General features: G+C 63.1%; 121 protein-coding genes and 2 pseudogenes (1 of these 123 running past the window's edge). 71 read left to right on the top strand and 52 right to left on the bottom strand.

What is annotated here, in order from left to right; genetic code table 11:
• Positions 1–101 precede the first annotated feature (101 nt).
• Both ACN9MO_RS19250 and ACN9MO_RS19245 read right to left on the bottom strand, forming a co-directional pair.
• The gene (locus tag ACN9MO_RS19250; RefSeq protein WP_425986052.1) at positions 102–1,403 is read right to left on the bottom strand and encodes a CmpA/NrtA family ABC transporter substrate-binding protein; all 1,302 of its coding nucleotides are present in this window, start codon (positions 1,401–1,403) and stop codon (positions 102–104) included.
• A 38-nt stretch (positions 1,404–1,441) separates the two neighbouring features.
• Positions 1,442–2,029: an ANTAR domain-containing response regulator gene (locus ACN9MO_RS19245; RefSeq protein WP_058324614.1), complete on the bottom strand. Its 588-nt coding sequence runs from the start codon at positions 2,027–2,029 to the stop codon at positions 1,442–1,444.
• Positions 2,030–2,206: 177 nt separating this feature from the next.
• On the opposite strand from ACN9MO_RS19245, the pseudogene ACN9MO_RS19240 reads away from it, so the two are divergent.
• The 3 genes and pseudogenes from ACN9MO_RS19240 to ACN9MO_RS19230 all read left to right on the top strand — a co-directional run bounded on the left by ACN9MO_RS19240 (position 2,207) and on the right by ACN9MO_RS19230 (position 4,752).
• Positions 2,207–3,012: pseudogene (locus ACN9MO_RS19240) on the top strand (AraC family transcriptional regulator).
• Between the two features lie 90 nt (positions 3,013–3,102).
• Positions 3,103–4,020 (top strand): DMT family transporter, encoded by a 918-nt coding sequence (locus ACN9MO_RS19235; protein WP_113132007.1) that lies wholly within the window; start codon positions 3,103–3,105, stop codon positions 4,018–4,020.
• Between the two features lie 33 nt (positions 4,021–4,053).
• Entirely contained in the window at positions 4,054–4,752 is a 699-nt protein-coding gene (locus tag ACN9MO_RS19230) for a B3/B4 domain-containing protein (RefSeq protein WP_058324611.1), read from the top strand.
• Positions 4,753–4,821: 69 nt separating this feature from the next.
• Here ACN9MO_RS19230 and ACN9MO_RS19225 read toward each other — a convergent pair whose 3' ends face one another.
• Complete coding sequence (locus ACN9MO_RS19225; protein WP_058324610.1) at positions 4,822–6,405, bottom strand: peptide chain release factor 3; 1,584 nt, start codon at positions 6,403–6,405, stop codon at positions 4,822–4,824.
• 91 nt (positions 6,406–6,496) lie between these two features.
• Between ACN9MO_RS19225 and dut the strand changes: the two genes are divergently transcribed.
• On the top strand, positions 6,497–6,970 hold the full coding sequence (dut, locus tag ACN9MO_RS19220; RefSeq protein ID WP_058324609.1) for a dUTP diphosphatase: 474 nt from the start codon (positions 6,497–6,499) through the stop codon (positions 6,968–6,970).
• A 53-nt stretch (positions 6,971–7,023) separates the two neighbouring features.
• Here dut and ACN9MO_RS19215 read toward each other — a convergent pair whose 3' ends face one another.
• Positions 7,024–7,461, bottom strand: coding sequence for an Lrp/AsnC family transcriptional regulator (locus ACN9MO_RS19215; protein WP_057248242.1), 438 nt, complete (start codon positions 7,459–7,461; stop codon positions 7,024–7,026).
• 131 nt (positions 7,462–7,592) lie between these two features.
• Here ACN9MO_RS19215 and ACN9MO_RS19210 point away from each other — a divergent pair, with 131 nt between their 5' ends.
• Positions 7,593–8,507 (top strand): DMT family transporter, encoded by a 915-nt coding sequence (locus ACN9MO_RS19210; RefSeq protein ID WP_057247941.1) that lies wholly within the window; start codon positions 7,593–7,595, stop codon positions 8,505–8,507.
• Entirely contained in the window at positions 8,504–8,809 is a 306-nt protein-coding gene (locus tag ACN9MO_RS19205) for an NIPSNAP family protein (RefSeq protein ID WP_057247940.1), read from the top strand. Before ACN9MO_RS19210 ends, ACN9MO_RS19205 begins: the two co-directional genes overlap by 4 nt.
• A 22-nt stretch (positions 8,810–8,831) precedes the next feature.
• Here ACN9MO_RS19205 and ACN9MO_RS19200 read toward each other — a convergent pair whose 3' ends face one another.
• On the bottom strand, positions 8,832–9,464 hold the full coding sequence (locus tag ACN9MO_RS19200) for a LysE family translocator (RefSeq protein WP_057247939.1): 633 nt from the start codon (positions 9,462–9,464) through the stop codon (positions 8,832–8,834).
• Between the two features lie 175 nt (positions 9,465–9,639).
• On the opposite strand from ACN9MO_RS19200, the gene ACN9MO_RS19195 reads away from it, so the two are divergent.
• Together ACN9MO_RS19195 and cysK are read left to right on the top strand one after the other, a co-directional pair.
• Positions 9,640–10,257: a LysE family translocator gene (locus ACN9MO_RS19195; protein ID WP_065372163.1), complete on the top strand. Its 618-nt coding sequence runs from the start codon at positions 9,640–9,642 to the stop codon at positions 10,255–10,257.
• 136 nt (positions 10,258–10,393) lie between these two features.
• Complete coding sequence (gene cysK / locus ACN9MO_RS19190; protein WP_113132006.1) at positions 10,394–11,362, top strand: cysteine synthase A; 969 nt, start codon at positions 10,394–10,396, stop codon at positions 11,360–11,362.
• 64 nt (positions 11,363–11,426) lie between these two features.
• Here the strand turns inward: cysK and ACN9MO_RS19185 are convergent.
• From ACN9MO_RS19185 to rsmI, 9 genes and pseudogenes are all read right to left on the bottom strand, one after another.
• Positions 11,427–12,958 (bottom strand): annotated as a pseudogene (locus ACN9MO_RS19185) (YifB family Mg chelatase-like AAA ATPase).
• A 222-nt stretch (positions 12,959–13,180) separates the two neighbouring features.
• Complete coding sequence (gene gshB, locus ACN9MO_RS19180) at positions 13,181–14,128, bottom strand: glutathione synthase (protein ID WP_057247935.1); 948 nt, start codon at positions 14,126–14,128, stop codon at positions 13,181–13,183.
• Between the two features lie 146 nt (positions 14,129–14,274).
• Positions 14,275–15,264, bottom strand: coding sequence for an endonuclease/exonuclease/phosphatase family protein (locus ACN9MO_RS19175; protein WP_058324602.1), 990 nt, complete (start codon positions 15,262–15,264; stop codon positions 14,275–14,277).
• Positions 15,261–16,373 (bottom strand): sn-glycerol-3-phosphate import ATP-binding protein UgpC, encoded by a 1,113-nt coding sequence (locus tag ACN9MO_RS19170; protein WP_110877861.1) that lies wholly within the window; start codon positions 16,371–16,373, stop codon positions 15,261–15,263. The genes ACN9MO_RS19175 and ACN9MO_RS19170 overlap by 4 nt, the downstream gene beginning before the upstream one ends.
• A 66-nt stretch (positions 16,374–16,439) precedes the next feature.
• Entirely contained in the window at positions 16,440–17,282 is an 843-nt protein-coding gene (ugpE, locus tag ACN9MO_RS19165; RefSeq protein WP_058324600.1) for a sn-glycerol-3-phosphate ABC transporter permease UgpE, read from the bottom strand.
• 10 nt (positions 17,283–17,292) lie between these two features.
• On the bottom strand, positions 17,293–18,297 hold the full coding sequence (locus tag ACN9MO_RS19160; RefSeq protein WP_244495502.1) for an ABC transporter permease subunit: 1,005 nt from the start codon (positions 18,295–18,297) through the stop codon (positions 17,293–17,295).
• 5 nt (positions 18,298–18,302) lie between these two features.
• Complete coding sequence (locus tag ACN9MO_RS19155) at positions 18,303–19,601, bottom strand: extracellular solute-binding protein (RefSeq protein ID WP_057247931.1); 1,299 nt, start codon at positions 19,599–19,601, stop codon at positions 18,303–18,305.
• A 161-nt stretch (positions 19,602–19,762) separates the two neighbouring features.
• On the bottom strand, positions 19,763–20,131 hold the full coding sequence (locus ACN9MO_RS19150; protein WP_113132005.1) for a YraN family protein: 369 nt from the start codon (positions 20,129–20,131) through the stop codon (positions 19,763–19,765).
• Entirely contained in the window at positions 20,121–21,050 is a 930-nt protein-coding gene (gene rsmI / locus ACN9MO_RS19145; RefSeq protein WP_110877859.1) for a 16S rRNA (cytidine(1402)-2'-O)-methyltransferase, read from the bottom strand. Before rsmI ends, ACN9MO_RS19150 begins: the two co-directional genes overlap by 11 nt.
• Positions 21,051–21,302: 252 nt before the next feature.
• On the opposite strand from rsmI, the gene dnaN reads away from it, so the two are divergent.
• The 7 genes from dnaN (at position 21,303) to ACN9MO_RS19110 (ending at position 26,456) form a co-directional block, all read left to right on the top strand.
• Entirely contained in the window at positions 21,303–22,421 is a 1,119-nt protein-coding gene (gene dnaN, locus ACN9MO_RS19140; RefSeq protein WP_113132004.1) for a DNA polymerase III subunit beta, read from the top strand.
• Between the two features lie 236 nt (positions 22,422–22,657).
• On the top strand, positions 22,658–23,260 hold the full coding sequence (pmtA, locus tag ACN9MO_RS19135) for a phospholipid N-methyltransferase PmtA (RefSeq protein ID WP_082615696.1): 603 nt from the start codon (positions 22,658–22,660) through the stop codon (positions 23,258–23,260).
• A gap of 4 nt (positions 23,261–23,264) precedes the next feature.
• Positions 23,265–23,852, top strand: coding sequence for a histidine phosphatase family protein (locus tag ACN9MO_RS19130; protein ID WP_113132003.1), 588 nt, complete (start codon positions 23,265–23,267; stop codon positions 23,850–23,852).
• 3 nt (positions 23,853–23,855) lie between these two features.
• The gene (gene pyrF / locus ACN9MO_RS19125; protein WP_113132002.1) at positions 23,856–24,560 is read left to right on the top strand and encodes an orotidine-5'-phosphate decarboxylase; all 705 of its coding nucleotides are present in this window, start codon (positions 23,856–23,858) and stop codon (positions 24,558–24,560) included.
• 105 nt (positions 24,561–24,665) lie between these two features.
• Positions 24,666–24,953 (top strand): DUF1330 domain-containing protein, encoded by a 288-nt coding sequence (locus tag ACN9MO_RS19120; protein WP_057247925.1) that lies wholly within the window; start codon positions 24,666–24,668, stop codon positions 24,951–24,953.
• Between the two features lie 121 nt (positions 24,954–25,074).
• Complete coding sequence (locus ACN9MO_RS19115; protein WP_113132001.1) at positions 25,075–26,055, top strand: complex I NDUFA9 subunit family protein; 981 nt, start codon at positions 25,075–25,077, stop codon at positions 26,053–26,055.
• A gap of 239 nt (positions 26,056–26,294) precedes the next feature.
• Positions 26,295–26,456 carry a hypothetical protein gene (locus tag ACN9MO_RS19110; protein ID WP_113132000.1) on the top strand — a complete coding sequence of 54 codons (162 nt, stop codon included), beginning with the start codon at positions 26,295–26,297 and terminating at the stop codon, positions 26,454–26,456.
• A gap of 238 nt (positions 26,457–26,694) precedes the next feature.
• Here ACN9MO_RS19110 and ACN9MO_RS19105 read toward each other — a convergent pair whose 3' ends face one another.
• Positions 26,695–27,501: an undecaprenyl-diphosphate phosphatase gene (locus ACN9MO_RS19105; protein WP_113131999.1), complete on the bottom strand. Its 807-nt coding sequence runs from the start codon at positions 27,499–27,501 to the stop codon at positions 26,695–26,697.
• Positions 27,502–27,663: 162 nt separating this feature from the next.
• On the opposite strand from ACN9MO_RS19105, the gene ACN9MO_RS19100 reads away from it, so the two are divergent.
• The 10 genes from ACN9MO_RS19100 (at position 27,664) to ACN9MO_RS19055 (ending at position 39,224) form a co-directional block, all read left to right on the top strand.
• Entirely contained in the window at positions 27,664–28,356 is a 693-nt protein-coding gene (locus ACN9MO_RS19100; RefSeq protein WP_057247922.1) for a glutathione S-transferase family protein, read from the top strand.
• Positions 28,337–29,539: a tRNA epoxyqueuosine(34) reductase QueG gene (gene queG / locus ACN9MO_RS19095; RefSeq protein WP_057247921.1), complete on the top strand. Its 1,203-nt coding sequence runs from the start codon at positions 28,337–28,339 to the stop codon at positions 29,537–29,539. The genes ACN9MO_RS19100 and queG overlap by 20 nt, the downstream gene beginning before the upstream one ends.
• Complete coding sequence (locus ACN9MO_RS19090; RefSeq protein ID WP_057247920.1) at positions 29,527–30,402, top strand: SDR family oxidoreductase; 876 nt, start codon at positions 29,527–29,529, stop codon at positions 30,400–30,402. Before queG ends, ACN9MO_RS19090 begins: the two co-directional genes overlap by 13 nt.
• A gap of 459 nt (positions 30,403–30,861) precedes the next feature.
• Positions 30,862–31,236 carry a septal ring lytic transglycosylase RlpA family protein gene (locus ACN9MO_RS19085; protein WP_057247919.1) on the top strand — a complete coding sequence of 125 codons (375 nt, stop codon included), beginning with the start codon at positions 30,862–30,864 and terminating at the stop codon, positions 31,234–31,236.
• A 136-nt stretch (positions 31,237–31,372) separates the two neighbouring features.
• Complete coding sequence (locus tag ACN9MO_RS19080) at positions 31,373–32,662, top strand: RsmB/NOP family class I SAM-dependent RNA methyltransferase (RefSeq protein WP_057247918.1); 1,290 nt, start codon at positions 31,373–31,375, stop codon at positions 32,660–32,662.
• Between the two features lie 190 nt (positions 32,663–32,852).
• A complete protein-coding gene (locus ACN9MO_RS19075; RefSeq protein WP_110877855.1) occupies positions 32,853–34,133 on the top strand; it encodes an imelysin family protein in 1,281 nt (426 codons plus the stop codon).
• Between the two features lie 46 nt (positions 34,134–34,179).
• Positions 34,180–35,712: a di-heme oxidoredictase family protein gene (locus ACN9MO_RS19070; protein WP_425987130.1), complete on the top strand. Its 1,533-nt coding sequence runs from the start codon at positions 34,180–34,182 to the stop codon at positions 35,710–35,712.
• Positions 35,709–36,827, top strand: coding sequence for an imelysin family protein (locus ACN9MO_RS19065; RefSeq protein WP_425987129.1), 1,119 nt, complete (start codon positions 35,709–35,711; stop codon positions 36,825–36,827). Before ACN9MO_RS19070 ends, ACN9MO_RS19065 begins: the two co-directional genes overlap by 4 nt.
• Positions 36,828–37,070: 243 nt before the next feature.
• Positions 37,071–38,060, top strand: a complete 990-nt coding sequence (locus tag ACN9MO_RS19060; RefSeq protein WP_113132140.1) for a magnesium transporter CorA family protein — start codon at positions 37,071–37,073, stop codon at positions 38,058–38,060.
• Positions 38,061–38,138: 78 nt separating this feature from the next.
• Positions 38,139–39,224 carry a DUF1513 domain-containing protein gene (locus ACN9MO_RS19055; protein WP_113131995.1) on the top strand — a complete coding sequence of 362 codons (1,086 nt, stop codon included), beginning with the start codon at positions 38,139–38,141 and terminating at the stop codon, positions 39,222–39,224.
• 14 nt (positions 39,225–39,238) lie between these two features.
• Here the strand turns inward: ACN9MO_RS19055 and ACN9MO_RS19050 are convergent, their stop codons facing one another.
• Positions 39,239–39,793, bottom strand: coding sequence for a GNAT family N-acetyltransferase (locus tag ACN9MO_RS19050; RefSeq protein WP_113131994.1), 555 nt, complete (start codon positions 39,791–39,793; stop codon positions 39,239–39,241).
• A gap of 14 nt (positions 39,794–39,807) precedes the next feature.
• Here ACN9MO_RS19050 and ACN9MO_RS19045 point away from each other — a divergent pair, with 14 nt between their 5' ends.
• From ACN9MO_RS19045 to ACN9MO_RS19025, 5 genes are all read left to right on the top strand, one after another.
• Positions 39,808–40,170, top strand: coding sequence for a TspO/MBR family protein (locus ACN9MO_RS19045; RefSeq protein WP_245299270.1), 363 nt, complete (start codon positions 39,808–39,810; stop codon positions 40,168–40,170).
• 78 nt (positions 40,171–40,248) lie between these two features.
• A complete protein-coding gene (locus ACN9MO_RS19040; RefSeq protein WP_057247911.1) occupies positions 40,249–40,701 on the top strand; it encodes a PaaI family thioesterase in 453 nt (150 codons plus the stop codon).
• Positions 40,698–41,336 (top strand): 5'-methylthioadenosine/S-adenosylhomocysteine nucleosidase, encoded by a 639-nt coding sequence (locus ACN9MO_RS19035; protein ID WP_113131993.1) that lies wholly within the window; start codon positions 40,698–40,700, stop codon positions 41,334–41,336. The genes ACN9MO_RS19040 and ACN9MO_RS19035 overlap by 4 nt, the downstream gene beginning before the upstream one ends.
• A gap of 161 nt (positions 41,337–41,497) precedes the next feature.
• Positions 41,498–43,060 (top strand): glutamine-hydrolyzing GMP synthase, encoded by a 1,563-nt coding sequence (gene guaA / locus ACN9MO_RS19030; RefSeq protein ID WP_058324584.1) that lies wholly within the window; start codon positions 41,498–41,500, stop codon positions 43,058–43,060.
• A gap of 12 nt (positions 43,061–43,072) precedes the next feature.
• Positions 43,073–43,816, top strand: a complete 744-nt coding sequence (locus ACN9MO_RS19025) for a class I SAM-dependent methyltransferase (RefSeq protein ID WP_058324583.1) — start codon at positions 43,073–43,075, stop codon at positions 43,814–43,816.
• A 55-nt stretch (positions 43,817–43,871) separates the two neighbouring features.
• On the opposite strand, the gene ACN9MO_RS19020 is transcribed toward ACN9MO_RS19025, so the two are convergent.
• Positions 43,872–44,225, bottom strand: a complete 354-nt coding sequence (locus ACN9MO_RS19020) for a nuclear transport factor 2 family protein (protein WP_425986022.1) — start codon at positions 44,223–44,225, stop codon at positions 43,872–43,874.
• 112 nt (positions 44,226–44,337) lie between these two features.
• A complete protein-coding gene (locus ACN9MO_RS19015) occupies positions 44,338–44,763 on the bottom strand; it encodes a DoxX family protein (RefSeq protein WP_113131992.1) in 426 nt (141 codons plus the stop codon).
• A gap of 112 nt (positions 44,764–44,875) precedes the next feature.
• Between ACN9MO_RS19015 and ACN9MO_RS19010 the strand changes: the two genes are divergently transcribed.
• Positions 44,876–45,838, top strand: a complete 963-nt coding sequence (locus ACN9MO_RS19010) for a LysR family transcriptional regulator (RefSeq protein WP_058324580.1) — start codon at positions 44,876–44,878, stop codon at positions 45,836–45,838.
• Positions 45,839–45,874: 36 nt separating this feature from the next.
• Here the strand turns inward: ACN9MO_RS19010 and ACN9MO_RS19005 are convergent, their stop codons facing one another.
• Entirely contained in the window at positions 45,875–46,321 is a 447-nt protein-coding gene (locus ACN9MO_RS19005) for a MarR family winged helix-turn-helix transcriptional regulator (protein WP_057247904.1), read from the bottom strand.
• 149 nt (positions 46,322–46,470) lie between these two features.
• Here ACN9MO_RS19005 and ACN9MO_RS19000 point away from each other — a divergent pair, with 149 nt between their 5' ends.
• From ACN9MO_RS19000 to ACN9MO_RS18980, 5 genes are all read left to right on the top strand, one after another.
• Positions 46,471–47,229 carry an alpha/beta fold hydrolase gene (locus ACN9MO_RS19000; RefSeq protein ID WP_057247903.1) on the top strand — a complete coding sequence of 253 codons (759 nt, stop codon included), beginning with the start codon at positions 46,471–46,473 and terminating at the stop codon, positions 47,227–47,229.
• Between the two features lie 161 nt (positions 47,230–47,390).
• Complete coding sequence (locus ACN9MO_RS18995; RefSeq protein WP_112947191.1) at positions 47,391–47,720, top strand: metalloregulator ArsR/SmtB family transcription factor; 330 nt, start codon at positions 47,391–47,393, stop codon at positions 47,718–47,720.
• Positions 47,717–48,184: an SRPBCC family protein gene (locus ACN9MO_RS18990; protein ID WP_112947151.1), complete on the top strand. Its 468-nt coding sequence runs from the start codon at positions 47,717–47,719 to the stop codon at positions 48,182–48,184. Before ACN9MO_RS18995 ends, ACN9MO_RS18990 begins: the two co-directional genes overlap by 4 nt.
• Positions 48,185–48,307: 123 nt before the next feature.
• Positions 48,308–48,721: a GFA family protein gene (locus ACN9MO_RS18985; RefSeq protein ID WP_112947150.1), complete on the top strand. Its 414-nt coding sequence runs from the start codon at positions 48,308–48,310 to the stop codon at positions 48,719–48,721.
• A gap of 215 nt (positions 48,722–48,936) precedes the next feature.
• Complete coding sequence (locus tag ACN9MO_RS18980; RefSeq protein WP_112947149.1) at positions 48,937–49,848, top strand: alpha/beta fold hydrolase; 912 nt, start codon at positions 48,937–48,939, stop codon at positions 49,846–49,848.
• A gap of 106 nt (positions 49,849–49,954) precedes the next feature.
• Here the strand turns inward: ACN9MO_RS18980 and ACN9MO_RS18975 are convergent, their stop codons facing one another.
• Entirely contained in the window at positions 49,955–50,581 is a 627-nt protein-coding gene (locus tag ACN9MO_RS18975) for a glutathione S-transferase family protein (protein ID WP_112947148.1), read from the bottom strand.
• Positions 50,582–50,753: 172 nt separating this feature from the next.
• Between ACN9MO_RS18975 and ACN9MO_RS18970 the strand changes: the two genes are divergently transcribed.
• On the top strand, positions 50,754–51,812 hold the full coding sequence (locus ACN9MO_RS18970; RefSeq protein ID WP_058324574.1) for a succinylglutamate desuccinylase/aspartoacylase family protein: 1,059 nt from the start codon (positions 50,754–50,756) through the stop codon (positions 51,810–51,812).
• Positions 51,813–51,853: 41 nt separating this feature from the next.
• On the opposite strand, the gene ACN9MO_RS18965 is transcribed toward ACN9MO_RS18970, so the two are convergent.
• Positions 51,854–52,336: an Lrp/AsnC family transcriptional regulator gene (locus tag ACN9MO_RS18965; protein WP_425986014.1), complete on the bottom strand. Its 483-nt coding sequence runs from the start codon at positions 52,334–52,336 to the stop codon at positions 51,854–51,856.
• A 209-nt stretch (positions 52,337–52,545) separates the two neighbouring features.
• On the opposite strand from ACN9MO_RS18965, the gene tatA reads away from it, so the two are divergent.
• From tatA to ACN9MO_RS18940, 5 genes are all read left to right on the top strand, one after another.
• Complete coding sequence (gene tatA / locus ACN9MO_RS18960; protein WP_113131991.1) at positions 52,546–53,715, top strand: tyrosine aminotransferase; 1,170 nt, start codon at positions 52,546–52,548, stop codon at positions 53,713–53,715.
• A gap of 7 nt (positions 53,716–53,722) precedes the next feature.
• Positions 53,723–54,355, top strand: coding sequence for a YitT family protein (locus ACN9MO_RS18955; RefSeq protein WP_058326233.1), 633 nt, complete (start codon positions 53,723–53,725; stop codon positions 54,353–54,355).
• A gap of 117 nt (positions 54,356–54,472) precedes the next feature.
• A complete protein-coding gene (locus ACN9MO_RS18950) occupies positions 54,473–54,817 on the top strand; it encodes an ArsC family reductase (RefSeq protein WP_112947146.1) in 345 nt (114 codons plus the stop codon).
• Between the two features lie 21 nt (positions 54,818–54,838).
• Entirely contained in the window at positions 54,839–55,312 is a 474-nt protein-coding gene (gene ybaK, locus ACN9MO_RS18945; protein WP_113131990.1) for a Cys-tRNA(Pro) deacylase, read from the top strand.
• A gap of 110 nt (positions 55,313–55,422) precedes the next feature.
• Entirely contained in the window at positions 55,423–56,010 is a 588-nt protein-coding gene (locus ACN9MO_RS18940; RefSeq protein WP_113132139.1) for a dual specificity protein phosphatase family protein, read from the top strand.
• A gap of 288 nt (positions 56,011–56,298) precedes the next feature.
• Here ACN9MO_RS18940 and ACN9MO_RS18935 read toward each other — a convergent pair whose 3' ends face one another.
• Positions 56,299–56,754 (bottom strand): MarR family winged helix-turn-helix transcriptional regulator, encoded by a 456-nt coding sequence (locus ACN9MO_RS18935; protein WP_425986008.1) that lies wholly within the window; start codon positions 56,752–56,754, stop codon positions 56,299–56,301.
• A gap of 82 nt (positions 56,755–56,836) precedes the next feature.
• Here ACN9MO_RS18935 and ACN9MO_RS18930 point away from each other — a divergent pair, with 82 nt between their 5' ends.
• From ACN9MO_RS18930 to ACN9MO_RS18920, 3 genes are all read left to right on the top strand, one after another.
• Positions 56,837–57,508 carry a glutathione S-transferase family protein gene (locus tag ACN9MO_RS18930; protein WP_093234356.1) on the top strand — a complete coding sequence of 224 codons (672 nt, stop codon included), beginning with the start codon at positions 56,837–56,839 and terminating at the stop codon, positions 57,506–57,508.
• Positions 57,509–57,601: 93 nt separating this feature from the next.
• Positions 57,602–58,480, top strand: a complete 879-nt coding sequence (locus ACN9MO_RS18925; protein WP_425987128.1) for an MBL fold metallo-hydrolase — start codon at positions 57,602–57,604, stop codon at positions 58,478–58,480.
• 87 nt (positions 58,481–58,567) lie between these two features.
• Positions 58,568–59,821 (top strand): aminopeptidase, encoded by a 1,254-nt coding sequence (locus ACN9MO_RS18920; protein ID WP_093234354.1) that lies wholly within the window; start codon positions 58,568–58,570, stop codon positions 59,819–59,821.
• A 195-nt stretch (positions 59,822–60,016) separates the two neighbouring features.
• Here the strand turns inward: ACN9MO_RS18920 and ACN9MO_RS18915 are convergent, their stop codons facing one another.
• The 3 genes from ACN9MO_RS18915 to ACN9MO_RS18905 form a co-directional block, all read right to left on the bottom strand.
• The gene (locus ACN9MO_RS18915) at positions 60,017–60,304 is read right to left on the bottom strand and encodes a hypothetical protein (protein ID WP_425986004.1); all 288 of its coding nucleotides are present in this window, start codon (positions 60,302–60,304) and stop codon (positions 60,017–60,019) included.
• Positions 60,305–60,325: 21 nt separating this feature from the next.
• Positions 60,326–60,772: a hypothetical protein gene (locus tag ACN9MO_RS18910; RefSeq protein WP_425986001.1), complete on the bottom strand. Its 447-nt coding sequence runs from the start codon at positions 60,770–60,772 to the stop codon at positions 60,326–60,328.
• Between the two features lie 249 nt (positions 60,773–61,021).
• Complete coding sequence (locus ACN9MO_RS18905; protein WP_113131988.1) at positions 61,022–61,900, bottom strand: EamA family transporter; 879 nt, start codon at positions 61,898–61,900, stop codon at positions 61,022–61,024.
• A gap of 101 nt (positions 61,901–62,001) precedes the next feature.
• On the opposite strand from ACN9MO_RS18905, the gene ACN9MO_RS18900 reads away from it, so the two are divergent.
• On the top strand, positions 62,002–62,484 hold the full coding sequence (locus ACN9MO_RS18900) for a MarR family winged helix-turn-helix transcriptional regulator (RefSeq protein WP_058324561.1): 483 nt from the start codon (positions 62,002–62,004) through the stop codon (positions 62,482–62,484).
• 6 nt (positions 62,485–62,490) lie between these two features.
• Here the strand turns inward: ACN9MO_RS18900 and ACN9MO_RS18895 are convergent, their stop codons facing one another.
• From ACN9MO_RS18895 to ACN9MO_RS18880, 4 genes are all read right to left on the bottom strand, one after another.
• Positions 62,491–63,081 carry an NAD(P)H-dependent oxidoreductase gene (locus ACN9MO_RS18895; protein ID WP_113131987.1) on the bottom strand — a complete coding sequence of 197 codons (591 nt, stop codon included), beginning with the start codon at positions 63,079–63,081 and terminating at the stop codon, positions 62,491–62,493.
• 55 nt (positions 63,082–63,136) lie between these two features.
• Entirely contained in the window at positions 63,137–63,721 is a 585-nt protein-coding gene (locus ACN9MO_RS18890; RefSeq protein WP_063891538.1) for a chloramphenicol phosphotransferase CPT family protein, read from the bottom strand.
• 113 nt (positions 63,722–63,834) lie between these two features.
• On the bottom strand, positions 63,835–65,439 hold the full coding sequence (xseA, locus tag ACN9MO_RS18885) for an exodeoxyribonuclease VII large subunit (RefSeq protein WP_113132138.1): 1,605 nt from the start codon (positions 65,437–65,439) through the stop codon (positions 63,835–63,837).
• Between the two features lie 77 nt (positions 65,440–65,516).
• Entirely contained in the window at positions 65,517–67,337 is a 1,821-nt protein-coding gene (locus ACN9MO_RS18880) for a hypothetical protein (RefSeq protein WP_425985995.1), read from the bottom strand.
• Positions 67,338–67,485: 148 nt separating this feature from the next.
• Between ACN9MO_RS18880 and ACN9MO_RS18875 the strand changes: the two genes are divergently transcribed.
• The 4 genes from ACN9MO_RS18875 to ACN9MO_RS18860 are packed head-to-tail and all read left to right on the top strand — an operon-like array spanning position 67,486 to position 69,825.
• Positions 67,486–68,526, top strand: coding sequence for a glycosyltransferase family 2 protein (locus tag ACN9MO_RS18875; RefSeq protein ID WP_425985992.1), 1,041 nt, complete (start codon positions 67,486–67,488; stop codon positions 68,524–68,526).
• Positions 68,523–69,227, top strand: a complete 705-nt coding sequence (locus ACN9MO_RS18870; RefSeq protein WP_058324558.1) for a class I SAM-dependent methyltransferase — start codon at positions 68,523–68,525, stop codon at positions 69,225–69,227. Before ACN9MO_RS18875 ends, ACN9MO_RS18870 begins: the two co-directional genes overlap by 4 nt.
• A gap of 9 nt (positions 69,228–69,236) precedes the next feature.
• Positions 69,237–69,599 (top strand): hypothetical protein, encoded by a 363-nt coding sequence (locus tag ACN9MO_RS18865; RefSeq protein ID WP_058324557.1) that lies wholly within the window; start codon positions 69,237–69,239, stop codon positions 69,597–69,599.
• Positions 69,600–69,612: 13 nt separating this feature from the next.
• The gene (locus tag ACN9MO_RS18860) at positions 69,613–69,825 is read left to right on the top strand and encodes a hypothetical protein (RefSeq protein WP_113131985.1); all 213 of its coding nucleotides are present in this window, start codon (positions 69,613–69,615) and stop codon (positions 69,823–69,825) included.
• Between the two features lie 43 nt (positions 69,826–69,868).
• On the opposite strand, the gene ACN9MO_RS18855 is transcribed toward ACN9MO_RS18860, so the two are convergent.
• Complete coding sequence (locus ACN9MO_RS18855) at positions 69,869–70,648, bottom strand: helix-turn-helix domain-containing protein (protein WP_113131984.1); 780 nt, start codon at positions 70,646–70,648, stop codon at positions 69,869–69,871.
• Positions 70,649–70,777: 129 nt separating this feature from the next.
• Here ACN9MO_RS18855 and ACN9MO_RS18850 point away from each other — a divergent pair, with 129 nt between their 5' ends.
• Complete coding sequence (locus tag ACN9MO_RS18850; RefSeq protein ID WP_245296030.1) at positions 70,778–71,194, top strand: hypothetical protein; 417 nt, start codon at positions 70,778–70,780, stop codon at positions 71,192–71,194.
• Positions 71,195–71,267: 73 nt separating this feature from the next.
• Here ACN9MO_RS18850 and ACN9MO_RS18845 read toward each other — a convergent pair whose 3' ends face one another.
• Positions 71,268–72,254 (bottom strand): Gfo/Idh/MocA family protein, encoded by a 987-nt coding sequence (locus ACN9MO_RS18845; protein WP_058326224.1) that lies wholly within the window; start codon positions 72,252–72,254, stop codon positions 71,268–71,270.
• 200 nt (positions 72,255–72,454) lie between these two features.
• On the opposite strand from ACN9MO_RS18845, the gene ACN9MO_RS18840 reads away from it, so the two are divergent.
• Both ACN9MO_RS18840 and ACN9MO_RS18835 read left to right on the top strand, forming a co-directional pair.
• The gene (locus tag ACN9MO_RS18840) at positions 72,455–73,405 is read left to right on the top strand and encodes an aldo/keto reductase (protein ID WP_058326223.1); all 951 of its coding nucleotides are present in this window, start codon (positions 72,455–72,457) and stop codon (positions 73,403–73,405) included.
• A 19-nt stretch (positions 73,406–73,424) separates the two neighbouring features.
• The gene (locus ACN9MO_RS18835) at positions 73,425–73,898 is read left to right on the top strand and encodes a GNAT family N-acetyltransferase (RefSeq protein ID WP_058324627.1); all 474 of its coding nucleotides are present in this window, start codon (positions 73,425–73,427) and stop codon (positions 73,896–73,898) included.
• On the opposite strand, the gene ACN9MO_RS18830 is transcribed toward ACN9MO_RS18835, so the two are convergent.
• Both ACN9MO_RS18830 and ACN9MO_RS18825 read right to left on the bottom strand, forming a co-directional pair.
• Positions 73,850–74,485 (bottom strand): hypothetical protein, encoded by a 636-nt coding sequence (locus ACN9MO_RS18830; protein WP_057247876.1) that lies wholly within the window; start codon positions 74,483–74,485, stop codon positions 73,850–73,852. The two genes, ACN9MO_RS18835 and ACN9MO_RS18830, sit on opposite strands and share 49 nt — an antisense overlap.
• An 89-nt stretch (positions 74,486–74,574) precedes the next feature.
• A complete protein-coding gene (locus tag ACN9MO_RS18825) occupies positions 74,575–75,462 on the bottom strand; it encodes a LysR family transcriptional regulator (protein WP_112994193.1) in 888 nt (295 codons plus the stop codon).
• A 246-nt stretch (positions 75,463–75,708) separates the two neighbouring features.
• On the opposite strand from ACN9MO_RS18825, the gene ACN9MO_RS18820 reads away from it, so the two are divergent.
• From ACN9MO_RS18820 to ACN9MO_RS18810, 3 genes are all read left to right on the top strand, one after another.
• Entirely contained in the window at positions 75,709–76,704 is a 996-nt protein-coding gene (locus ACN9MO_RS18820) for an aldo/keto reductase (RefSeq protein ID WP_112994194.1), read from the top strand.
• 207 nt (positions 76,705–76,911) lie between these two features.
• The gene (locus ACN9MO_RS18815) at positions 76,912–77,271 is read left to right on the top strand and encodes a nuclear transport factor 2 family protein (RefSeq protein WP_057247873.1); all 360 of its coding nucleotides are present in this window, start codon (positions 76,912–76,914) and stop codon (positions 77,269–77,271) included.
• Positions 77,271–77,669, top strand: a complete 399-nt coding sequence (locus ACN9MO_RS18810; RefSeq protein WP_058326220.1) for a VOC family protein — start codon at positions 77,271–77,273, stop codon at positions 77,667–77,669. Before ACN9MO_RS18815 ends, ACN9MO_RS18810 begins: the two co-directional genes overlap by 1 nt.
• Positions 77,670–77,733: 64 nt before the next feature.
• Here the strand turns inward: ACN9MO_RS18810 and pheT are convergent, their stop codons facing one another.
• From pheT to infC, 5 genes are all read right to left on the bottom strand, one after another.
• The gene (gene pheT / locus ACN9MO_RS18805; RefSeq protein ID WP_113131983.1) at positions 77,734–80,160 is read right to left on the bottom strand and encodes a phenylalanine--tRNA ligase subunit beta; all 2,427 of its coding nucleotides are present in this window, start codon (positions 80,158–80,160) and stop codon (positions 77,734–77,736) included.
• Between the two features lie 131 nt (positions 80,161–80,291).
• The gene (gene pheS, locus ACN9MO_RS18800) at positions 80,292–81,374 is read right to left on the bottom strand and encodes a phenylalanine--tRNA ligase subunit alpha (RefSeq protein ID WP_057247870.1); all 1,083 of its coding nucleotides are present in this window, start codon (positions 81,372–81,374) and stop codon (positions 80,292–80,294) included.
• A 272-nt stretch (positions 81,375–81,646) separates the two neighbouring features.
• A complete protein-coding gene (gene rplT, locus ACN9MO_RS18795) occupies positions 81,647–82,051 on the bottom strand; it encodes a 50S ribosomal protein L20 (protein ID WP_025425551.1) in 405 nt (134 codons plus the stop codon).
• Between the two features lie 39 nt (positions 82,052–82,090).
• Positions 82,091–82,294: a 50S ribosomal protein L35 gene (gene rpmI / locus ACN9MO_RS18790; protein ID WP_025425550.1), complete on the bottom strand. Its 204-nt coding sequence runs from the start codon at positions 82,292–82,294 to the stop codon at positions 82,091–82,093.
• 317 nt (positions 82,295–82,611) lie between these two features.
• Complete coding sequence (gene infC / locus ACN9MO_RS18785) at positions 82,612–83,148, bottom strand: translation initiation factor IF-3 (RefSeq protein WP_057247869.1); 537 nt, start codon at positions 83,146–83,148, stop codon at positions 82,612–82,614.
• A gap of 219 nt (positions 83,149–83,367) precedes the next feature.
• Here infC and ACN9MO_RS18780 point away from each other — a divergent pair, with 219 nt between their 5' ends.
• Together ACN9MO_RS18780 and ACN9MO_RS18775 are read left to right on the top strand one after the other, a co-directional pair.
• On the top strand, positions 83,368–84,168 hold the full coding sequence (locus tag ACN9MO_RS18780; RefSeq protein WP_113131982.1) for an alpha/beta fold hydrolase: 801 nt from the start codon (positions 83,368–83,370) through the stop codon (positions 84,166–84,168).
• A 288-nt stretch (positions 84,169–84,456) separates the two neighbouring features.
• Complete coding sequence (locus tag ACN9MO_RS18775; protein WP_057247867.1) at positions 84,457–85,077, top strand: transglutaminase-like cysteine peptidase; 621 nt, start codon at positions 84,457–84,459, stop codon at positions 85,075–85,077.
• Between the two features lie 71 nt (positions 85,078–85,148).
• Here ACN9MO_RS18775 and mbfA read toward each other — a convergent pair whose 3' ends face one another.
• Complete coding sequence (mbfA, locus tag ACN9MO_RS18770; protein WP_058324547.1) at positions 85,149–86,132, bottom strand: iron exporter MbfA; 984 nt, start codon at positions 86,130–86,132, stop codon at positions 85,149–85,151.
• Between the two features lie 163 nt (positions 86,133–86,295).
• Here mbfA and ACN9MO_RS18765 point away from each other — a divergent pair, with 163 nt between their 5' ends.
• Positions 86,296–87,126: a lipo-like protein gene (locus ACN9MO_RS18765; RefSeq protein ID WP_057247865.1), complete on the top strand. Its 831-nt coding sequence runs from the start codon at positions 86,296–86,298 to the stop codon at positions 87,124–87,126.
• Here the strand turns inward: ACN9MO_RS18765 and ACN9MO_RS18760 are convergent.
• Both ACN9MO_RS18760 and efp read right to left on the bottom strand, forming a co-directional pair.
• Positions 87,116–88,357, bottom strand: coding sequence for an SAM-dependent methyltransferase (locus tag ACN9MO_RS18760; RefSeq protein ID WP_057247864.1), 1,242 nt, complete (start codon positions 88,355–88,357; stop codon positions 87,116–87,118). The two genes, ACN9MO_RS18765 and ACN9MO_RS18760, sit on opposite strands and share 11 nt — an antisense overlap.
• Positions 88,358–88,522: 165 nt before the next feature.
• Positions 88,523–89,092 carry an elongation factor P gene (efp, locus tag ACN9MO_RS18755; protein ID WP_057247863.1) on the bottom strand — a complete coding sequence of 190 codons (570 nt, stop codon included), beginning with the start codon at positions 89,090–89,092 and terminating at the stop codon, positions 88,523–88,525.
• Between the two features lie 160 nt (positions 89,093–89,252).
• Between efp and epmA the strand changes: the two genes are divergently transcribed.
• The 6 genes from epmA (at position 89,253) to ACN9MO_RS18725 (ending at position 95,290) form a co-directional block, all read left to right on the top strand.
• On the top strand, positions 89,253–90,305 hold the full coding sequence (gene epmA / locus ACN9MO_RS18750) for an EF-P lysine aminoacylase EpmA (RefSeq protein ID WP_113131980.1): 1,053 nt from the start codon (positions 89,253–89,255) through the stop codon (positions 90,303–90,305).
• Positions 90,302–91,354: a lysine-2,3-aminomutase-like protein gene (locus ACN9MO_RS18745; protein WP_113131979.1), complete on the top strand. Its 1,053-nt coding sequence runs from the start codon at positions 90,302–90,304 to the stop codon at positions 91,352–91,354. Before epmA ends, ACN9MO_RS18745 begins: the two co-directional genes overlap by 4 nt.
• 168 nt (positions 91,355–91,522) lie before the next feature.
• Positions 91,523–91,954, top strand: a complete 432-nt coding sequence (locus ACN9MO_RS18740; RefSeq protein WP_057247860.1) for a carboxymuconolactone decarboxylase family protein — start codon at positions 91,523–91,525, stop codon at positions 91,952–91,954.
• Between the two features lies 1 nt (position 91,955).
• Positions 91,956–92,849 (top strand): RNA polymerase sigma factor SigJ, encoded by an 894-nt coding sequence (gene sigJ, locus ACN9MO_RS18735; protein WP_057247859.1) that lies wholly within the window; start codon positions 91,956–91,958, stop codon positions 92,847–92,849.
• A gap of 89 nt (positions 92,850–92,938) precedes the next feature.
• The gene (locus tag ACN9MO_RS18730; protein WP_113131978.1) at positions 92,939–94,366 is read left to right on the top strand and encodes an MFS transporter; all 1,428 of its coding nucleotides are present in this window, start codon (positions 92,939–92,941) and stop codon (positions 94,364–94,366) included.
• A 99-nt stretch (positions 94,367–94,465) separates the two neighbouring features.
• The gene (locus tag ACN9MO_RS18725) at positions 94,466–95,290 is read left to right on the top strand and encodes a class I SAM-dependent methyltransferase (protein WP_113131977.1); all 825 of its coding nucleotides are present in this window, start codon (positions 94,466–94,468) and stop codon (positions 95,288–95,290) included.
• Between the two features lie 57 nt (positions 95,291–95,347).
• Here ACN9MO_RS18725 and ACN9MO_RS18720 read toward each other — a convergent pair whose 3' ends face one another.
• Positions 95,348–96,010 (bottom strand): OmpA family protein, encoded by a 663-nt coding sequence (locus tag ACN9MO_RS18720; protein WP_057247858.1) that lies wholly within the window; start codon positions 96,008–96,010, stop codon positions 95,348–95,350.
• Between the two features lie 246 nt (positions 96,011–96,256).
• On the opposite strand from ACN9MO_RS18720, the gene ACN9MO_RS18715 reads away from it, so the two are divergent.
• The gene (locus tag ACN9MO_RS18715) at positions 96,257–96,895 is read left to right on the top strand and encodes an exopolysaccharide biosynthesis protein (protein ID WP_113131976.1); all 639 of its coding nucleotides are present in this window, start codon (positions 96,257–96,259) and stop codon (positions 96,893–96,895) included.
• Between the two features lie 56 nt (positions 96,896–96,951).
• Here ACN9MO_RS18715 and ACN9MO_RS18710 read toward each other — a convergent pair whose 3' ends face one another.
• The 4 genes from ACN9MO_RS18710 to ACN9MO_RS18695 all read right to left on the bottom strand — a co-directional run bounded on the left by ACN9MO_RS18710 (position 96,952) and on the right by ACN9MO_RS18695 (position 99,828).
• The gene (locus ACN9MO_RS18710) at positions 96,952–97,305 is read right to left on the bottom strand and encodes a hypothetical protein (protein ID WP_057247856.1); all 354 of its coding nucleotides are present in this window, start codon (positions 97,303–97,305) and stop codon (positions 96,952–96,954) included.
• 99 nt (positions 97,306–97,404) lie between these two features.
• Positions 97,405–98,430 carry a histone deacetylase family protein gene (locus ACN9MO_RS18705; protein WP_113131975.1) on the bottom strand — a complete coding sequence of 342 codons (1,026 nt, stop codon included), beginning with the start codon at positions 98,428–98,430 and terminating at the stop codon, positions 97,405–97,407.
• A gap of 283 nt (positions 98,431–98,713) precedes the next feature.
• Positions 98,714–99,247 (bottom strand): GNAT family N-acetyltransferase, encoded by a 534-nt coding sequence (locus ACN9MO_RS18700; RefSeq protein ID WP_113131974.1) that lies wholly within the window; start codon positions 99,245–99,247, stop codon positions 98,714–98,716.
• Positions 99,248–99,249: 2 nt separating this feature from the next.
• Positions 99,250–99,828, bottom strand: a complete 579-nt coding sequence (locus ACN9MO_RS18695) for a helix-turn-helix domain-containing protein (RefSeq protein WP_162733559.1) — start codon at positions 99,826–99,828, stop codon at positions 99,250–99,252.
• A 212-nt stretch (positions 99,829–100,040) separates the two neighbouring features.
• Here ACN9MO_RS18695 and ACN9MO_RS18690 point away from each other — a divergent pair, with 212 nt between their 5' ends.
• Complete coding sequence (locus tag ACN9MO_RS18690; protein WP_113131972.1) at positions 100,041–101,282, top strand: MFS transporter; 1,242 nt, start codon at positions 100,041–100,043, stop codon at positions 101,280–101,282.
• Between the two features lie 70 nt (positions 101,283–101,352).
• Positions 101,353–103,179: a translation elongation factor 4 gene (lepA, locus tag ACN9MO_RS18685; protein ID WP_425985965.1), complete on the top strand. Its 1,827-nt coding sequence runs from the start codon at positions 101,353–101,355 to the stop codon at positions 103,177–103,179.
• 77 nt (positions 103,180–103,256) lie between these two features.
• Here the strand turns inward: lepA and ACN9MO_RS18680 are convergent, their stop codons facing one another.
• From ACN9MO_RS18680 to ACN9MO_RS18665, 4 genes are read right to left on the bottom strand one after another with little or no spacing between them, the layout of a single operon-like run.
• Complete coding sequence (locus ACN9MO_RS18680; protein WP_113131971.1) at positions 103,257–103,769, bottom strand: GNAT family N-acetyltransferase; 513 nt, start codon at positions 103,767–103,769, stop codon at positions 103,257–103,259.
• A gap of 33 nt (positions 103,770–103,802) precedes the next feature.
• Positions 103,803–104,366, bottom strand: a complete 564-nt coding sequence (locus ACN9MO_RS18675) for a sugar O-acetyltransferase (RefSeq protein WP_093234332.1) — start codon at positions 104,364–104,366, stop codon at positions 103,803–103,805.
• Positions 104,363–104,842 (bottom strand): GFA family protein, encoded by a 480-nt coding sequence (locus ACN9MO_RS18670; RefSeq protein ID WP_113131970.1) that lies wholly within the window; start codon positions 104,840–104,842, stop codon positions 104,363–104,365. Before ACN9MO_RS18670 ends, ACN9MO_RS18675 begins: the two co-directional genes overlap by 4 nt.
• Positions 104,839–105,594, bottom strand: a complete 756-nt coding sequence (locus tag ACN9MO_RS18665; protein ID WP_057247847.1) for a type 1 glutamine amidotransferase — start codon at positions 105,592–105,594, stop codon at positions 104,839–104,841. Before ACN9MO_RS18665 ends, ACN9MO_RS18670 begins: the two co-directional genes overlap by 4 nt.
• A 353-nt stretch (positions 105,595–105,947) precedes the next feature.
• Between ACN9MO_RS18665 and rnk the strand changes: the two genes are divergently transcribed.
• Complete coding sequence (gene rnk, locus ACN9MO_RS18660) at positions 105,948–106,361, top strand: nucleoside diphosphate kinase regulator (RefSeq protein WP_093234330.1); 414 nt, start codon at positions 105,948–105,950, stop codon at positions 106,359–106,361.
• A 129-nt stretch (positions 106,362–106,490) separates the two neighbouring features.
• Here the strand turns inward: rnk and ACN9MO_RS18655 are convergent, their stop codons facing one another.
• Positions 106,491–106,946, bottom strand: a complete 456-nt coding sequence (locus ACN9MO_RS18655) for a DoxX family protein (RefSeq protein ID WP_093234329.1) — start codon at positions 106,944–106,946, stop codon at positions 106,491–106,493.
• 220 nt (positions 106,947–107,166) lie between these two features.
• Between ACN9MO_RS18655 and ACN9MO_RS18650 the strand changes: the two genes are divergently transcribed.
• Both ACN9MO_RS18650 and ACN9MO_RS18645 read left to right on the top strand, forming a co-directional pair.
• On the top strand, positions 107,167–107,448 hold the full coding sequence (locus ACN9MO_RS18650) for a SelT/SelW/SelH family protein (protein ID WP_058324536.1): 282 nt from the start codon (positions 107,167–107,169) through the stop codon (positions 107,446–107,448).
• Positions 107,449–107,516: 68 nt separating this feature from the next.
• Positions 107,517–107,876, top strand: a complete 360-nt coding sequence (locus ACN9MO_RS18645) for a YqaA family protein (protein WP_082615689.1) — start codon at positions 107,517–107,519, stop codon at positions 107,874–107,876.
• Positions 107,877–107,911: 35 nt separating this feature from the next.
• On the opposite strand, the gene ACN9MO_RS18640 is transcribed toward ACN9MO_RS18645, so the two are convergent.
• Positions 107,912–108,094, bottom strand: partial view of a ribonuclease D gene (locus ACN9MO_RS18640; protein WP_057248232.1) — the 3' portion only. 444 nt of this gene lie beyond the right edge of the window; 183 of the gene's 627 nt are visible here — the last part of the coding sequence; the start codon falls outside the window, past its right edge; its stop codon occupies positions 107,912–107,914.

Raw genomic sequence — 108,094 nt, 5'->3', positions numbered from 1 at the left:
AGATGCGGCGCCCATAAATGCGCCTATTGTAGACTCTGCTGAATTATTGTGCGGTGCACACATTCCGCATCGGGATTCTGCACAAACATGGTGCGCCATCCTCAACCCTCCTGCTCGACCGAAACGCTCTCCGCCAAAGCGCGAACGGGGAAAGTGCGAACATAGGCCCCGATATCTGCGGGATCGAAAACGTGCCCATCCATGAAGCGTTCGCCCGGCCTCTCGCCTTCGACACGAATAGCGGGAGCGGCGGGAGCGGCGGCCCCGCCGAGCGCCTGGCGATAGAGGTCGGGGCGATAGGCGGCAGCCGCCAGCGCCTGCATCTCGGGCGATAGCCGCACTTGCCCCCAGCGCGCCATCTGGCTGTAGATCCACAGTGCCTGGACGGGACGAGGGTAGTTGGCGTGGTCGCGATGAAAAACGAAGTAGTCGTCGATCACTCGCCTGTTGCCGGCCGCATCGATGGCGAACTCTCCGGCGAGAACCCGGCGGATGATTTCGACCGGGGCACCGATGTAACGGGGGGCGGCAAGCAGTTCGGCAAGCGTGCCGCGATTGTCCGGCTCATCACACCAGCGCGCCGCCTGGTCGAGCGCCACGAGCAGGCGCGATACGGTCTCGGCATTGCTGTCCGCCCACTCCGGCCGCATGCCGATCACCTTTTCCGGCGCCAATGGCCAAATGTCCTGCTTGGCGGCGACGATGCGCCCGAGCCCACGCTCGGAGGCCACCATGTTCCAGGGCGCGCCGACGCAGAAACCATCGATGGCGCCGGCGGCAAGGGCATCCGAGGTTAACGGCGGCGGTACCACCACAAGCTTGACGTCGCGGTCCGGATCGATGCCGCCTGCGGCAAGCCAGTAGCGGACCTCGTAATTGTGCGAGGAGAAGGGATAGGTGACGCCGAGCCTTGGCGCCGCCTCGCCGCTTTGGCGCATGCGGGCAAGCACCGCGGCGAGCGCACGCGCATGGGCGAGCGCATCCTCTACTTCGCCAAGGGCGCCTTCCTCCTGCATGCGGGCGAAGAGCCGGTTGGAAAGCGTGATCGCATTGCCGCCACGCCCGAGCGAGAAAGGGGCGATCGTCGGCGAAGGATTGGAGCCGAGGCCGAGCATGGCGGCGACCGGCATCGGCGAGAGCATATGGGCGATATCGAACTGACGAAAGGCGAGGCGGTCGCGTACATTGGCCCAGGAGACATCCTTGACGAGATCGAGCGTCAGCCCCTCCTTGCGAGCGAAGCCGAGTTCCGCCGCCACGATCAGCACGGCGGCATCGACCAGCGGAATGAAGCCGGCTCGGATCGTCCGTGCCCCCTCGCCGCCCAGTCTCACCGGCGCCGGCAGCCCGTCGCCCACCGCCGCGCCGGGTCGCGAATTGTCGATGGTCGTCATGATGTTCACTCCGGTGTCTCCTTCCGACAGCATCGGAAACCGCGCTCTCACATCAGCAGGCCCGCGGCCGTGACCACGCTCTGCGCGATCTCCGACATCTTCTTCTTTTCGTTCATCGCCGTCTGGCGCAGCAGCGCGAAGGCCTCGTCTTCCGAAAGTCCGCGCATCTTCATCAGGATGCCCTTGGCGCGCTCGATCACCTTTCGCTCTTCCAGCGCCGATTTCGCGTCGGCGAGCTCGCGCTGCAGCCGGCTGAAGGCGTTGAAGCGGCTGACGGCCATGTCGAGGATCGGTTTGACGCGTTCCTTCTTCAGCCCGTCGACCACATAGGCGGAGACGCCCGCCTCCACCGCCGCCTCTATCGACGCCGTATCGGAGCGGTCGACGAACATGGCGATCGGCCGCCCGACGGTGCGGGTGAGCTGGAACAGATGCTCCATCATGTCGCGGTTGGGGTTTTCGATATCGATGACGATGACATCGGGCCTGAGCGTGTCGATGGTGCGCGCGACGCCCTGGACCTCGTGAATGACTGTGACCTTGCGATGACCGGCCTCATGCAAGCCTTCCTCGATGATCGAGGCGCGGATGGCGTTCTCGTCAATCACGAGAATGGTGAGGTCCCGGTGCGTCATCGCTCGATCATGATGCAGCGCAGCATTTTTCGCAACAGGATTTGCCTAATGTTTTGACATTTGTATTAGATGCATAAAATTTAGGCGAAACGCCAATCGATTGGGCGAGGTTGAGGACGATAGCGGGATGCGGTCGGACGATGTAAAAGACGTCGTAGCAAAAGGAGCGGCGCGCGGATGGCAAAGGGTCAGTTCAGGATGCTGCGCAGCGCTACCGCGGGCATTGACGCGGTGGAGGCGGAAACGCGCCATTCCTTCGCCCGCCATACCCACGACCAGTTCGGCATCGGCCTCATCTACCAGGGCGCCCAGAAATCGCTCAGCGGCCGCGGCATGGTCGAGGCCGGCGCCGGCGACATGATCACCGTCAACCCCGGCGAGGTGCACGACGGCGCACCGATCGGTGACGCCGGCCGTTCCTGGCGCATGCTCTATTTCGATCCTTCCGTCATTGCCACCGCCGCCGCGGATATCAGCCAGGGCCGCTCGGACGCTGGAGAATTTGCCTCACCGGCTTTAAGGACGCCGAAGCGGCAAACCAGTTCCGGGCACTGTTCACGGCGATCACCGGTCCCGAAGCAGAGGATGAGACGATCCGGCGCGAGGAGCAGCTTCTGCTGCTGCTTGCGAACGTTCTTGGCACCGGGAAACCCCAGCATCACGAAAGGCCGGCAACCGTCACCGCTGCAAAAACGATGATCGACGACGATCCGACGGCGACGATCACGCTTACCGACCTCGCCGCCGAGGCGAGGCTCAGCCGCTTCCAGCTGGTGCGCAACTTCGCGAAAGCGGTCGGCCTGACGCCGCATGCCTATATCGTCCAGCGCCGCATCGATCTCGCCCGCCGACTGATCGGCGCAGGCACACCGCTGGCAGAGGCCGCATTCGCGGCCGGCTTTGCCGACCAGAGCCACATGACGCGCGTCTTCGTCAGCAAATACGGCCTCTCGCCCGGCATCTATGCCGAGGCCAGGAAGTAACACCCGCAATTCCGTTCAAGACCCGTCTCCCCCTCCGGCGCATTGCTCAACCTGCGCATCGACAGCGCGGCACTGCAACGGAGAACGGACATGTCGGAAAAATTTCAGGGCTATCTCTATCTGTCGCTGGCGATGATCCTCGTCGGCAGCACGGTGATCGCCAGCAAGATCATTGCCGCCGGGCTTGCGCCCTTCACCGCGACAGCTCTGCGCTTCGCCATCGCCTTCCCGCTGTTCCTGCTCTTGATGCGACTGACCAAGACGCCCTGGCCGAAACTCGGGTGGCGCGACTGGCTGATCCTCATCGCCCAGGCGGGTGCCGGTAGCGTCGGCTACACCACCCTGCTGATCGCCGGTCTCAGCCTGACGTCCGCAACCGACGCAGGCGTGGTGATCGGGACCCTGCCGATCGTTTCCGCCGCAATCGCCATCCTGCTTCTCGGCGAGCGCCCCGACCGCCGGATGCTTGCGGCGATCGCGCTCGCCGCTGTCGGCGTGCTGACCATCGTCTTCAAGCCCGGCGAAGGCGCCGCGCACTCCCCGCTCGGCATCGTGCTCATCTTTGGCGCCGTCATCTGCGAGGGCCTGTTCATCCTCATCAACAGGCGCGTCAGGGCCGAGATCTCGCCGCTTGCCCTTTCGACACTGATGGCCGGTATCGGCCTCGCCGTCGCTCTCATCCCCGCGCTCTTCGAGGCACCTTCGGCCGCACAGATCGACAAGGGCGCGATCGTTGCGGTTCTCTACTATGCGCTCATTCCGACGGTGGTCGGCTTCGTGCTCTGGTATGCCGGCTCCGCACGGGTGAGCGGTACCGAGGCTTCCGTTTTCACGGCGCTGGCGCCCGTCTCCGCCGTGCTCTTTGCCTTTCTTCTGCTCGGCGAGCCGGTCGGCACTCACCAGTTGCTTGGGATCGGCTGCGTGCTCGCCGCCGTACTTGGCCTGACCGTGCCCCAGATCCGCGCCAGCCGAAGGACAGCGCGCGCCTTTCAGGCAGGGAAGGCTTGAGCCAGAATGAACGCATCTAATCCGAGGGCCTCCATGCACTTCCAACACGCAGACGATATCTGGCGCGACTTCCCGGAGCTCAACGTCGGCGCACTCTTCATCGACAACGTACGCAGCGAAGTTTCGGTCGAGGACCATGTTCGCCGCTTCCAGGCGATCGCAGAGGACCGCCTCGGCGCCGGATCGGAAAGCGATCTGCCGGAAATCCAGGCATGGCGCCGAACCTTTGCCAGGATGGGGCTGAAGCCGACACAGTATCGCTCCGCCTCCGAGGCGCTGCTCCGGCGCTTCCGGAAAGAAGGCAGCCTGCCGGCGATCCATCCGCTGATCGATCTGTGCAACGCCGCCTCGCTCGCCTCCGCGATTCCCATCGCGGTCTTCGACCTTTCGAACGTCAGCGATTTTCTGCACGTCCGCCGCGCGGTCGGCAACGAGACCTATCTGACCTTCGCAGACGAAACGGAAAACCCGGAACCCGGCGAAGTGATCTTCGCGGATGCCGAAGGACGGGCCCATGCCCGGCGCTGGACCAACCGGCAGAGCGGCCATTCGGCGATCCGGCCGCAGACGGCGCATGCGCTGATCGTTGCCGAAGCCATGCACGAAACGGCGCGAGAGGACGTCGCGCGTTTGATGACTGCGCTTTCGGAAGCGATCTCTGCAGCTTGGAGCACTCGCCCGAGCATGGCCATGCTGGATTGCTCGTCACCGCGTTTCGATTTTTCGATTTAGGGAAGTCGTTCCGACACCACAGATGCCGGATGCCGGCCGACGCCTCAGGCGCCGGCCGGACTGAAGCAATCAGGCCGCCTTGGCGACGTGATATTCCTTGATCGCGACCATCTTGATCGCCGGATAGCGCTCCGCCTCGTAGCGCAGCGAGAAGCTGTCCTGCGCCAGGAACACCGGGTCGCCATCGAGGTCGCGGGCGATGTCGCCGCGGCGTGCCGTGACGAACTTGTCGAGTTCGGCAGGCTGATCAGCCGAGATCCAGCGGCAGACCGAGAAGCGCGACATTTCGAAGGAAACCGGCAGGCCGTATTCGGCGCTGAGGCGCTCCTTCAACACGTCGAGCTGCAGCGCGCCGACGACGCCGACGATTGCCGGCGAGCCATCTTCGGGCGAGAAGAGCTGCACGACGCCCTCTTCCGCCATCTGCTGCAGCGCTTCCTTCAGCTTCTTGGCCTTCATTGCATCTTCCAGACGCACGCGGCGCAGGATTTCCGGCGAAAAGTTCGGCACGCCCTGGAACACCAGCGACTCGCCCTCGGTCAGCGTGTCGCCGATCCGGAGCGTGCCGTGGTTGGGGATACCGACGACGTCGCCGGCATAGGCGGTGTCGGCGAGCTGGCGCTGCGACGCGAAGAAGAACTGCGGGGCACTGAGGCCCAGCTGCTTGCCCGTGCGCGACAGCCGCGCCTTCATGCCCCGCTCCAGCTTGCCGGAGCAGACGCGGGCAAAGGCGATGCGGTCGCGATGGTTCGGGTCCATGTTGGCCTGGATCTTGAAGACGAAGGCCGTCATCTTGTCGTCGGTGGCGTGCACCGTGCGGATATCGGCCACCTGGTCACGCGGCGGCGGCGCGATGTCGCCGAGCGCGTTGATGAGATCGCGCACACCGAAGTTGCGCAGCGCCGAACCGAAGAAGACCGGCGTCAGGTGGCCTTCGAGGAAAGCCTTCTTGTCGAAGGGCTTGCAGGCCTCGATCGCCAGCGTCAGCTCGTCGGTGAAGGCGTCGCGCTCGTTCTCAGGCAGCCGGTGGGAAGCCATTTCCGGACCGTTGACCTTGGTCGGGATTTCCTGCGTGTCGGAGCCGCGCACGGTGTCGTGGGCGAGATTGTAGGAGCCGCAGAAGGTCTTCGAGCGGCCGATCGGCCAGGTCACCGGCGCGCAGTCGAGCGCCAGCTTTTCCTCGACCTCGTCCAGGATCTCGAAGGGATCGCGGCTTTCGCGGTCCATCTTGTTGACGAAGGTGATGATCGGGATGTCGCGCATGCGGCAGACTTCGAAGAGCTTCAGCGTGCGCGGCTCGATACCCTTGGCGGCGTCGATGACCATGACAGCGGCATCGACCGCCGTCAGCGTGCGGTAGGTGTCGTCAGCGAAGTCTTCGTGACCGGGTGTGTCGAGAATGTTGAAGACGTTGCCGCCATATTCGAAGGTCATCACCGAGGTGACGACCGAGATGCCGCGCTCGCGCTCGATCTTCATCCAGTCCGAACGGGTCTGGATGCGATCCTTCTTGGCCTTGACCTCGCCGGCGAGCTGGATGGCGCCGCCGAACAGCAGCAGCTTTTCGGTGAGAGTGGTCTTACCGGCGTCCGGGTGGGCGATAATCGCAAATGTGCGGCGGCGGGAGACCGCCTCGGCGAGAGTTTCAGCCATGTCGTAGAATCCTGTGAGTTGCCGCGTCCTTTACAGGCTCGGCCCCGATTATGCAATTGACCCAGGCGCCCGCCGCCCGGCTTATGCGGTCATGAGCACGCACCCCTCCGTTTCCCGCCCGACCCTCAACCTCGTTCGCCTGCCGCATGGCGAAGGCCTCGAGCTGCCCGCCTATGAGACGGCAGGCGCCGCCGGCATGGATTTGCGCGCAGCCGTTCCCGGCGATCGGCCGCTCATGCTCACCCCGGGCAAACGCGCCCTCGTTCCGACCGGCTTCATCTTCGAGGTCCCCGTGGGCTATGAAGCGCAGATCCGCCCGCGCTCGGGCCTTGCCTTCAAGCACGGCATCACCTGCCTCAACACCCCCGGCACCATCGACAGCGACTATCGCGGCGAGGTGAAGGTGCTGCTCATCAATCTCGGTGACGAAGACTTCCTCATCGAGCGCGGCATGCGCATTGCCCAGATGGTGATCGCGCCGGTCACGCAGGTCACCGTTCGCGAGAGCGACAATGCCAGCGAGACGACGCGCGGCGCCGGCGGCTTCGGCTCGACCGGGGTTTAATCTACGCAATTCCGGACGGAAAACCGCTTCACACTTTTCCTGGAATTGCTCTCTTAAATTAACGGCGGCAAGCGGCGCTTGACCGGCGACGACTTGACGATCGAAGTGTTGGTCTGCGCCTTCTCGGCGATCCGGTCGAGGATCGTGTCGAGTTGCGCCATGTCGCGCACGAAGAGCTTGGCGATGAAGCAATCGTCGCCGGTGACCTTGTCGCATTCTACGATTTCGGGCGTGTCCTGGATCAGCCGCTCAACGATGTGCAGCATGCCCGGCATCGGCCGCACGCGGATGACCGCCTGCAGGGGATAGCCGACCTTCTGGGGATTGAGGGCGATGGTGAAGCCATCGAGAACGCCGCGCTCTTCCAGCTTGCGCAGACGATCCGCAGCACTCGGCGAGGAAAGGCCTGCCTCCTGCGCCAGCTCCTTCAGCGATACCCGGGCATTGGCTGCCAGAATGTCTAGGATCCGTCGGTCAATCTCGTCCAGCATCACGGCACCATAAGTCATAGTAACGAACAGAACTTCGATAATTAGGCAATATAACACAATTGCCTTCGTTAATCCATGGGAAAGGCTGCAAGCACCGGCTATTCTCCGATCACCAACATGGAGCGGCGAACATGAATACCGAACTCAAACGCGGCAGCATCGAGATGACAGCCGCGATGCTGATTTCCGGAACCATCGGCTGGTTCGTGCTGAAGTCGGGGCAGCCGGTGACGAGCGTCGTCTTCTGGCGCTGTGTCTTCGGCGCCGTGACACTCGTCGGCATTGCCTGGTTTCTCGGTCTGTTCGATCGCCGCCACTTCAGCCGACGGATGCTGCTGCTTTCGATCGTCGGCGGCGTCGCGATCGTCGTCAACTGGCTGCTGCTCTTCGCCGCCTATTCCCACGCCTCGATCTCGATCGCGACGATGGTCTACAACACCCAGCCCTTCATGCTCTTGGGGCTCGGTGCGCTCTTCCTCGGCGAGAAGATCACGGCCACCAAGATCTTCTGGCTGTCGGTCTCGTTTGCCGGCATGCTGGCGATCATTTCGGCCAAACCCGGCCACGGCTTCGCGCCGGAAAGCTATCTGACGGGTGTTGCGCTGGCGATCGGCGCGGCCTTCTTCTACGCGATCGCAGCGATCGCGACGAAGCTGCTCAAGGGTACGCCGCCGCATCTGATCGCGCTGATCCAGGTGATCACAGGCACCTTGATGCTGGCGCCGATGGCGCTCGCGGCGCCCGCCCCGTCTGGTGCCGCGCAATGGTCGATCCTGGTCACGGTCGGCATCGTCCACACAGGGCTGATGTATGTGCTGCTCTATGGCGCGATCCAGCGACTGCCGACGCATATGACCGGCGCGCTCTCCTTCGTCTACCCGATCGCCGCCATCGTCGTCGATCGCATCGCCTTCGGCCATCAGTTGCAACCGATCCAGATCCTCGGCTCGATCGCCATCCTCATTGCCGCCGCCGGCATGAATCTCGGCTGGAAACTTCGCCTGCCCTCTTCTATCAAGCGGGAGCGCGAAGGGAGAACCGCATGATCACCTGCTACCTGAAATACGTCATCGACCCCTACAAGGCCGCCGAGTTCGAGCACTATGCCAAGCTCTGGATTCCGCTCGTCAACCGTCTCGGCGGCACGCATCACGGCTATTTCATGCCGCATGAAGGGGCAAACAACATCGCGCTCGCGCTCTTCAGCTTTCCGAGCCTTGCGGCCTATGAAAGCTACCGCCAGGAAATGGCCGCGGATCCGGAATGCCAGGAAGCCTTCGCCTATGCCGAGAAGACGCGCTGCATCGTCAGCTATGAGCGCAGCTTCATGCGGCCGGTCTTCGAATAGTCCCTGGTCGATAAAGCGCGGATTAACGCCGCGCCTCCGATGCCATGCTCAGCGCAAAGCCGAAAAGCGCGGTGCCCATGGCCCAGCGCTGCACCACCATGAACAGCGGTCGCCCGGCGAGGAAGGCCGCGATGCCGCTGGCGGCAAGCGCGATCATCGCATTGACGGTAACGCTGGTCATGATCTGAATCGACCCGAAGACCAGCGACTGGCCGAGCACATTGCCGAGTTCCGGCCGGATGAACTGCGGCAGCAACGAGAGATAGAGCACCGCCACCTTGGGATTGAGCAGGCTCGTCAGAAACCCCATGACGAACAGCTTCTTCGGCCCATCCTTCGGCAGATGGCGGACCTGAAACGGCGAACGCCCTCCGGGCCGCACAGCCTGCCAGGCGAGATAAAGAAGATAACCGGCGCCGGCAATTCTCAGCGCATCATAGGCAAAGGGAACGGCGAGAAGCAGCGCGGTGATGCCGAGTGCGGCCGAAATCATGTAGACGACGAAACCGAGCGCCACGCCGCCGAGCGAGATCAATCCGGCGCCCGGCCCCTGGCTGATCGAACGCGAGATCAGGTAGATCATGTTCGGCCCCGGCGTCAGCACCATACCGAGTGCAAGGAGGGCAAAGCCGATCATATCTTTCAACTCGGGCATGGAGAGGCGCCTTTCGCTCGTTTTCTGCAAGCTCTACCGATCCCGCGTCGGCGGACAACGCCAGACTTGTCACCCGATCAATTTTGTCGTCAGGCGCCCAGCGGTCGTCGTTCCTTGATTTCCCTTTTTTGTCCGTCTGCGCTAGAAATCGGCATCACCATCGGAAGGAATGCCCATGACGCTCGCGGCTCTCATTGCCTATAGCGGCGCACTCTTCATCGCTGCGGCCATTCCGGGTCCCGGCGTGACCGCGCTCGTCGCCCGTGCGCTCGGCTCCGGTTTCCGCGAAACCTTCTTCATGGGTCTCGGCATCGTGCTCGGCGACATGATCTACCTGACGGCTGTCGTGCTCGGGCTGGCGCTGATCGCCCAGACCTTCACCACGGTCTTCTTTGTGGTGAAATTCGCAGGCGTCCTCTATCTCGGCTACATTGCCTGGAAGCTCTGGACCGCGGGGCTGCTGCCCGAGGATATCAAGGCGAAGCCGTCGACGAGTCCGGTGATGTCCTTCCTCTCAGGTCTGCTCGTCACCCTCGGCAACCCGAAGACGATGCTGTTCTATGTGGCGCTGGTGCCGACGCTGATCGACATCGCTGACATCGGCCCCCGCGACTACGGCCTTTTGCTGACGGCAACCTTCCTGGTGCTGTTGGCGGTGCTGGTTCCCTATATGCTGCTCGCGGCGCGCGCACGTCTGCTGCTCAAGCAGCCAAAGGCGCTGCGAACACTGAACCGGGTCGCAGCCAGCGTGTTGGCGGGAACGGCCGCCTATATCGCCGTCCGCGCGAGCTGAAAAAACTTTTCCTGAACAACAACTTCGCTGGTGCTTTTTCCTCCGGCGAATCGTCGCTGCGTGTTTGTCGTTCTGGAATTGAGCAGTCATTGTTCCTATTCTCATAAGTGACAGTTCACGCCCAAGGGAGAAACCCATGTCCGACACACGCAAGCCCGGCCGCGGCCGCGTCTATTCCTCGATCACGGAGACGATCGGCGATACGCCCATCGTGCGGCTGGACAAGCTTGCCAAGGAGAAGGGCGTCAAGGCGAACCTGCTCGCCAAGCTCGAATTCTTCAACCCGATCGCCTCGGTCAAGGACCGCATCGGCGTGGCGATGATCGAGAGCCTGGAAGCCCAGGGCAAGATTACTCCCGGCCGTACGACCCTGATCGAGCCGACTTCGGGCAACACCGGCATCGCGCTCGCCTTCGTCGCCGCCGCCAAGGGCTACAAGCTGATCCTCACCATGCCGGAAACGATGTCGGTCGAGCGCCGCAAGATGCTGGCGCTGTTCGGCGCCGAGCTGGTGCTGACGGAAGGTGCCAAGGGCATGAAGGGCGCGATCGCCAAGGCGCAGGAACTGGTCGAGACGCTGCCCGACGCCGTCATTCCGCAGCAGTTCGAAAATCCGGCCAACCCGGAAATCCACCGCAAGACGACCGCCGAGGAAATCTGGAACGACACCGAAGGTGCTGTCGACATTTTCGTGTCCGGCATCGGCACCGGCGGCACGATCACCGGCGCCGGCCAGGTGCTGAAGGCGCGCAAACCCTCGACCAAGGTGATCGCGGTCGAGCCGGAAGAATCCCCCGTGCTTTCCGGTGGCGCACCCGGCCCGCACAAGATCCAGGGCATCGGCGCGGGCTTTGCGCCGGCGATCCTCGACACCTCGATCTATGACGAGATCGTTACGGTCAACAGCGCCGAAGCGATCGAGGCTGCCCGCCTTGTCGCCAGGCTCGAAGGCGTGCCGGTCGGCATTTCCGCCGGCGCGGCGCTCACCGCAGCGATCGAGATTGGCCAGCGCGAAGAAAACGCCGGCAAGACCATCGTCGTCATCATCCCGTCGTTTGCCGAACGCTATCTGTCGACCGCGCTGTTCGAAGGCCTCGGCGCTTAAGCCAATGGCTTTCCTGCGATCGGAAAGGGCGCCCGTGGGCGCCCTTTTTCTTTCGAACGGACCTCTACGCCGCCGCCTTCAGCCTCTCGCCGGCAATGCGGTAGGAGATCGCTTCGGCCAGATGAATACGCCCGACGGTCGGCGCGCCGTCGAGGTCCGCAAGTGTGCGCGCAACCTTCAGCACACGGTGATAGCCGCGGGCGGAGAACTTCATCTTTTCGGCGGCGTCCCGGAGAAGCTGCAGGCCTGATGGATCGGGCTCGGCGATCTTTTCGATCATCGCGGTCGAGCAGCGGGCGTTGCTGGTCAGTTCCGGATGGCCGAGGGCGGCGAAGCGGTCGACCTGCAAGGCGCGGGCGCGGGCAACCCGACGGGCGACGACCTCGCTGCGTTCGGCTGCGGCCGGCTTCAACAGATCGGCGGCGCTGACGGCCGGAACGTCGATGCGGATATCGATGCGATCCATCAGCGGACCGGAGATGCGCGCCTGGTAATCGGTCATGCAGCGCGGGCCGCGGGCGCAGGTACGTCCGGGCTCACCCGCCATGCCGCAGCGGCAGGGGTTCATGGCGGCGACGAGCTGGATGGCGGCGGGATAGCTCACCCGGTGATTGGCGCGGGCGATAATGCATTCTGCGGTTTCGAGCGGCTGGCGTAGTGCGTCGAGCACCTGCGGCGTGAATTCCGGAAACTCGTCCAGGAACAAGACGCCATGATGGGCGAGCGAGGCCTCGCCGGGCTTGGCGCGCAAGCCGCCACCGACCATGGCAGCCATGGTTGCAGAGTGATGCGGCGTACGGAACGGCCGCCGATCCGAGAGTTTGCCGCCCGGCAACTGACCGGCGATCGAGTGGATCATCGACACTTCGAGCAGCTCGGCCGGATTGAGCGGCGGCAGGATCGACGGCAGCCGCGCGGCGAGCATCGATTTCCCTGATCCCGGCGGCCCCACCATCAGCAAATTGTGGTTGCCAGCGGCCGCCACTTCGAGCGCCGCTTGGCGCTTTCCTGTCCCTTGATGTCGGCGAGATCGGGCAGGTTGGCAGCACCCGAGCGGATCGCCGCCTCGGGCCGGGAGAGTACCTGCGTGCCGCGGAAATGATTGGCGATCGCAATCAGGCTGCGCGGCGCGAGAATGTCGATCTCGGCTCCCGCCCAGGCTGCCTCCGCCCCGCTTTCGGCCGGGCAGATCAGCCCCTTGCCGAGCGCATTGGCGCCGATGGCCGCCGGCAGCGCGCCGGCAACAGCGGCAATGGTACCATCGAGATTGAGTTCGCCGATGACGACATAGGGTCCGAGCGCATCGCCGGGAATGGCGCCGAGCGCCGCCATCAGGCCGAGCGCGATCGCGAGATCGAAATGGCTGCCTTCCTTGGGAAGGTCGGCGGGGGCGAGATTGACAGTGACGCGCTTGGCCGGCAGCGCCAGGCCGGAAGCATGAAGCGCCGCCTGCACCCGCTCGCGGCTTTCGGCGACTGCCTTGTCCGGCAGGCCGACGATCTGCATGCCGACCTTGCCCGGCGCGACCATCACCTGCACATCAACCGGCAGTCCCTCGATACCCTGAAATGCGACCGTGCTGACGCGCGCGACCATGGTTGCTCCCTCGCCCGGGCTGCCCGCCATTACGGGCGCCGCAACCGCCTTGGGTTGCAAGACGGAGCCTTGCACGGTTCACGCACAAAAACAAGAACAATTACGGAACATCTGAGGCGAGACCTACGCGCAGTCGTTGGCAAGGGCACAACGCCGCAGCCGCGGGCGGAAGCCCGCGGCAATCTCCGTCATCCGGAGACAGGTTCTACCGAAAGCGCCGGATCAGGCGCGCTTGCGCTCGATCGCATCCCAGAGCAGGCTCGCAACATCGGCGCCGCCAAACTTCTTGACTTCGCGAATGCCGGTCGGCGACGTGACGTTGATCTCGGTCATGTAGTCGCCGATGACGTCGATGCCGACGAAGAGGAAGCCGCGGGCTTTCAGCGCCGGAGCGATGCGGGCGCAGATTTCCCTTTCGCGCGCCGTAAGCTCGGTCGCCTCCGGCCGACCGCCGGCATGCATGTTGGAGCGCGCATCATGTTCGGCCGGAACGCGGTTGATGGCGCCGACCGGCTCACCATCGACGAGCAGGATGCGTTTGTCGCCCTTGCGTACCGCCGGCAGGTATTCCTGGGCGATGAAGGGCTCACGGAACATCTGGCCGAACATTTCCAGAAGGGAAGACAGGTTGCGGTCGTCACGGGTCGAATGGAAGACACCGGCGCCGCCATTGCCGTAGAGCGGCTTCAAGATGATGTCGCCCATCTCCTGGCGGAAGCTGGCGATCTCCTGGGGGTCGCGGGTGATCAGCGTCTTCGGCATCAGGTCGGCGAATTCGGTGACGAAGATCTTCTCCGGCGAATTGCGCACCCAGGCCGGATCGTTGACGACCAGCGTCTTCGGATGCAGGCGTTCCAGAAGATGCGTCGAGGTGATGTAGCCCATGTCGAAGGGCGGATCCTGGCGGAGCAGGATGACGTCCATGGTCGACAGATCGACGCGTTCGGCTTCGCCCAGCGTGAAGTGATCGCCCTTGACGTCGCGCAGCGTCATCTGCTGCACGCTCGCATAGACCTTGCCGTCGCGCAGCGACAGTTTTTCGGGCGTGTAGTGGAAGAGGCGGTAGCCGCGCGACTGTGCCTCGAGGCTCATGGCGAAGGTGGAATCACCCGCGATGTTGATGCCCGACACATGGTCCATCTGGACCCCGACATTGACGATTTTCGCCATCTTCCCGTCCCCTGTGGATCACGCCAAGCGTGATCGATTTCAAATCGTCAGAACGGAAGAGGACGAGAAAACCGCTGCCCTCTCCCGCACTGGAAAAGTCCTCGACATGTAGAATGCGGGCGTGCCTTAAGCAAGGAGAGCTGAGCCTATTCGAAGCCTTCGACCACGCAGGTGATGAGATCGTGATCCGAAAGCGGCCGGCCGGTTTCATCGAGCGAGGGAATGATCCTGGTTTCGCCGATCTTCAGGCCGCGCGCGAGGAACCAGTCGAGCTTCATCGCCCGCTCCGGCCAACGGGTGATCAGGCTCGGCCGGGTCGTCATCACCTCAAGTGCTCCGCCGTGACGGGCGAAGCCGCGGGCGGCGCTCATGGCAAAGAGCCCTTCGGCTTCGAAGTCGCCGCCAGCATGGTTGCCGGTGTTGAGATCACCACCGATCAGCACCGGCAGGCCCGGAAAGGCTTCGTCGAGCGCATCGATCAATTCCCTGACCTGACGCTCGCGGTAGGCCGCGGTCGTCGCGCTTTCAAGATGGGTGGAGACGGCGACGAAGGGGCCCGCCTCGGTCTCGATGACGGCGCCGATCGCGAAACGCTCGCCAAGGCGCGGCTGTTCGGCATCGGTGAACCAGAGACGCTCGCCCCAGAGGCGCAGCATGAAGGGCCGGCCGAGCGGCACCGAAGCCAACAGCGCATTGCCGTGAAAGCCCCTGGCGTTGAAATCATCCTCGCAGAACGCGCGCTCGGTATCGGAGCCGAGGCCCATCTCAATGAATTCGATGCCATAGGCATATTGCATGCCGAGTATAGCAGCGACTTCGGCGGTCGGATGGCGCTGGCCGGTGCGGGCCATGCCGTTGTCCATTTCCGATAGCAGCACGACTGGGGCCTTGGTTGCTGCGAGATGTGCAGCACTTTCCGGTGCGAACAGGCAGCGCTCCAGGTTCCAGGCAGCGACGGTGAAGGGAAAGGCGAGCGGCGCGGTCGAGGACGGCGCGGCGCCAACCTCGACGCTGTTCATTTCCGGTCGCGCGGCCATGGCGGCGTCATGGGCCGCAATGGTGCGCAGCATCGAAGCAAATCCTGCACGCAGTTCGAGCGATGGAACGGCAAGCTGCTCAACGGCTTCATGGATCACGATGCCGTCTCCAGCCGAAGGTTCTGCGCCGGTGCATCACCGGCAAAAGACGTGCCCCGTTCCAGCCGCTTGCCGGTTTCGGGCGAGAAGAAGTGCAGGCGGTCGACGGCAATCGTCACGGCGAGATCACCGGAAAGCGGCATGTCCGGAGAGAGCGCTATCGTCAGAGGTTGGCCCTCGATGGTGCCGTGCACGAGCCGCTGAGCACCCAGCTCCTCGACATAGTCGACCTGGAACAGCATCGCATCCTCGCCGACACCGGCAAGCCGGAGGTCCTCGGCGCGCAGGCCGACGGTGACGGCGCCTTCGACCGGGGCGCGGCTGCCAAGCTCGATCCTGTAGAGGCCGATCTGCAGGCTGCCGCCCTCGATCTGGCCCTTGACCAGGTTCATCGCCGGCGAGCCGATGAAGCTCGCGACGAAGGTCGAGGCCGGACGGTGGTAGACGTCGAGCGGACGGCCGATCTGCTCGATCCGGCCGCCGTTCAAGACCACCAGTCGGTCGGCGAGCGTCATCGCTTCGAGTTGGTCGTGGGTGACGTAGAGCGAGGTCGTGCCGAGGCGCTTCTGCAGGCGCTTGATCTCGCCGCGCATCGAGACGCGCAGCTTGGCGTCGAGGTTGGAGAGCGGCTCGTCGAACAGGAAGGCCGCCGGCTTGCGCACGATCGCGCGGCCCATGGCGACGCGCTGACGCTGGCCGCCGGAAAGGGCGCGCGGCTTGCGCGCGAGATAGGGCTCGATTTCCAGCATCCGCGCGGCTTCGGCGACGCGGGCGTCGATCTCGGCCTTGGGCGTCTTGCGGTTCTTCAGGCCGTAGGCAAGGTTGTCGTAGACGGTCATGTGCGGATAGAGCGCATAGTTCTGGAAGACCATGGCGATGTCGCGCTCGGCCGGATCGACATCGTTGATGACGCGCGAACCGATCGTCACCGTGCCCTTCGAAATCGTCTCGAGCCCGGCGACCATGCGCAAAAGCGTGGACTTGCCGCAGCCGGACGGGCCGACCAGCACGATGAACTCGCCGTCCTCGATATCGATCGAGACGGATTTCACCGCCTCGACATTGCCGTGATAGATCTTCGAGACCTCGGCGATGGTAATGGCCGCCATGGCTGCCTCCGTTAAAATGGTACCGTTTCAGAAGCGGGCGGGACAGTTGTCCCGCCTCCACTCCGCTTACTTGTCGCTTTCGGTCAGGCCCTTGATGAACCAGCGCTGGAAGATCACGACGATCATCACAGGCGGCAGCATGGCGAGGATCGCCAGTGCAAAGGCCTCGTTGTAGTCGGGGATGTTCGAGCCGACCCAGACAAGCAGGATCTGCTTGATGCCGCGAACCAGGGTGAAGAAGCCTTCGTCGGTGGTCATCAATGTGGGCCAGAGGTACTGGTTCCAGCCGTAGACGAACATGATGATGAAGATCGCCGCCATCATGGTGCGCGACAAAGGCACCAGAACGTCGATGAAGAACTTGAACGGGCCGGCACCATCGATGCGCGCCGCCTCCAGAAGCTCGTCCGGCACCGACTTGAAGAACTGCCGGAAATAGAACGTGCCCGTCGCAGACGCCAGGAGCGGCACGATCAGGCCGGTGTAGGTGTTGGTCAGCTTCAGCGTGTTCATCACTTCGTAGGACGGAAGGATGCGCACTTCGAGCGGCAGGAGCAGCGTGGTGAAGATCACCCAGAAGAAGAAGGTCGCCAGCGGAAAGCGGAAATAGACCAGCGCATAGGCCGCGAGCATCGAGAGAACGATCTTGCCGACGGCAAAGCCTAAGCCCAGGATCATCGAGTTCAGCATCATGTTGAAGCCGGTGATCTTGCCGGTGAAGCCACCCTGGCGGGTGAGAACCGTCTCGTAGGTCTCGACGAAATGGCCGCCCCAGGACAGCGACAGGCCGTTGCGGTGAATGTCGGCTGCATCATGGGTCGAGGTCATGAAGGCGACGACGACCGGCGCCACCATGATGAAGACGCCGAAGAGCAGGATGATGTGATCGAAAATCTTGGTGCGATACATCGGCCTCACCTCAGTTGTAGTGCACGCGCCGCTCGATGAAGCGGAACTGGAAGATGGTGAGCACGAAGACGATCAGCATCAGGATCACCGACTGGGCCGAAGAGCCGCCGAGATCGTTGCCGCGGAAACCGTCCATGTAGACCTTGTAGACAAGGGTGATCGGGTTGTTGGCGGCCTTGTCCTTCACCATCACGTCGATGACGCCGAAGGTATCGAACAGCGCATAGGTGACATTGATGATCAACAGGAAGAAGGCGGTCGGCGCCAAGAGCGGCAGGATCACCGTCCAGAAGCGGCGGAAGCCGGAGCGGCAATCGATCGCCGCCGCCTCGCGCACCGAGACCGGGATGCCCTGCAGGCCCGAGAGGAAGAAGATGAAGTTATACGGGATCTGCTTCCAGACGGAGACGACCACCATGGAAAAGGCGGTGTCGAAGTAATTCAGACCGACCTTGATGTCCCAGCCGAACCAGCGGGCGAGTTCGACGATCGGGCCGATATGCTGGTCGAAGAACATCATGCCGATGAGGCCGGCGACCGGCGGCGCGATGGCATAGACCCATATGAGCAGCGTCTTGTAGGCGGCGTTGCCGCGGATGACGCCATCGGCCTTGACGGCGAGCAGCAAGCCGATCGACAGCGCGAAGAAGGTGACGAGCGCCGTGAAGACGGCAGTGAAGCGGGCGATTCCGAGATACTCGCCCGATTTCAGCACGTCGGTATAGTTCGTCATGCCGACGAAGGTCGAGCCGAAGCCGAAGGGGTCTTCCAGATAGAAGGACGACTGGATCGCCTGAACCGACGGCCAGTAGAAGAAGATGAAGATGATCGCGAGCTGTGGCGCGAGGAAGAGGTAGGGCAGGAACGGCGAGGAGAACTGAACGCGCTTGGCAACGCCTTCTCCTCCGCTCTTCGACTGGCCACCGAAAAACCGGAAGGCGCCGAAGCGACGCCCGCCGGTTTGGGTTCCGGTTCCTCCCCGCGAGGCGGGGAGGAGATCTGTCGCGGTCGACATGGAGATCAGCCGGCCGTCTTGGCGAAGCGAGCGAGCAGCTCGTTGCCTTCCTTTTCGATCGTGTCGAAAGCGTCCTTGACGGTCGTTTCGCCCGAGAAGATGCGGCCGTATTCGCGTTCCATGATTTCGCGGATCTGCGGGTAGAAGCCGAGGCGGTAGCCCTTCGACCAGTCACCGGCCGGCAGCAGCAGCTGCTTGATGCCGACTTCAGCAACCGGCTTTTCCTTGTAGTAGCCGTCCTTCTGGGCGAGCTCGTAGGCTGCCTTGGTGATGGCAACGTAACCGGTGGCCTTGTGGTAGAAGTACTGGATTTCCGGCGAGGTCAGGAACTGGAAGAAGTCGGCAACGCAGTTGTTCTCTTCATCCGACTTGCCGGACATGGCAAACAGTGCCGCGCCGCCGATGAAAGAATTGGTGCCGGCACCCTTGATCGAGCCCCAATAGGGCAGGAAGGTTGCCGAGAACGGCATCTGCGCCGTCTTCTGCAGGCCGCCGAAGGAGCCCGACGAACCGATCCAGAACGCAGCCTTGCCTTCTTCGAAGACCTTCTGGTTGTCGTTCCAGCCGGCGCCGTAGAAAGCGAAGTAGCCTTCGTCCTTCCAGGCCTTGAGCTTGTCGAACATCATGATGAGGTTCGGGTCGGTGACCTTCAGCTGCGTGTCGACGACGGCGTCATAGCCGTTGTTGTTGGTGGCGAACTGGATGTTGTTGCGGGAGAAGAAGTTCTCCGTGAACTGCCAGGTGAGCTGCGACTGGACGAGCGGGATGTAGCCGGCTTCCTTCAGCTTCGGGGCAACCGCTTCAAACTCTTCCCAGGTCTTCGGCGCTTCGACGCCGGCCTTCTTCAGGGCCTCGTCGTTGATGTACATGATCGGCGCGGAGGAATTGAACGGCATGCCGACGAACTTGCCCTCGCTGTCGGCGTAAAAGTAGCGCACGCCGTCAATGAAGGCGTTGCGGTCGAAGTTGTGGCCAGCCTTGATGATCAGGTCTTCGGCCGGAATGACCGCGCCCTTGGCGTTGATGATCGTAGCAGCGCCAGCGTCAAAGACCTGCAGGATGTTCGGCTGTTCGCCCGAGCGGAAAGCGGCAATGCCGGAAGCGAGCGCTTCCTCGTAGGTGCCCTTGGAAACCGGGGTCAGTGCGCAGGCGCTCTGGGCTTCGTTGAACTTCTTGGAAACTTCATTGATGACTTCGCCGTTGCGGCCGGCCATGCCGTGCCACCAGGTGATATTGGTCGCGGCAAATGATGACGTCGCGGAAAAAGCGAAGCTAAGGGCTGCGAATGAAAACTTCTTGAACATGACTTAGTCCCTCTCCACCGGGTTGCGGATGGCTTGGACTAGTGACGTTCAATGACAGGCCCGTAACGCTTTTATGTCGGAACGATTACAAATTCGCGATTTTGTTCCAAGACGGGATGCGGGCGGAACAACGCAATCATTTTCCCTCATCCCGCGCCGGTTCAGAAGGCATCCGGTAGATGCCGCGGCCAGCCCCAAGGGGTCACCGTGACGATGTCGTAGCGCACGGAAAGCCTGTTGAAGTCCGGTTGCCTGGCCAGCCAGAGATCGCTCGCAGCGCGAATGCGTTTTTGCGCCGTGGCCGTCACCGCGAATACGCCGTCCTCGGCCGAGCGGCGCGCCTTGACCTCGACGCAGGCAATGAGATCGCCGCGCCGGGCGATGATGTCGATCTCGCCGAGCTTGGTGCGATGGCGCATGGCGACGATGCGGTAGCCCTTCAGCAGCAGGCAGAGCGCCGCGCGGTATTCGGCGAGTTGCCCCCGCCTCAGCGCTTTCAGCTTCCGCCGGTCGCTGCCGTCAGCCGTCATGGCGCTCCTTCAGCTGCAGCAGCCGGTCATAGAGCTCCTTGCGCGGCACGCCCGTCTGGCGGGCGGCTTCGGTCGCCGCCTTGCCGGCCGGCATGTCGGCGACAAGGCTCAGCAGCAGGGCGTCGACATCGGCCGCTTCCGGCTCGGGTGCGGCATCCGGCGGCCCGATGACGAGCACGATCTCGCCTTTGACGGCGCCAGCTTCTCCATAATGGGCGGCAAGCTCGCCGAGCGTGCCGCGGCGGAACTCCTCGAAGGTCTTGGTGAGCTCGCGGCAGACGGCAGCCCGCCTACCCTCGCCCAGCACTTCGGCTGCGGCCGCCACTGTCGCAGCAATCCGGTGCGGCGATTCAAAGAACATGATTGTCGCCGGCACGGCCGCGAATTCCCTGAGGCGATCGCGTTTCGCCTTGTCCTTGGTCGGCAGGAAACCGGCAAAGAGGAAGGCATCGTTCGGCAGGCCGGAGCCGACGAGCGCTGCAAGCGGCGCCGAGGCGCCCGGGATCGGCACGACGCGATGACCGGCTTCGATCGCAAGCTGCCCCAGCCGGTAGCCCGGGTCGGAAACCAGCGGCGTTCCGGCGTCGGAGACGAGCGCCACCGATCGCCCTTCGGCGAGTGCTGCAAGCAGCCGGGGGCCGGCTTCGTCGGCATTGTGCTCGTGATAGGCGTAGGGCCGGTTCACGATGCCATAGCGGTCGAGCAGCACGCGCGTAACCCTCGTGTCCTCGCAGGCGAGCACATCGGCGCCGGCAAGCGTTTCCAGTGCGCGCAGCGTAATGTCGCCGAGATTGCCGATCGGGGTCGCCACCAGATAGAGCGCCGCATCGAGGGGCCGGGCCGGAACGCTGACATTGTGCAGGCGATAGCTACGCTCTCTCTGCCCGCCCGATGCTTCCGATGTCTTCTGCTTTTCCACCTGTAACGTCCTGATCGTGCTCACCGATGCGCCGGTCCGGTCTTTATGAGTGAGCCGGCAGGGCAGGGCAAGGGCAAGGCAATGGTCCAGCGCGCTGCATCTGGGGACAGAAGCCCTTAAACCCCTTGCGTTCCGGGCGCTGTTTCTGCCATTTTGCCGGTCCACATATTTCCGGTCGGTCGGCCGGGACACTCGCAGTTGACGCTCAGGCGGACGCCTCGTCTGCCGGGCAATGGTTGAAAGCGGCATCCCATGCGCATTACTCTCGAGCGGTCCAACCTCCTGAAATCGCTGAACCACGTGCACCGCGTGGTCGAGCGGCGAAACACGATCCCGATCCTCTCGAACGTGCTCTTGCGTTCCGACGGTGCGAGCCTCGAAATGAAGGCGACCGACCTCGACCTCGAAATCACCGAGGCGACACCGGCGCAGGTGGAACAGTCGGGCGCGACCACGGTGCCGGCGCATCTGCTGTACGACATCGTGCGCAAGCTGCCTGACGGTTCGGAAGTGTTGCTCGCCACCAATGCCGAGGGCACGGCGATGACCGTTGCCTCGGGCCGTTCGAAATTCTCGCTGCAGTGCCTGCCGCAGTCCGACTTCCCGGATCTCACCGCCGGCAGCTTCTCGCACTCCTTCCGCCTCAAGGCGACCGACCTCAAGATGTTGATCGATCGCACCCAGTTTGCGATCTCGACCGAGGAAACCCGTTACTATCTCAACGGCATTTTCGTGCACACCGTCGAGAGCAAAGGCGGACTGAAGCTGCGCGCCGTCGCCACGGACGGTCACCGCCTCGCCCGCGCCGACGTTGAAGCGCCGTCCGGCTCCGAAGGCATGCCGGGCATCATCATCCCGCGCAAGACCGTCAGCGAACTGCAGAAGCTGCTCGACAACCCGGACCTCGTCGTCACCGTCGAAGTCTCGGACGCCAAGATCCGACTGACGATGGGTTCGATCGTCATGACCTCGAAGCTGATCGACGGCACCTTCCCGGATTACCAGCGCGTGATCCCGGCCAACAACGACAAGGAACTGCGCGTCGATTGCCAGTCCTTCGCCCAGGCCGTCGACCGCGTTTCTACGATCTCGTCGGAGCGCGGCCGCGCCGTCAAGCTGGCGCTGAACGAAGGCCAGATGACGCTGACGGTCAACAATCCGGATTCAGGCAGTGCTACCGAAGAACTGCCCGTCGGCTACGACCACGACCCGCTCGAAATCGGCTTCAACGCCAAGTATCTGCTCGACATCACCTCGCAGCTGACCGGCACCGATGCGATTTTCATGCTGGCCGATCCGGGCTCGCCGACGCTCGTTCGCGATCTTGCTGCCGAGGATGCGCTTTACGTGCTGATGCCGATGCGCGTGTAACCGGGCCTGACGCGGCGCGAAATACCAACCCGTCACGCCCGCTCGTGACGGGTTTTTTGTTGATCGATCCATCCGGCGGCTGTTGATAAGGCGACGCTTTCAGGCGCAGACAGACTTGTTTTTGCCGCAGATGGGGACACATTATGATTGCCGCCGCCCGGATCGGCTCGAATCAGCGAGCCGGGATCACAGCGGGCGGCCCGTATGAGGAGAGGACGACGGTTTTGAGGGGTTCAATGAATTTGCGCGTGAAGGTGAAGGAACGGCTCGGACGGAAGTTCGATGAGGAAATTCGCTTTTTCAAGGGATGGATGAGCAATGCCAAGGCTGTCGGCGCAATCCTGCCGACCTCTTCCATAACCGCGCGCCGAATGGCGAGCGTCATCAATCCCGCTTCGGGCCTGCCGGTTCTTGAGCTGGGCCCGGGCACGGGTGTCATCACAAAGGCAATTCTGGAGCGCGGCCTGCCCGCATCGAGCCTGGTCTCGGTCGAATATTCCACCGACTTCTATAACCAGCTCAGGGCCAACTTCGCCGGCGTCAATTTCGTCAATGGCGATGCTTTCGATCTGGAACATACGCTCGGCGAGCTGAAGGGTCAGACCTTTGACAGCGTCGTCTCGGCGGTGCCGCTCTTGAACTTCCCGATGCATCGGCGCGTCGAACTGATCGACGATCTGCTCTCGCGCATTCCGGCCGGCCGGCCGGTCGTGCAGATTTCGTACGGACCTTTGTCGCCGGTCGTCGCCATGCCGGACCGCTACAGCATCCAGCATCTCGACTTCGTCGTGCGCAACATCCCGCCGGCACAGCTTTGGGTCTATCGTCGGGCGCACTGACGGAATGTTCGGCGTCTACGTCACCCATCCGCAGGTCCAGATCGACCCGGACGTGCCCGTCCCGCAATGGGGACTTTCCGCTGTTGGCCGCGATCGTGCGGCCCTGACGGCGGCATTGCCGTGGGTGCGTTCGCTCGGGAGGATCGTCTCGAGCGACGAAACCAAGGCGATCGAGACGGCCCAGCTGCTTGCCGATGCCGCCGGCCTGACGGTCGAAATTCACCACGACATGGGCGAGAACGATCGCTCCGCCACCGGTTTCCTGCCGCCGCCGGAATTCGAGACGGCGGCCGACTGGTTCTTCGCCCATCCGGCGGAAAGCTTTAAGGGCTGGGAGCGCGCGATCGACGCCCAGACGCGGATCTCGGACGCAGTGTTCCGTGTCCTCGATGGGCACGACCCCAGGATCCCAATCGCCTTCGTCGGCCATGGCGGCGTCGGCACCCTTTTGAAGTGCCGGCTGCTCGGCGCGCCGATTGCCCGCAGTTCCGACCAGAAGGGCGGTGGCGGCGGCAACGTCTTCGCTTTCCGCCTTGCGGATCGCGCCGTCGCATGCGACTGGACCCCGATGGAAAACTGGCAGGGGATCTAGACGATGACCGAAACCGCGCGCGACAGATTGATCGTAGGCCTCGACCTTCCGACGATCGCCGATGCCGAGAGGATCGTGTCGACGCTCGGGAACGACGTCTCCTTCTACAAGATCGGCTATCAGCTGGTCTTTGCCGGCGGGCTCGAATTCGCGCGCGACCTTGCCGCCAGCGGCAAGAACGTCTTCCTCGACATGAAGCTGCTCGATATCGACAACACGGTTGCCAAGGGTGTCGAGAACATCGTCAAGATGGGCATGTCGATGTTGACCCTGCACGCCTATCCGAAGGCGATGAAGGCGGCCGTCGAAGCCGCTAGAGGGTCCGATCTCTGCCTGCTCGGCGTCACCGTGCTCACCTCGATGGACGAGCAGGACGTGATCGATGCCGGTTACGAATACGATCCGCACACGCTGGTGCTGCGTCGGGCCGAACAGGCACGCATCGCCGGCATGGGCGGCATCGTCTGCTCGGCGGAAGAATCCGCAGCGGTCCGCAAGATCATCGGACCGAACATGGCGCTGGTGACGCCGGGTATCCGCCCTGCCGGCGCCGACAGGGGCGACCAGAAGCGGGTGATGACGCCGGCCGAAGCCTTGAAGGCCGGATCCAGCCACCTCGTCGTCGCGCGCCCAATCGTCGCAGCCGCCGAGCCGCTTGCGGCCGCCCGCGCCATTCTCGCGGAAATGAACGGCGCGCTTGCCCGCTGATGCGGGCGGCGCCAGGAACCCATCGCGATCCGCTTGACCTCGATCAAAATTTGCCGGAAGTAAGTCTCCCGTCAGCCTTCAGCGGTGTAAGACGAGGAGCTCACTATGGCCAAGGGATACTGGATCGCACGGGTCGATGTCCGCGACCCCGAGCGCTACAAGGATTATGTGACGGCAGCAAAGCCGGCCTTCGAGAAATACGGCGCGAATTTTCTTGCGCGCGGCGGCGAACATCATCGCCTTGAGGGCGGCGTCCGCGCGCGCAACGTCGTCATCGAATTTCCGTCGCTGCAGGCAGCGGTCGACTGTTACAACTCGCCCGAATACCAGATTGCCGCCGCGATCCGCCAGGAAGTCGCCGACGCGGAGATGGTCGTCGTCGAAGGCGTCTGACGACCTGGCATCCCCATCTTCCGACAGACCCGACAAGCCGCGTGGATTGGCCTTCACCTCTCGCGGCTGTTGGGCTATGTAGCAATCAATTCTTTCCTCTGCGATCAGGAGTGCGTTTCCCATGACCTTGTCCAACCTTCCGCCGCTGGTGACGATTTTCGGCGGATCCGGGTTCGTCGGCCGTCATGTCGTGCGCGCACTCGCCAAGCGCGGCTACCGCATTCGCGTCGCCGTTCGCCGGCCCGACCTTGCCGGTCACCTGCAACCGCTCGGCAATGTCGGCCAGATCTCCTTCGTCCAGGCGAACCTGCGCTACCGGAAATCCGTCGATCGCGCCGTCGAAGGCTCCGACCACGTCATCAACTGCGTCGGCGTGCTGTTTGAAAAAGGCCGCAACACGTTTGACGCCGTCCAGGATTTCGGCGCGCGCGCGGTGGCGGAAGCGGCACGTAGCGTCGGCGCCACGCTGACGCACATTTCGGCGATCGGCGCGGACGCTTCCTCGCCGTCGCAATACGCCCGCAGCAAGGGCCGCGCCGAGGCGGCGATCCTGGAAACGAAGCCTGACGCGATCATCCTGCGTCCGTCGATCGTCTTCGGTCCCGAGGACGGCTTCTTCAACAAGTTCGCCGACATGGCCCGCTTCTCGCCGGTCCTGCCGCTGATCGGCGGCGGCCACACCAAGTTCCAGCCCGTCTACGTGACCGATGTCGCCGAGGCCGTGGCGCGCGCCGTCGACGGCAAGATCACCAAGGGCAAGATCTACGAACTCGGCGGCCCGGATGTCTTAAGCTTCCGCGACTGTCTCGAGATCATGCTGAACACGATCGACCGCAAGCGCACGCTCGTCTCGCTGCCCTTCGGCGTCGCATCCTTCATCGGCAGCATCGCGTCGATGGTCCCCTTCATCACGCCGCCGCTCACCCCCGACCAGGTGGTGTTGCTGAAATCCGACAATGTCGTCTCGGCAAAGGCGGTTTCCGAGGGACGTACGTTCGCCGGCATTGGCATCGATCCGACCATGTTGGAGTCGATCCTGCCGACCTATCTGGTGCGCTATCGCCCGCAGGGCCAGTACACGCGCAGCGGCCGCGGCGCCTGATCGCCGCAAAGCCCATCTTATTTTGAACGGCCGCCGGTACCCACGGGCGGCCGTTTGCTGTGGTATCCAGGCAACAGCGTTGCAGTTCTGCCGCAGTTAAGAAAGCGAATGGCATTTACCGCAAATTCAACATGTCCTGATATTGATCATGTCATATCCAGCGACTAAACACCGCCTCGCGCCCCGATCGCAAGGCATGACGGCGGGCGGCAGCAGCAATCTCGAAAGGCATAGCGTCCATGGGCAAGTCGATCGCAATCTTTTTTGCGTGTGCGGCACTGATCATTCTGGCTGGCTCATTCATCGCGCCGAACACGGTCGCGAGCAGCGGCAAGGGTTGCGCGCCGGCCTATGGCGTCGATCCGTGCACGACGGCATCGATCGATCTTTCCGGCAACTAAGGCCGGCGCCCTTTAGATCAGGCGTTTCCGGACGGAAAGCGGCTTCGCGCTTTTCCTGGAATTGCTTTGGAAGGGCATAGTTAGAGTTATTGGCGGGGGCCAGTGGCCGCGTGCGTTTCACCTTGAGACGCACGCGGCTTTGTTTTTGAGGCCTTATCCGAGTTCGAAGAAGACTGAGGTCAAAGAAAAAGGCGCGTCCAGAACGCGCCTTTTTCATTTGAGATCGTTGATCCCGAGATCAGCCGAGCAACCAGAGGCCGATCAGGCCGGCCGTGCCGACGACGATGCGCCAGATGGCGAAGGGCGTGAAACCGCGCCGCGAGACGAAATCGAGCAGCGAACGCACGACGAAGATGCCGGCGACGAACGCCGCGATGAAGCCGACGGCGATCAGGGTGAAATCGTCGAAGGAGAGTGCGTCGCGGTTCTTGTAGAGGTCGAGCGTGAAGGCGCCGAGCATGGTCGGCATCGCCAGGAAGAACGAGAACTCCGCGGCCGAGCGCTTGTCGGTCCCCATCAGCAAGGCGCCGGCGATCGTTGCGCCCGACCGCGAGGTGCCGGGGATCATCGCCAGGCACTGGAACAGGCCGATCTTCAGCGCCAGCGACGGCGGATAGTCCATGACGTCAGTGTAGCGCGGCTTCAGCGGCAGATGGTCGATCGCGTAGAGGATGAAGCCGCCGATGATCAGCACGACACAGATGAGCATCGGCGTTTCGAACAGCACCGTCTTGATGAAATCATGGGCGATGGCGCCGATGACGGCCGCCGGCAGGAAGGCGATCAGAACGGACAGGACGAAGCGGCGCGCCTTGATGCTCGTCGGCAGCGCCAGCGCGATCGACAGAAGCTTCTGGAAATAGACGAGCAGGATCGCCAGAATGGCGCCGAGCTGGATCAGGACGGCGAAGGTGTTGCCCGGCGACCTGAAGCCGAGGAAGTGGCCGGCAAGGAGGACGTGCGCCGTCGACGAAACAGGGATAAACTCCGTCAAGCCCTCGATGAGCCCGAGGACGAGCGCGCTGATGATCGATTGATCCGCCATATATGAGATTTTCCTGACAAGTTTTGGAGTGGGAGGAAAAGGCTGATTCGCTTGTGTTTGCCACCACAAATTTCTATAGCTCTATCACAGGAGCCGTGGCCAGACGCTTGCGCCGCCACGCTGACGCCCCCAGCAAAAAGACTCTGAGAAGCCAGATCATCGATGCCGACACTGTATCATCACCCCATGTCCTCCGCTTCACGGTTCGTTCGCCTTATCCTCTCGGAATATGGCTATCAGACGGAATTGTCCGAGGAACAGCCCTGGGAGAACCGGCGCGACTTCCTGGCCTTGAACCCGGCCGGGACGCTACCGGTCTATGTTGACGACAGTATGAGAGCGCTCTGTGGCGCCACGATCATCTCGGAATATCTCGACGAAACGAACGGAATCATGAAGCGGGATCGCCGGCTTCTGGCCGAGGACCCGTTCCAGCGGGCGGAAATCCGCCGCCTGGTCGAGTGGTTCCTGCACAAGATGGAAGCGGACGTGACGCGGCCGCTGGTGCGCGAGCGGATCTTCAAGCTGCAAATGACACCGGACCAGGGCGGCGGCGCGCCCGACAGCAAGGTCCTGCGCACCTCGCGCGCCAATATCCGCCAGCATATGAAGTATCTCTCCTGGCTCGCCGGTTCGCGCACCTGGCTTGCCGGCGACCGCATCTCCTATGCGGATCTCGCCGCGGCCGCGACGGTGTCCGTGCTCGACTATCTCGGCGAGATCGACTGGTCGGATGCCCCGACCGCCAAGGAGTGGTACCAGCGGCTGAAGTCCCGCCCCTCCTTCCGCCCGCTGCTTGCCGAGCGTGTGCGCGGCGTGACTCCGGTTCCGCACTATGCGGACCTCGACTTCTGAGGATGAATCCGTGCCCGGCATCGCTGCCAAGGCTGACAATGGGGATCGACGGCGGCTGAAGCTGACCGAATTCCTGAAAGCCGAGGCGGCAGACAAGGGCTTCGATCTCTGTCGCATCACCCGCCCGGACGCCATTCCCGAGGCGCCGGCTCGGCTCCAGGACTTCCTCGACGACGGCTTCCACGGCACGATGGACTGGCTGGCCGAGACTGCCGAGCGACGCTCCGATCCGCGCACGCTCTGGAGCGACGTGCGCTCGGTGGTGATGTTCGCGATGAATTACGGGCCGGAAGACGATCCGCGCGGGATTCTCGAAAAGACCGATCGCGGCGCGATCTCGGTCTATGCCCAGAACCGCGACTATCATGACATCATCAAGGGCAAGCTCAAGGAAGTCGCGACCCGCTTCGCCGCGCGCGCCGGCGAGGACGTCAAGGTCTTTGTCGACACCGCCCCGGTGATGGAGAAACCACTCTCGGAGAAGGCCGGCCTCGGCTGGCAGGGCAAGCACACCAATCTCGTCAGTCGCGAATTCGGCTCCTGGCTGTTTCTCGGCAGCCTGTTCACCACGGCGGACCTCGTCATCGACGAGCCGGAGCGCGACCATTGCGGCTCCTGCCGCGCCTGCCTCGATGCCTGCCCGACCGGCGCTTTTCCTGCGCCCTATCAGATCGACGCGCGGCGCTGCATTTCCTACCTGACCATCGAGCACAAGGGTCCAATCGACCCGGAGCTGCGCCCGTTGATGGGCAACCGCATCTATGGCTGCGACGACTGTCTCGCCGCCTGCCCCTGGAACAAGTTCGCGCAGGCAGCCTCCGAAATGAAGCTGAAGGCGCGCGAAGACCTGAAGGCGCCATCGCTGGAAGCTTTGCTCGGCCTCGACGACCCGGCCTTCCGCAGCCTGTTCTCGGGCTCGCCGGTCAAGCGCATCGGCCGCGACCGTTTCGTGCGCAACGTGCTGATCGCCGCCGGAAACTCCGGCGACCAGGCGCTCGTGCCTGCGGTCAGGGCGCGCATCGGCGATACCTCGCCCGTGGTGCGGGCGATGGCGGTCTGGGCGCTGTCACGATTGGTCGCGCCGGCGGCGCTTGCGGAATTTGCCGAACAATGCGAGCCAGAGACCGACGAAGACGTCCTCAACGAATGGCAAATGGCGGGAGTGAGCCGATGCAAGTCCTGATCCTTGGCGCCGGTTACTCCGGTATGGCAATCGCGCGGACCATGGCCCCGACCGCGACAAGCGTTGTCGGCACCACCCGCACCGAGGAGAAGGCAACGAAGCTTGAAAAGGCCGGCATCCGCCCGATCCTCTTCGACGGCGAAACGGTCTCCGGCGAACTCGCTGCTGCGCTTGGCCAGGCGACGCACCTGATCCAGTCGATCGCGCCCGGCCGCGACGGCGATCCAATGTTTCGCCCTTCCAGCCCGGATCTCGCGCAACTGGCGCCGAACCTCAAGTGGATCGGTTATCTCTCGACCGTCGGCGTCTATGGCGACCACGGCGGCGAATGGGTCACCGAGGACATGCTGCGCAAACCGGTCTCGGCCCGCTCGGTCGAGCGGGTGGAGGCGGAGGATGCCTGGATCGCCTTCGGCGCGAAGCAGAGCATTCCGGTTGCCGTGTTGAGGCTTGCCGGCATCTACGGCCCCGGACGCAACGCCTTCTGCAATCTCGCAAACGGCACGGCCCGGCGCCTGATCAAGCCTGGGCAGGTGTTCAACCGCATCCGGGTCGAAGATATCGGCGCGGCCACCCTGTTCCTCGCCAACAACGGCACGAGCGGCGTCTTCAACATCACCGACAACGAGCCGGCGCCACCACAGGACGTGGTGCTTGAGGCCGCGCGGCTGATGGGCGTCGAACCGCCGCCGGAAATTCCCTTCGAGCAGGCGGAGCTGTCACCGATGGCCCGCTCCTTCTATGGCGAGAACAAGCGGGTATCGAACGCCCGCATGCGCGCCACCGGTTTCGAGTTCGCGTATCCGGATTATCGCGTTTCGCTTGCGCAGCTCTGGCAATCCGGCACATGGCGCAACGCCTGAAACGCAACTCGGCGCTCAATCAATAACATAACCCGAAATGCTTATAGAAAGCCGATAGTCAGTCCATCAGTAATGGCGGCGGCAGCGCCGCCAGAATTGTGACTTTCTCTGGATATTCATTCGATACTTGACGAATTGAATACAACCTGCGCGCTAGTAACGAGTTTTCGACCATCCGGATTCCGGAAATTTCGTCCAATTCGAAATTTTTAATGAAATTTTTCGTTTACCACTGAGTTGCGCCTGCGTGCGGAAGGCTGTGAGCGTTCAACCGCTGATTCCAAAGAACTTCCTGGCTCCATTTAAACTATTTCAAACAATCTTCGTTTTTGAATTTTCGTCATTTTTTAATAAATCCTAATAGATCGTAAATGGTTGAAGCACGTTTTCGCCATTTTTCGCCCCAATTAGCGGTTCCCAGAAGATTTTATTCAACCATTTGACCGAGGGGATCGCCAGTTGACGCCAGCGAAGATCAAGGCTGCTGCCGCTGCAGCGCTGTTCACGACCGCTATCGGTCTCGTTTCCGTTTCCGATAGCCATGCAGCCGGCGCCGGCTGCGGCGGCGCGTCCTGGTACGCGCTGAGCTCCAAGACCGCCTCCGGCGAGCGCATGAATGCCGCCCGCCTGACCGCCGCCCACCGCAGCCTGAAGTTCGGAACCAAGGTTCAGGTCACCAACAAGCGCAACGGCAAGAGCGTGATCGTTCGGATCAACGACCGCGGGCCATTCATTCGTGGCCGCGTGATCGACCTTTCCAAGGCTGCAGCCTCGCAGATCGGCATGATCCGCTCCGGCCACGCCAGCATCTGTTATCGCGTCATCAATTCCTGATTTTTGAAATACTGCCATCCGACGGATCGTCGGGTGGGTTTACTTGAGAAAGACCGTTCTCGGCGGTTAATCTTCTCCGCCGTCTTGCTCTTCGATGCCATCGCCGTTACCACGGCGAAAAAGGAGTTGATCGAAGATGCGTTTGGGCGGCAGGCTCGCTGGAGCCATTGAGGTTCTTGAGGATATCGAAAAGCGGAAGCGCCCGGTCGCCGACGCGCTCAAGGATTGGGGCCTCTCCCATCGCTTCGCCGGATCCGGCGATCGCTCGGCGATCGGCAACATCGTCTACGACGCCCTTCGCATGAAACTCTCGCACGCCTTCCTGATGGACAGCGACAGCGCGTCGGCGCTCGGCCATGCCGTGATGTACCGGCAATGGGGCTTCACCCCGGAAGCGCTCGCTGCCGAACTCGACGGCGACAAATTTGCGCCTGAGATGCCGTCAGCCGAGATGGCGCAAGCCTTCGCCACGCGCCGCCTCGAAGACGCCGCAGCCCACATCCAGGGCGACATTCCCGAATGGGTCCAGGCCTCCTTCGAGGAAAACTTCTCCGACGACTGGCTCGATGAAGCGAAGGCCCTCGCCGGCCGGCCGACGCTCGACCTGCGCGCCAACACGCTGAAGGCCTCGCGCGCCAAGGTGCTGAAAGCGCTGGAGCGAAGCGGCGCCGAACCGGCGACGATCGCCCGCAACGGCATTCGCATTCCGGCCGGCGAAGGCGCCTCGCGCCTGCCGAACGTGACGGCGGAACTCTCCTTTCAGAAGGGCTGGTTCGAAGTCCAGGACGAGGGCTCGCAGATCGTCGCCGACCTCGCCTTTCCGCAGGAAGGCGAACAGGTGCTCGACTATTGCGCCGGCGGTGGCGGCAAGACGCTCGCCATGTCGGCGGCGATGAACAACAAGGGCCAGGTGCACGCCTACGACACCGACCGCAAACGTCTCGCGCCGATCATCGAGCGGCTAAAGCGCGCGGGCACCCGCAATGTTCAGGTGCACGAATCCACCGACAGCCTCGCGCCGCTTGCCGGCCGCTTCGATCGCGTGCTGGTCGATGCGCCCTGCACCGGCACCGGCACCTGGCGTCGGCGGCCGGACACGAAGTGGCGGCTCAACCAGAAGAATCTTGAAGAGCGCATCTCCCAGCAGGAGGAAGCGCTGGCGAGCGCTGCCCAGTTCGTCCGCCCGGGCGGCCACCTCATCTATGTCACCTGCTCGGTACTGCCTGAGGAAAACGAGGCCCAGGTCTACGGCTTCTGCGAAGACAATCCGGAATTCGAGATCCTGTCGGCAGCCGATATCTGGGCGACGCTCTTCGGCACCGACAAGCCGCAACCCTGGTCGGCCGACATGAAGACGGTGACGCTGACGCCCGCCTCGACCGGCACGGACGGCTTCTTCTTCTGCCTGATGCAACGCAAGGGCTGACGCCTTTTGACAATGGTCAGAACACGCGCATGAGATTGAAAACGTTCTAAACTATACACTTTGACACAAGTTTGCTTTTGGTTCATGAGAGGCAGGCCCGGCCGGGGCCTTTTCTCATGGCCCGACGCCTGAACGATGCCGCGTTTGCGCACTCGCTCGGCTGCGCCGAAGGAAGCAACAGGAGAGGGTCATGACCAAGAAATTCATCCGCGGCGCCGCGCTGGCGTTCATGACGGCGACGTCGGCGTTGGCCCTGCAGCCGGCCCACGCCGCAACCGATGCCGCCGCCGTGGTGAAGCATTACACCGCTGTCGCCCATGCCAAATTCGAAGATGCGCTGACGACGGCCGAGGCACTCGACAAGGCGGTCGACGCGCTGATCGCGACGCCGAGCGAAGAAACGCTGAAGGCCGCGCGCGACGCCTGGCGGAAGGCCCGCAACCCCTACCAGGAAACCGAAGTCTACCGCTTCGGCAACGCGATCGTCGACGAGTGGGAAGGCAAGGTCAACGCCTGGCCGCTGGACGAAGGCCTGATCGACTATGTCGACCCGAGCTACGGCAGCGAAAGCGACGAGAACGCGCTGTTCACCGCCAACGTCATCGCCAACAAGACGATCAAGATCGACGGCAAGGACGTCGATGCCAGCAACATCACGCCGGAATTCCTGGCGGGCACGCTGCAGGAAGCCGGCGGCATCGAGGCGAACGTCGCCACCGGCTACCACGCGATAGAATTCCTGCTCTGGGGCCAGGACCTGAACGGCACCAAGGCTGGCGCCGGAAACCGCCCCTATACCGACTACGACACCAAGGCCTGCACCGGTGGCAATTGCGACCGCCGCGCCGCCTATCTGAAGGCCGCGACCGAGCTCCTGGTTTCCGACCTCAAGGAAATGGTCGCCAACTGGACACCGGACGGTGCCGCAAGCAAGGCCATCGAGGCCGACCCGAAGGCTGGCCTCGTCGCCATCCTCACCGGCATGGGTTCACTCTCCTATGGCGAACTTGCCGGCGAGCGCATGAAGCTCGGCCTGCTGCTGCACGATCCGGAAGAAGAGCATGATTGCTTCTCCGACAACACGCACAACTCGCACCTGCACGACGCGATCGGCATCCAGTCGGCCTATACGGGCGAGTACACCCGCGTCGACGGCACCAAGATGACCGGCCCGTCGCTTTCGGAACTCGTTGCCGCCAAGGACGCAGCGCTCGACAAGGAAATGACCGGCAATCTTTCGACCACGGTCGAGAAGATGCAGGCGATGGCCAAGCGCGCGGAGACCACCGAGGCCTACGACCAGATGATCGGCGAAGGCAATGCCGAGGGCAACGCCACCGTGCAGGCGGCGATCGACGGCCTGATCGCCCAGGCAAAGACCGTTCAGCGCGTCATTGCGTCGCTGGATCTCGGCACGATCGAGCTTGAAGGTTCCGACAGCCTGGACAATCCTAACGCCGTCTTCCAATAAGCTGAAAAGGCGGGCCGCATCGAAACCGGTGCGGCCCGATCCTCTACTGATGAAAACTGGCGCTCCTCGCCTTTTCGCGCTTCTTTTTGCGCAGGCGCTCTTTCTCGCCTTGCCCGCCCTTGCCGGCGACGGCCTTCCGATCGAACGCAGCGACCTCGACATCAAGGACCGCCAGCGCGTCCAGACAGTCACACGGCCGACCGATGACTTCTCCAAGGCGGAAAGCTTCGAGGCCATGTCCGGTGGTGCTGCGACCTCGATCGCGCCCGTCAATGCCGACAGCTTCTCGCAGTTTTCGGCCAATCTCACCTTCCAGGAAGAGGAAGGCTTCAAGCTCGGCAATGCACTATTCCGCAAGCTCTGGGTCTCCTCGCCCTCCTCGACCCAGGCCTCCGACGGGCTTGGCCCGCTCTACAACGCGCGCGCCTGCCAGAGCTGTCACCTGAAGGACGGGCGCGGCCGACCGCCCGAAGGCGCCGTCGACACGACCTCGATGTTCTTCCGTCTGGCGCGCCCACCGCGCGACGACAAAGAGCACCGGTCGATCGAGGCACATCAGGCCGTGAATTTCCCCGATCCGGTCTATGGCGCCCAGCTTCAGGACAGCGCTGTGCCGGGCCTTGCTGCCGAAGGCCATCTGAAGGTCAGCTATACCGAGGAGCCGTTCACCTTCCCCGACGGCGAGACCGTTTCGCTGCGCCGGCCGCGCTACTCGGTGGCCGACCTTGCCTACGGACCACTCGATCCACAGACGACCCTTTCGCCGCGCGTGGCCCAGCCGATGATCGGGCTCGGCCTCATCGAGGCGATCCATGAGGCGGACATCCTCGCGCTTGCCGATCCTGACGACGCCGACGGCGACGGGATCAGCGGCCGCCCGGCGCTCAGACGTGACGCGAAGTCCGGCAGGCTGACCATCGGACGTTTCGGCTGGAAGGCGCAGAATGCCACCGTGCGGCAGCAGAGCGCCGATGCCTTTGCCACCGATATCGGCATCTCCGCCCCCGACGCCGACCGGCCGCATGGCGACTGCACAGCCGCCCAAGCGAAATGCCTCACCATGGCGACCGGTGTGCAGGAACGGCTTGGTCCGACCGAAGCGCCCGATCCGGTGCTTAACCTCGTGACCTTCTATTCGGAGAACCTCGCCGTGCCGGCGCGACGCAAGGCGAGCTTTGCCGAAACACTTCGTGGCAAGAAGGTCTTCTACGACCTCGGCTGCACGAGCTGCCACACGCCGAAATTCGTCACCCGCCGGGATGCAACAAACAAGGCGCAGTCCTTCCAGCTCATCTGGCCCTATTCCGATTTCCTGCTGCACGACATGGGCGAAGGTCTCGCGGACGGGCAGCAGGTGGGCGTCGCCACCGGTCGCGAGTGGCGCACGCCACCGCTTTGGGGCATCGGCTTGACGAAGACCGTCAGCGGGCACACTTTCCTGCTGCACGACGGACGCGCCCGCAATTTCACCGAAGCGATCCTCTGGCATGGCGGCGAAGGGCAGAAGGCCCGCGATGCTTTCGCCGCCCTTGCCGCAAGCGATCGCCGCGATCTCCTTGCCTTCCTGGAGTCACTCTGATGCTCTCTACGCATACGCTCACCCTCGCACTCTCCCTGGCGCTGACGACCGCATTGCCCACAATGGCTCAGGAGGGGAGCGCGCTCTCGCCGCGTGTCGTCAACGAGGCCGCCGTGCCCGCCGTCATGGCCAAGGCCGTCGACGACTTCATCATTCCCGGCTACCGCAACCTGTCGGAAAAGACCGCCGCTGCAAGGCAAGCGACCGCGAAGCTCTGCGAGGCGCCGTCGCAGCCGGCACTCAAGAACGCGCAGAGTGCTTTCTCCGACCTGGTCGGCGCCTGGTCGGCGATCGAGGTCGTGAGGCTTGGTCCGGCTCTCGAACAGAACCGCTTCGAACGCTTCCTCTTCTACCCCGATCGCAAGAGCACCGGGCTCAAGCAGGTGCAGGCGATCCTTTCGAAGGCGGACGAAAGCGCAACGGACGAAGCCAAGCTCAAGGGCAAGAGCGTCGCGGCGCAAGGGCTGGGCGCCCTCGAATATGTTCTCTATGGCACCGGCGCCGAGGCGCTTTCGGGCAAGGAGGGTGACTTCCGCTGCCGCTATGGCCTGGCGATCACTGGGAACCTCGACACGATCGCCAACGAGTTTCTGGCCGCCTGGCAGAAGCCTGACGGCATCCAGGCCGCCTGGAAACACCCGGGCCCCGACAATCCCGAATTCCGCGACAGCCGCGAAGCGGCCACCGAACTGCTCGGCATTCTCGTCCATGGCGTCGAGACGGTGAAGGACCAGCGGCTGAAGCCGTTCTACGAAGGCAAGGACGACAAGGGGCATCCGAAGCTTGCGATCTACTGGCGCTCCGGCAACACCATGGCCTCGATCGCCGGCAACGTGCGCGGGCTCAAGACGCTGTTCGATGTCGCCGACATGCAAAGCCTGCTGCCGGAAGACAGCCGCTCCGTGGCGGGTTCGGCCGACTTCGTCTTCAAGTCGGTGATCAGCATGGCCGGCAACATCGATGGACCGATCGATGCCGCGCTCACTGACGACGACAAGCGCGCCAAGCTCGCCTTCCTGTCGCTCAACACCAACGACCTCCTCAACCGCCTGAACAAGGATTTCGGCGGCGCGATCGGGCTTGGCGCCGGCTTCTCCTTCGCCGACGGTGACTAGAGCGGGATGAGGAAAGATTGCGCGGTTTTCCACCCGCATCCCGCTCAAACTCAGAGTGTTGACAATCAAGGCTTTTAGGCGCAAAGCGCTTCCCGTGTCCGCTCTCGCGGGCACGTTTCACCACAAGGACCAACTCACAATGAACCCCGACAGTCGAAGTCGAGCCTTCACGCTCACGGCCGTCCGGTCCTGATTTGATCAGGGCTCCGTGGCGGTCGGATGACTCGCCCTATGGAGCCCAATATGCTGCGCATCTACAAAAGCCAGAACAGCCACCTCGTGCTCGTCGACATGCTTGACGGCATCGCCTCGCCGACGCCCGCGATCTGGTTCGACCTCTTCAATCCGTCCGTCGAGGAAACGCGCCTCGTCGAGGGCCAACTCGGCATCGAGATCCCGACCCGTGACGAGATGCAGGAAATCGAGCTTTCCGACCGCCTCTACCAGGAGAACGGTGCCGAGTTCATGACGATGACGGCGACCGCCAAGCTTGACAGCGACTATCCGGTCAAGGTGCCGGTGACCTTCATCCTCAAGGGGACGACGCTGGTCACGGTACGCCATGCCGACCCCAAGCCGTTTCAGACCTTTTCCAACCGCATCCAGAAGGCGAACGGCCAGATCTGCGAAAGCGGCGAACTGGTGATGCTCGGCCTGCTGGAAGCGATCATCGATCGCACGGCGGACGCGCTGGAGCGCGCCGGCAGCGAGGTCGACGCGATTTCGCGCGAAGTGTTCCGCAGGACGAATGCCAGCGCCACCAAGAAGACGCGCGACCTGCAGTCGCTGATCGAGCAGATCGGCCAGAAGGGCGACCTCCTGACGGTCATCCGCGAAAGCCTCGTCAGCATCGGTCGGCTCGTTGCCTATCATGTGGCGCTCGAGGGCATGGGGCCACGTAAAGCAGGCAAGGAAAGCCGGCAGCGGATCAAGCTGATCCAGCGGGATGCAACTTCGCTTGGCGACCACGCGCTGTTCCTGTCGAACAAGATCAACTTCCTGCTCGACGCGACGCTCGGCCTCATCAATCTCGAGCAGAACCAGATCATCAAGATCTTCTCGGTCGCCGCCGTCGTCTTCCTGCCGCCGACGCTGGTCGCCTCGATCTACGGCATGAACTTCGGCGTGATGCCGGAGCTGCAGTGGGAGTTCGGCTATCCTGCGGCACTGATGCTGATGGTGATGTCGGCGATCGTGCCCTATTTCTACTTCAAGCGCCGGGGCTGGCTCTGACCCCGCAACCTGCTATATCGCAGCCCTGAGCGGCACCTCCGTTCAGGGCTGCAGATTTCCACGACGAGCGAGGATGGCATGACAGTCGCCACGGGTCTGATCGACCGGCGCAGTTTCCTGAAAATGGCGGGCGCGGCCTGGGTAGCAAGCCTCGCACCCGACCGGGCTTTCGCCCTTGGCAGAGCCGATGCCGTCTTCGCCTCGGCATTCATGGCGCCGGATGGAAGCTATGGCGTTGCAACGCTGACGGAAGCCGGCGAGATCATCGAACGTACGACGCTTCCGGCGCGAGCGCATGGCATGGCCTATTCGCCCGTCAGCCATCGGGCGGTCGCCTTCGCCCGCCGGCCCGGCACCTATGCGATGATCCTTTCGACCGACGGCTCGGCGGAACCAGTGGTCATCGCTGCAGCAGAGGGCCGGCACTTTTACGGTCACGGCTGTTTCTCGGCGGATGGCAAGCTGCTCTATGCCACCGAGAACGACTTTGCCGGCAATCGCGGCATGGTCGGCATCTATGACGGCACCGACAACTTCACCCGCATCGGCGAATTCCCGACCTACGGCATCGGTGCGCACGACATGACGCTCGCTGCCGACGGACGCCTGCTCGCGATCGCCAATGGCGGCATCGAAACCCATCCCGACTTCGGCCGCACCAAGCTCAATCTCGACCATATGGAGCCGAGCCTGACGCTGGTGGACACGAAAACCGGTGCGCTCGTACAGAGGCACGGTCTGCCTGCTGAACTCAGTCGTCTTTCGACGCGGCACGTCGATATCGGCCCAAAGGGCGAGATCTGGTTTGCCTGCCAGTACGAAGGCGCGCGCAACGATCTGCCGCCGCTGGTCGGATCCTTCTCCAAGGGCGAAGACCTGAAATTCCTGTCGCTGCCCGAACGCACGACGGAAGCGCTGGCGAACTATGTCGGCGCGATCGCCGTCAACCGGCACGAAGGGCTTGTTGGCCTGACCTCGCCGAAGGGCAACGTGGCCGTGACGCTCGATGCCCGCACCGGCGCTGTTTTGAAGGAAGAGCGCGTCGTCGATGCAGCAGGGGTCGCCACCGCCGACCACGGTTTTGCCGTTTCGTCCTATGACGGCCACTTCAAGGAGCGCCAAAGCCGGGTCGCCTGGGATCAGCACATCGTTCGTTTGGCATAGGCCGGAGACATGCCTCAGGCCGAAAAGCGGCCGGCGCCGGAGAGCTTTGCCAAGTCGTCCCAGCGATAGGCCATCTGGTCGTGGTTTTCGCCGCCGAGGCTTACCTGGCCCTGGCCGACGGCAACCGCACCCAGATGCTCATAGAACGCCCTGTTCGGATTGCTGGAAAGCACCCAGGCAAACAGGGACTTGCCGCCCAGTTCCCGGCAATGGGCGGCAACGCTGCGCACCAGTGCCGAGCCGATGCCGGCGCCTTGGAATTCCTTGAGGATATAGAGCGCATAGAGCTCGCGATCGAAACGCGGCGGCATCGATCGGGCTTTTCCATAATTGGCAAAACCGATCACCTTGTTCGTGCTCATGTCGACCGCGACCAGATGAAAGACATCGGCGACGCGCATGCGCCTTGCGTGGCGCAGCGCCTGCTCTTCGACGCTCATCCCATCGAGGAAGGCGTCGGAAATCAGTCCGCGGAACGTCGATTGCCAGCTTTCGACGATGACGGAGGCGATCATCATGATGTCATCCGGACCGGCCGGCCGGATGTCGATGCGTCTGAAGCTCTTCATGGCACATGATTTAGGTGGCAGATCACGGCTTCAAAACGGCAGCCCCCATGGAAAGCCAGAAAGTCTGTTTTATCTGTCGAGGCCATGAACAGAACGATCGTGTGCGCAGTCCTATTCGCCACTGGTCTCGGTCTCGCGCCGCCATGCGATTGTGGCTGGCGCAGATGTTCCTCAACTTCCTCTGGTCGCCGCTGTTCTTCGGGATGCAGGACATCTCCCCAGCCCAGATCGTCATCACCGCGCTATTGATTGCAGTCGCCGGTTTCGTCGTCGCAAGCCGGCGGCGGGATCGCGTTTCGGCCCTGCTGTTCCTGCCATATCTCGCCTGGGTTGCGTTTGCGACGACGCTCAACAGCTCGATTTTGCTCATGAATTGAACTTGTCGGACCTTCACGAGCGTGCCACTGTCCCGCAGGCATAATGATGCCACCCGACAAAAAAGGCCATGTGGACTGATGGACGACCGTGATCCCCCCGATTTCCGAAAGCGCATCCGTGAGAGTTTCGCGCGGCAGGCGGCAATGCGCACGGTCGGCGCCGAACTGACGCTCGTTGAACAGGGCACGGTCGAGATCGAACTGCCGTTCGACGACAAGCTGACGCAGCAGCATGGCTTCCTGCATGCGGGCGTGATCTCGGCGGCGCTGGATTCGGCCGGCACCTATGCCGCCTATTCGGTGATCGACCCGGATGCCTCGATCCTGACGATCGAGTTCAAGGTCAACCTGCTTTCGCCGGGGCGCGGCGAGCGTTTCCTGTTTCGCGGTGAAGTGACCAAACCCGGCTCGACGATCATCGTCTCCGACGGGCGCGGCTACGCGATCCGCGCCGATGGGCCGGCGAAGCTGATCGCCTCGATGACCGGGACGATGATGGTGGTACGCGGACGCCAGGGGATCGAAGGATGAGTTTTGCCGTCAAAACCGTTGCCGGACGCAGGGTTCTCTACGTCATGGCCGTGGATGCCGAATACGGGACGCACCTCAAGCAGCGGATCAAACCGCTGATGACCGGCGTCGGCCCGGTCGAGGCCGCCGTGGTGCTGACGCGAACGCTCGCGGAGCTCGCCGCGGAGCGAGCCCTGCCCGATCTGGTCGTTTCGCTCGGGTCCGCCGGTGCCGCCAGGCTGGAACAGACGGAGGTCTACCAGGCCGTTTCCGTCGGCTATCGCGACATGGATGCCTCGCCGCTCGGCTTCGAGAAGGGCGCAACGCCGTTTCTCGACCTGCCGGCCGTGGTGCCGCTGCCGCTCAGGATTCCCGGCGTGCCGGAGGCCCGGCTTTCGACCGGCGCCAACATCGTCTCGGGCGCGGCGTACGAGACGATCGACGCCGACATGGTGGAGATGGAGACCTTTGCGGTCCTGCGCGCCTGCCAGTCCTTCGGGGTTCCGCTAATTGCGCTTCGCGGCATTTCCGACGGCAAGGCCGAGCTCAAGCACGTCAGCGACTGGACGGAATATTTGCACGTCATCGACGAGAAGCTTGCAGCCGTGATCGACCGGTTGGAGAATGCGATCTCAAGCGGCGCGATCCGGCTCTAAATGTGATCGTAAGTCAGAGCGGGATGCGGTCGGAAAACCGCACACACTTTTCCTCATCCCGCTCTGAAACCCCGGAATTGTCGGGGTGCAATTGAATCGTTGCGCTGATGACGGCCTTTCATTAAAGGCTCGCCATGATCAAGCTTGTTTGAAGGCCCCCAATGACCCAGACAGCCCATCCCGATACCGTCCTCATCGTCGATTTCGGCAGCCAGGTGACGCAGCTCATCGCCCGGCGCGTGCGCGAAACCGGTGTCTATTGCGAAATCGTGCCGTTCCAGTCGGCGGAGGAAGGCTTCCGCCAGCTGAAGCCGAAGGCCGTCATTCTCTCCGGCAGCCCCGCCTCGACGCTCGACATCGGCTCGCCGCGCGCGGCCTCGGTTATCTTCGATTCCGGCCTGCCGGTCTTCGGCATCTGCTATGGCCAGCAGACCATGTGCGCCCAGCTTGGCGGCAAGGTCGAGAGCGGACATCACCGCGAATTCGGCCGCGCCTTCCTGGAAGTCGAAAAGGACTGCCCGCTGTTTGAAGGCCTCTGGTCCGTCGGCTCGCGCCACCAGGTCTGGATGTCGCATGGCGACCGCGTCACCGCGATCCCCGAGGGCTTCGAGGTCGTCGCGACCTCGGCCAACGCGCCCTTCGCCTTCATCGCCGACGAGAAGCGCAAATATTACGCCGTGCAGTTCCACCCCGAAGTGGTGCACACCCCCGACGGGGCCAAGCTGATTGCCAACTTCGTGCACAAGATCGCCGGCATCAAGGGCGACTGGTCGATGTCGGCCTACCGCGCCAAGGCGGTCGAGGCGATCCGCAACCAGGTCGGTGACAAGAAGGTGATCTGCGCGCTTTCGGGCGGCGTCGACAGCTCGGTCGCGGCACTCCTCATCCATGAGGCTGTCGGCGACCAGCTCACCTGCATCCTCGTCGACCACGGCCTGATGCGCAAGGACGAGGCGAAGAACGTCGTTGCGATGTTCGAGGAGCATTACAACCTGCACCTCCTGCACGTCGACGCGTCCGACCGCTTCATCGGCGAACTCGAAGGCGTCAGCGACCCCGAGACCAAGCGCAAGATCATCGGCCGCCTGTTCATCGAAGTGTTCGAGGAAGAGGCGAAGAAGCTCGGCGGCGCGGACTTCCTTGCCCAGGGCACGCTCTATCCCGATGTGATCGAAAGCGTCTCGTTTACCGGCGGCCCGTCGGTGACGATCAAGTCGCACCACAATGTCGGCGGCCTGCCGGAGCGCATGAATATGCAGCTCGTCGAGCCGCTGCGCGAACTGTTCAAGGACGAAGTCCGCGTGCTCGGCCGCGAGCTCGGCCTGCCCGACAGCTTCATCGGCCGCCACCCCTTCCCGGGCCCGGGCCTTGCCATCCGCTGCCCGGGCGGCATCAGCCGCGAGAAGCTCGAGATCCTGCGCGAGGCTGATGCGATCTATCTCGACGAGATCCGCAAGGCCGGCCTCTACGACGCCATCTGGCAAGCGTTTGCCGTGCTTCTGCCGGTGCAGACCGTCGGTGTCATGGGCGACGGCCGCACCTATGAGTTCGTCTGTGCGCTGCGTGCCGTCACCTCGGTCGACGGCATGACGGCCGACTTCTACCACTACGACATGGAATTCCTCGGCCGCGCGGCAACGCGCATCATCAACGAGGTCCGCGGCATCAACCGTGTCGTCTACGACGTCACCTCGAAGCCGCCGGGCACGATCGAGTGGGAATAAGCAGTCATCTCGATGCCGTCAGACAAGCTCTATAGCGATCCAAGCCTTGTAGAGTTCTACGACATCGAGAACGGCTGGACCGCTGATTCCGAATATCTGAAGACCATGGCCGCTAGCCGCACCTCGATCCTCGATCTGGGGTGCGGCACCGGCCTATTGGCTGCTGCTCTTGCTGTGAGTGGCAAACGGGTCGTCGGCGTCGATCCGGCGGCCGCGATGCTCGATGTCGCGAGGTCACGACCCGGCGGCGACCGGGTGCGTTGGGTCGAGGGCGACGGGCGGACCATCCGCCTCGACGAGACCTTCGATATGGTGCTGCTCAGCGGCCATGCCTTCCAGGTCTTCCTGACCAGGGAGGATCAGCTCGCCGCACTCAAGACCATCGCAGCGCATCTGGCTCCCGACGGGCGCTTCATTTTCGACAGCCGCAATCCGCTGGTCGAAGAATGGCGGGAGTGGACCGCGGCCGAATCCGAACGGGACATCGTTCATCCGGTCCTAGGCCAGGTTCTCGCCTGGAACGACGTGCAGCATGATCCGGCGACGGGTATCGTGGAATACGGAACTTTCTATCGGATCGCAGCCGACGGACGCACTTACGCGGCCCAGTCGAAAATCGCCTTCCCTTCCCATGAAGACCTCGTCGCGATGATGGACGAGGCCGGGCTCGTCGTCGAACAGTGGCTCGGCGGCTGGGACGGCAGTTCGTTCGAAACTTCCGCGCCCGAGATTATTCCGATCGGCCGGCTGAGATAGCCGCTTGCCCGGTGCCCGGAAAGCGATCGCGATGCGTCTGATCTATGGAAGCGCATCAAAAAAGAGATAGACGGCGGCGATCTTGCCATCCCCGGGCGATGATGAAATCGGTCCCGGCATAGGCCGCTGTTTTGCCGGGACTGCCTGACACCCACCGGACCCGGCCGCCATTGCCTATTTCCTCAGCTGGGGCGATCGGCTGGTATTGAAAGTCGGGATGTGTGGCCTTGATCACGCCCGCGATCCGATCAATCTCGTCGCGGCCGCGGAAGATACCGCCATTGGGGTCATAGAACACGGCGTCTTCATGGAAGATCTCGTCGATCGCGGCACGCCGGCGCTCAGCGTCAATCTCACCGAACACGTCGTGGAGGTTGCGAAGCAACAAGGTCGAAACGGGGAAAGACATCACTTTTCTCCGGTTGGGGTCGGGCGATTGCCGGAAGCATGAGGACAGGGCACAGGTTCAGGTCTGGATAGCTCAGCCCGGTCGCAACATCCGCCGATCCGGCATCGGCTGACTAATGGGCGGCAACCGCCGCGCCTGTGCCCGGCTCGCCGGCCTGGTGCCGATTGTCGATGCTGAAAGCACCGGCGCCGAATGCAGCGATCTGAAGAAGCCCACCCGCCATCATGACGTTCTTGAGGAAATGGATCATCTGGTTCTGATCGGCGAAATTGCTATGAAACGAGAAGGCCGTTGCGAGGGAGAACAGCGCGAGAGCAGCCGCTACGTAGCGGGTGCGATAGCCGGCAATGAGAAGCAGACCTCCACCAAGCTCGACAAGCACTGCCACGGTGAAGGCCAGCGGTGGAAAGGGCAGCCCGACGGCACCGATCATGCCGGTCGTGGCGCTGTAGGCGCCGAGTTTGCTGAAACCACTCATGGCGAAGGGAAGGCCGATCAGCAGCCGGCCGACAAAGGGAAGATAACGGGTCGCAGACATTGAACGTCTCCTTGACGTGGGCTCCGCAATTCGTTGCGGACCAGGCCATGATGTTGCAACTCCGCTCTTTTCGAAATAGAAATGGTTGAAAGTTATAATTGCAGAATTGTCGATGTCCAAGCTGCCCGATTTCGAAGCGCTGGCGATGTTTGCCAAGGTGGCGGAGGAGCGTTCCTTCGCTGCGGCGGCACGGACGATGGGGGTTTCGGTCGCAACCGTATCGCGCGCCGTCACCCGTCTCGAAGAGCGACTTGGCGGTCGTCTGTTCAATAGAACATCGCGCCGACTTGCCCTGACCGACTACGGCCACATGCTGGCCGAACGAGCGTCCAGGATCTTCGCGGATGCCGAAGAGGCAGAGGACCTGGCGCGCGACGCCGCCAGCCGTCCGCGAGGGCTGGTGAAGCTAGCCGCGCCGCTGTCCTTCGGCACGCGCTGGGTCGCCCCGCTTCTGCCGGAATTCTTTCGGCGCTACCCCGAAATCGCAGTCGACCTTCACTTGACCGATGCGCAGACGGACCTCATCGGCGATGGTTTCGACGCTGCGCTGCGCATCGCCGTGCTGGAGGATTCATCGCTCGTCGCGCGGCTGATCGCACCTGTCCAACGGTTCGTCGTCGCTTCGCCGGCTTACCTTGAAACAAATGGCCGCCCGCAGCACCCGCACGACCTCGTCGCCCACCAGTGTCTGAGCTACGCCAACCGGTCGAAACGGGACGTCTGGCGCTTCACCCATCACGAGACCGGCGAGGAAGTGGCGGTTGCGCCCAGGGGCTTGCTGCGAGGGACGAGCGCGGAGGCCTTGCTGCCGACAGTACTCGAAGGGCTGGCGATGACCGAGCTCCCCGAGTTCATCGCCACCCAGTATTTTCCGGACGGACGGTTGGAACCTGTTCTCACCGACTGGCGTCTACCGGAAGGCGGACTGTACTTCGTGACGCCGACGGCCCGCGCGCGACCCGCCAAGGTCTCTGCCCTCGCTGATTTCCTGATCGCCGAGCTGGTGGACGCGCGTTGGAGCGCGAACGCGGTGATGGGCTGGAAGCGCCCGCCACCATCGAGAAGGCAGACATAGCCCGGCGCCGAACCGCGTCGCAATGCTCGCCCGCCTCTACGCCTTGGCCGCGTCCCGCATTCCGTTGCGCAACTTCTGGACCCTTTCGTTCAGATCGATCATCTCCGGTACGGTGAAACCCGAATGCTCCAGCAGAGAGGCCGTCAAGCATCCGGTCTTCACGTGGAGATCCCGACCCTTGGCGGTGAGGTGAACCTCGACCAGGCGTTCGTCGACCATGCTGCGATGCCGGCCGACGAAACCGGCGGCCTCCAACCGCTTGACCGCCGGCGTAATGGTGCTGGATTCAAGGCTCAGCCGATCGGCGATCGCCGAGATCGTCAGGCCGTCCTTTTCCCAAAGCGTACTCAGGACGAGATACTGCGTGTAGGTCACACCCAGCGCATCGAGCATGGGCTTGTAGACGCGGTTGATGGCGATCGACGCCGAATAGATCGAAAAACAGAGCTGGCTGTCCAGTGGCAGGGTGGGTGCATCAGACATCGTAGTCTCCTTGGCGCAGTTCGAACCTTGTGCTGCGAAAATCAATATCGCGATAAAAAGTATCTTTACAACGAAATCGAGTCGGCGTATACGATGATTATCGCGATAACGATTTTCGCGGAAACCAACTCAACCAAGGAGACCCGAAAATGATCAAGACCCTCATCACTGCCGCCGCTTTCGCCCTCTCCGCAAGCGCGCTCACACCGGCTGAGGCCGCCCCCGCCACCAAGAATGTCGTGCTCGTTCACGGCGGCTTCGTCGACGGCTCGGGATGGCAGGGCGTCTACAACATCCTCAAGAAGGACGGCTACAACGTCACGATCGTCCAGAACCCGACCCTTTCGCTTGCAGACGACGTCGCCGTCACCAAGCGCGCGATTGCCGCGCAGGACGGCCCGGTCGTGCTCGTCGGCCACTCCTATGGCGGCGTGGTCGTCTCGGAAGCCGGCACCGACGAAAAGGTGAAGTCCGTCGTTTATATCGCCGCCTTCGCGCCGGATAAGGGCGAGTCCGTTTCCACGCTGATCGCCAACCCGCCGGCCGGCGCCTCCGTTCCGCCGATCCTGCCGCCGGTCGATGGTTTCCTGGCGCTCGACAAGGCGAAGTTCGCCGCCGCCTTCGCGGCCGACGTCGATCCCGAGATTGCAGCCTTCATGGCCGACTCCCAGGTGCCGTGGGGCGTGGAAGCGGCAGCCGGTGCCGTCACCGCTCCGGCCTGGAAGGAAAAGCCGAGCTTCTACCTGGTTGCGACCGACGACCACATGATCCCGCCGGCCGCCCAGCGCCAGATGGCAAAACGCGCCGGCTCCACCGTCGTCGAAACATCCGGCAGCCACGCCGTCTACGTCTCGAAGCCGGACGCTGTCGCAGCGCTTATCGAACAGGCCGCTCAAGCCAGCGAATAAGCAACCTCAACCGACAACAATACAAAGGGGCGCACCTTGGGTGGCGCCCCTTTTTCTCGTCTCGAACCCAAACTCGGACGACAGCCTTATCGTTTCAGGAGCGCTGGCGAAAACAAATAGTGTTGACTAATCAATCAGCCTACACTAATGATTTAGCCATGATGATTGAAACCGCCCCCATCACCGCCGTCATGCGCGCCCTTGCCGATCCGACAAGACGCGCCGTCTTCGAGCGCATCGCCAATGCCGAGGAAATCACCGTGGTCGAGCTCACCCGCGGCAGCGGCGTGACGCAGGGCGCGATTTCCCAGCACCTCAAATCGCTGAAGCAGGCGGGTCTCGTCGCCGAGCGTCCGGAGGGCCGCAACGTCTATTACCGCGCCGAGCCCGAAGGCCTGGCGCCGCTCGTCGACTGGATGAGCCACTACGGCAGCTTCTGGCACGAGCGCTTTGCCGACCTACGCACACTTCTCAAGGAGATTGATCCATGACCGACGCAGCAGTTCTGAAGTCCGAGACGCAAGACATCGTCGTCGACGAGGTATTTCCGCATACGCCCGAGACGATCTGGAAAACGTTGACCAACGGCGACCTGATGGGCCGCTGGATCATGCCGCCGACGGGCTTTCAACCCGTGGAGGGCACGCATTTCACCTTCAAGACGACGCCGGCCGGCGCCTGGGACGGGACGATCCGTTGCCAGGTGCTGGAGGTGCGTCCGCATGAGCGCTTCGTCTACTCCTGGCAGGGCGGGCACGAGGGCAATACCGGCTACGGCTCCCGCCTCGATACGGTCGTCACCTGGACGCTGGCAAAGGTCGACAACGGCACCCGTCTTCGCCTTGTGCATTCCGGCTTCGTCACGCCGAAGAACGACAGCGCCTACAAGAACATGAGCGAGGGCTGGACGAAGGTCCTGTCGCGCCTCGGTTCTGTCACCGACGAACAGCACTAAATGCTAAAGCCGGATCGTCACGGCGACCCGGCACCTCACCAACCCGAACGAGCAAAGAGAATGGTCAGCGTCGCCCTTACGGCCGCGCGCCAGGCTTTGCCGTGCCCGAAACAGGAGGAATGTATGAGCAAGTCCTATATCGGCGGATGCGCCTGCGGTGCGATCCGCTACGAAATCTCCGGAGAACCGGTTTTCTCCAACGACTGCCAGTGCCGCGACTGCCAGCACGAGAGCGGAACCGGGCATGGTTCACATATGACGTTCCGCCGCGACGGGGTGAAGCTCGAAGGCGAAGCCAAGCACTGGGACATGGTCGCCGATAGCGGCCATGTGAAGACGCGCGGCTTCTGTCCCACCTGCGGCTCGCCCGTCTACATGACCTTCTCGGCCATGCCGGAGTTCTTCAGCGTGCGCGCGGCAAGCCTCGACGATCCCAGCCGCTACAAGCCTCAGGTCGTGACCTACGGCATACGCGGGCATGACTGGGACCATCTCGATCCGGCACTGACCAAATTCGAGAAGATGCCGCCGGCGTAGGGCAGCCAATCGAAGGTTTCGCGGGGCGGGCCTTGGAGTGCCCGTCCACACCCATCTGGTCACTACCCCGGTGGAAACGAGAACAAGACCGCACAGCGTTCGGCAAAAACGAACAATAGCTCCGCTTTTCGGCTACTAGTTCGACCAACGGTCCAATGTCATCTTCTGCTTATCGAAACGCCTTTTGGCACATACCGACAAACAGGAGAGACAGAATGCTCCGTTCCCTCATTGCCAGCGCAGCCATCGCCATTGCCGCCCCGGCCCTAGCCGACGTTCAGCCCTATCCGGCGACCTTCACCACCCAGGACATCGCCACCAACGGCACCACCCTTCACGTCCGCATCGGCGGGTCCGGGCCAATCGTCGTGCTGCTGCACGGCTATGGCGAGACGGGCGACATGTGGGCGCCGCTTGCCGCCGAGCTTGCCCGCAACCACCGCGTCATCGTGCCCGACCTCAGGGGCATGGGGCTCTCTGAGAAACCGGCAACCGGCTACGACAAGAAGAACGAAGCAAAGGATATCGCCGGCGTGCTCGACGCCTTGAAGGCGGAAAAAGTCGACGTTGTCGCGCACGACATCGGCAACATGGTCGGCTACCAATTTGCCGCGCAGTACCCGTCCCGGACGACAAAACTTGTGCTCATGGATGCGCCGCTTCCCGGCATCGGCCCTTGGGAAGAGATCCTCAAGAACCCGCTGCTCTGGCACTTCCGTTTTGGCGGGCCTGACATGGAGCGCCTGGTTGCCGGCCGCGAGCGCATCTATCTCGATCGCTTCTGGAACGAATTCTCCGCCGACCCGAAGAAGTGGGACGAAGCATCGCGCGAACACTACGCCAAGCTCTATGCCCAGCCGGGGGCGATGCGCGCCGGTTTCGCCCAGTTCGCAGCCTTCGACCAGGACGCGACCGACAACCAGGCCTTCCTGAAGCAGGGCAAGCTCGGCATGCCGGTTCTGGCCGTTGGCGGCGAAAAGTCCTTCGGACCCACGATGGCCGTCGTTGCTAGCGCGGCTGCCGAAAACGTCACGGGAGTGGTCGTTCCGGCATCCGGCCACTGGCTGATGGAAGAGCAACCAGAGGCCACGGTGAAAGCGATCCGCAGCTTCCTCGACGCCGAGTAGCCGGAGCGCCTGAAGCCAGCCAGCATTGCCGATCGAGATCGCCGGACGTCCTCTCCGACGCGCGGCGTTGCTGCACTTTTGCCGCTCGCCGGATCGCGCTGAAGCCTCAAGCCGGCGGAATGAAAGGCTGGCTGATCGTCTGGAACACGGGGAGCGCTTCCAGCTTCTGCGCATGTGCCTGTAGATGAGGGTAGTTCGAGATCGCCACAAGATCGGTATGCACGTCGTTAAGGAACCGCAGGACGACCGCAACGGCGATATCGACATGGCCGATGCGCTCCGAGAACCAGTATTCGCTCTGGCTTTGCGCACGGCTCGCCTCGAGCACGCCGAGAGTTTCCTCGATCTGGCGGCGGCAGCGATCGACCCAAAGGGCCGAGACCTCACCGTGCAGGCGTTTCTCGTAAAACAGGCTGACCGCCTTGTCGCCAAGGCCGGTCGCGAGCGTGGCGATCCGGAGTGCCCGATGTCGTGCCGGCTCGGTTCGCGGGAACATGACCTGATCGTCGGAAACGAGGCTATCGAGATAGTCGAGGATGATGTGGCTGTCGGTCAGCGCCAGCCCATCGTCCAGCACCAGGGTCGGCACGCGCGTCAGCGGATTGTGGGCGCGAAGTGCGTCGGCGTTGCCGAAGGACGACCAGGGGCGGTGTTCGAAGGGGATACCGTAGAGCGTGAGCGCGATGCCCACGCGACGAACGAACGGAGAGTCGTATTGGCCGATCAGGATCATTTTGCCGTCTCCTGCCTGTGCTAGCGGTCTCCAGGAACAATAGGCCTGCCCTGGATGTCAAAGCCAGAGCAACTTCGGCGCAACCCGATTCCGCACCCCAGTTCTTAGCGACTTGCGGAGCGCCGTTGGAATGCCGATAAGCGCCACCAACAAAACGATACGGGAGGAGCCCATGGACATTTCCGAAATCATCATCGCCGGCGATACGTCCGGCATCGAATGGCGCCTGCCTGTCTACCGCTTCAAGGGCAGGAATGCCGCGGCACCGAAGACCTATATCCAGGCGGCGCTGCACGCCAACGAGTTGCCGGGCACCGCGCTGGCGCATTTCCTGCTCGAAAAGCTGCAGCAGGCAGAAAAAGACGGCGCCATCCTCGGCGACATCACAGTCGTGCCGCAGGCAAATCCGATCGGCACGGCGCAATCGCATTTCGGCGAGTTGCAGGGCCGCTTCGACCTCGGCTCACGCACCAACTTCAACCGCGATTTCCCGCTGATCTCGCTTGCCGACCGGGACTACCTCATCGAGGATCTCGATCGTTATTCGGCGACCGACCGGCTAAAGCGCCAGCTGCTGCATATGGCGCTCGGCGCCGACCTGATGCTCGACCTTCACTGCGACGACGAGGCGCTGCAATACGCCTATATCGACGATGCCTTCTGGCCGGAGGCGGGCGACCTCGCTTCTGCGCTCGACATGGAAGCGGTCTTCCTCTCGGACGGCGAAAGTTCCGCCTTCGAGGAGGCTGTCGCCTATGCCTGGAAATATGAGACCGGGCAGAAGAAGGCGCGTGTGCCGGGACGTCTCTCGGTCACGGTCGAGCTTCGCGGCACGCGCGACGTTTATCCGGAGCTTGCCCGTAAGGACGCAGAGGGTGTCTTCCGCTTCCTCGTCGCCCGTGGCGTCGTTACCGGTGACGAAGAGGCGATCGCGCCGTTCGCCGGCATCGTCGCCCCCCTCGATAACATCGAGATGATCCGCGCGCCGGAGGCGGGCGCCATCCTGTTTCATCGCGACATCGGCGAAAGCGTGAAGGCGGGCGACCTGCTCGCCACCATTCTCGCGCGGCCGGGCCAGGCCGGCGGGACCGTCGACGTGCACGCGCCGCAGGATGGGCTGATCGTCACCCGCGTCTCGACCCGCCTTGCACGCCGACGTTCGGACCTGATGAAGATCGCCTGCGCTCAGCCCTCTAACGCCGCGCGCAAGCCGGGACCACTCGAAGCCTAAGCAATCCCGAGGAAGCGCGAAGCCGTCCCCAATCGCCTCATTCAGCGGCCGTCACCCAAGGTGGCGGCTGTCATCTTTGGGCTATCGAGAAGGATGGTCGAGCGCAGCGTCTTGATCTCGGCGATCTGCTCGAACTCGCTCCATAGCAGGCGCTTGTAGTCGGCGACATCGCGCACGGCGATCTTCAGGAGAAAATCGAAGTCGCCGGCAACCGTGTGGCATTCCACCACCTCAGGCATGCGCGAAACCAACTCGATGAAACGGTGACCGACCTTGCTCGCAGTGCGCTCCAGCGTGACCTCGACAAAGGCCTGAAAGCCGACACCGGCGGCCTTGGGATCGACCACGACCGTCTGGCGGATGACACCCGTCGCATAGAGCCTGGCGAGGCGGCGCGACAGCGGCGCCGGCGAGAGACCGACCCGGGCCGCGAGCTCGTTGTTGCTCAACGACGCATCCTCGACGAGCAGACGGATGATGCGTCGGTCAACCTGATCCAGTTCCATCACCACCTTTTCAACCATCACCAAGCTCCAACGCGCAAATCAGCAAATCAATTGCAGAGTTTTGCGCAAATAGCACGCTGTCGATATTGCTTCTGCGGCAAAAATCGCATCGATTTTGCGCTGATCCTGACTTAAGAAGGAAGCCGCAGGGCAAGCCGGAGGAACGGCGGCCGGCAGGCATTCTCGACCGATAACGCATCGCTGCCATTCAAGGGGGATTTTCCGGCATGTTCGACGCACTGACCCGCCAACCCGACGATCCGTTGCTGGCCCTGATCGGGCTCTACCGCAAGGACGAACGCCCCGGAAAGGTCGATCTCGGCGTCGGCGTCTACCGCGACGAAACCGGCCACACGCCGATCTTCCGCGCCGTCAAGGCGGCCGAGAAGCGGTTGCTCGAAACCCAGGACAGCAAGGCCTATGTCGGCCCGGAAGGCGACCTCGTCTTCATCGATCATCTCTGGACGCTGGTCGGCGGCGATACCATCGATCGCAGCCACATTGCCGGCGTGCAGACGCCGGGGGGGTCCGGCGCTCTCAGGCTCGCGGCCGACCTCATCCATCAGATGGGCGGCAAGCGCATCTGGATCGGCCTGCCGAGCTGGCCGAACCATGCGAGCATCTTCAAGACGGCCGGCCTTGAACCCGCCGGCTACCCGTTCTTCGATGTACCAACACAGACGGTGCTCTTCGACAACATCATCACCGCGCTGCAGGGAGCCTCTGCCGGCGACGCCGTATTGCTGCATGCGAGCTGCCACAACCCGAGCGGCGGCGTGATTGCCGAAGCACAGTGGATGGAGCTTGCCGCCGTCATCGCCGAGCGCGGCCTACTGCCGCTCGTCGATCTCGCCTATCAGGGGTTCGGCCGTGGCCTCGACGAGGATGTCGCCGGCCTTCGCCACCTGATCGGCGTCGTGCCCGAGGCGCTGGTTGCCGTCTCCTGCTCCAAGTCCTTCGGCCTCTATCGCGAGCGCGCCGGCGCGATCTTCGCGGTGACGACCTCGTCCTCCTCGGCCGATACGGTCCGCTCCAACCTCGCCGGCCTCGCGCGCACCAGCTATTCGATGCCGCCGGATCATGGCGCCGCCATCGTGCGTTTGATCCTTTCCGACGCCGACCTTAAGCGCGACTGGAAGGAAGAACTCGAAACCATGCGGTTGCGTATCACCAACATCCGACGGGCGCTGGCCGAGGGCCTGCGCGATCGCTGGCAGGCGCTCGGCGCCGTCGCCAGCCAGGAAGGCATGTTCTCGCTGCTGCCACTCGCAGAGGCCGATGTGATGCGGCTCCGGAACGAGCACGGCATCTACATGCCCGGCTCCGGCCGCATCAACATCGCCGGCCTGAAGACGGCCGAAGTCGAGGGCGTCATCGCCAAGTTCAAAAGCCTCTGAGGATAAGATGGCCGAGCGCAGCATCGACGTGTCCGAAGCCCCGGTAGAACGCCATCGCCTCTATGAGGATGCGCTGGCGATTCTCATGGGCACGCTGATCATGTCGCTCGGCGTCATCATCTACAGCAAGGCGATGCTCTTGACCGGCAGCACATCGGGCCTGGCGCTGCTTTTGCAGTATGCAACCGGGGCCGAGTTCTGGCTGGTCTTCTCCCTCGTCAACCTGCCCTTCTACGTCCTGGCGGTCAAACGGCTCGGCTGGATGTTTGCACTGCGCACCTTCATCGCCGTCAGCCTCGTCTCGCTGTTTTCGCGGCTGACGGCCGGGTGGGTTGAGATCGCCCGGCTCGATCCCATCTATGCGGCGGTTGTCGGCGGCGGACTGATGGGCACGGGCCTGCTCATCCTCTTCCGCCATCGCACCGGGCTCGGCGGCATCAACATCGTAGCGATCTATCTCCAGGAAAAGTTCGGCGTCCGCGCCGGTTACTTCCAGCTCGCGGTCGATCTCGCCATCCTTGCCGCCGCCTACTTCGTGCTGCCGCCCGCAAACCTCGTGCTTTCGGTCGTGGGTGCAGCCGTCGTCAACATGACGCTCGCGATCAACCACAGGCCCGGCCGCTATGCCGGCGTGACCTGAAGCAAGGTCGGCGTCTTCCCTCGGGCTCGCCGGGACGCTATCACTCCTGCCACGCTTTGAAATTGTGCGATTCCGGATGGTTTCCCGGAGTTGCTCACGACGATGTTGGGGCATGGAATGACGGTTACGATCTACGGCATCAAGAACTGCGACACGATGAAGAAAGCGCGCACCTGGCTCGAAGGCCGGGGCATTGACTATCGCTTTCACGACTACAAGGCCGAGGGGATCGACCGCCCGCACCTCGAACGCTGGTGCAAGGAAGCCGGGTGGGAAACGGTGTTGAACCGCGCCGGCGCGACCTTCCGCAAGCTCGACGACGCCGACAAACAAGACCTTGACCAGGAAAAGGCAATTGCGCTGATGCTGACGCAACCCTCGATGATCAAGCGCCCGGTGCTCGAGGCCGACGGCAATCTCTTGATCGGCTTCAAGCCTGACCTCTACGAGGCAGCGCTGTAGCGCCTGAGCCGGAGCCAAACGATGTCGAAGACCACGCGCGCCACGCAGATGCTTTCGAAGGCCGGCGTCGCCTTCAGCGTGCACAGCTACGACTACGATCCCAATGCCGAGCGCGTCGGCCTGCAGGCGGCCGAAGCGCTCGGCGAAGATCCGAGCCGGGTGCTGAAGACCCTGATGGCCGAGGTCGACGGGAAACCAGTCTGCTGCGTCGTGCCCTCCGACCGCGAAGTCAGCATGAAGAAGCTCGCCAGCGCTTTTGGCGGCAAGTCGGCCGCCATGATGAAGCCGGCCGATGCCGAGCGGCTGACCGGCTACCATGTCGGCGGCATCAGCCCGTTCGGTCAGAAAAAGCTCGTGCCGACGGCGATCGAGGAGGCCGCACTTGCCGAGGCGCAGGTCTATATCAATGGCGGCCAGCGCGGGCTGCAAGTGCGGCTCGCGCCGCGCGACGCACAGGCCGCACTGAGGGCGATCGCCGCACCGCTGATCGCCTGAAACGCCCGCCATCAAAATATCACAGATGCCTTATACGTGCCGCAGAAGCGGGATGAAAACTGTGCAACTTTCGCATGCGCACCGCTCACGAACGGCGTCGGGTCTGTCTCATGGCATCTGCAGGGTTTCTCACCGCGAAGCGTCTTTTGAAACGCCTCGTCGTCGTCACAGGTGCGCTTGGTGCAGCTTTGGCGCTCTATCTCGTCGGCCTGCAATGGACCGGCAATTTCCACACGCTCGTCGCTGGAGAGGTCTATCGCTCGGCGCAGCCAAGCCCTGAGGCGATCGCCGCCGATTCCAAGGGCTACGGTATCCGCACCATTCTCAACCTGCGTGGCGAGAAACCGGACGAGCGCTGGTATCGCGACGAGGTTGCCGCCGCCAAGCGCAACGGTATCCGGCTCATCAACTTTCCCATGTCCGCCTCGGTGGAGATCGACGCCAAGGAAACCGACGCGCTGATGGCGATCCTCCGGGACGCGCCGAAGCCGCTCTTGATCCACTGCAAGGCCGGCGCCGACCGCACCGGGCTCGTCTCGACGATCTACCTGCAACAGATCGCCGGCGTCGACGAGGAGACGGCCGAGTGGCAGCTTTCGCCGCTCTATGGCCATGTCGCGCTCCCCTATCTCTCCGGCACCTTCGCCATGGACGAAACCTGGGAAGCCCTGGAAAAATCCTTTGGTCTCAATAGTTGAGGACGAAGGCGTCATAGATTGGCGCTTGCTGCCCCTCATCCGGCCTGCCGGCCACCTTCTCCCCGCAGGTGGGGCGAAGGAGACTCGCGGCAACCGCTCACCTCAACAGCAAGTATCTCCCTCGATTTCCTCCTCACAGTGCCTCCGTTCGACAGCGTTGCGAGCGGGGCACGTCCCCTCTCCCCGCCTGCGGGGAGAGGGCTAGGGTGAGGGGCAAACTTGCGCACAGGCGGCAGTCCGATTACCTGGCATTGCGGAGACGCGAAGCCGTTGCACGCTTGAAACGCCTTACCTGAGCTTCGCCAGCAGCCCGGCCAATTGCCGCGCCTCCGCTTCGGTCAGTCTGGCGCCGACATGGGCCTCGATCGATGGGCCATAGGTCAGCCACATGCGCGCCCGCATCGCCCGTCCGGCCTCGGTGATCACCACCCACTGGCCCCGACCATCGGCGTCGAAGGTTTCGCGGCGGACGAGCCCTTCCTTCACCAGCCGATCGATCAGGCGCGAGAGATTGTATTGCGCAAGCAACGTGCGCGCCTCGATCTCGAAGGGACGCAGCCGGCCACCTTCCGCTTGCACCAGCTCCCACAACACGTCGTACCAGCCGAGCGGCGGCAAGCCTGAAGCCTTGAAATCGGCCTCGATCCGCGCAAGCACCCGCTCACGCGCACGCATCAGCCCGATCCAGGCTTCCGTGGTTTCCGGTCGGGGACGCTCTCGGTCGTTTTTTGTCTCATCTGCCATAGATGCAATTACATCCATCTTGAAAATCGAAGCAAGCCCACATACATGCAAATGCATCTACTTGCTCAACCGGGAGACTGCCATGCTTACCCTCGTCAGCCACCACCTCTGCCCCTATGTGCAACGTGCGTCGATCGCGCTCGACGAAAAAGGCGTTCGGTTCGAGCGGACCTATATCGACCTCAAAGCCAAGCCTGACTGGTTCCTGAAGATCTCACCGCTCGGCAAGGTGCCGCTGCTGCAGGTGCCGCAGCAAGGCGGCGAAACCGTGCTGTTCGAAAGCTCTGTTATCGCCGAGTACGTCGAGGAAAGCCAAGCCGGCCCGAAGCTTCACCCTGAAGATGCGCTGGAGCGCGCCCGGCATCGCGGCTGGATGGAGTTTGGTTCGTCGATCCTTTCGGATCTCTGGGGCTTCGAGACTGCCAAGGACCAGGAAACCTACGAGCAGAAGCGCAAGGCGCTCGCCGACAAGTTTGCGACCATCGAAGCGACGCTCGGCCACGGGCCCTATTTCGCCGGCACGAAGTTTTCGCTCGTCGATGCGGTCTTCGCGCCGATCTTCCGCTATTTCGATCTTTTCGACACGCTTGCCGATCACGGCATCTTCGACGGGCTCGATCGTATCAGCGCCTGGCGCAAGGCGCTTGCCGAACGGCCGAGCGTCAAGGCGGCGGTAACGGCCGATTACAGCGAGCGGCTGATGGCCTTCCTCAGGGATCACGACGCCTATCTGCTGCGTGCCCGCCGGGCGTAGGCCGATAAGTCTAGTCATGTCGTCCTTCAGTTTGGCGTGGGACTGCCCTATGACAGTGCCCAAGCCCTGCTGGAGGAGCGCAACGTGACGGACATGACTTCGACCTTGATGATTCTTGAGCCCTACCCCGGCGTCTATGCCTATTACGACGGGCGTGTCGCCGGCGTACGGCTTCATTCAGAGGCGCCGAACTGGCTTGATGACGGTGCCTATGAACTCGGCATCGCCTCCTATGCCATCGTCGACGGCAAGGAGGCGCTGGTCTATGACACGCATATTTCGCTCGACCATGCCCGGGCGATCCGCAATCACCTCGAAAGCCTCGGCGTCACCTCGATCCGCGTCGTGCTCAGCCATTGGCACAAGGACCACGTGGCCGGAAACGCGGTCTTTGCCGATTGCGAGATCATCGCGCTGAAGCTGACGGCGGAGAGACTTCACGAAAACCGCGAAAAGATCGAGGCGGCGACGCCACCGATCCAGCCCCTCGTCATGCCGAACCGGCTGTTCGAACGGACGCTCGCGCTTACGGTCGGCGAACGTCGGGTCGAGCTGCACCACTTCGCCATCCACAGCGCCGACGGCAACGTCATCTGGCTGCCCGAGGAAAAACTGCTGCTCGCCGGCGATACGCTCGAGGATACAACAACCTATATCAGCGAGGCTGACCAGACGGCGACGCATGTCGCCGAACTCGAGCGGCTGCGGCAATGGCCGATCGAAAGGATCCTGCCCGCTCACGGCGACCGCGAGCGCATCGCCGCGGGCGGCTACGGGCCGGAGCTCATCGATGCCAATCGCCTTTACATCGAACGGCTGACCGACGCGATCGCGGCCGGCACCCCTATCGGCACGCTCAAGGATTTCGCCGCCGAGGAGATCGCCTCAGGCGCGATCCTCCATTTCGAACCCTACGAGGCGGTGCACCGGAGCAATGTCGAACGGATGCAGGCCGCTCTCAGGACGGATTAACTTGGGATCGCATGATGACCACCAACCTTCATTTTCGCCGCAAAGCGCTCTAAATCTTCTTCTTCCGATTCAATAGACAGGCAGATCATGACCTATCCCGCCAATACGCCCAATCCCATCGATCCGGTGAAACTCGACAAGCTTGCGGAAGTCGCGATCCAGGTCGGCCTGCAGCTGCAGCGCGGCCAGGACCTGGTGATGACCGCGCCGGTGGCGGCAATGCCACTCGTCCGCCTCATCACCAAGCACGCCTACAAGGCGGGTGCCGGACTGGTGACGACCCTCTACTCCGATGAAGACACGACGCTGGCGCGCTATGCCTACGCTCCCGACGAAAGCTTCGACCGGGCGAGCGACTGGCTCTTCGACGGCATGGCCAAGGCCTTTGCCGGCGGTGCGGCGCGCCTGGCGATCTCCGGCGATAATCCGATGATGTTGTCGACGCAGGACCCGGCCAAGGTCGCGCGCGCCAACAAGGCGAACTCGATCGCCTACAAGCCGGCGCTCGAAAAGATCTCGAACTTCGACATCAACTGGAACATCGTTTCCTACCCGAACCCGTCCTGGGCAAAGCTCGTCTTCCCGAACGATGCGGAAGACGTTGCTGTCGAGAAGCTTGCGAACGCCATTTTCGCCGCCTCGCGCGTCGATGTCGCCGACCCGGTCGTCGCCTGGAAAGAGCATAATGCCAATCTCGCCCGGCGCTCGGCCTGGCTGAATGGCGAGCGTTTCGCAGCACTGCACTTCACCGGCCCCGGCACCGACCTGACCGTGGGCTTGGCCGATGGTCACCTGTGGTGCGGCGGCGCATCGGAGGCCAAGAACGGCGTGACCTGCAACCCGAACATCCCGACTGAAGAAGTCTTCACGACGCCGCATGCGCTGCGCGTCGAGGGCCATGTCTCCTCGACCAAGCCGCTGTCGCACCAGGGAACGCTGATCGACAATATCCAGGTGCGCTTCGAAGGCGGCCGGATCGTCGAGGCGAAGGCCTCGCGCGGTGAGGAAGTGCTGAACAAGGTGCTCGATACAGACGAGGGTGCACGCCGGCTCGGCGAAGTGGCGCTGGTGCCGCATTCCTCGCCGATCTCGGCAAGCGGCATCCTCTTCTACAACACCCTGTTCGACGAAAACGCCTCCTGCCACATCGCACTCGGCCAGTGCTATTCCGGCTGCTTCGTCGACGATACCAAGCTGACGCCGGAACAGATCCGCGCCCAAGGCGGCAATTCGAGCCTGATCCACATCGATTGGATGATCGGCTCAGGCCAGGTGGATATCGACGGCGTGCGCGCCGACGGCAGCCGCGTCCCGGTCATGCGCCAGGGCGAGTGGGCCTGAGGCCTCCCTCCCGGAGTGGTCCCTTCTGACGGGCCTGCGGCCGCCGCAGCAAATGCGGCGGCCATTCTTCAACAAGCGTGGCCGCTTAGCCGTTGGCGGCACGCTTGAGGCGCGGCATCTCCGCCGACTGATAGAGTGACAGGACGTGTCCATCAGGATCGGCGAATTCTGCCGACCAACCGCCCGGCGCGTGGCTCACAGGCGTGACGATCGTGGTGCCTTTTTCAGCGAGACCACCGACCACGTCGTCGATACCGCCTTCAGCGAGATCGAAGACGACGATCGGCGTATTGCCGGATTGCTTTCGGTGACAAAGAAGATCAGCTCGACGTTGTTTTCGATGGCGGCCATCAGCCAGACGCCGGCTTCATCGTCATCCATCCGCTGCACCTCAGGACCAAGCACATCGCGATAGAAGGCTTCCGTCCGGGAGATCTCCTGGACATAGTAGCACATGGCTCCGATACGTGGTTTCGACAGCATTGGTTGCTCCGTTTCTGTTGGTTACGCCGGCTTGTTGCCGCCGGCCGCCTTTTCGTGAGACGCACGCGAAGAAAAATTGACCGCGAAGAGGTGACCATCGGGATCGTGGCTGGCAAAGGCGGCACGGCCGCTGCGGGTGACCGGCAGCAATGCCTGGCGGATGCAGCCGCTTTCCAGCGGATAACGCAGCCCGGTCAGTTCCAGATTGGTCTCGAGGTGGCCGGCATCGCGCCAGGCTCGGCGCAGCAGCAGGATGCGCTGACGCAGCGCCTCGTCGGAAATCTTGAGGAGATGGCGGATCTCCAGTCGGTTATGACCGGCAATGGCGAGCAGCATCACGATCCTGAGACTGGGCGCGAGCGTGGCCGCAAAGCTTAGAGGATCGCTCGACGCCGCCGCGCCCTGCGTTTCCGGCTCAGGCGCCTGTCGCTCGCGCCGAAGACGACGAGCGGCCGTGCGCGCCTGCATCGCGGCGAGCTTGCGAATGACACCGCGGAACCAGGCGCGATCACCAACGTGGGGAAGCGCTTTGCCTTGAGCGCCACGATCAACGCTTCATGCAGCAAATCCTCCGCTTCGGCCGCACGGCGGGTCTGGCGCTTGGCGAAGCGGAGGAGATCGAAATAGTGCGCCGGCGTCAGGTGCTCGGTCATCAGGGCTCAGGGATTGAGGTTCCCGGCAATGTGAAGCGCTTGCCCTATGGTTGCAAGACCACGCTCAGGCGCGGGCCGGTCGTACCTTCGGCATCAATTGTGCGCGCTGGCTGAGCCAGACACTGGCGAAGACGACGAGGATACCGAGGGCCTGGATCGACGTCAGATGCTCGCCAAGCACGCCCCAGCCGAGCAGGATGGCAACGACCGGGCTCAGGAAGCCGAGCGGCGATACGGCTGACGGTTCGAGGCGCGACAGGCCGCGGAACCAGAGCAGATAGGTGAAGGCGGCGCCGATCAGGCCGAGATAGGCAAGCCCGAGGACGTTGGCCGTGGTCAGCGGCGGTAGCGACGGCTCGAAGAACAGCGCCACCGGCACGAGCAGCAGACCACCCGCCGCCAATTGCCAGGCGGTGAAGGTGAGCGGCGGCACCGGTGGCGCCCAATGACGGCTCAGCACCGTGCCAAAGGCCATGGAGACGGCACCGGCGAGGCCAGCAAGAACGCCGAGCGGATCAAGCGTGGCGCCGGGTGTCAGCACCAGAAGGGCAACGCCGGCGATGCCCGCTAGACCGGCAACAACGCTGAGTACGCGGATCGGCGAGCCGAGAAAGACGCGCGACAGCAGGATGACGATCAGCGGCTGGACGGCGCCTACAGTTGCGGCGACGCCGCCCGGTAGCCTGTAAGCAGAGACGAACAGCATCGCCCAGAAGAAGGAGAAGTTGAGAGCGCCCAGGATAAAAGTACGCGGCCACCAGATGCCTTCAGGGAGACGCCGGACGATGAGCAACAAGAGAAGCCCGGCTGGCAGCGCCCGCAGCATGGCGACCGTAAACGGATAGCCCGATGGCAGAAACTCGGTCGTTACGAGGTAAGTGCTGCCCCAGATGGCCGGCGCGAGTGCGGTCAAGGCGAGATCGACGTTACGGTTTTTGCTCATATCTTTATCTCAAGAATCTCTATATCAAGATAAATCGAGACTACCATAGTTTATCTCTACGTCAAGATACCCTATAGCTGGCGAAACGATGGAGGCTTCGAATGGATCGCGTCGACAGGATACTGGCCCAATGGCATCGCGAACGGCCGGATCTCGACGTGTCGGCCATGGGCCTGCTCGGTCGCCTCTCGCGGCTTTCGACCCATGTCGCCCGGGAGATCGAGAAAAGCTTTTCCGAACGCGGCCTCAGCGCGTCGAGCTTCGACGTGCTGGCAACGCTGCGCCGCTCCGGCGCACCCTACCGGCTCTCGCCCGGCGAACTTCTGGATACGACCATGGTCAGTTCCGGCACGATGACCAACCGCATCGACCAGCTGGAGAAGGCGGGACTGGTCGAGAGGATCGCCAATCCCGAGGACAGGCGCAGCGTCATCATCGCACTGACGGAAGAAGGGTTGCGCCGTGTCGATGAGGCGGCAACCGCCCATGTGGCGAACCAGCATCGCGTTGTTTCCGAGCTCTCGCCGGAGGAGCGCGCGGCGCTCGACGGGTTGCTACGCAAATATCTTGCTGCCTTCGAGTAGCCGCGGCTAGATACGGGCGACGAGCCGGCGCACACGCGCCAGATGCGCCTTGCGTTTGGCGTCAGTCGCCCTGTCCATGTCGTGCAGGCTGAGCATGCGGAAATTCAGCCCCTTGGCACAGAAGGCGGCGATGCCACGCTTCAACAACCGCTTCACCGGATTGCCCATATAGAGGTGCACCACCCACCAGGGCGAGCCGGTCGTGGTCAGCGCCCAGAAGACTTTGATGTTGTGAAGGCGCGGGATGATGCGGCCACCGGCTGGGTCATTGTCGAAGGCGACGCCCGGTGCGAAGACCCGGTCGAAGAACCCCTTGAGGATCGCCGGGAAATTGAACCACCACTGCGGAAAGACGAGGACCATTCCATCGGCTGCCTGCAGCCGCTTTATCCAGTCGGCGGCTGCCGATCGATCATAGGCGTCGCTGAAATAGCTGCCGCGCTCCGCCACGCTCAGGCGCGGATCGAAATCCTCGCGATAGAGATCGAGCAGGTCGACGGAATGGCCGCTCGCCTCCAAAGCAGCACGCGCTTCACGCGCCACGCTCGCGGCAAAACTGTCTTCGAGCGGGTGAGCAAGCACGAGCAGAATATGCATCTGTTGTTCCTCATTCGTAGGCTGGGGCCGAAAACGAAGGCAAGCTTTTGCCCGGCTAACGAGGCGGAACGGCCTTTTTCGATCGAGCCTTGAGAGCGAGTTCATCGAAGACGGATGGCGACCGGCGCAACGTCCAGGCGGAGATGAGCTTAGCCGCGTTGTCTTCGGCCGCGTCTCGCGAATGAAGCTGAAGGTCGTAGCGCTGCCCCTCATGAATGCGGTGAAAGTCGTCTGCGGCGCTGCCAATTGGCCGATCGGACCGAAGCGTTTCTCGTCGCACGAGTTCCGCAAGCTCACAGTGAAGCGCGACAAAGTAGACATCGAAGGGTTCGAACATCACCGCCAAATCAGCCGCCCAGCCGGGCTCCTCGAGAATATGCTCCAGCAGGAGACTGTTGCCGGCCGAAGCATAGGCAACCAGCGAGCGATGGAACCCTTCGAAGAAACGGGCACGATGGTCCCTCCAGCGAAAATCTCCGCGCCGAAATCTTTCCATCGGCAGCATGCCCGAGTCGCGCAGATGGTCGATCGAGACGTGCCAGAACGGTTCGCCGATCTGCGCCTGGACCGCGCGCGCCAGCGTGGATTTGCCGCTGCTGGAGGCACCATGGATGAAGATGATCTTGGCTCGTTCGACCATATCCGACTCAATCTCCGAGGGAGCGAACGCTGGCGTTATGCCACCTCCGTGACAGCAGGATGAAACGCGCTAGAGCGTCCTTTGTGCGTTCATCTGAACGCACAAAGGACGCTCTAGAACAGGCTACCCTGCTTTGGCGGGTCTGCCGCCGGCTCCGTGGGCTTCTGCTGCTTCTTGCGCGGCGCCGACGGCGGAGAAACCGGTTCGCTCTCCCCCTCGCCCGCAATCGCCGAAACGCGGCCATCGGCGAATTCCAGGCTGAGTGCCATGCCGGCGGAGACGGCCGCCGCTTGGCGCACAGGACCGCCATCGGCATCGCGAACCAGCGCGAAACCGCGCTGCAGGACGTTGCGATAGGAGAGCGACTGCAGGATGCGATCCTGGGCGACGATGACGCTGCGAAGGCGGCGCACGTCGGCGCGCACGGCAACGTCGGACCGGGCGGCAAGGCCTCCGACGCGATCGGAGGCGCGATGGATCTGGCCGATGAGGCGTGAGGGCAGCGCGCGCAGCGCAGCATCCGCCGCCTGGACCCGCGCCTCGCCGCGATGCACCTGCCGCTCGACGATGCGCTCGGCCTTGTTCATGGCATCGACCAGACGCTGGCGGCGCTCCGAGAATTTGCCTTTGAGAAGATCGGCACGCAGCTCAGACGAGACGCGCTCGAACTGGCGGCGCTTGTTGGCGGTGTTCATCTGCAGGCCACGACCGAGGCCGAGGGCGGCCTCGTCGAAGCGGCGGCGCGGGAGCGCCAGAAGCTGATCGAGAGACGGCAGGGCGCGTGCCAGTGAACGCACCGCCTGGCGGCGATTGTCCATCTGCCGCCCGACCGCCGCCTTGAGACGCGCCGAAAGGCCGGAGACACCGGCTTCGAGATCGGCCTTGACCGGCACCGCCATTTCCGCCGCACCCGTCGGCGTCGGCGCCCGCTGGTCGGCGGCGTGATCGATCAGCGTCCAGTCGGTCTCGTGACCGACGGCGGAAATCAGCGGGATCTCGGAGGCCGCCACAGCCCGGACCACCGCCTCGTCGTTGAAGCCCCAGAGGTCCTCAAGGCTGCCACCGCCGCGGGCAACGATCAGCACGTCTGGCCGGGCGATCGGCCCACCGGGCGCGATGTCGTTGAAGCCGCGGATCGCCGCCGCCACCTCGTCGCCAGAGCCGTCGCCCTGGACGCGCACCGGCCAGACGACGACATGCACGGGGAAACGGTCGGCAATGCGGTGCAGGATATCGCGAATGACAGCGCCCGTCGGCGAAGTGACCACGCCGATCACCTTGGGCATATAGGGCAGTGACCGCTTGCGGTCGGCATCAAACAGCCCTTCCGCAGCCAGCTTGCGCTTGCGTTCTTCGAGGAGCGCCATCAACGCGCCGGCACCGGCCGGCTCCATCGTTTCGATGACGATCTGGTATTTCGACGAACCCGGGAAAGTCGTGACCTTGCCGGTCGCGATCACTTCCATGCCCTCTTCCGGGCGGAAGCGCAGGCGCGAGAAAGTACCCTTCCAGATCACCGCATCGATGCGCGCCCGGTCGTCCTTGAGCGCGAAATAGGCATGGCCCGACGAGTGCGGGCCGCGATAGCCCGAGATCTCGCCGCGCACGCGCACCTGATCGAAGGCCTGCTCGACCGTTCGCTTGATCGAGCCCGAAAGCTCGGACACCGAATATTCGGTGAGGTTGCTCGGAGAATCGCTGTCGAAGAAAGAAGCCATGGCTTCTTTTACCGCACCCTTCGCCGAAGGCCAGCACATCCGTTGCGCTTTCCAACGCCCCAAGCGGCCGACGCCGCTTACGGTTTCAGCGCATAGAGGCGAATGGGCGAACCCTCGGAAACCGGAAGGGGCGAAAGGAACGCCGGCACGCGCCCGGCGGCAAGCTCAGCATAGAAGCCTTGTGGCGCCCGCGCGGCGATCATTCGCGCCTGCACGTCCGCAGCGCAGAAGGCCAGGACCGGATGTCCGAGCTGGCGCAACATGGCCGCCGCGTCCTCGGCCGGTGCCAGACCGATCTTCAGCTCCATGAGCATGCCGGCGGCATTGCGATGGTAGGGTGCGCTCAGCACGCGGTGCTGGGTGCGGCGAAGCAGGGTTGCACCGATATCCGATGGCCCGACAATGAACGACGGCGGCAAGCCTTCCAGATCGGTCAGCGATGACGTTGTCAGGCACGCCTTACCGTTCGAGGTTGCGGTTTCACCCGCCACAACTCCTCCGATTCCCTTGTCGACAAGAACCCCGGCAATGGCCCAAACCGCTGGAACCGAAATGAGAAGCGTGCCGACATAGAGCAGAGACGCGCCCACGCCTGCCGTTCCGCCGTTTGAGCGGGCACGCAGATTCGAGAGCAGCAACGCGATCGGTACGATCGCCAGGAGATTGGAAAAGGCCATTCCGCGTACCTGGATGAGCGCAATCATCAGGCTCGAAGACACAAGCGCGAAGAGGATGAGGTTGAGATCGACCCTGTCGCGACGCCAGATGCGCCAGGCACAGAGAAGCGCGGCAAAGGCACCGGTGAAGTAGTAGGCGCCGATGCTCGCGGGTTCCCCCGTTGCAACGGCTGCGAAAGAGCGCGCTTCGGTGACGTTGTCGAGCCACAGCTCGCGGAGCAACGGGTCAAGCGCTGCCAAGGGATTGCCCAGGCATTGCGGCGCCACCCACAGTGCCACGACAATGACCCCCAGGCCGCAAGCGCCAAGGGCAAAACACCGCACGACAGTCGACCGACGGCTTAGCGTGGCGGCGGCAAGCGCCAGCAGGCCGCCTCCGGTCAGCGCCAGCGAGTAGAAGGCGATCGAGAGGTTGTCGCAGGTTGCGGCCAGGTAGAGGCGCGGCGGTACCGTCACGAAGAAGAAGAGGCTCAGGGTTGCAGCGAGCGAAAGGCCAAAGGCAACGGTAGCCTGCGAAGCCTGTCGGCCGACCCAAACCCACTGGCAGGCAACGACCGCGCAGACCACGGCCACAAACGGCGTCGTTTCCGCACCAATGGCAATCGCCAGCGCCGCCGCCAATCCTGCAATGGCGTAGCTCGACGCGCGAAACTCTCGATCGACCAGCGTTGCTGCCATGGCTGCGACGAGTACCAACTGCACGTTGTGGTGATCGATCGAGCCGCCAAGGAAGCGATTGGTGGTGACGATGAAGATCGTGGTGAGTCCCAGGCAGAAATGCATCGCCGCCACGCCACCGGCACGACGGCCGGCCAGGCCCATGGCCGCCAGCAACGGGATCGCAAGCGAAATCGGCCAGAACCCCAAGGCCAAAGTTTCAGCCTGCGCCGTCCCGACGAAAGGCCTGAAGACGGAAATGAGTGCGGCGATCGGCAGGTCGATGAGGCGCGACCAGTGCATCAGCGTGCCGCCTTCCAGGCCGAGGCGGGCTTGCGTCAGGTCGAACCAGCTCTGGCCAGCGAGGAGATCGCGGACCTGAACCAGACGCATGACATCATCATTGTCGCGGCCAACATAGTCGGACGCCATCAGGAACCGGGCGACAAGGACGAGGATGGTGGGAGCGCCGTAGACGAACACCATCGAACGCAGGCTCGACCAGAACGGCCTCGGCGCGTTCTTCGAAATCGCCTCAGAAAGCGTCGCCGTCCCGTTCGCCATGGATCCTCGCCCGTCTCGATCACATCGCAACCTAACGACGAGCGCTCAAAAAAGCGTAAAGCCCACGACAATTTGGGGGGTTGCGCGCACGGACGCGGCCCTTGGCGTCTTGTTAACACCCTGATGCCTATGATGACGCCGACCCAACATGAGCCGAGCCACCCGGATGTTCGACCGTTTCAACATCGCCGTTCTGCTGCCTTGCTACAACGAAGCGTCGACCATCGGGCAAGTGGTTCAGGGCTTCCAGGCGGCACTGCCGACGGCGCAGATCTATGTCTACGACAACAATTCGACGGACGGCACGGCGCTGAAGGCCATGCTTGCCGGTGCGACCGTCGTGCGCGAGCGCCGGCAGGGCAAGGGGCACGTGGTGCGCCGGATGCTCGCCGATATCGATGCCGACATCTATGTGATGGCCGACGGCGACAGCACCTATTGTCCGACGGATGCGGAAGATCTGATCCGCACCTTGATCACAGAGCGCGCTGACATGGTCGTCGGGACGCGGCGCGGCGTCCACAACGACGCGGGCAGACAGGGTCATGCGCTCGGCAACAGGCTCTTCAACCTTCTCTACCGATCGATGTTCGGTACGGATTTCAACGACATCTTCTCCGGCTACCGGGTCTTTTCGCGGCGGTTCGCCAAGAGCTTCCCTGCCGTTTCGAACGGCTTCGAGATCGAGACGGAGATGTCGGTCCATGCCTCGCGGCTGAAACTGCCGGTCGCAGAGCTTGAACTGGACTATGGCCGAAGACCCGACGGCTCCCATTCCAAGCTGTCGACATACAGGGACGGCGCCAAGATCCTCTGGACCTTCGCAATGCTCATGAAAGAAACGCGGCCTTTCACGTTCTTCGGACTGATCGGCATGGCTTTCCTCTCGACGAGCGTCGGTTTCATGATGCCGGTGCTGCTCGAGTATTTCGCCACCGGGCTCGTGCCGCGCATGCCGACCTGGGTCTTCGCGCTGGCCATGCTGATGGTGTCGATCATCATGTTCACGGCGGGCCTGATCCTCGATTCCGTCTCACGGGCCCGGACCGAGCAGCTTCGTCTTCACTATATCGCAACCGCCGCACGGGCCGCTCCCCTCGACAGCGCGAAGGGCGGCCTCGCTTTGTCCCAGACCGAGGACTTGGTGATCGGAACGCAGGCACGGATCGTTCGGGAACGTCACGGATGAACCGGGAAACAACCAACCGCATACGCTTCATCATCGAAGACGTCATACCGCCGATCCTCAGGGATTCGCGCCTGTTCAAGGGCATGGCGAGCCTCGCCTGGGGCAAGCATATCGCGCATCTCGCGGAGTTTCGCGCGCGGGCGCCGTTCCTGTCGGCACGCGAATACGAAGACCTCTATCGGCGCCATCCGAGGGTTCACGAGGGAACGGACAATTCCGAAGCCTGCGTGCGCAAGATCGCCGCAAGCGTCGTCGGCGACAGCGTCTGCGACGTCGGCTGCGGAACCGGCGTTCTGTTGAAACGCATCCGCGCTGCCAATCCCGAGGTCAAGCGCCTGACAGGCGTCGACTTCGCCATCGACGACGCGGCCCGGATCGAGGGCGTGGAATATCACGCGGCGATGATCGAGGACCTGCCATTTGCGGATGGCGAGTTCGACACCGTCGTCTGCACCCATGTCATCGAACATATCCTCGACTATCGCAAAGCGATCTCCGAACTTCGACGGATTGCCCGCCGGCGCCTGATCATTGTCGTGCCACGCGAGCGCGAGTATCGCTACACCTTCAATCCGCACTTCAATTTCTTCCCCTATACCCACTCCTTCCTTCGCGCGGTGCATCCGGTGCCAGCCGAGCACGAGTGCATCGATATCGGCCGCGACATCTACTATCGCGAAGACAAAGCTCTGGCGGTGTGAGACGTGGCGATGAACCTCAATCTTCAGCCCGCCGTCTGGTTCGGACTGTTCTTCACGCCGGTGCTGATTTCGGCCGGTCAGATCCTCTTCAAATTGACAAGCGCCAAGACCGGCGACGCCAACGCGCAAGGGCTGCTGGCGCTGGCCCTTAACCCGACATTGCTCACCGCCTTGGCCGTCTACGGCATCGGCACGATCATCTGGATCTTCACGATCAAGTCCGTGCCGCTGACGATCGCCTATTCGTTCATGGCGCTCACCTTCTGCATTGTGCCGCTGCTTGCCGTCGTCTTTCTCGGCGAGGCGGTGACGCTACGCTACGCGCTCGGTGCCGCGCTGATCATCAGCGGCATGATCATCATCAACTCGTAAGGGTACCGGGACCATGATCGTCACCGCCTCCTTCCTTCTCGGCATCATCACATGCGGTCTGCGCTCTGCGCGTGTCTGCGTGCTGGTCGGTGCGGTGCTGCTGGCTTTGGCAGGTGTCAGCGGCAGCTGGGTCGAAGCGGCGGCAGCGATCGGCGCCTATAATATGGGCGTCGCGTTGATGCTATGCGGCGCCATCGCAGTCGGCCTGCAGCGCGACAGCCGCTAGAGCGCCGCGCGTTCAGACGAACGCACAAAGGACGCTTTAGCACTTATCCTTTTCGCTCGAAAAACGCCTTGGTCTCCTCGTCCGCAGGGAAGAAGGATTCGATCAGCACACCCTCCACCAGCGCATCCTGGGTCGAGCCGAAGGTCTGCAGCGTGGTGATGAAGCTCAGCCGCAAGCCGCCGACATCGAGTTCGATCGGCAGAACGGGCAGCCGGTCAGTGTCCGGATGATTCTCGACCGCGCGCGCCACTGCGGGATTGGACGCGGCCTTCTCCAGGCGTTTGCCGAGGCGGCTGCGCGGTCCTTGCAGCCAGGCCTCCGTGCGCACGCGCTGCACGAGATCGGCGGCCGCCGGCTCCCAATTGACGACCAGCTTGCGCACATTGTCATTGCCGAGGAAGGTGTCGAGGAAATTTTCTCCCGGCTGGAACGGAATGTCGGCGGCGACGGCCAGGCTCGCCAGCGCCGGGTTGACCACCAGCAACGTATATTCGTGGTCGAGCACCAGGCCGGGATAGGGATCGTGGCGCGCCAGGATCAGCCTGATGGCATTGGCGACGGCCGGCGGCATGGCGTCCAGGCCCGCGGCCGGCCGTGTCGCCATGCGCGGTCGATAGCCGGCTGCCGAAAACAGCGTCCCCTGGTCGCGGGCCGGGACTTCCAGCACCGAGGCCAACCGCAGGATCATGCCTTCCGACGGTTTCGAGCGGCCGGTTTCGAGGAACGAGAGGTGACGCGCCGAAATGCCGGCGGCGACCGCCAGGTCGAGCTGGCTCATGCGGCGGTGTCCGCGCCACTCCTTCAGATGTTCGCCAAACTGCATGTGTCGTGATTCTCCATTTGCCCGGCAGACTGGCGCGCGGGCCGAGTAAAATCCATTACCTCAGAGGTAATTGGTTTGATGACGTCATCGGCGCAACATCCGGCCATCGACAAACGGATGGAGCCGAAGATGACCCTCTCGAACCGCAGCCCGCTCAACAAGACCTTCCTCGCCGACGGCGCCTTCTCGCTCGTCTCCGGCGCCGCGCTGATCCTCGCAGCAGTGCCGCTGGCTGCACTGGTCAACGCCGCCGCGACGCCCCTCATCACGCCTGTCATGTTGAAGGCGCTGGGTGCCGGTCTGTTGATCTGGGGGATATTCCACCTCTCGGCGGCGCGCAATGGCGGCCCGGTGACGGCTTCGGCGCGCATCAGCATCGCCGGCGACATGCTCTGGCAGGTAGGAAGCTTGGCATTGCTGCTCGCCGCCTATGCCTCCCTTTCCGCCGCCGGCATTGCCCTCGTCGTCATCGGCATGATCGGCGTCGCCGACTTCCTGTTCTTCAAGCTGCGCGGTCTGGCGCAGGAGCGCGGGGCGATCGCCTGACGGATGGTCTCAAGAGATCGCGAAAGGCGTCCGCCGGTCATGCCGGCGGACCTTCTCGTATTCTTCGATCGTCTCAGATGGTCTCCCAGCCATCCTTGGCGCTGGCGCGATAGATCGCGTCGATGAATTTCTGATTGAGACGCGAATTCTCGAGCGTCACCACTTCCTCGTCCTCACCCTTGGCGGCGCGCGAGAAGGCTTCCGCCTGAAGCTTGTACTGGCGGGCATCCTGGAAGCGGAAGAGCTGGGACTGGGCGTGGTTCTGGTTCGTCAATTCCACCTCCTCACGGCCGTAACGATCGGCGTTGAAGGGCGACTTCACCTCGATGAAGCCCTTGTCGCCATGGAAGACCATGACCTGGCGGGCGGCGAGCTGGGTGGAGATATAGAAGCTCAGCTCGAAATCGCCGAAGTCTGCCCGCACGCTCGAATAGATGTCCGTGCCGAATTCCGGATCGCGATCGGTGCTTGCCTGCGCCCGCACCGGCTCCTTGCCGGTGACGAAACGGGTGGTGATCGTCGGGTACACACCGATATCCGGCAGACCGCCGCCGCCGAGCGCTGGAATGTTGCGCATGTTGTTGGGGTCGCGGTTGAAATAGGTGAAGGCGCCCTGGACGTGGCGCAGCCGGCCGATCGCGCCTTCGGCCAGCAGCGAGCGCACCTTGCGCCAGACGGGGCTGTAGGTGACCATGAAGGCTTCGGCGATCACCACGCCATTGCGATCTCGCGCCGCAATCAGCGTATCGATCTCGGAGGCGCGTAGCGCAATCGGCTTTTCGCACAGCACGTGTTTTCCAGCGTCGGCCGCCTTGATTGACCATTCGACGTGCTGCGCCGTCGGGAGCGGAATGTAGACCGCATCGATCACGTCGGACGCCAGCATCTCCTCGTAGGAACCGAAGGCATGCGGTGCGGAGAAGCGATCGGCCATCGCCCGGGCTTTTGCGAAGTCGCGGCTGGCTACAGCCGAAACGACGCAGTTTTCCGCGTCCTGAATGGCCGGCACGACGAGGTCGCGGCCGATCCGGGCCGTGGACAGAATTCCGAAACGTAACATGGTGAAGCTCCCTGATTTTGCGGCCGAGACTAGCGCCGAGGTACGTACCTATCAAGCGATTGATACCGTTCCGGCCGAGATTCGCGTTTCGCAGAAAAAAGCCGGCAGACGGGTGACAATGTCAGCTTTTCTGCCCTATCTTTCCCTTCGCAATCCTCCCGATCGCGATATGCTTTCATCCAGTCCAATGGAGCGAAACCATGGAAAAACTGAGACTTGGCCGTACCGACCTGACAATCGCGCCCCTTGTCTTCGGCGGCAATGTCTTCGGCTGGACCGCCGACGAAAAGACCTCCTTTGCGCTGCTCGACGCCTTTTTCGATGCCGGGTTCAACGCCATCGATACGGCTGATGTCTACTCCTCCTGGGCGCCGGGCAATCAGGGCGGCGAATCCGAAACGATCATCGGCAAATGGCTGAAACAGTCCGGCCGGTCGCGCGACAAGGCCGTCATCGTCACCAAGGTCGGCTCCGAACTCGGGCCCGACCGCAAGGGGCTTTCGCGCCGCTGGATCCTGCAGGCGGTCGAGGATTCGCTGCAGCGGCTGCAGACCGACCATATCGATCTCTATCTCTCCCATTGGCCCGATCCGGAAACGCCCTACGAGGAGACGCTGACGGCCTACGACCAGTTGCTGACCGAGGGCAAGGTCCGGGCCATCGGCGCCTCCAACCTGAACTCGCTGCAACTGCGCGAGGCGCTCGACGTATCCGCAAACCAGGGCCTGCCGCGCTATCAGGTGTTGCAGCCGGAATACAATCTCTACGACCGCGACGCGTTCGAAGGGCCGCTGCGCGATCTCTGCATTGCCGAGGAGATCGGCGTCATCAGCTATTTCGGGCTGGCGCGCGGCTTTCTCTCGGGAAAGTACCGGACGCACAAGGACCTCGAAGGCTCGGCACGCGGCAGCGGCGTCGAGAAATATCTTGACGGGCGCGGCATGCGCATCCTCGGCGTGCTCGACGACATCGCCGCCGACACCGGAGCGACCCAGGCGGAAATCGCGCTCGCCTGGATCCGGACGCGCAAGGGCGTCACGGCGCCGATCGCCAGCGCCACCAGCCTCGCGCAATTGGAGAGCCTCATTCGTTCTGCCGCACTGGAGCTGTCGGATGAAGCGATCCGAAAGCTCAACGATGTGGGCGAATGACGGGAGCAAAACCAACCCGATGGCATTGACGACACGCGCTGCGACAGCCGGCGACGAGGCGGACTGGCGCCGCCTCTGGGCCGGCTATGTCGCCTTTTCCGGCACCGATCTCGCCGGGGACATCATCGACCTCACCTGGAAGAGGCTGACCGATCCCTCGACGCCGCTTTTCGCGCGCTTGGCGATCCTCGACGAAAAGACGGTGGGCTTTGCCATCTGCCAGGAGCAACTCGCCACCTTCTTCCGGCAACCGATCTGCTACATCGAGGATCTCTATGTCGATCCCGCCGCACGCGGCCAGGGCGTGGCACGGGCAATGATCGACGATCTCATCGCGCATTGTCAGGAGAAAGGCTGGGACCGGCTCTACTGGTACACCGAGGCCGACAATGCCATGGCGCGGCGGCTCTACGACCGCTACTCCGGGACCGACGAGCACGTGCGCTACAAGGTCAATTTCGGCACGTTCCTCAAATCCGGAAATCCGGCATAGGCCTCGGCATGGCTACCGGCCTGATTTGCCATGCCGGCCTTCGTCAGCAGCCCGCGCGGTTGGATAAAACTCGATATCCGACGCGCCGGCCGCTCGTGCCACTGGATGTTGAAGGCCCATAACTTCGGGAAAAAGCAAAGCGAGGCATAGGGCAGATGGTCGTGGATCCACCAGGCGATCGACTGCCAGCCGCCGATATCGCCGCGGCGATCCCAGACCCAGGGGATGACGATGCAGGCGCTGGCGCCGATGCATCCGTCGGCATCGCGCATGTCCCAGATATGGTCGGCGGCCGAAGCGGCATTGGTCGAGCAGTTGAGACCATTGGCATTGCCGAAGCCGTTGACGGCGCGGTTGCGGTAGCCTGAGCGAATGACGAGGCGACCGAAGGTCGCCTCTAGCGGCTCCAGCAGCTCCTCGCAGAGGCGGCGCCCGGCCTCGATCGCGAGATCCGGATCGTCAGGAATGTTCGGGATGCGATAGAAATCGGCGATCTCCGAATGCAGAAAGTCGCGGAAGAAGAAATTCCTGGACAACCGTACCCGGCCGAGATCTTCGAGACCCTTCATCGAACCGGGCTTCTTCATCGTTTTCCTTTCTCATCCGAACAAACGGAGTGCGAGACCAATGGCATTCCAAATCCGGCCCAACGGCGCCACCCAATTCCACACCGCGGCTATCTGTGCCGGAAGAAATCGATGAAGGCGCGCAGTGCCGGCCGCATCTGCCTGCGGCTTGGATAATAAAGATAGGGGCCGGCATAGGGTGCGCACCAGTCTTCCATGACACGCTCCAGCCGTCCTTCGGCGATCGCCGTTTCCACCCGCGACAGGAAGAGATAGGCAAGCCCGGCGCCGCCCATCGCCGCCTTGATGATCGGCCGGTCCTCGCCGAGGATCAGCGGGCCCTCGACCGATACCGTCAGCTCCTCACCGCCCTTCTCGAACTCCCAGCGATAAAGCGTGCCGTTGGAGAAGCGTCGGCGGATGCAACGATGCTCCGCCAGGTCGCGCGGATGCTGCGGCCGCCCGTGGCGCTCGAAGTAGTCGGGCGAAGCGACGACGGCGCTTTCCAACTCAGGCCCAACTTTGACGGCGATCATATCGGCTTCCAGGCTTTCGCCGAGCCTGATGCCAGCGTCGTAGCCTTCTTCGACAATATTGGTGAAGCCATCCTCATTGGCGATTTCCAGGACGATCTCCGGATAGAGGTTCAGGAACGCGCCGAGCCTTGGCGCGACGATCAGATCTGCTGCAAACCGCGGCGCCGTGATGCGCAGATTGCCTGCGGGACGCTCGCGGGCGTCCGCGGCCGCTTCCAACGCATGGGCGATCTCGTCCAGCGCCGGTGCCAGCCTTTCGAGCAGCCGGCGACCCTCCTCGGTCGGCGCGACGCTCCGTGTGGTGCGCGCCAGCAGGCGAATCCCAAGGCTCGCCTCGAGGCTGCCGACGGCGTGGCTGACGGCCGACGGCGCCACGCCGAGTTCTCGGGCGGCCCCGCGAAAACTGCCATGGGCGGCAACGGCGGCCAATACCGCGAGTTGAGAGAGCTGCGTTCTGTTCATTGATCGAAATAATAGAACAGCCCGTGAGAATTGACAGTGATTTTCAGCCGCCGCGCATGGCCCTATTCTTCAATCGTCGCCAACGTCTGGACGAAGCGAGGAGCTCGTCTGCGATGGCAACGAGGAACCGTCGGCCGCCATTCAGGCGCATCGGCGGTGTCCAGCCACCAATTCATGCCTCGGACGATAGACGCGCCCTCCCAGCGTGCTAGTTCCGACGCGTGGCAGCCAGACAAAGGAAACGACATGAAGACCCGCAAACTCGGGAACGACCTTACCGTCTCCACCATCGGCCTCGGCTGCATGGGCATGAGTTTCGCCTATGGCGCAGCCGATGAGGCGGAATCGATACGCACCCTTCACCGCGCCGTCGACCTCGGCATCACCTTCTTCGACACGGCCGAAGTCTATGGTCCGTTCGAAAACGAGAAACTGCTCGGCAAAGCGCTCGGTGCCGTGCGCGACAAGGTGACGATCGCCACCAAATTCGGCTTCCGCATCGAAGCCGGGGTGCCGGCGGCCCAAGCGATCAAGGGCGTCGACGGACGGCCGGAGCACGCGAAGGCGGTGGCCGAAGCCTCGCTCAAGCGGCTCGGCACCGATGTCATCGACCTCTATTACCAGCACCGTGTCGACCCGGAGGTTCCGATCGAGGATACCGTCGGCGCCATGGCCGAATTGGTGCGCGAGGGCAAGGTACGGGCGCTCGGCCTTTCCGAAGCGAGTGCCGCCACCATCCGTCGGGCCTACAAGGTTCATCCGATCGCCGCCGTGCAGAGCGAGTATTCGCTGTGGTCGCGTGACCCGGAAGCGGACGTGCTCGCCACCTGCCGCGAACTCGGCATCGGCTTCGTGCCCTACAGCCCACTCGGGCGCGGCATGCTGACCGGCGCGCTGCGCAAGGCCGATGATCTGGAAGCCAACGATTTCCGGCGCTCGCTACCGCGTTTCCAGGCGGAGAATTTCGACGCCAACGTCCGGCTGGTCGAAACGCTTCAAGCGCTGGCTGAGGAGAAGGGTGTGACCGCGGCTCAACTCGCGCTCGCCTGGGTCATCAACCAGGGTGATTTCATCGTGCCTATCCCGGGCGCCCGCAAGCTCGACCATCTGGAGCAGAATGCCGCCGCGGCAGGCATCTCGCTCAGTGCCGAGGAATCCAGCCGCCTTGCCGAAGCGCTGTCGCCGGCACTTGTCGCTGGCAATCGCTACACGGACGCATCGCTGGCGCTCACCAACCGTTGACCTTGAGCGTTTCCAGGAGAAACGGAGTCTTGGAAACGCTCTATCTCCGTGATTTCACCGCATTTCCTGACGGAAAACCGCTTCGCACTTTTCCTGTAAATGCTCCATTTCTCCCCGCCTTCCGTGAAGGGCGGGGAGATTTGCCATCGAAATTCACGCCGGACGCACTACCTCTCAACCAACGGCAACAAATCCGGAGGAGCGGGAATGTCCGACGAGCAGGCGATCAGCGCGGTGGTGCACCTCTATGTCGACGGCATGGCCTTTGCCAACGAGGGCGCGCTGCGCAAGGCGTTTCACCCCGATGCGGCGATTATCGGCAACTACAAGGGCGCGCTCGAATGGACGACGCGCGACGGCTTCATCAAGACGATCATCGAGACGGGTGCAGCCCCCCCTGGAACCCAGCCGGAGATGGACGTGCAGAAGATCGATATCACCGGTGACACTGCAACCGTGAGGGTGGTCGACAGTTTCGCCGGCGAACGCTATTCCGATCATCTGTCGCTGGTGAAGATCGACGGGCGCTGGGTGATCGTCAACAAGGTCTTCCATCAGCACGCGTGATGACGGCACCCCCAGAGAAACCCGAGCCGACGGGCAGGCTCATCGGCATCGACCATATCCAGCTTGCCATGCCGGCGGGTGCCGAACCGGCGGCACGCGGCTTCTACAGCGGTCTCCTCGGCCTCTCGGAGGTGAGCAAGCCGGCCAATCTTCTCGCGCGTGGCGGCTGCTGGTTCGAACAGGGCAGCATCCGCCTGCATCTCGGCATCGACCAAGACTTCAGGCCGGCACGCAAGGCCCACCCGGCCTTTCTCGTCGACAATCTCGACCGCCTGACGCTGCGGCTCGAAGCGGCCGGTGTGACGATCGCCCAGGACGAGCCGCTTGCCGGCTACCGCAGATGTTATGTCCACGATCCCTTCGGAAACCGCATCGAACTGATGCAGCGCGTGGATTGAACCGCAAAACGAAAAGGGCCGCTGGATCGCAGCGGCCCTTTCGATTGATACGTGCTTGAGCCGGTTACGCCCGCAGAACGCCGCCCGTCGACTTCGTCACATTGGCGACGATTTTGGCGGTGAGCGCTTCAAAATCCTCGTCGGTCAGCGTGCGCTCGACCGGCTGGATGGTGACCTCGATGGCGATCGACTTCTTGCCTTCGCCAAGCGAAGCGCCCTCGAAGACGTCGAAGACGCTGACGCCGGTGACCAGCTTGCGGTCGGCGCCGGAAGCGGCGCGCAGGATGGCGCCGGCCTCGACCGCCTTGTCGACGACGAAGGCGAAGTCGCGCTTGACCGCCTGGAACGGCGAGAGATCGAGCGCCGGCTTGGTGCGGGTCGCCTTCTTCTTCGGTTCGGGCATGGCGTCGACATAGATCTCGAAGCCGCAAAGCGCGCCGGAGACGTCGAGCGCTTCCAGCGTCTTCGGATGGAACTCGCCGAAGGTGCCGAGAACGATCTTCGGGCCGAGCTTGATCGTGCCGGAGCGGCCGGGATGGTACCAGGCGGGACCGCCCGGCTCGAACTGGACGTTGCCCATCGCCACGCCGCAGGCTTCAAGCACGGCAATCGCATCAGCCTTGGCGTCGAAAACGTCGACCGGCTTGCCACCGCCCTTGGCCGCGTTCGACCAGAGACGGCCGGCGCCGTTCAGCGCGGCCGTGCCGCGGCGGATGCCGCCGGCAACGCGGCGCTGCGCGTCCGGCGTATCGCCTTCATAGGTGCCCGAGACCTCGAAGATCGCAACGTCGCCAAAACCCTTGTCGGCATTGCGCCGGGCGGCCGTCAGCAGGCCCGGCAGCAGCGACGGGCGCATGTCCGACATGTCCGAGGCGATCGGATTGGCGAGCTTCAGCGCCGGCGCGCCGCCGCCGAAGAGCTTTGCCTGATCCTCGGAGATGAACGACCAGGTGACCGCTTCCAGCATCCCGCGGCTTGCAAGCGTACGCTTGGCAAGGCGCGTGCGGATCTGCAGCGTCGTCAGGATCTTGCCGTTGACCGTGCCATGGCTCGGCAGCGGGGCCGCAACGATGTTGTCGACGCCGTGGATGCGCATGACCTCTTCGACAAGATCGGCCTTGCCGTCGACATCCGGGCGCCAGGACGGAACCGAAACCTTGAAGCGTTCACCCGAGCCTTCAACACCGAAGCCGAGCTTCCTCAGGATCGAGATGCTCTCCTCGGAGGAAACCTCGAGACCGGTCAGGCGCTTCACCTCGGAAACCGGGAAATCGACGATCTTTGGCTGATAGCCGGCATAGCCGACCACTTCCGCCTTGGCGGCCTTGCCACCGCAGAGCTCGAGCACGAGCTCGGTGGTGCGCTCAAGGCCGGGCACCATGTATTCCGGGTCGACACCACGCTCGAAACGGTAACGCGCATCGGTGATGATGCCGAGCGTGCGGCCGGTCTTGGCGATGTTCATCGGATCCCAGAGCGCCGATTCGATCAGCACGTCGGTGGTGTTCTCGTCGCAGCCGGAATGCTCGCCGCCCATGACGCCGCCGATCGATTCGATCGCCTTTTCGTCCGATATGACGACGTTGTTGGGGCCGAGCTTGTATTCGCGCTGGTCGAGCGCCAGCACCGTCTCGCCGTCCCTGGCGCGGCGGACCGTCAGGTTGCCCTTGACCTTGGCGGCGTCGAAGACGTGCATCGGTCGGCCCTGGTCGAAGGTCATGTAGTTGGTGATGTCGACCAAAGCGTTGATCGGGCGAAGGCCGATCGCCAGCAGCCGCTGCTGCATCCACTTCGGCGACGGGCCGTTCTTGACGCCGCGCACGAGCCGCAGCGAGAAGCCCGGGCACAAGTGCCTGTCTTCGCCGAGGTCGAGCGTCAGCTTCACCGGCGTTTCGCCTTCGACGGCGAAGGAGGGCGCAGGCCGTGCTTTCAGCGTGCCGAGGCCGGAGGCCGCGAGGTCACGGGCAATGCCGTAGACACTGGTGCAGTCCGGGCGGTTTGGCGTCAGGTTGATCTCGATCATCGGATCGTCGAGACTGGCATAGGCGGCGTAGCTCGTACCGACCGGCGCGTCAGCCGGCAGGTCGATGATGCCGTTGTGATCCTCGGAGATCTGCAGTTCCTTTTCCGAGCACATCATGCCGCGGCTTTCGACACCGCGGATGGTGCCGACGGCGAGCGTCACGTCGATGCCGGGCACGTAGGTGCCGGGAGCGGCAAAGGCGCCGACGAGGCCGGTGCGCGCATTCGGCGCGCCGCAGACGACCTGGATCGGGGCGCCCGAGCCGGTGTCGACCATCAGTACGCGGAGTTTGTCGGCATTCGGATGCTGCTCGGCCGAGACGACCTTGGCGATGACGAAGGGCTTGAAGGCGGCCTTGTCGTCGACGTCCTCGACCTCGAGCCCGATCATCGTCAGCCGCGCGCAGATCTCTTCCAGCGAAGCGTCGGTATCAAGGTGGTCCTTGAGCCAGGAAAGCGTGAATTTCATGATTTCACCTGTGTCCTAGAGCATTTTGCAGTCAGGTGGCATCACCTGACGTCGCACAAATGCGGCAAAACAAAAAGAAGGAGCGGAAGCGCGAACGAATGTGAGCGCATCCGCTCTGATCAGCTGCGCGATCAGGCCGAGAGACCACCGAACAGCGTCGGCATGTCCAGCGGGCGGAAGCCGTAATGGGTCATCCAGCGAACGTCGGCATTGAAGAAGTCACGCAGGTCAGGCATGCCGTATTTCAGCATGGCGATGCGGTCGAGGCCCATGCCCCAGGCAAAACCCTGATACTCGTCGGGATCGAGCCCGCCGGACCGGAGCACGTTCGGATGCACCATGCCGCAGCCGAGGATCTCCATCCAATCGGTGCCTTCGCCGAACTTGACGATCGGGCCAGAGCGGTCGCACTGGATGTCGACTTCGAAGGACGGCTCGGTGAAGGGGAAGAAGGACGGACGGAAGCGCATCGTCACCTGGTCGACCTCGAAGAAGGCCTTGCAGAACTCTTCCAGAACCCAGCGCATGTTGGCGACATTCGCCGCCTTGTCGATCACCAGGCCTTCGACCTGGTGGAACATCGGCGAATGGGTCGCATCGGAATCCTGGCGATAGGTCTTGCCGGGGATGATGATGCGGATCGGCGGCTGCTGCGCTTCCATGGTGCGGATCTGCACCGGCGAGGTGTGCGTGCGCAGCACCTTGCGGTCGCCCTTCTCATCCGGATTGAAGAAGAAGGTGTCGTGCATCTCGCGGGCGGGATGCCCTTCCGGGAAATTCAGCGCCGTGAAATTGTAGTAGTCGGTCTCGATATCCGGACCTTCGGCGATCGAGAAACCCATGTCGCCGAAAATCGCGGTGATCTCGTCGACGATCTGGCTGATCGGATGAATGCGGCCGCGCTCGGCCGGCGAGGAGCGGACCGGCAGGCTGATGTCGACCGTCTCACGTGCCAGGCGCTCGGCGATCGCCTGATCCTTCAGCGCCGACTTGCGGGCGGCGATCGCGTCTGCGACCGTGGTCTTCAGCGCATTGATCTGCGCACCGCGGGTCTGGCGCTCTTCCGGCGTCATAGTGCCCAGTGTCTTCAGGAGCTCGGAGATCGAGCCCTTCTTGCCGAGCGCGTTGACGCGCACGGCCTCGATCGATCCCTCATCACCTGCGGCATCGATGTCCGCCAGCAGTATCCGTTCCAGTGTTTCCAGTTCGCTCATTCTGTCCTGCCTCGATGCGGGAATGGGTTCGGTTCTATATCGGCTCAAGTCTTCAGGAATGTGATCGCGCCGCGGTCGCAAAGAATGCCAGTGCAAAGACGCAGGGACGACGAAGCCGGAGGCCCGGCTGAAGCGTCGTCGGAAGGTGGAACCGGGGCAGTTCCTTTCGATCGTCTCGCACGTTCATCTCGCGAAATAAGAAAAACCCGCGCTAGCCCTGCCAGCGCGGGTTTCCCAACGAATTTTAAGTACGGTTTTGGGAAAACGCTGGCTTAACGGACAGCGCTTTCAAACTCGTTTGTCGTGCCGGCTTCCTTGAGGTAGGCAAGCGCCTTCTTGGAAGCTTCGACGAGGGCGCCGAATGCTGCCGGCTCATGGATAGCCATGTCGGACAGAACCTTGCGGTCGACTTCGATGCCAGCCTTGTTCAGGCCGTCGATGAAGCGGCCGTAGGTCAGGCCGAATTCGCGGACGGCAGCGTTGATGCGCTGGATCCAGAGAGCGCGGAAGTTGCGCTTGTTGACCTTGCGGTCGCGGTAAGCGAACTGCTTCGAACGATCAACCGCAGCCTTTGCAGCGCGGATGGTGTTCTTGCGGCGGCCGTAGAAGCCCTTGGCTGCCTTGAGTGTCTTCTTGTGCTTGGCGTGAGCGGTTACGCCGCGTTTTACACGTGCCATGTCATGATCTCCTTAACGTGTCCAAAATGCCTGAAAGTCTTAGAGACCGTTGGGCAGGTAGTTCTTGATGACCTTCTTGCCATCAGGCTCCGCGAGAACCATGGTTCCACGTGCGTCGCGGATGAACTTGTTGGAACGCTTGATCATGCCGTGGCGCTTGCCAGCAGCTGCTGCACGAACCTTGCCAGTAGCGGTGATCTTGAACCGCTTCTTGGCAGACGATTTCGTCTTCATCTTGGGCATTTTGCTACTCCATTTTTCTTAAGAATTCGAAACGGACAGACGAGGTCCATTTCCAGCGTTAAGAACGGCCACGGCATGCCCTGCCGGACCGTTCGGACGGGGGCTTATAACCGCACATGCCGAAAAGCGCAACTGGGGAATCGAAGATGGCGCTGCAAGCGGTGGCCGAACGCTTCCCCATACACCTCTAGCACGTTCGTCAGCGCATGCTCCAGGCGGGAGCGCGATCTGCGGCGGCCGCCGCCGGCCTCGAAGAAAAAAGCCGCCCGGAAGGCGGCTTTCATCAATTTGGTCTTACGACTGACGGCAGCGGCGGCTTAGCGCGGCGCCAGAACCATCATCATCTGGCGGCCTTCGAGCTTCGGCTCGGCCTCCACCTTGGCGATCGCCTGGGTATCATCCTTGACCTGGAGCAGAAGCTTCATGCCCAGTTCCTGGTGGGCCATTTCGCGGCCGCGGAACTTCAGCGTGACCTTGACCTTGTCGCCGTCCTCGAAGAACCGGTTCATCGCCTTCATCTTCACGTCATAGTCATGCGTGTCGATGTTCGGGCGCATCTTGATTTCTTTGATTTCGACGATCTTCTGCTTCTTGCGCGCTTCGGCCGCCTTCTTCTGGTTGGCGTATTTCAGCTTGCCAAGATCCAGAATCTTGCACACCGGCGGTTCGGAGTTCGGTGCGATCTCTACCAGATCAAGACCTGCTTCTTCCGCCATGCGGAGCGCCTGGTCGATCGGGACGGCACCGATATTCTGGCCTTCGGCATCGATAAGCTGAACCCGGGGCACCCGGATTTCCTTGTTTGAGCGCGGTCCCTCCTTGACGGGGGCGTCCGTTTTGAACGGTCTGCGAATGGTCGTACTCTCCTCGAGCTATTTCCGAAATGTTGTTTAATTCGTTCGCCGGCGCGATCACAAACGAAGCGCCTGAATCTGTCACCGACGGCAATGTGTGAATTGCGGCGCGAGAGTCAATAGCACGGCTTTCAAGGAAAATCACCACCTGTCGATACCAAGGCGAATCTGTTTTAGAAAGAAAATCGCCAGTTAAACGGGCTTTTGGAGATTACGGGCATGCACAATACGCCAGCCGAGACGGAAATCAGCTTCATCGAGGTCGGCACGGATGCGGCTCAGCGCAGGATCGCGATGCGCGTGCGCCACCCGGAGAAGCCATCGGGACAGCCGACGCTCGTCTGGCTCGGCGGCTACCGTTCGGACATGACCGGCACCAAGGCGGTCGAGGTCGAGCGCTATGCCATGGAACGGGGCGCGGCCTGCGTGCGCTTCGACTATTCCGGCCACGGCGCCTCCCGCGGCGCCTTCACCGATGGCACGATCTCGCGCTGGCTCGAGGAGAGCCTTGCGGTCATTGATCGGGCGGCGCCGGGCCGCGTCGTGCTGATCGGCTCGTCGATGGGCTGCTGGATTGCGCTGCGGGTCATCCAGGAGCTCAGGCAGCGTGGCGACGGAAACCGTGTCGCCGGCCTGGTGCTGATTGCGCCGGCGCCGGATTTCACCGCCGAACTGATCGAACCCAATCTGACGGAAGCGGAGAAAACTTCGCTTGCCGAACGCGGCTTTTTCGAGGAACCCTCCGAGTACAGCCCGGAGCCGAACATCTTCACCCGCGTCCTCATCGAAGACGGGCGCGTGAACCGGGTGCTTGAGGGCACGATCACCACCGGCTGTCCGGTGCACATTCTGCAAGGCATGCGCGACCCCGACGTTCCCTATACCCATGCGCTGCGGCTGATGGAGCACCTGCCCTCCGACGATGTCGTCATGACACTCATCCGCGATGGCGACCATCGCCTTTCGCGCGAAGAAGATATCGCTAAAATGAAGCAGGCCATCGGCACGATGCTCGCCTGAGCCCGGGCGGGAGAACGCCCCGCCCCTTCCGCCGCAAATTGCCCAAAAACCGCCGAGCGCCGTGGACCGCCCACGATGCAAGGGTTTTCGTGCGCGTGGTCTCGCTTTTAACCATAAAATCCGATGTCCCGATTCCGGCGATTGACTCTGCCGCGCCGACGCTATTAACTCTTTATTAACGATTAGAGCAGCGACGGGGACGAACCTAAAGAAGCTGCCTTCAACTCAGGATTGCGCGAATACGTCCGGACAGGAAGAGCCCGGCATACCGCGTTGCAGGGGACTTGTATGGCGTCTTGGACTGGAGTTAAGGGAAGTATCGCGGCGTTCTGCGCACTTTTCATTTCAGCAAACACGGCAATTCCTGCACAGGCAGGTTCTTCTCCATGGATGCAGACCGGCTCGGCGACATCGCAGCCGATCGGCCACTACGAATTCTGCCAGAAGTACAAGAGCGAATGCAATGTGCGCTCCAAGGGAACGGTTGCTCCGCGCGTGACCGAACGCGGCTGGGCCGCCATCCGGCAGGTGAATGCTGCGGTCAATCGCGAGATCACGCCGGTCACCGACCTGGAACTGCACGGCAGGGACGAAGTCTGGTCCTATCCGGACAACGCCGGCGACTGCGAGGACTTCGTGCTTGAGAAGCGCAAGCGCCTGATGAGCAAGGGCTTCCCGGCGAGCGATCTCCTGATCACCGTCGTTCGCAAGCCCGATGGCGAAGGCCATGCGGTGTTGACCGTGCGCACGGCGCAGGGCGACTTCATTCTCGACAATCTCGAAAACGGCGTAAGGCTCTGGACCAACACGCCCTACCGCTACCTGAAGCGCCAGGCCTCGAACCACAGCGGCCGTTGGGTCACCATCCAGAACGGCGCCGAAGTCGTCGTCGGCTCGGTCGGCAACTGATCCAAAGCAAAGTAAAGAGTTTCAAAAAGGGCCGGTCAGACCGGCCCTTTTTCGTATTTGCCGCTCACCCGTCACGCGTTGCCGATCAGGATGCCGGCCGCGAGCACCAGGCCACCGCCGAGCACCACCTGGAATGCCGCCCGCAGGAACGGTGTTTCCATATAGCGGTTCTGGATGAAGGCGATCGCCCAGAGTTCGAAGAAGACGATCACCGCCGCCGTGGCGGTCGCCGTCCAGAAATGCGGGATCAGATAGGGGAGCGCGTGGCCGAGGCCGCCGAGTGCGGTCATGATGCCGGAGGCAAGGCCGCGCTTGATCGGCGAACCGCGGCCTGAAAGCTTGCCGTCATCGTGGGCCGCCTCGGTGAAGCCCATGGAGATGCCGGCGCCGACAGAGGCCGAGAGACCGACGAGGAAGGTCTGCCAGGTATCCTGGGTGGCGAAGGCGGCGGCAAAGATCGGCGCCAGCGTCGAAACCGAACCATCCATCAGGCCGGCAAGGCCGGGCTGTACGTAAGTGAGGATGAACTGACGGCGCGACGTCTGGTCCTCTTCGGCGCGCACGTCTTCGGGCGTGTGCTCTTCGCCAAGCCGCCGGGCGAGCGATTCATGCGATTTTTCCGCGATCGCGAGATCGCCGAGCAGCTTGCGGGTGGCTGCATCCTGGGTTCTCGCCGCGGCCTCGACATAGAAACGGTGCGCCGCTTCCTCCATCGCTTCGGCTTCCTCGCGCGCCTTTTCGATCGGCATTTCGGCAATCAGCCAGTCGGGCTTGCGCTCGGGGAAGTCGCGCACGTGTTCGCGCCGGACAAGGGGAATGCGGCTGCCGAAGCGCTGGACGTGCAGATCGATCAACCACTGCCTGTGGTGGCTTTCTTCCTCCGCCATCTCCTCGAACACTTTTGCCGAGTGGGGATATTGCTGCCGGAGCGCATCGGCATAGGCGAGATAGATGCGTCCGTCGTCCTCTTCGGACGAGATCGCGAGCGCCAGGATTTCCTGCTCGCTTAAGGAAAGAAAGGGACGTTTGGAACGGGCGAAGAGGCGCGAAAACATTGGGAGAAAACCTTCTTTAGAATAATTCTAAAAATAGAAAACCGAGACGGCACCGTCAAGGCCAAAGCCATGCAATCATGCGACAATCTCTCGACAGAGTGTTGCGGCTGAGCCACGATGAAGGCTCTCGCGAATTCCCTTCATTTCCGGAGCGATCGCCTCGATGAGGACCATCTATCCGCTTTCCGAAAGCAAGGACACGTTACTGGATCGGCTTGGAGCCAGGCTTGCCGCGCGGCTGCAAGCGCAGACATCCGGCTACGAGCCCTACACCCCTTCCGATCAGGAAACCCTGGCGCGCACGCTGCGCCCGGGCGACGTTCTCCTGATCGAGGGCAACCAGAGGGTTTCGGCGGCGATCAAGTATCTGACGCAATCGACCTGGTCACACGCCGCGTTCTTTGCCGGCGACCAGATGCCGTTGACGCTCGACCAGGCAACGCTGCCGGTCATCGAGCGGCCACAACTCATCGAGGTCAATATCGGCGAGGGTTGTGTTGCGGTGCCGCTGAAGAAATACGCGTCGTTCAACACGCGCATCTGCCGGCCGATCGCGCTGACGCCGGATGATCGCACGGCGCTCGTCGGCTTCATGATCTCGCGGCTCGGGATGAAGTACGACCTGAAGAACATCCTCGACATGCTGCGCTACTTCATGCCGACCCCGCCGGTGCCGGTGCGCTGGCGGCGGCGCCTGCTTGCCTTCGGCTCCGGCGATCCGACGCGGGCGATCTGCTCGACGCTGATTGCTGCCGCCTTCGAGCAGATCCGCTATCCGATCCTGCCGGAAGTCACACGCGCGCCCGGGCGGGCGGCGGCGACCTCGACCTATTCGCGCGAGGAGATCCTGCACATCCGGCACCACTCGCTCTATACGCCCAGGGATTTCGACCTCTCGCCCTTCTTCGCGATCGTCAAGCCGACGCTCGAATTCGGCTTCGACTACAAGCGGCTGCGCTGGAACGGCGACGGCGATCACCCGTTCAAAGGTTGAGGGCGAGCGCCTGTTCGCGGGCCATGAAATCGCGCTGACGATCGGTGATGTAATCGCGCACGATCGGCGCCGCATCGCGCGAGCGCGAGAGCTGCATGTGAAAGACGAGCTGGCTGCCGGTGCGGAACATCATCTCGGCGCTGATCAGATAGAACTCCCACATGCGGGCGAAGCGCTCGTCATAAAGCCCGATCACCTTGTCGCGGTTGGCCTCGAAGCGCGCGCCCCAATGGGCGAGCGTCGTGGCGTAGTGCACCCGCAAGAATTCGAGATCCGTGACCCAAAGACTGTTGCGCTCGACCACCTCGAAGACCTCCGAGAGCGCCGGCGAATAGGCGCCCGGGAAGATGTATTTCCGAAGCCAGGAGCTCGCCATGCCGGGGGGGCTCATGTGACCGATCGAATGCAGCACCGCGAGGCCGTCATCCGGCATCAGCGCATTCAGCTTCTTGAAGAACTCGTCATAGTGATGCACGCCGACATGTTCGAACATGCCGACCGAAACGATGCGGTCGAAGGGCCCCTGGACATCGCGGTAATCCTTAAGCTCGAAACGCACCCGGTCCCCTAGACCTGCCTTCCGCGCCCGTTCGGTGGCAAGCGCCTGCTGCTCCTTGGAAAGCGTCACGCCGAGCACCTGCACATCCGCGAGCTCGGCAAGGTACATCGCGAGATCGCCCCAGCCGCAGCCGATATCCAGCACCTTCATGCCGGGTTCCAGGCAGAGCTTGGAGGCGAGCAGCCTCAGCTTGTTGCGCTGGGCCTTTTCGAGCGTCTCGTTGGGCTCGCGGAAATAGGCGCAGGAGTAGAGCATGTTCTCGTCGAGGAACAGCTTGTAGAATTCGTTGCCGAGATCGTAGTGATGCGCGACGTTCTGCTGCGCCTTGCCCTTGGGATTGGCCTGCTGCCGCTTGCGGAACCGCATCTTCACCGCCCGCAGAAGTTTCTGGATCGGATAGGACCCGAGCGACAGCCGATTGATCGAGAAAAGCGTCAGGAAGTCCCTGAGCGTCGAGCCCTCCTCGAAGCGCATGGTGCCGTCCATATAGGCTTCGCCGGCGGCGAGTTCAGCGTTGAAGACGAGGCTGCGGTAGAGCTTCTTGTCCGTGAGCCGCATCGTCACCTCCGGTCCGGGCGTGCCGGAAAAGACGTGGCGCTTGCCGTCGGCGTCGATCACCGTCAGGCGACCCTTGCGAATGAACGACTTCATCATATGCGACAATGGAAACATGCAGGCCCTCTTGAGACAACTGTCGTATCAGCGCCGGCATCCTAGCACCCGTTTTTCGAAATGCTCCCCTTAAATTTCTGGTTGCTCATCAAGCTCTTCCCGGAACGAAAACGGGGACGGCAGCCTTCGCCACCGTCCCCGTTCAACTGTTATTCGGCGTTAGCCTCAGTCCTTGGCGCGCTCGACGTAGGAACCGTCTTCCGTCGCGATGACGACGCGGGTGCCGGCCTGGATGTGCGGCGGAACCAGCGTGCGGACGCCGTTCGAGAGAACCGCCGGCTTGTAGGACGACGATGCCGTCTGGCCCTTGACGACCGGCTCGGTCTCGGTGATTTCGAGCGTCACGTGACGCGGCAGGTCGATGGCGATCGCCAGGCCTTCGTGGACCGAAAGAATGCAGGCCATGCCTTCCTGCAGGTAGGCCTTCAGGTCGCCGATGTCGTCGGTGCTCATGACCAGCTGGTCATAGCTTTCCGGGTTCATGAAGTGGAAGCCTTCGGCATCTTCATAGAGGAAGGTGTGCTCGCGGTCTTCGACGAAGGCGCGCTCGACCTGTTCGGTCGTGCGGTAGCGCTCGGAGACCTTCACGCCGTCGGAAATGCGGCGCATGTCGACCTGGGTCACCGGCGTGCCCTTGCCCGGGTGGAAGTTCTGGGCGGTAAGCACGACATAGAGCTTGCCGTCGACGTCGAGAACGTTGCCCTTACGGACAGATGAAGCGATGACCTTGACCATTAGTCTTCCTTGTAACAGAGGTATGCGCGACACCGCGGGCCGGAAACACTGGCCCTGAAGGACGCGGAAAGAAGGATTTCGCGCCGCAACTACCCTAATTTCGTGCAAATAGCCAGCCTGAGCCGCTGTCTGCGCGAAGAAAGCCTGGACTGAACCGATCATGTCGCATGCCTCACCCTGGTGGACACCCGATGTCCATGCCGACCGGCGCCCGTTTCTTCTCGGCCGCAACCGGATCCAATCGGCCCTGCGCCGGTTCTTCGAGACACGCGATTTCATCGAGGTGGACACGGCGACGCTGCAGGTCTCGCCCGGCAACGAGGCGCATCTGCACGCCTTCGCGACGGAGGCTCTCCATCACGACGGATCGAGCCATCCACTCTATCTGCACACCTCGCCGGAATTTGCCTGCAAGAAGCTGCTTTCCGCCGGCGAACGGCGCATCGCCTGTTTCGCCCATGTCTACCGCAACCGCGAGCGTGGACCGCTGCATCACCCTGAATTCACCATGCTCGAATGGTACCGCGCCGGCGAAAGCTACGAGGCGCTGATGCGCGACTGCGCCGAGATTCTCGCTCTTGCGGCAGAGACCACCGGGGCCAAACAATTCACCTTCCAGGGACACATCTGCGACCCCTTCGCCAAGCCCGAGCGGCTGAGCGTCGCGGACGCCTTCGAGCGCTTTGCCGGCATCGACCTGCTGACCTCGGTCGCCGCCGACGGCGAGACCGACCGCGAGCGCCTCGCCGCAGCTATGACCGCAGCCGGACTTCGGGTCGCCTCCGACGACACCTGGGCCGATCTCTTCAGCCGCGTGCTCGTGGAAAAGGTCGAGCCGCATCTCGGCTTCGGCCGTGCGACGATCCTCGACGAATACCCGACTGCCGAAGCGGCGCTGGCGCGACCGGCCGCGCGCGACCGGCGCGTCGCCGAGCGCTTCGAGCTCTATGCCTGCGGCGTCGAGCTCGCCAATGCCTTCGGCGAGTTGACGGATGCCGCCGAACAACGCCGGCGCTTCGAGATCGAAATGGCGGAAAAGGCGCGTGTCTACGGCGAGACCTACCCGCTCGACGAGGATTTCCTGGCAGCACTCGCGATCATGCCCGAAGCGAGCGGCATTGCGCTTGGCTTCGACCGGCTGGTGATGCTTGCAACCGGTGCGTCGCGTATCGACCAGGTGCTCTGGGCACCGGTGGCGGAGACGCAGCCGTGAACGTACATCGCCCGATCAAGACTGCGCGAGAGCTCGTTGAGGCAGGTCTCGTCGACCGCAGCAATGAAACCGCGGTTGCCGCGGTCGCCGAGCGTTATGCCGTTGCGATCAGCCCTGTCATCGCCGGCCTCATCGATCCCACCGATCCCGCCGATCCGATCGCCCGGCAGTTTGTGCCCGATGCCGCCGAGCTGACGCTGCTTCCCGAAGAGCGCGAAGACCCGATCGGCGACAAGCCGCACAGTCCCGTTGCCGGCATCGTTCATCGCTATCCGGACCGCGTGCTCTTGAAGGCCGTGCATGTCTGCCCGGTCTATTGCCGCTTCTGCTTCCGCCGCGAGATGGTCGGGCCGCAGGGTCTGGGCACACTGACGCCGGCCGAACTCGATGCGGCGATCGCCTATATCTCCGAACACGAGGAGATCTGGGAGGTGATCCTCACCGGCGGCGATCCCCTGGTGCTGTCACCGCGGCGGCTCACCGAGCTCATGGAACGGCTGAAACCGATCCCGCATGTGAAGATCGTCCGCTTCCACACCCGCGTGCCGGTTGTCGAGCCGTCGCGCATCGACGCCGAATTGATCGCGGCGCTGAAAGCCAGCGGCAAGGCGACCTATGTGGCGCTGCATGCCAACCACCCGCGCGAACTGACTGAAGAGGCGCGCGCCGCCTCGGCACGACTGATCGATGCCGGCATCGTGATGGTCAGCCAGTCGGTGCTCTTGAGGGGCGTCAACGACGACGCGGAGGTATTGGCTAGCCTGATGCGCGCTTTCGTCGAGACACGGATCAAGCCCTATTATCTTCATCACCCGGATCTGGCCCCCGGCACCAGCCATTTCCGTCTGTCGATCGAGGAAGGCCAGGCGCTGGTCGCAGCCCTGCGCGGCCGGGTCTCCGGCCTTTGCCAGCCGACCTACATCCTCGACATTCCAGGTGGTCACGGCAAGGCGGTCATCAGCGCCGCGACGATCGCGGCCGATGGCGGCGGCTGCTACACGGTCACCGATTTTCGCGGCGGCGAGCACAGCTACCCGCCGAAAGCCTGATACGCCGCGAGAAATCGCGTCTCGCCAACACATTGAAATTTCATCTAAATATTGCGGACCTGTATTTTTCTTGGCGATTTTCGAGAAAAATCGTAGAGCCGCGTCACAGGCTTTCGACGTCAATCGTCACATGGTCATAGGCAACACAACAACGATGGAGTTGAGACCATGACCGATACGAAAGCCGTCCGCTACGAACAGGAAATCCCGGATGTGCTCGGCGCGCTCGCCGATGTGCACAAGACCATGGACCTGCACGGGCTCGACCGGACGATCCACAATCTCGTGCAGCTGCGCGCCTCGCAGATCAACCGCTGCGGCTTCTGCGTGAAGATGCACACCAAGGAATCCCGCGCCGAGGGCGAGAGCAACGAACGGCTCGACCGAATCATCGTCTGGGACCAGGTGAATGATTTCACACCGCGCGAGAAGGCAGCGCTTGCCTGGACCGAAGCGCTGACCGAACTCGAACCGCGCACCGACTTCGCACCGCTCCGCGCCGAGCTGCGCCAGCACTTCAGCGAGAAGGAGATCAGCGTCATCACCTCGACGGTGGCGATGATCAACCTTTGGAACCGCATCCAGATTTCGAGGCACTGACATGAATGACAGGCAGCACATGCAGATCTTCGAGGAGGCGCGCCCGCGCCTCCTCGGCCTTGCCTACCGCATCCTCGGCTCGCGCGCCGATGCAGAAGACGCGGTGCAAGACACGTTCCTGAAATGGCAGGAGGTCGACAGGGCATCGATCGAAACGCCGGCGGCTTGGCTGACGACCGCCTGCACGCGCCGCTGCCTGGATCTGCTGAAGGCCGCGCACCGCAAACGCGTCGACTATGTTGGCGCGTGGCTGCCCGAGCCGATCCACACGACAAGCGACGACAATGCCGAGGAGAAGCTGGCGCTGACCTCCTCGCTCACCACCGCATTCCTTTTGATGCTCGAGCGGCTGACACCGAAGGAGCGCGCAGCGTATCTGCTGCACGAGATTTTCGGCCAGCCCTATGACGAGGTGGCGGAAACCCTGGACATGCAGGAGACGGCCGCCCGCAAGCTGGTATCGCGCGCCAAGACGAATATCGGCCTGGAGAAAACCCGGCACCAGACCCCGCGCGAGCGCCAGGATGAGCTGCTATCCGCGTTCCACCAGGCAATCCACGGCGGCAACGTCGCCGGACTTACGACGCTTCTTTCGGCCGACGTGAAGCTGACGGCCGACGGCGGCGGCAAGGTGGCGACCGTGCTTGGCGTGCTCTCCGGCAAGGAGACCGTGCTCGCCTTCATCATCGATCGGCTTACCGAATACTGGGCGCATTACGTCTGGGAAATCGGCGACATCAATGGCGGTCGCGGCATCGTGCTTCGGGACGAGGCCAAAAACGAGATCGCCGCGACAGTCGCCTTCGGCTATGACCGTGACGGAAACGTCAACGACATCTTCATCATGCGCAACCCGGACAAGCTCACGCATTTTGGCGAGGCTGCGCTCCACTGACATAGCGGCACCGCCGAAGCGAACGCGATCTTCCGATACCGGATGAGCCGGTGCGCGTTCGCTTGCGATGTCCTGCGTGAGGTACTGACATGCTTGAAAAAACTCCCGCTCCCCCACAGGAAGCCGGCTGGCGCGCGCTGCTGACGGGCGAAAACGCCGTGCATTCGCTGGTGCTCAGCGGCGGCGTCGCGCTGCATGCGCTCAACATCTACGTGGTGACGACGATCATGCCGTCGATCGTGCGCGAGATCGGCGGGCTCGAATATTATGCCTGGAGCACCACCGTCTTCGTCGCGACTTCGATCCTCGGCGCCGCATTGTCGGCGCGGCTGCTCGGCGCAGTCGGCGCCGGCGGCGCCTATGCGATCGGCGCGCTCGTCTTCGGCCTGGGGACGCTCTTCTGCGCCACAGCCCCTTCGATGGCGATGCTGCTTGCCGGCCGCGCGATCCAGGGCTTCGGCGGCGGCTTGCTCTATGCGCTCGCCTACGGCGTGATCCGGCAGGTCTTCCGGCCCGAACTCTGGACCCGCGCCATCGGGCTGATTTCGGCAACCTGGGGAACGGCGACCTTGATCGGGCCCGCGATCGGCGGCATGTTTGCTGAGTTCTCCACCTGGCGCGTTGCCTTCTGGTCTCTCCTGCCGCTGACGGCGCTGCTTGCCGCACTCGCCTTCTCGACGCTGCCGCGCAAGGCCACCGGCGAAGAGGAGCGCACGCCGCTCCCGCTGCTGCAACTCCTGCTCCTCGTCGGCATCGTGCTTGCGCTTTCGGTCGCGAGCACGCGCACGATGGCCTTGGAGCAGATCGGCTGCGTCGGCGTTGCGATCCTCCTGTTCCTGAGCCTCCTGTTCGTCGAACGTCGAGTGACGGGCAAGCTTCTGCCCTCCGGCAGCTTCACACTCACCTCCCCGCTGGCCGCCCTTTATGCTACGATCACCCTGCTGATGGTCGGCCTGCAGCCGGAGATCTATGTGCCGTACCTGCTGCAGGAATTGCATGAGCTATCGCCGCTGGTGGCCGGCTATATCGCCGCGCTGATGTCGATCGGCTGGACGGCGGGATCGATGACAAGTGCCCATTGGCACGGAGAACGGGCGAAACAGACAATCTTTGCCGGTCCGGCCTTCGGTTTTATCGGCCTGACCCTGATCGCCCTGTTCATGCCGATGGCAGGCGCAGAGTTCCTGGTTATCGCCGCGCCGCTCTGCGTCGGCATCATCGCGGTCGGCTTCGGCATGGGCTTTGCTTGGCCCCATATCGTTACCGCCGTCTACGAATTCGCGCCGGAGGGCGAAGCGGAGAAGGCATCGAGCTCGATCACCACTGTCCAGCTCTTTGCCGCTGCAATCGGCGCAGCGCTTGCCGGACTGACTGCCAACCTCGCCGGGATCGAAGCATCGTCGGAGGGTGGCGTGGCGCTCGCGACGACCTGGCTTTTCGGTCTCTTCGCGCTGCTGCCCGCACTGGCAGTGCTGACCGCCAGGCGCGTACGGCGCGCGAGACGCAAGGTGGCGTGAGCCCTATCGGACAATGCGGCCCGCCGAAACGACGGCGGGCCGCGACGAAAAGACTGCGGCGCCCCGACTCATTCGACGGAGCGCGGTCAGGAGGAAAAGATGGAAGCCGAGGGCATCGGCCTTCATGGCGTGCGCGAAACGCTGCTGATCACGCTCCGAGCGAAGGCTGCGGAGAGCGCACTACCCGATTCTCTTCTGCACGATCGCTTTGCCGCCGAGCTGTTGCGGCGCCTCGACGGCAAGGCGAAAGCGCCCGATGTCGGTCACGACATGACGATCGGCATCGCGATGCGCGCCTATCTGCTCGACCGATGGACCAGGGCTTTCATCGCGAGCCACCCGGATGCGGTCGTGCTCAACCTCGGCTGCGGCCTCGACACGCGGATCCTGCGGCTCGATCCGCCTTCCTCCGTCGCCTGGTTCGACGTCGACTTTCCCGACGTCATCGCCTTGCGACAGCGCCTCTTCCCCGATCGCGTCGGCTGCACTGCAATCGCCTCCTCCATTACCGAGCGGGACTGGATCGACCGCATCCCCGATGACAGGCCGGCGATCGTCGTCGCCGAAGGGGTGCTGCCCTATCTTCGCGATCAGGAAGTACGTGACCTCCTGCGGCGCCTCGTAACCTGCCTTGCCGGCGGCGAGATCGTCTTCGACGCCTACAGCCATCTCGGCATCGAACTGCTGCGCTTCAACCCGTCCTTGCGCGCAACAGGTGCTGAGCTTCGTTGGGGGATCGAGGACGCACGGGCGCTGGAACGGGGCGTGCCCGGGCTGACCCTGCTCGAGGACATTTACAACTACGATGCCGCGCAGATCGCGCGCATGTCACCGATGGCGCGGATCGCGATCCAGTTCTTCAGCGCGGTCCCCATGCTGCGCCGTATGGGGCGCGTGCTGCGCTACCGCTTCAAGCAGACATGAAAAAGGGCCGCGCCTCGCGGCGCAGCCCCTTGATAGCAAGTAGTCGATGTCTGCCGATCAGGCCTTGATCGGCGCGATCGAGATTTCGACGCGGCGGTTCTGCGCGCGGCCGGATTCGGTCGCGTTGGAAGCGATCGGACGCTCCTTGCCATAGCCCATGGCCGACATGCGGCGCTGGTCGACGCCCTGGCCGGCCAGGTAGTTGGCAACGGAAGCAGCACGGCGCTCGGAGAGACCCTGATTGTAGGAGGCGCTGCCGGTCGCATCGGTGTGACCGTCGACGTCGATCATCGTCTTGTTGAACTTGCGCAGCACGATCGCTACCGAGTTCAGCGTGTCGTAGAAGGCCGGGATCACCTGGTCGCGGTCGGTCGCAAAGGTGATGTTCGACGGCATGTTGAGGATGATGCGGTCGCCGGCGCGGGTGACCGAAACGCCGGTGCCCTGAAGCTGGGCGCGCAGTTCCGCTTCCTGGCTGTCCATGTAGTTGCCGATCAGGCCGCCGCCGAGACCGCCGATCGCGGCACCGACGAGCGCCGAGTCGCGCCGTCCTGCAGCACTACCGCCAACGAGCAGACCGGTCGCTGCTCCGAGGCCTGCGCCGATCAGCGCGCCACCGGCGGTGTTCGACATCTTCTGCTCACCCGTATAGGGATCGGTGGTCGTGCATCCCGAAAGATAGATGGCCGCAACAGCCAGAATGGCGCATTTCTTGATCATGGAATCAGTTGTCCCCATTGGTGCTCAAAGGTGCTTCATACTAGCGATTGCGGCAGGAAGATGAAGAGGCGTCCCAATCACGCCATGGTTTACCGGCAAATGCCGTCTCGCTCGTGCCGGGTGTGCCGGTCGGGCCACACTATAACCGATCCTTCACATGCCCTTGATAGGACGGACATCTAGCGACCAGGATAAATGTGTGCGGCTTTCCGCCGCCGCTCATTGATAAAGACGAGGCAAGATTTGATGGCAATCGAGTTCGGCGACACGCAACGCAGTCTCAGCGACACGCTCAACGGCATGATTGCCTCGATTCGCGGCGAGACGATCACGCTGCGCGAGTTGATGACCGAGATCGGCGAACAGGGTTTCCTGCTGCTCTGCGCGCTTCTGACGCTGCCGTTTCTGCTGCCGGTGTCGATACCGGGCGTCAGCACGGTTTTCGGCGCCGCGATCATCCTGATCTCCGTATCGATCACCCTCAACCGCCTGCCCTGGGTGCCGCGGCGTATTCTCGACCGCAAGATCGAGACCGAAAAGCTGGTGCCGACCCTGCAGAAGGGGGCGAGCATCGTCTCCAAGCTCGACCGCTACGTCCGCCCACGCCTGGGCTTCCTGACGCAGGGCGCAGTGATGAACCGCTTCAACGGTCTGATGATCATGGCCGGCGGCGTTCTCCTGATGTTTCCGCTCGGTCTCATCCCGCTGTCGAACACACTGCCGGGGATCGCGATCCTGCTGCTCTCGCTCGGCATCATCCAGCGCGACGGGCTGATGGTCGCCGGCGGCTACCTATTCCTGATCGCAACGACTGTCTATTTCACCGTGCTTGCCTACATGGCCTTCGCCGCCGGTCAGGGACTGTCGTCTTTCTTCGTCTCCTGACGAAACTCGTTCCGTGACATTGGGTGAGCCCGGCTGACTGCCGGGCCATTCGTTTTTCAAGCAGCCAGACCGCCGAAGGCCCGGTAGCTGGCGAAGTCGGTGCGGATGCCGAGCGTCTTCATCATTGCCTCGCGATCGAGGCCGAGCTGGCGGTCGAACTCGCCGAGTGCAGCGGCGACCTTGGGCGCGACGTCGGCATTGGCGAACTCGATCATGGTGATGAAATCGAATTGGCCCGGGCCGGCATGCTGTTCCAGGAACAGGTCCTTCACATAGCCATCCTGCTTGCGGATGACGGCCAGCGTCTTGTCCACCAGTTCGACGAACTGCTGCCGCGCCTCGACCGGCACGGTGTACTTGTTGATGCGGTAAAGCGGCGCGACAACGGACGTATTCGATAGGCTGCTCATTGCTCTTTTCCTCTGATCTCTTTTGAACAGGAGCAGTCGTACGACCTCAAGTAAAGTTGAGGTCAATAGAGGGCACTGCTGTTTTTCAACAACGAGTGCTCAGCCGGAGAGGCCCGTCAGCACATTGGCAACGTTGAGCCCGATTTCCGGCACGCCGTAGCCGCCCTCCATGCAGACGACGACCGGCAAGCCTGAGCGTTTCAGGGCCTCGCCCATGCGGATGTAGTCTTCAGACGTCAGCCGGAAGAACGAGATCGGGTCGCGCTCGAAGGTGTCGACGCCGAGCGAGACGACCAGCGCCTCGGCACCGAAGGCGGCGATGCGTGACAGCGCGTCGGCCATGGCATCCGACCAGACATCGTAGCCGGTACGACGCGGCAAGGGATAGTTCTTCGTCGTGCCAAGCCCCTCACCGGCACCCTCCTCATCGGCAAAGCCGAGGAAATAGGGGAAGGCATCGACGGGATCGCCGTGGAGCGAGGCGAAATAGACATCGCCACGCTCGTAGAAGATATCCTGGGTGCCATTGCCGTGGTGGAAATCGACGTCAAGCACCGCAACCTTGCGGGCGCCGTGATCGCGCAGGCGCTGGGCGGCACAGGCGGCATTGTTGATGAAGGAATAGCCGCCATAAAGATCGATCGCCGCATGGTGACCGGGCGGACGGCAGAGCGCGAAGGCGGCGCGGTTGCCCGCATGGATGTGGTCGGCAGCCGAGATGGCGCAGTCCATCGCCGCCCGTGCAGCTGCATAGGTGCCTTCGGTGATCGCCGTTTCCGCCGCGAAGGAATAAAAGCCGAGCGCACCGTCGATATCTTTCGGCGGGTGCTGGCGCATGCGTCGGGCCGGGAAACAGGTCGCGATCGCTTCGCCGCGATAGCCGTCGGCGACCCAACGCGACCAGGCGGTTTCGAGGAACTCGAGATAATCGGGCGCGTGCAGCTTAAGGGCGACCTCGAGACCACGACGCTCAGGGGCTGCGACATCATGAAAGCCCGCCTCTTTCACCGCCGCGAGAATCCATTCGGCACGGAACGGCGCCTCGAAGGGCGGTACGAGTTCGCCGCCGAAGAGCTCGGTCTTGGCGTCGCGGAGCTTGTGGTCTTCTGTGTAAAAAACGCGCATGACGAGAATCCTGATCGGGTGCAACGGGCGTGGCGCGGGCAACCTAACCCAAGATTCAGGCTGTTGGCTATCACGGTGGCCGCCCCTCATCCGGCCTGCCGGCCACCTTCTCCCCGCCTGCGGGGCGAAGGGACGTTGCGGCACCTGCTCGCCCGCAATCTCCACTCTCAGCACTTCCTGGGTGACAGGTGCGGCAGCTGAGACATCAGCGGCCTTTCCGCGTCCCCTCTCCCCGCCTGCGGGGGAGAGGGTTAGGGTGAGGGGCAATCTCGGGAATTAGCAATCACTCGCGAAGCGCGATCCGCTTGTAGAAGAACGTGGTGGCGCAGAGCCCGCCTTCCGGCCACATCGCATAATCGGGAATGACGCCAACGCGCTCCCAACCCAGGCGCGGATAGATCGCCTCCGCCTCGCTGCCGGTCGCCGTATCGAGCACCAGCAGCGTCTTGCCGCGCGCCGCCGCTTCGCGTTCGACAGCCTCCATCAACCGCCGCGCCAGGCCCTTGCCGCGGGCTGCGCGATGAACGAGCAACTTCTTGAGATCGCCGCGGTGCGGCTGGTTCGGCATCTGTGCAACGCCGACCTGCACGGTGCCGAGGATGCGGCCCGCTTCCTCCGCCACCATCAGCAGCGTTTCGTTCGCAGCGACGGCCTCGGCGACGCCCTGCCAATAGGCAACCGCGCGTTCCGGCGGATAGGGCTGCATGAAGCCGACCGAGGCGCCACCCTCGACGCAATCGGATAGTACCTCGGCAAGCGCCGGCATGGCGGCGCGGGCCTGGGTTTCATCGAGCAGACGGATCAGGATATCGGACATGATCAAACCTTCGTGCGGCAAAGGACGACGGCATAGTGAGCCGGCTCATCGTGGGGATTGTGGAAGATGTGACCAGCCCCCAACCCCATGAACAGGCAGTCGCCTGCTTCCAGCGAATGGGAGCCGGATTCGGTTGTCAGTTCCAGCCGACCGGAGAAGAGCCAGAGGTGTTGGGTAATCCCTCGGTCAGACGGCTGCCGCTCGAAGACGACGCGCGCACCCGGCGGAAACTCGACCTCGACGATATCGACGGGCGAGCCGAGGCCATCCGGAGAGACGGAGCGGCGCAGATAGCCGGATTCCGGATCGCGCCAGAGGCGCTGGTCTGCACGCTTTGCAAGCGGAGATGCCTCCTTGGCCTCGAAGGCGAAGAGCGCTGACAGCGTGGTGCTGAGCGCGCTGCAGAGCTTGGCGAGAAGCTGGGCCGTTGGGCTCGCCTCACCACGCTCGATACGCGAGATCATCGCCCGGCTGACGCCGGAGCTGGCGGCAAGCTCATCGAGCGTCAGGTTCTGCTCAGTGCGCAGGGTGCGAATGCGCTCGCCGATGGCATGTTCGAGGGGGTCGGTGATGTTTTCCATTATTTGAGATTGCATTTCTCATATAGTAGAGTCAAGACTTGGAAAGACTGAAAATACGGGCATGCGATGCCGCTTTGGCGACAGCGCATCGACAGCCTTTCGGCTATGGTGGCGGCTTCGTGAGCAGAAACGAGAAAAGCTTACACTTCAATACTTTAGATAGTTCTCATCCAGCGCGCCCCAAGGCGCGGCCTTCCATCGACAGGTTGGACATGACAACGCAGCCCTCTTCGCTGACCTCGATCGCCAGTATCGTTGCCTCGATGACTTCGGTCGCGATCGGCAACGGCATGATGCTCGCCTATGTGCCGTTTGCGCTGACGCGCTCGGACGCGCCGGACTGGGTGCCGGGCGCTGCGGTGACGATGATTGCCTTTGGCGGGCTCGTCGGCTGCGTCATCGCCGGGCCGATGATCCGCCGCGTCGGCCATGCCCGCGCCTTCTCGTGCTCGATGGCCCTTGTCATCCTCTCGGCACTGACGATCGCGCTCGGCATGCACCCGCTTCTCTGGGTACTCGCCCGCGGCCTTTATGGCGCATCCGGCAACACCAATTTCATTATCGCCCAGAGCTGGCTCAACCATGCGAGTGAGAACCACTGGCGCGGCAAGGCGATGGCGCTGTTCTACATGGCCTATGTCATCGGGCTCGGAACCGGCGCCTGGCTGTTCGGGCAGATCCCGGCCGACGGCAACCTGCCGCCACTCGTGACCATCTTCTTCACCGCCCTTGCGCTTCTGCCGATCGGGCTCACACGGCTGCCAACACCACCGGCACCGGCCAAGGTCAGCATCGATATCCCGATGGTCTGGCGCAATTCCCCCGTTGCCTTCATCGGCGTGCTTGCCGCCGGCGGCCTGTCGATGGTGGTGCAGGGCTTCACGCCGATCTATGCGGCCGCCAATGATGTCAGCCAGCGCGACGTCGCCAATCTGATGTTCGTCATGCAGTTTGGGCTCATCGCCATCCAGTATCCGATGGGCACGCTGTCCGACCGGATCGACCGACGCCTTGTGCTGATCGGCACCTGCCTGTTGATCCTTGTCGCCGGTTTCTTCGCGCTCTCCGCCTCCTTCAGCAATCTGATCCTCTTGATGCTGGTCTTTGCGCTCTTTGCCGGCGCGGTCGAGACGGTCTATTCGATCGCCAACGCCCATGCCAACGACCGTACGGATCCCGCCGATTTCGTGCCGCTTGCCAGCACCATGCTGGTCGCCTGGTCGATCGCCGCGACCGTCGTGCCGATGCTGGTGACGCTGCTGACACCTGTGTTCGGCCAGCGCACTTTCATCTATGCGGCGATGGCGGTCGCAGCACTTTATGCGCTCTTCGTGCTCATGCGACTGAGGAAACGCGACGAGGTGCCAGCAGCCGAGCGCGAAAGCTTCGAGATCAGGAGCGCACAGGTGCCGAATGCCGGCGCGCTGGTCGATGCTGAGGCAGGCGCCGAATAGCCGGATTTATAGTGAACGAAGCCTTCATTTCCCGCTTTGCGGCGGTTGAAGGCACTGCTATATGCGGCCCATGAGCACAACATCTTCGAAGACGCCCCTTTCGCATATCCGCAACTTCTCGATCGTGGCCCACATCGACCACGGCAAGTCGACGCTTGCCGACCGGCTGATCCAGTCCACCGGCGGTCTCGCCGAGCGGGAAATGTCCGAGCAGGTGCTCGACAGCATGGATATCGAACGCGAACGCGGCATCACCATCAAGGCCCAGACGGTGCGTCTGCACTACAAGGCCAATGATGGCGAAACCTATGTGCTCAACCTCATCGACACGCCCGGCCACGTCGACTTCGCCTATGAAGTCTCGCGCTCGCTGTCTGCCTGCGAAGGCTCGCTGCTCGTCGTTGACGCTTCGCAGGGCGTCGAAGCCCAGACGCTCGCCAACGTCTACCAGGCGATCGACAACAACCACGAGCTCGTCACCGTGCTCAACAAAATCGACCTGCCGGCGGCCGAACCGGACCGCATCAAGGAACAGATCGAGGAAGTGATCGGCATCGACGCCTCGGACGCGGTGCTGATTTCGGCCAAGACCGGCCTCGGCATTCCCGACGTGCTCGAAGCGATCGTCACCAAGCTGCCGGCGCCGAAGAGCGACGGCGGCGATGCGGCCCCCTTGAAGGCGCTGCTGGTCGACAGCTGGTACGACACCTATCTCGGCGTCATGGTTCTCGTGCGCATCATCGACGGCACGCTCAAGAAGGGCATGACCATCCGGATGATGGGCACCGACGCCAAGTACACGATCGAACGTGTCGGCGTGCTGACGCCGAAGATGGTCGCGATGGATGCGCTCGGCCCGGGCGAGATCGGCTTCATCACCGCCTCGATCAAGGAAGTGGCCGATACCCGCGTCGGCGACACCATCACCGAAGACAAGCGCCCGACCGCCAAGGCGCTGCCGGGCTTCAAGCCGGCACAGCCGGTGGTGTTCTGCGGCCTCTTCCCGGTTGACGCCGCCGATTTCGAGGACCTGCGTTCGGCCATGGGCAAGCTGCGCCTCAACGACGCGTCGTTCTCCTTCGAAATGGAATCGTCCGCAGCTCTCGGCTTCGGCTTCCGCTGCGGCTTCCTCGGTCTGCTGCACCTTGAAATCATCCAGGAACGGCTGGAGCGCGAGTTCGACCTCGACCTGATCGCGACGGCCCCTTCGGTCGTCTACAAGCTGTTCATGACCGACGGCTCGGAACGCGAGCTGCACAACCCGGCCGACATGCCCGACGTCGTCAAGATCGCCGAGATCCACGAGCCGTGGATCCGTGCGACGATCCTGACGCCCGACGACTATCTCGGTGGCATCCTGAAGCTCTGCCAGGACCGGCGCGGCATCCAGATCGAGCTGACCTATGTCGGCACCCGCGCGATGCTGACCTACGACCTGCCGCTCAACGAAGTCGTCTTCGACTTCTACGACCGCCTGAAATCGATCTCCAAGGGCTACGCCTCGTTCGACTACCAGATCACCGACCACAAGGAAGGCAACCTTGTGAAGATGTCGATCCTCGTCAACGGCGAGCCGGTCGACGCCCTGTCAATGATGGTACACCGGATGGCGGCGGAAAAGCGCGGTCGCGAGATGTGCGAGAAGCTCAAGGAACTGATCCCGAAGCACATGTTCAAGATCCCGATCCAGGCGGCAATCGGCGGCAATGTTATCGCCCGCGAAACCATCTCCGCGCTGCGCAAGGACGTGACGGCCAAGTGCTACGGCGGCGACGCCACCCGCAAGCGCAAGCTTCTGGAAAAGCAGAAGGCCGGCAAGAAGCGCATGCGCCAGTTCGGCAAGGTGGAGATCCCGCAGGAAGCGTTCATCGCCGCACTCAAGATGGGCGACGAGTAAGCGGCAGAACCGCATGCTTCTACGTTTGAAAAGGGCGGCCTCGGGTCGCCCTTTTTGGTTTGCCACTAAGACGCGCGTCAGTCCGCGTCGAGCAAATACCGCTTCGAAGTCCGATCCACCAGCCGCCCGTCACTCAGCGGCACCGCCTTATCAATCTTGTAGTCTGTGAAGCCCATCCTGCCGTAATAGGTGAGGCCGCCCACGTTGTCGGCGCGGATGGTGGCGTTGAGCGCCTTGAAGCCGATGGAACGGGCGTGGTCGCGGGTGGCCTCGAAAAGCGCCGTGCCGGCGCCTTTGACCTTGTTGCCGGGGCGGGAGAAGGTGCCGATATCGGCCCAATCCTTGGGTATTCCGTCCGAGCGCTCCAGTCCCTGGAAAGCGCAAGGCTCACCATTCTCATCCTCCGCAACGAAGCAACTGACGAAGCCGGGACCTTCGAGATAGTGTTCCGCAAAGTTTTTTGGCGTGAACGGCGTCTGATGGGCGGTGGTGCCGCCGATCCGGATGATCTCGTTGAGGAAGGCGCACAGAACAGGCGCATCGTCCCGCCGCGCCGGGCGCACATGGATCGTTTTCGTCGCATCGACCATAAGAAAAACACTCCTTGAAAAGGTCTAAAGTATTCAGTTTCCTGCACGCGGCAGCGGGCGTGCCGGGTTTCCGGCGACGGTCGCCCCGGCGGGCACATCCTTCGTCACCACCGCGCCGGCGCCGACAATCGCACCATCGCCGATCGTCACACCGCCCAGGATGATGGCGCCGCCGCCGATCCAGACATCCGCGCCGATCGTCACCGGGCGGGCGACTTCGAGGCCCTGGCCACGCAGAACCGCGTCCTTGTGGTGCTCGGCACAATAGATCTGCACGCTCGGTCCCAGCATCGTGCCCTCGCCGATCGTCACCCGACCGCTGTCGAGGATCGTGCAGCCGGCGTTGAGATAGACGCGGGCGCCGAGACTTGTGTTGATGCCGTAGGAGCAATGGAACGGTGCTTCGATGAAGACGTCATCGGCAACCGCACCGAACAGTGCACGCAAAGCCGGCGCCATGCTTCCGCGCGCGGCCGGTGACATGGTGTTGTGCTGGTGGACCGCTTCGCGTGCCGTCAGTCGAAGCGCATCGAGCTCGGCATCGAGGCACGAGTACCATTCACCTGCGGCCATCTTGTCGCGTTCGCTGGCGGTCATGCTCTTGCCTTTGCTTCCGCCGCTTCGCGCCGGGCCAGGCTTTCGGCCGGCCACATCGTCTTCATGTCGTAATAGATCTCGAAGGCTGGAGCGCCGCCTTCGAGCGACAGCCCCTCCACCTTGGAGCGAGTGAAAATGTGCGCATCCGGCGAGAAGTCCGAGGGACGGTCGAGGCTCGCGATGCGGAGGAAGGAGAGCCAGCCGCGCCGGCCATAGTCGCTCCAGAGCGCCGTCTGGCATTCGGCGCAGCGATAAACGTCGTGCGGGCGGCCACTGTCGGTGGGGAGCGTCACCATGACGGGCTCGCCCTCGGTGAGCTCGATATTTTCGCGCTCGATAACGCCGTTGACAACGAAAGCGCTGCCGACCTGGCGCTGGCAATCGCTGCAATGGCAGCAATTGACGAACATCGGCGCGGCCTTCAGCCGGTATCGGATCCTGCCGCAGAAGCAACCGCCGTTTAGTGTCTCGCTCATCTGTCCATCTCCTCCAATACCGGATCCGCGATCGCGGCGGCGCCCACACGCCGACCGATCGTCGCCACCCAGGCGCGCGCCAGCGTCAGGCCGGCAGCATCGGCTTCCCGGCCATGGCGGGCGGCGTGCTCACGATAGCGGGCAAGCCAGGTGGGATCGAGCCGGTTGATCGTATCCGGGAACGCACGGTTCCAGTCCTCGACGAGATGGGTGTCCGCCTCGAAATGAAATTGGGTGCCATAGGCGGCGCGGCCGATGCGGAAGGCCTGATGGGTGGTGACGGCGTTTTCGGCGAGATGCACGGCGCCCTCGGGCAGGGTGAAGGTATCGCCGTGCCATTGGAAGATCGGGAAGCTCTCACCGACGCTGGACAGCACCGGGTCCTCAGCGCCTTCGCCGCGCACCTGGATCTGGCACCAGCCGAACTCTTTGGCGGCGCCCAGCAGATTTTCCCCGCCATAGGCGCGCGCAAGAAGCTGGCTTCCGAGGCAGATGCCAAGCACGGAGCGTCCGCTGTCCCCGAAGGCGCGCATCAGTGCGGCGAGTTCAGGCAAATAGGGATAGGTGGCATCGTCAAGCGCGCTCTGCTCGCCGCCAAGGACGACGAGCGCATCATAACCTTCGGGCGTTGCAGGAACGGTTTCGCCCAGATAGGCGCGGTGGATCTCGATCTGCGCCTTGACCTCGCGAAGCGCCGTGCCCACCTGGCCGAGCTCGGTCTTCGCCATGTTTTCAACCACCAATACCCGCATCGTCACCTTCCCTTCGCCGTCGCGAACCGAGATTGAACACGAGCGTGGCCGCTGTTCAAGAGGCGCGATGATCCGCCCTGCGCTTTGCGCTTCCGCCACGGGCCTTGACTTCCCGGTCAAACTTTCCGACCTTTGGGGCATCATGATGTCGACGATTTCTTCCTATCACTGCTTCCGGGTGTGCCCGATCGCAGGAACCTGACCCCAGCCCGGATGCTTGCGCTCTCCGGGTAAGGGGAGCCTTTCGCGTCGGCAGAAGAAATTTTAGACGCGGCTGAACGAGCGCCGAAATCCCAGAAAATTGATTCCGAGTGCGCCCGTGGGCGCCAAGGCCGAACACGGCAGGTCACATCATGGCGGCATCCCGCAAGAAACTTCCCCCCATCATCGTCAATGCCGAGGATCACAAGCGGCTGACGGCGCTGGCGTCCTCCGCGCTCGACCGCGTGCCCGACGTGGCCGAAGCGCTGCTCTGCGAGCTCGACCGCGCCCGCATCGGCGCACCGGAGGCGCTGCCTGCCGACAGCGTGCAGATGGGCTCCACCGTTGCCTTCGAGGCGGATAACGGCTTTGCCAAGCGGGTGACGCTCGTCTATCCCGGCGAGGCCGACATCGAGGCCGGACGCATCTCGGTGCTGACACCTGTTGGAGCGGCCTTGATCGGCCTTTCCGTCGGTCAGTCGATCGACTGGCAGGATCGGTCGGGCAAGGTCCACCGCATGACCATTCGCAGCGTGACGCCCCAAGCAATTCCAGGAAAAGTGTGAAACGGTTTCCATCCGGAATTGCGTATTCCCTGAAGGCAGGCCGGCGGCATGGGCACTACGTGTCGCCAAACGAAAACGGGGAGGCCGGTCTTCACCGCCTCCCCGTTTCCCTGGTCATCGTTCGATCAATCAGAACTGCTTGCCGAGCTTTGCGTCGACCGACTGGCTGTTGGCGCCACGGATGGCGAAGAAGAACAGGATCGCCGCCCAGAGGATGGATTTCTCCGCGCCGAAGAGACCCTCGCCCTGCACGATGCCGTGGAAGTAGACGGTGACGAGCAGAACGATCATGCCGGCGAAAGCAGCCGGGCGCGTCAGCAGGCCGATCGCGATCAGGATGCCGCCGAAGAATTCGGTGGCGGAAAGAAGCGGCGACCAGAAGACACCCGGATAGAAGCCGAGGCCTTCAACCATGCCGATCGCGCCGAAGGGATCGGTGATCTTGCCGAAGCCGTGGACCGCGAGCAGGGCACCCGCCAGAACACGCAGCAGCGTCTCGGCTGATGTATCCAGCGGCAGATAAATTTTTTCCAGAGCCGGCAGGATGGTACGCGGGCGGGAACTGGAAGCGGTGACGTCGGTCATGAATGGCCTCTCCGGCGGTTGGGGTGCGACAATTTGTGCAATGCCGCATTGTCTCGCCGCGACGGCAGCGCAAAGCAAGCTATCCCCCGATAAAAACATGACTAGATTTGTTGACAATTATGTGAGCAGGACGTGAGCATCTGAGGCGGAGCGACGCAGTTGTTTCCACCTGGCGCCGCCGGTATGGTCGCCGCCCCGACACACGTCCGAGACCAGGCCGATGGATCCGAAACCGCGTATCACCATCCTCTATTGCACCCAATGCAACTGGCTGCTGCGCGCCGGCTGGATGGCACAGGAACTGCTGCAGACCTTCGGGCAATCGCTCGGCGAAGTGGCGCTCATTCCCGGCACCGGCGGCAATTTCGAGATCCGCGTCGATGACGCGCTCGTCTGGGAACGCAAGCGCGACGGCGGCTTCCCCGGTCCCAAGGAACTGAAACAGCGCATCCGCGACATCATCGAGCCGGAGCGCGATCTCGGCCATACGGACAGGAGCTGATCCTGGATTTCGGAATTCTTGCCGGCGTCTTTTCCGCTGCGTTCCTGTCGGCGACGCTGCTCTTTGGCATGTCGGAGGCTGCAGTCGTTGCCGCCGCCTTGCATGGAGAAACAAGCCGCCCTGCCCTGTTCGTTGCGGCAACGCTCGGCAACGTGCTCGGCGCCGTCGTCAACTTCGCGCTGGGGCGCTTCCTGATCCGCTTCGAAGGTCGACGCTGGTTTCCGGTTTCTCCGGCAAGCCGACAGAAGGCGGAGGCGCTCTTTGCCCGCTACGGCCAGCCGGTGCTGCTGCTTTCCTGGCTGCCCGTCATCGGCGACCCGCTGACGCTGGTCGCCGGCCTGTTGCGCATGAAGCTGCCGCTATTCCTGCTGTTCGTCGCCATCGGCAAGGCGGCACGTTATGCCGTCGTCCTGTACCTGACGCCCTGACGCCAAGCAAAGCGATCAGACGTTGCGATCACGGCTCAGCTGTGAGCGAAGATATCCGTCTCGTCCCAGCCCAGCAGATCAAGCTTGGAGCGCGTAGGCAGGAAGGCAAAGCAGGCGTCGGCATGCTCCATGCGGCCGTCGCGAAGCAGGCGGGCCGTCAGCTTGTCGCGCAGCGCATGCAGGTGCAGTACATCGGAAGCCGCATATTCGAGCTGCGC

It is taken from the genome of Ensifer sp. R-19 (assembly GCF_049905105.1).
In the GTDB taxonomy this organism is placed as follows: Bacteria; Pseudomonadota; Alphaproteobacteria; order Rhizobiales; family Rhizobiaceae; genus Ensifer.
The sequence above is the reverse complement of the archived record's forward strand: the minus strand, read 5'-3'. Positions and strand labels throughout refer to the sequence as shown.

What these genes read in the sequence shown, in the direction of transcription:
- ACN9MO_RS19245 (WP_058324614.1), bottom strand. Translation starts at nt 2,029, where the DNA reads ATGACGCACCGGGACCTCACCATTCTCGTGATTGACGAGAACGCCATC.
- ACN9MO_RS19235 (WP_113132007.1), top strand. Translation starts at nt 3,103, where the DNA reads ATGTCGGAAAAATTTCAGGGCTATCTCTATCTGTCGCTGGCGATGATC.
- ACN9MO_RS19230 (WP_058324611.1), top strand. Translation starts at nt 4,054, where the DNA reads ATGCACTTCCAACACGCAGACGATATCTGGCGCGACTTCCCGGAGCTC.
- ACN9MO_RS19225 (WP_058324610.1), bottom strand. Translation starts at nt 6,405, where the DNA reads ATGGCTGAAACTCTCGCCGAGGCGGTCTCCCGCCGCCGCACATTTGCG.
- dut (WP_058324609.1), top strand. Translation starts at nt 6,497, where the DNA reads ATGAGCACGCACCCCTCCGTTTCCCGCCCGACCCTCAACCTCGTTCGC.
- ACN9MO_RS19215 (WP_057248242.1), bottom strand. Translation starts at nt 7,461, where the DNA reads ATGCTGGACGAGATTGACCGACGGATCCTAGACATTCTGGCAGCCAAT.
- ACN9MO_RS19210 (WP_057247941.1), top strand. Translation starts at nt 7,593, where the DNA reads ATGAATACCGAACTCAAACGCGGCAGCATCGAGATGACAGCCGCGATG.
- ACN9MO_RS19205 (WP_057247940.1), top strand. Translation starts at nt 8,504, where the DNA reads ATGATCACCTGCTACCTGAAATACGTCATCGACCCCTACAAGGCCGCC.
- ACN9MO_RS19200 (WP_057247939.1), bottom strand. Translation starts at nt 9,464, where the DNA reads ATGCCCGAGTTGAAAGATATGATCGGCTTTGCCCTCCTTGCACTCGGT.
- ACN9MO_RS19195 (WP_065372163.1), top strand. Translation starts at nt 9,640, where the DNA reads ATGACGCTCGCGGCTCTCATTGCCTATAGCGGCGCACTCTTCATCGCT.
- cysK (WP_113132006.1), top strand. Translation starts at nt 10,394, where the DNA reads ATGTCCGACACACGCAAGCCCGGCCGCGGCCGCGTCTATTCCTCGATC.
- gshB (WP_057247935.1), bottom strand. Translation starts at nt 14,128, where the DNA reads ATGGCGAAAATCGTCAATGTCGGGGTCCAGATGGACCATGTGTCGGGC.
- ACN9MO_RS19170 (WP_110877861.1), bottom strand. Translation starts at nt 16,373, where the DNA reads ATGGCGGCCATTACCATCGCCGAGGTCTCGAAGATCTATCACGGCAAT.
- ugpE (WP_058324600.1), bottom strand. Translation starts at nt 17,282, where the DNA reads ATGTATCGCACCAAGATTTTCGATCACATCATCCTGCTCTTCGGCGTC.
- ACN9MO_RS19160 (WP_244495502.1), bottom strand. Translation starts at nt 18,297, where the DNA reads ATGTCGACCGCGACAGATCTCCTCCCCGCCTCGCGGGGAGGAACCGGA.
- ACN9MO_RS19155 (WP_057247931.1), bottom strand. Translation starts at nt 19,601, where the DNA reads ATGTTCAAGAAGTTTTCATTCGCAGCCCTTAGCTTCGCTTTTTCCGCG.
- ACN9MO_RS19150 (WP_113132005.1), bottom strand. Translation starts at nt 20,131, where the DNA reads ATGACGGCTGACGGCAGCGACCGGCGGAAGCTGAAAGCGCTGAGGCGG.
- dnaN (WP_113132004.1), top strand. Translation starts at nt 21,303, where the DNA reads ATGCGCATTACTCTCGAGCGGTCCAACCTCCTGAAATCGCTGAACCAC.
- pmtA (WP_082615696.1), top strand. Translation starts at nt 22,658, where the DNA reads ATGAATTTGCGCGTGAAGGTGAAGGAACGGCTCGGACGGAAGTTCGAT.
- ACN9MO_RS19130 (WP_113132003.1), top strand. Translation starts at nt 23,265, where the DNA reads ATGTTCGGCGTCTACGTCACCCATCCGCAGGTCCAGATCGACCCGGAC.
- pyrF (WP_113132002.1), top strand. Translation starts at nt 23,856, where the DNA reads ATGACCGAAACCGCGCGCGACAGATTGATCGTAGGCCTCGACCTTCCG.
- ACN9MO_RS19120 (WP_057247925.1), top strand. Translation starts at nt 24,666, where the DNA reads ATGGCCAAGGGATACTGGATCGCACGGGTCGATGTCCGCGACCCCGAG.
- ACN9MO_RS19115 (WP_113132001.1), top strand. Translation starts at nt 25,075, where the DNA reads ATGACCTTGTCCAACCTTCCGCCGCTGGTGACGATTTTCGGCGGATCC.
- ACN9MO_RS19110 (WP_113132000.1), top strand. Translation starts at nt 26,295, where the DNA reads ATGGGCAAGTCGATCGCAATCTTTTTTGCGTGTGCGGCACTGATCATT.
- ACN9MO_RS19105 (WP_113131999.1), bottom strand. Translation starts at nt 27,501, where the DNA reads ATGGCGGATCAATCGATCATCAGCGCGCTCGTCCTCGGGCTCATCGAG.
- ACN9MO_RS19100 (WP_057247922.1), top strand. Translation starts at nt 27,664, where the DNA reads ATGCCGACACTGTATCATCACCCCATGTCCTCCGCTTCACGGTTCGTT.
- queG (WP_057247921.1), top strand. Translation starts at nt 28,337, where the DNA reads ATGCGGACCTCGACTTCTGAGGATGAATCCGTGCCCGGCATCGCTGCC.
- ACN9MO_RS19090 (WP_057247920.1), top strand. Translation starts at nt 29,527, where the DNA reads ATGCAAGTCCTGATCCTTGGCGCCGGTTACTCCGGTATGGCAATCGCG.
- ACN9MO_RS19080 (WP_057247918.1), top strand. Translation starts at nt 31,373, where the DNA reads ATGCGTTTGGGCGGCAGGCTCGCTGGAGCCATTGAGGTTCTTGAGGAT.
- ACN9MO_RS19075 (WP_110877855.1), top strand. Translation starts at nt 32,853, where the DNA reads ATGACCAAGAAATTCATCCGCGGCGCCGCGCTGGCGTTCATGACGGCG.
- ACN9MO_RS19060 (WP_113132140.1), top strand. Translation starts at nt 37,071, where the DNA reads ATGCTGCGCATCTACAAAAGCCAGAACAGCCACCTCGTGCTCGTCGAC.
- ACN9MO_RS19055 (WP_113131995.1), top strand. Translation starts at nt 38,139, where the DNA reads ATGACAGTCGCCACGGGTCTGATCGACCGGCGCAGTTTCCTGAAAATG.
- ACN9MO_RS19050 (WP_113131994.1), bottom strand. Translation starts at nt 39,793, where the DNA reads ATGAAGAGCTTCAGACGCATCGACATCCGGCCGGCCGGTCCGGATGAC.
- ACN9MO_RS19040 (WP_057247911.1), top strand. Translation starts at nt 40,249, where the DNA reads ATGGACGACCGTGATCCCCCCGATTTCCGAAAGCGCATCCGTGAGAGT.
- ACN9MO_RS19035 (WP_113131993.1), top strand. Translation starts at nt 40,698, where the DNA reads ATGAGTTTTGCCGTCAAAACCGTTGCCGGACGCAGGGTTCTCTACGTC.
- guaA (WP_058324584.1), top strand. Translation starts at nt 41,498, where the DNA reads ATGACCCAGACAGCCCATCCCGATACCGTCCTCATCGTCGATTTCGGC.
- ACN9MO_RS19025 (WP_058324583.1), top strand. Translation starts at nt 43,073, where the DNA reads ATGCCGTCAGACAAGCTCTATAGCGATCCAAGCCTTGTAGAGTTCTAC.
- ACN9MO_RS19020 (WP_425986022.1), bottom strand. Translation starts at nt 44,225, where the DNA reads ATGTCTTTCCCCGTTTCGACCTTGTTGCTTCGCAACCTCCACGACGTG.
- ACN9MO_RS19015 (WP_113131992.1), bottom strand. Translation starts at nt 44,763, where the DNA reads ATGTCTGCGACCCGTTATCTTCCCTTTGTCGGCCGGCTGCTGATCGGC.
- ACN9MO_RS19010 (WP_058324580.1), top strand. Translation starts at nt 44,876, where the DNA reads ATGTCCAAGCTGCCCGATTTCGAAGCGCTGGCGATGTTTGCCAAGGTG.
- ACN9MO_RS19005 (WP_057247904.1), bottom strand. Translation starts at nt 46,321, where the DNA reads ATGTCTGATGCACCCACCCTGCCACTGGACAGCCAGCTCTGTTTTTCG.
- ACN9MO_RS19000 (WP_057247903.1), top strand. Translation starts at nt 46,471, where the DNA reads ATGATCAAGACCCTCATCACTGCCGCCGCTTTCGCCCTCTCCGCAAGC.
- ACN9MO_RS18995 (WP_112947191.1), top strand. Translation starts at nt 47,391, where the DNA reads ATGATTGAAACCGCCCCCATCACCGCCGTCATGCGCGCCCTTGCCGAT.
- ACN9MO_RS18990 (WP_112947151.1), top strand. Translation starts at nt 47,717, where the DNA reads ATGACCGACGCAGCAGTTCTGAAGTCCGAGACGCAAGACATCGTCGTC.
- ACN9MO_RS18985 (WP_112947150.1), top strand. Translation starts at nt 48,308, where the DNA reads ATGAGCAAGTCCTATATCGGCGGATGCGCCTGCGGTGCGATCCGCTAC.
- ACN9MO_RS18980 (WP_112947149.1), top strand. Translation starts at nt 48,937, where the DNA reads ATGCTCCGTTCCCTCATTGCCAGCGCAGCCATCGCCATTGCCGCCCCG.
- ACN9MO_RS18975 (WP_112947148.1), bottom strand. Translation starts at nt 50,581, where the DNA reads ATGATCCTGATCGGCCAATACGACTCTCCGTTCGTTCGTCGCGTGGGC.
- ACN9MO_RS18970 (WP_058324574.1), top strand. Translation starts at nt 50,754, where the DNA reads ATGGACATTTCCGAAATCATCATCGCCGGCGATACGTCCGGCATCGAA.
- ACN9MO_RS18965 (WP_425986014.1), bottom strand. Translation starts at nt 52,336, where the DNA reads ATGGTTGAAAAGGTGGTGATGGAACTGGATCAGGTTGACCGACGCATC.
- tatA (WP_113131991.1), top strand. Translation starts at nt 52,546, where the DNA reads ATGTTCGACGCACTGACCCGCCAACCCGACGATCCGTTGCTGGCCCTG.
- ACN9MO_RS18955 (WP_058326233.1), top strand. Translation starts at nt 53,723, where the DNA reads ATGGCCGAGCGCAGCATCGACGTGTCCGAAGCCCCGGTAGAACGCCAT.
- ACN9MO_RS18950 (WP_112947146.1), top strand. Translation starts at nt 54,473, where the DNA reads ATGACGGTTACGATCTACGGCATCAAGAACTGCGACACGATGAAGAAA.
- ybaK (WP_113131990.1), top strand. Translation starts at nt 54,839, where the DNA reads ATGTCGAAGACCACGCGCGCCACGCAGATGCTTTCGAAGGCCGGCGTC.
- ACN9MO_RS18940 (WP_113132139.1), top strand. Translation starts at nt 55,423, where the DNA reads ATGGCATCTGCAGGGTTTCTCACCGCGAAGCGTCTTTTGAAACGCCTC.
- ACN9MO_RS18935 (WP_425986008.1), bottom strand. Translation starts at nt 56,754, where the DNA reads ATGGCAGATGAGACAAAAAACGACCGAGAGCGTCCCCGACCGGAAACC.
- ACN9MO_RS18930 (WP_093234356.1), top strand. Translation starts at nt 56,837, where the DNA reads ATGCTTACCCTCGTCAGCCACCACCTCTGCCCCTATGTGCAACGTGCG.
- ACN9MO_RS18925 (WP_425987128.1), top strand. Translation starts at nt 57,602, where the DNA reads ATGACTTCGACCTTGATGATTCTTGAGCCCTACCCCGGCGTCTATGCC.
- ACN9MO_RS18920 (WP_093234354.1), top strand. Translation starts at nt 58,568, where the DNA reads ATGACCTATCCCGCCAATACGCCCAATCCCATCGATCCGGTGAAACTC.
- ACN9MO_RS18915 (WP_425986004.1), bottom strand. Translation starts at nt 60,304, where the DNA reads ATGCTGTCGAAACCACGTATCGGAGCCATGTGCTACTATGTCCAGGAG.
- ACN9MO_RS18910 (WP_425986001.1), bottom strand. Translation starts at nt 60,772, where the DNA reads ATGCAGGCGCGCACGGCCGCTCGTCGTCTTCGGCGCGAGCGACAGGCG.
- ACN9MO_RS18905 (WP_113131988.1), bottom strand. Translation starts at nt 61,900, where the DNA reads ATGAGCAAAAACCGTAACGTCGATCTCGCCTTGACCGCACTCGCGCCG.
- ACN9MO_RS18900 (WP_058324561.1), top strand. Translation starts at nt 62,002, where the DNA reads ATGGATCGCGTCGACAGGATACTGGCCCAATGGCATCGCGAACGGCCG.
- ACN9MO_RS18895 (WP_113131987.1), bottom strand. Translation starts at nt 63,081, where the DNA reads ATGCATATTCTGCTCGTGCTTGCTCACCCGCTCGAAGACAGTTTTGCC.
- ACN9MO_RS18890 (WP_063891538.1), bottom strand. Translation starts at nt 63,721, where the DNA reads ATGGTCGAACGAGCCAAGATCATCTTCATCCATGGTGCCTCCAGCAGC.
- xseA (WP_113132138.1), bottom strand. Translation starts at nt 65,439, where the DNA reads ATGGCTTCTTTCTTCGACAGCGATTCTCCGAGCAACCTCACCGAATAT.
- ACN9MO_RS18880 (WP_425985995.1), bottom strand. Translation starts at nt 67,337, where the DNA reads ATGGCGAACGGGACGGCGACGCTTTCTGAGGCGATTTCGAAGAACGCG.
- ACN9MO_RS18875 (WP_425985992.1), top strand. Translation starts at nt 67,486, where the DNA reads ATGAGCCGAGCCACCCGGATGTTCGACCGTTTCAACATCGCCGTTCTG.
- ACN9MO_RS18870 (WP_058324558.1), top strand. Translation starts at nt 68,523, where the DNA reads ATGAACCGGGAAACAACCAACCGCATACGCTTCATCATCGAAGACGTC.
- ACN9MO_RS18865 (WP_058324557.1), top strand. Translation starts at nt 69,237, where the DNA reads ATGAACCTCAATCTTCAGCCCGCCGTCTGGTTCGGACTGTTCTTCACG.
- ACN9MO_RS18860 (WP_113131985.1), top strand. Translation starts at nt 69,613, where the DNA reads ATGATCGTCACCGCCTCCTTCCTTCTCGGCATCATCACATGCGGTCTG.
- ACN9MO_RS18855 (WP_113131984.1), bottom strand. Translation starts at nt 70,648, where the DNA reads ATGCAGTTTGGCGAACATCTGAAGGAGTGGCGCGGACACCGCCGCATG.
- ACN9MO_RS18850 (WP_245296030.1), top strand. Translation starts at nt 70,778, where the DNA reads ATGACCCTCTCGAACCGCAGCCCGCTCAACAAGACCTTCCTCGCCGAC.
- ACN9MO_RS18845 (WP_058326224.1), bottom strand. Translation starts at nt 72,254, where the DNA reads ATGTTACGTTTCGGAATTCTGTCCACGGCCCGGATCGGCCGCGACCTC.
- ACN9MO_RS18840 (WP_058326223.1), top strand. Translation starts at nt 72,455, where the DNA reads ATGGAAAAACTGAGACTTGGCCGTACCGACCTGACAATCGCGCCCCTT.
- ACN9MO_RS18835 (WP_058324627.1), top strand. Translation starts at nt 73,425, where the DNA reads ATGGCATTGACGACACGCGCTGCGACAGCCGGCGACGAGGCGGACTGG.
- ACN9MO_RS18830 (WP_057247876.1), bottom strand. Translation starts at nt 74,485, where the DNA reads ATGAAGAAGCCCGGTTCGATGAAGGGTCTCGAAGATCTCGGCCGGGTA.
- ACN9MO_RS18825 (WP_112994193.1), bottom strand. Translation starts at nt 75,462, where the DNA reads ATGAACAGAACGCAGCTCTCTCAACTCGCGGTATTGGCCGCCGTTGCC.
- ACN9MO_RS18820 (WP_112994194.1), top strand. Translation starts at nt 75,709, where the DNA reads ATGAAGACCCGCAAACTCGGGAACGACCTTACCGTCTCCACCATCGGC.
- ACN9MO_RS18815 (WP_057247873.1), top strand. Translation starts at nt 76,912, where the DNA reads ATGTCCGACGAGCAGGCGATCAGCGCGGTGGTGCACCTCTATGTCGAC.
- ACN9MO_RS18810 (WP_058326220.1), top strand. Translation starts at nt 77,271, where the DNA reads ATGACGGCACCCCCAGAGAAACCCGAGCCGACGGGCAGGCTCATCGGC.
- pheT (WP_113131983.1), bottom strand. Translation starts at nt 80,160, where the DNA reads ATGAAATTCACGCTTTCCTGGCTCAAGGACCACCTTGATACCGACGCT.
- pheS (WP_057247870.1), bottom strand. Translation starts at nt 81,374, where the DNA reads ATGAGCGAACTGGAAACACTGGAACGGATACTGCTGGCGGACATCGAT.
- rplT (WP_025425551.1), bottom strand. Translation starts at nt 82,051, where the DNA reads ATGGCACGTGTAAAACGCGGCGTAACCGCTCACGCCAAGCACAAGAAG.
- rpmI (WP_025425550.1), bottom strand. Translation starts at nt 82,294, where the DNA reads ATGCCCAAGATGAAGACGAAATCGTCTGCCAAGAAGCGGTTCAAGATC.
- ACN9MO_RS18780 (WP_113131982.1), top strand. Translation starts at nt 83,368, where the DNA reads ATGCACAATACGCCAGCCGAGACGGAAATCAGCTTCATCGAGGTCGGC.
- ACN9MO_RS18775 (WP_057247867.1), top strand. Translation starts at nt 84,457, where the DNA reads ATGGCGTCTTGGACTGGAGTTAAGGGAAGTATCGCGGCGTTCTGCGCA.
- mbfA (WP_058324547.1), bottom strand. Translation starts at nt 86,132, where the DNA reads ATGTTTTCGCGCCTCTTCGCCCGTTCCAAACGTCCCTTTCTTTCCTTA.
- ACN9MO_RS18765 (WP_057247865.1), top strand. Translation starts at nt 86,296, where the DNA reads ATGAGGACCATCTATCCGCTTTCCGAAAGCAAGGACACGTTACTGGAT.
- ACN9MO_RS18760 (WP_057247864.1), bottom strand. Translation starts at nt 88,357, where the DNA reads ATGTTTCCATTGTCGCATATGATGAAGTCGTTCATTCGCAAGGGTCGC.
- efp (WP_057247863.1), bottom strand. Translation starts at nt 89,092, where the DNA reads ATGGTCAAGGTCATCGCTTCATCTGTCCGTAAGGGCAACGTTCTCGAC.
- epmA (WP_113131980.1), top strand. Translation starts at nt 89,253, where the DNA reads ATGTCGCATGCCTCACCCTGGTGGACACCCGATGTCCATGCCGACCGG.
- ACN9MO_RS18740 (WP_057247860.1), top strand. Translation starts at nt 91,523, where the DNA reads ATGACCGATACGAAAGCCGTCCGCTACGAACAGGAAATCCCGGATGTG.
- sigJ (WP_057247859.1), top strand. Translation starts at nt 91,956, where the DNA reads ATGAATGACAGGCAGCACATGCAGATCTTCGAGGAGGCGCGCCCGCGC.
- ACN9MO_RS18730 (WP_113131978.1), top strand. Translation starts at nt 92,939, where the DNA reads ATGCTTGAAAAAACTCCCGCTCCCCCACAGGAAGCCGGCTGGCGCGCG.
- ACN9MO_RS18725 (WP_113131977.1), top strand. Translation starts at nt 94,466, where the DNA reads ATGGAAGCCGAGGGCATCGGCCTTCATGGCGTGCGCGAAACGCTGCTG.
- ACN9MO_RS18720 (WP_057247858.1), bottom strand. Translation starts at nt 96,010, where the DNA reads ATGATCAAGAAATGCGCCATTCTGGCTGTTGCGGCCATCTATCTTTCG.
- ACN9MO_RS18715 (WP_113131976.1), top strand. Translation starts at nt 96,257, where the DNA reads ATGGCAATCGAGTTCGGCGACACGCAACGCAGTCTCAGCGACACGCTC.
- ACN9MO_RS18710 (WP_057247856.1), bottom strand. Translation starts at nt 97,305, where the DNA reads ATGAGCAGCCTATCGAATACGTCCGTTGTCGCGCCGCTTTACCGCATC.
- ACN9MO_RS18705 (WP_113131975.1), bottom strand. Translation starts at nt 98,430, where the DNA reads ATGCGCGTTTTTTACACAGAAGACCACAAGCTCCGCGACGCCAAGACC.
- ACN9MO_RS18700 (WP_113131974.1), bottom strand. Translation starts at nt 99,247, where the DNA reads ATGTCCGATATCCTGATCCGTCTGCTCGATGAAACCCAGGCCCGCGCC.
- ACN9MO_RS18695 (WP_162733559.1), bottom strand. Translation starts at nt 99,828, where the DNA reads ATGGAAAACATCACCGACCCCCTCGAACATGCCATCGGCGAGCGCATT.
- ACN9MO_RS18690 (WP_113131972.1), top strand. Translation starts at nt 100,041, where the DNA reads ATGACAACGCAGCCCTCTTCGCTGACCTCGATCGCCAGTATCGTTGCC.
- lepA (WP_425985965.1), top strand. Translation starts at nt 101,353, where the DNA reads ATGAGCACAACATCTTCGAAGACGCCCCTTTCGCATATCCGCAACTTC.
- ACN9MO_RS18680 (WP_113131971.1), bottom strand. Translation starts at nt 103,769, where the DNA reads ATGGTCGATGCGACGAAAACGATCCATGTGCGCCCGGCGCGGCGGGAC.
- ACN9MO_RS18675 (WP_093234332.1), bottom strand. Translation starts at nt 104,366, where the DNA reads ATGACCGCCAGCGAACGCGACAAGATGGCCGCAGGTGAATGGTACTCG.
- ACN9MO_RS18670 (WP_113131970.1), bottom strand. Translation starts at nt 104,842, where the DNA reads ATGAGCGAGACACTAAACGGCGGTTGCTTCTGCGGCAGGATCCGATAC.
- ACN9MO_RS18665 (WP_057247847.1), bottom strand. Translation starts at nt 105,594, where the DNA reads ATGCGGGTATTGGTGGTTGAAAACATGGCGAAGACCGAGCTCGGCCAG.
- rnk (WP_093234330.1), top strand. Translation starts at nt 105,948, where the DNA reads ATGGCGGCATCCCGCAAGAAACTTCCCCCCATCATCGTCAATGCCGAG.
- ACN9MO_RS18655 (WP_093234329.1), bottom strand. Translation starts at nt 106,946, where the DNA reads ATGACCGACGTCACCGCTTCCAGTTCCCGCCCGCGTACCATCCTGCCG.
- ACN9MO_RS18650 (WP_058324536.1), top strand. Translation starts at nt 107,167, where the DNA reads ATGGATCCGAAACCGCGTATCACCATCCTCTATTGCACCCAATGCAAC.
- ACN9MO_RS18645 (WP_082615689.1), top strand. Translation starts at nt 107,517, where the DNA reads ATGTCGGAGGCTGCAGTCGTTGCCGCCGCCTTGCATGGAGAAACAAGC.